Annotated in this window: 110 protein-coding genes, 1 pseudogene and 1 CRISPR repeat array (1 of these 112 running past the window's edge); of the genes and pseudogenes, 48 read left to right on the forward strand and 63 right to left on the reverse strand. The window is 40.1% G+C overall.

Translation table 11 applies throughout. The features are described 5' to 3' along the window. Positions 1–228: 228 nt before the first annotated feature. Positions 229–2,218: direct repeats of the CRISPR family, unit length 25 nt; unit sequence GAAACTCCCATAAGGGAGTAGAAAG. Positions 2,219–2,322: 104 nt separating this feature from the next. Then, a complete protein-coding gene (locus QW284_06225; GenBank protein ID MEM0339265.1) occupies positions 2,323–3,360 on the forward strand; it encodes an ATP-binding protein in 1,038 nt (345 codons plus the stop codon). 315 nt (positions 3,361–3,675) lie between these two features. On the opposite strand, the gene QW284_06230 is transcribed toward QW284_06225, so the two are convergent. From QW284_06230 to QW284_06240, 3 genes are all read right to left on the reverse strand, one after another. Further along, positions 3,676–4,017 (reverse strand): magnesium transporter, encoded by a 342-nt coding sequence (locus QW284_06230; protein MEM0339266.1) that lies wholly within the window; start codon positions 4,015–4,017, stop codon positions 3,676–3,678. A gap of 17 nt (positions 4,018–4,034) precedes the next feature. Continuing rightward, on the reverse strand, positions 4,035–4,439 hold the full coding sequence (locus QW284_06235) for a hypothetical protein (GenBank protein MEM0339267.1): 405 nt from the start codon (positions 4,437–4,439) through the stop codon (positions 4,035–4,037). 667 nt (positions 4,440–5,106) lie between these two features. Next, complete coding sequence (locus QW284_06240; GenBank protein MEM0339268.1) at positions 5,107–5,637, reverse strand: flavodoxin; 531 nt, start codon at positions 5,635–5,637, stop codon at positions 5,107–5,109. A gap of 51 nt (positions 5,638–5,688) precedes the next feature. Here QW284_06240 and QW284_06245 point away from each other — a divergent pair, with 51 nt between their 5' ends. From QW284_06245 to QW284_06260, 4 genes and pseudogenes are all read left to right on the forward strand, one after another. Next, positions 5,689–5,832 (forward strand): hypothetical protein, encoded by a 144-nt coding sequence (locus tag QW284_06245; GenBank protein ID MEM0339269.1) that lies wholly within the window; start codon positions 5,689–5,691, stop codon positions 5,830–5,832. A 29-nt stretch (positions 5,833–5,861) separates the two neighbouring features. Next, complete coding sequence (upp, locus tag QW284_06250) at positions 5,862–6,527, forward strand: uracil phosphoribosyltransferase (GenBank protein MEM0339270.1); 666 nt, start codon at positions 5,862–5,864, stop codon at positions 6,525–6,527. 101 nt (positions 6,528–6,628) lie between these two features. Next, positions 6,629–6,823, forward strand: a complete 195-nt coding sequence (locus QW284_06255) for a PIN domain-containing protein (GenBank protein ID MEM0339271.1) — start codon at positions 6,629–6,631, stop codon at positions 6,821–6,823. Next, positions 6,820–6,912: pseudogene (locus tag QW284_06260) on the forward strand (family 1 glycosylhydrolase). The gene QW284_06255 and the pseudogene QW284_06260 overlap by 4 nt, the downstream one beginning before the upstream one ends. Positions 6,913–7,045: 133 nt before the next feature. Here QW284_06260 and QW284_06265 read toward each other — a convergent pair. From QW284_06265 to QW284_06285, 5 genes are all read right to left on the reverse strand, one after another. Beyond that, positions 7,046–7,960, reverse strand: a complete 915-nt coding sequence (locus QW284_06265; protein ID MEM0339272.1) for a DUF3782 domain-containing protein — start codon at positions 7,958–7,960, stop codon at positions 7,046–7,048. A 164-nt stretch (positions 7,961–8,124) separates the two neighbouring features. After that, positions 8,125–8,442: a hypothetical protein gene (locus tag QW284_06270; protein ID MEM0339273.1), complete on the reverse strand. Its 318-nt coding sequence runs from the start codon at positions 8,440–8,442 to the stop codon at positions 8,125–8,127. Then, the gene (locus QW284_06275) at positions 8,427–8,834 is read right to left on the reverse strand and encodes an MBL fold metallo-hydrolase (protein ID MEM0339274.1); all 408 of its coding nucleotides are present in this window, start codon (positions 8,832–8,834) and stop codon (positions 8,427–8,429) included. Before QW284_06275 ends, QW284_06270 begins: the two co-directional genes overlap by 16 nt. Positions 8,835–8,924: 90 nt before the next feature. Next, entirely contained in the window at positions 8,925–9,815 is an 891-nt protein-coding gene (locus tag QW284_06280; protein ID MEM0339275.1) for a DUF58 domain-containing protein, read from the reverse strand. After that, positions 9,805–10,656: a hypothetical protein gene (locus QW284_06285; protein ID MEM0339276.1), complete on the reverse strand. Its 852-nt coding sequence runs from the start codon at positions 10,654–10,656 to the stop codon at positions 9,805–9,807. The genes QW284_06280 and QW284_06285 overlap by 11 nt, the downstream gene beginning before the upstream one ends. A gap of 99 nt (positions 10,657–10,755) precedes the next feature. On the opposite strand from QW284_06285, the gene QW284_06290 reads away from it, so the two are divergent. Genes QW284_06290 through QW284_06305 form a run of 4 tightly spaced genes read left to right on the forward strand, consistent with a single transcriptional unit; the run spans position 10,756 to position 14,519 of the window. Continuing rightward, entirely contained in the window at positions 10,756–11,826 is a 1,071-nt protein-coding gene (locus tag QW284_06290) for an AAA family ATPase (protein ID MEM0339277.1), read from the forward strand. After that, positions 11,823–12,728: an ABC transporter ATP-binding protein gene (locus QW284_06295; GenBank protein MEM0339278.1), complete on the forward strand. Its 906-nt coding sequence runs from the start codon at positions 11,823–11,825 to the stop codon at positions 12,726–12,728. Before QW284_06290 ends, QW284_06295 begins: the two co-directional genes overlap by 4 nt. Beyond that, positions 12,700–13,503, forward strand: coding sequence for a hypothetical protein (locus QW284_06300; protein MEM0339279.1), 804 nt, complete (start codon positions 12,700–12,702; stop codon positions 13,501–13,503). The genes QW284_06295 and QW284_06300 overlap by 29 nt, the downstream gene beginning before the upstream one ends. Positions 13,504–13,523: 20 nt before the next feature. Beyond that, positions 13,524–14,519, forward strand: a complete 996-nt coding sequence (locus QW284_06305; protein MEM0339280.1) for a hypothetical protein — start codon at positions 13,524–13,526, stop codon at positions 14,517–14,519. Here the strand turns inward: QW284_06305 and QW284_06310 are convergent. The 9 genes from QW284_06310 to QW284_06350 form a co-directional block, all read right to left on the reverse strand. Then, positions 14,488–15,462, reverse strand: coding sequence for a vWA domain-containing protein (locus QW284_06310; GenBank protein ID MEM0339281.1), 975 nt, complete (start codon positions 15,460–15,462; stop codon positions 14,488–14,490). The genes QW284_06305 and QW284_06310 overlap by 32 nt on opposite strands. Then, positions 15,459–16,472, reverse strand: a complete 1,014-nt coding sequence (locus QW284_06315; protein MEM0339282.1) for a vWA domain-containing protein — start codon at positions 16,470–16,472, stop codon at positions 15,459–15,461. Before QW284_06315 ends, QW284_06310 begins: the two co-directional genes overlap by 4 nt. Next, the gene (locus QW284_06320; GenBank protein MEM0339283.1) at positions 16,396–17,319 is read right to left on the reverse strand and encodes a hypothetical protein; all 924 of its coding nucleotides are present in this window, start codon (positions 17,317–17,319) and stop codon (positions 16,396–16,398) included. Before QW284_06320 ends, QW284_06315 begins: the two co-directional genes overlap by 77 nt. A gap of 145 nt (positions 17,320–17,464) precedes the next feature. Continuing rightward, entirely contained in the window at positions 17,465–18,058 is a 594-nt protein-coding gene (locus QW284_06325; GenBank protein MEM0339284.1) for a hypothetical protein, read from the reverse strand. Between the two features lie 27 nt (positions 18,059–18,085). Then, the gene (locus QW284_06330) at positions 18,086–18,316 is read right to left on the reverse strand and encodes a hypothetical protein (GenBank protein MEM0339285.1); all 231 of its coding nucleotides are present in this window, start codon (positions 18,314–18,316) and stop codon (positions 18,086–18,088) included. Positions 18,317–18,439: 123 nt separating this feature from the next. Beyond that, positions 18,440–19,132, reverse strand: a complete 693-nt coding sequence (locus tag QW284_06335) for a hypothetical protein (protein ID MEM0339286.1) — start codon at positions 19,130–19,132, stop codon at positions 18,440–18,442. 691 nt (positions 19,133–19,823) lie between these two features. Next, a complete protein-coding gene (locus QW284_06340) occupies positions 19,824–20,600 on the reverse strand; it encodes an alpha/beta hydrolase (GenBank protein ID MEM0339287.1) in 777 nt (258 codons plus the stop codon). 61 nt (positions 20,601–20,661) lie between these two features. After that, positions 20,662–21,636 (reverse strand): ribokinase, encoded by a 975-nt coding sequence (rbsK, locus tag QW284_06345; protein MEM0339288.1) that lies wholly within the window; start codon positions 21,634–21,636, stop codon positions 20,662–20,664. Positions 21,637–21,731: 95 nt separating this feature from the next. Next, entirely contained in the window at positions 21,732–22,307 is a 576-nt protein-coding gene (locus QW284_06350; GenBank protein MEM0339289.1) for a hypothetical protein, read from the reverse strand. A gap of 212 nt (positions 22,308–22,519) precedes the next feature. Here QW284_06350 and QW284_06355 point away from each other — a divergent pair, with 212 nt between their 5' ends. Continuing rightward, positions 22,520–23,335: an inositol monophosphatase family protein gene (locus QW284_06355; protein MEM0339290.1), complete on the forward strand. Its 816-nt coding sequence runs from the start codon at positions 22,520–22,522 to the stop codon at positions 23,333–23,335. Here the strand turns inward: QW284_06355 and QW284_06360 are convergent. The 9 genes from QW284_06360 to QW284_06400 form a co-directional block, all read right to left on the reverse strand. Beyond that, positions 23,325–23,996 carry a hypothetical protein gene (locus QW284_06360; GenBank protein ID MEM0339291.1) on the reverse strand — a complete coding sequence of 224 codons (672 nt, stop codon included), beginning with the start codon at positions 23,994–23,996 and terminating at the stop codon, positions 23,325–23,327. The two genes, QW284_06355 and QW284_06360, sit on opposite strands and share 11 nt — an antisense overlap. Positions 23,997–24,006: 10 nt before the next feature. Continuing rightward, a complete protein-coding gene (locus tag QW284_06365) occupies positions 24,007–24,471 on the reverse strand; it encodes an RpiB/LacA/LacB family sugar-phosphate isomerase (GenBank protein ID MEM0339292.1) in 465 nt (154 codons plus the stop codon). A 59-nt stretch (positions 24,472–24,530) separates the two neighbouring features. Then, complete coding sequence (locus QW284_06370) at positions 24,531–25,436, reverse strand: DUF362 domain-containing protein (GenBank protein ID MEM0339293.1); 906 nt, start codon at positions 25,434–25,436, stop codon at positions 24,531–24,533. Next, on the reverse strand, positions 25,437–26,705 hold the full coding sequence (gene larC, locus QW284_06375; protein MEM0339294.1) for a nickel pincer cofactor biosynthesis protein LarC: 1,269 nt from the start codon (positions 26,703–26,705) through the stop codon (positions 25,437–25,439). 83 nt (positions 26,706–26,788) lie between these two features. Next, on the reverse strand, positions 26,789–27,583 hold the full coding sequence (larB, locus tag QW284_06380) for a nickel pincer cofactor biosynthesis protein LarB (protein ID MEM0339295.1): 795 nt from the start codon (positions 27,581–27,583) through the stop codon (positions 26,789–26,791). 8 nt (positions 27,584–27,591) lie between these two features. Further along, complete coding sequence (locus QW284_06385) at positions 27,592–28,047, reverse strand: VOC family protein (protein ID MEM0339296.1); 456 nt, start codon at positions 28,045–28,047, stop codon at positions 27,592–27,594. 39 nt (positions 28,048–28,086) lie between these two features. Continuing rightward, positions 28,087–29,145, reverse strand: coding sequence for an ABC transporter transmembrane domain-containing protein (locus QW284_06390; GenBank protein ID MEM0339297.1), 1,059 nt, complete (start codon positions 29,143–29,145; stop codon positions 28,087–28,089). Between the two features lie 77 nt (positions 29,146–29,222). Further along, entirely contained in the window at positions 29,223–31,100 is a 1,878-nt protein-coding gene (locus QW284_06395; GenBank protein ID MEM0339298.1) for an aldehyde ferredoxin oxidoreductase family protein, read from the reverse strand. Next, positions 31,097–31,753 (reverse strand): class II aldolase/adducin family protein, encoded by a 657-nt coding sequence (locus QW284_06400; protein ID MEM0339299.1) that lies wholly within the window; start codon positions 31,751–31,753, stop codon positions 31,097–31,099. The genes QW284_06395 and QW284_06400 overlap by 4 nt, the downstream gene beginning before the upstream one ends. A gap of 91 nt (positions 31,754–31,844) precedes the next feature. On the opposite strand from QW284_06400, the gene QW284_06405 reads away from it, so the two are divergent. Beyond that, a complete protein-coding gene (locus tag QW284_06405) occupies positions 31,845–32,135 on the forward strand; it encodes a hypothetical protein (protein MEM0339300.1) in 291 nt (96 codons plus the stop codon). Positions 32,136–32,140: 5 nt separating this feature from the next. Here QW284_06405 and QW284_06410 read toward each other — a convergent pair whose 3' ends face one another. Beyond that, complete coding sequence (locus tag QW284_06410; protein MEM0339301.1) at positions 32,141–33,007, reverse strand: aldo/keto reductase; 867 nt, start codon at positions 33,005–33,007, stop codon at positions 32,141–32,143. Between the two features lie 174 nt (positions 33,008–33,181). On the opposite strand from QW284_06410, the gene QW284_06415 reads away from it, so the two are divergent. Next, entirely contained in the window at positions 33,182–33,886 is a 705-nt protein-coding gene (locus QW284_06415; protein MEM0339302.1) for an HD domain-containing protein, read from the forward strand. 285 nt (positions 33,887–34,171) lie between these two features. On the opposite strand, the gene QW284_06420 is transcribed toward QW284_06415, so the two are convergent. From QW284_06420 to QW284_06440, 5 genes are read right to left on the reverse strand one after another with little or no spacing between them, the layout of a single operon-like run. Next, positions 34,172–34,948, reverse strand: a complete 777-nt coding sequence (locus QW284_06420) for a hypothetical protein (GenBank protein MEM0339303.1) — start codon at positions 34,946–34,948, stop codon at positions 34,172–34,174. Between the two features lie 49 nt (positions 34,949–34,997). Then, a complete protein-coding gene (locus QW284_06425; protein ID MEM0339304.1) occupies positions 34,998–36,164 on the reverse strand; it encodes a DUF4350 domain-containing protein in 1,167 nt (388 codons plus the stop codon). Further along, a complete protein-coding gene (locus tag QW284_06430) occupies positions 36,151–36,321 on the reverse strand; it encodes a hypothetical protein (GenBank protein ID MEM0339305.1) in 171 nt (56 codons plus the stop codon). The genes QW284_06425 and QW284_06430 overlap by 14 nt, the downstream gene beginning before the upstream one ends. Further along, positions 36,311–36,847, reverse strand: a complete 537-nt coding sequence (locus QW284_06435) for a hypothetical protein (GenBank protein ID MEM0339306.1) — start codon at positions 36,845–36,847, stop codon at positions 36,311–36,313. The genes QW284_06430 and QW284_06435 overlap by 11 nt, the downstream gene beginning before the upstream one ends. Next, positions 36,837–38,576: a hypothetical protein gene (locus QW284_06440; protein MEM0339307.1), complete on the reverse strand. Its 1,740-nt coding sequence runs from the start codon at positions 38,574–38,576 to the stop codon at positions 36,837–36,839. Before QW284_06440 ends, QW284_06435 begins: the two co-directional genes overlap by 11 nt. A 57-nt stretch (positions 38,577–38,633) precedes the next feature. On the opposite strand from QW284_06440, the gene QW284_06445 reads away from it, so the two are divergent. Next, on the forward strand, positions 38,634–39,578 hold the full coding sequence (locus tag QW284_06445) for an AAA family ATPase (protein ID MEM0339308.1): 945 nt from the start codon (positions 38,634–38,636) through the stop codon (positions 39,576–39,578). Positions 39,579–39,697: 119 nt separating this feature from the next. Further along, positions 39,698–40,873 carry a DUF58 domain-containing protein gene (locus QW284_06450; GenBank protein ID MEM0339309.1) on the forward strand — a complete coding sequence of 392 codons (1,176 nt, stop codon included), beginning with the start codon at positions 39,698–39,700 and terminating at the stop codon, positions 40,871–40,873. A gap of 4 nt (positions 40,874–40,877) precedes the next feature. On the opposite strand, the gene gyaR is transcribed toward QW284_06450, so the two are convergent. The 9 genes from gyaR to QW284_06495 all read right to left on the reverse strand — a co-directional run bounded on the left by gyaR (position 40,878) and on the right by QW284_06495 (position 53,317). Then, positions 40,878–41,885, reverse strand: a complete 1,008-nt coding sequence (gene gyaR, locus QW284_06455; protein ID MEM0339310.1) for a glyoxylate reductase — start codon at positions 41,883–41,885, stop codon at positions 40,878–40,880. An 80-nt stretch (positions 41,886–41,965) separates the two neighbouring features. Continuing rightward, positions 41,966–42,949: an ABC transporter ATP-binding protein gene (locus tag QW284_06460; protein ID MEM0339311.1), complete on the reverse strand. Its 984-nt coding sequence runs from the start codon at positions 42,947–42,949 to the stop codon at positions 41,966–41,968. A gap of 6 nt (positions 42,950–42,955) precedes the next feature. Beyond that, positions 42,956–43,954, reverse strand: a complete 999-nt coding sequence (locus QW284_06465) for an ABC transporter ATP-binding protein (protein ID MEM0339312.1) — start codon at positions 43,952–43,954, stop codon at positions 42,956–42,958. 2 nt (positions 43,955–43,956) lie between these two features. Continuing rightward, on the reverse strand, positions 43,957–44,814 hold the full coding sequence (locus tag QW284_06470; GenBank protein MEM0339313.1) for an ABC transporter permease subunit: 858 nt from the start codon (positions 44,812–44,814) through the stop codon (positions 43,957–43,959). Positions 44,815–44,821: 7 nt separating this feature from the next. Then, positions 44,822–45,826, reverse strand: a complete 1,005-nt coding sequence (locus QW284_06475) for an ABC transporter permease (GenBank protein MEM0339314.1) — start codon at positions 45,824–45,826, stop codon at positions 44,822–44,824. A gap of 46 nt (positions 45,827–45,872) precedes the next feature. Then, on the reverse strand, positions 45,873–48,236 hold the full coding sequence (locus QW284_06480; GenBank protein MEM0339315.1) for an ABC transporter substrate-binding protein: 2,364 nt from the start codon (positions 48,234–48,236) through the stop codon (positions 45,873–45,875). 93 nt (positions 48,237–48,329) lie between these two features. Next, positions 48,330–50,069, reverse strand: a complete 1,740-nt coding sequence (locus QW284_06485; GenBank protein MEM0339316.1) for a glycoside hydrolase family 2 TIM barrel-domain containing protein — start codon at positions 50,067–50,069, stop codon at positions 48,330–48,332. 81 nt (positions 50,070–50,150) lie between these two features. After that, positions 50,151–52,298, reverse strand: a complete 2,148-nt coding sequence (locus QW284_06490) for a transaldolase family protein (protein ID MEM0339317.1) — start codon at positions 52,296–52,298, stop codon at positions 50,151–50,153. Positions 52,299–52,390: 92 nt separating this feature from the next. Then, positions 52,391–53,317 (reverse strand): TIM barrel protein, encoded by a 927-nt coding sequence (locus QW284_06495; GenBank protein MEM0339318.1) that lies wholly within the window; start codon positions 53,315–53,317, stop codon positions 52,391–52,393. Positions 53,318–53,400: 83 nt separating this feature from the next. On the opposite strand from QW284_06495, the gene QW284_06500 reads away from it, so the two are divergent. After that, a complete protein-coding gene (locus QW284_06500; protein MEM0339319.1) occupies positions 53,401–54,834 on the forward strand; it encodes a tagaturonate epimerase family protein in 1,434 nt (477 codons plus the stop codon). Between the two features lie 178 nt (positions 54,835–55,012). Here QW284_06500 and QW284_06505 read toward each other — a convergent pair whose 3' ends face one another. After that, positions 55,013–55,789, reverse strand: coding sequence for a radical SAM protein (locus QW284_06505; GenBank protein ID MEM0339320.1), 777 nt, complete (start codon positions 55,787–55,789; stop codon positions 55,013–55,015). Next, complete coding sequence (locus QW284_06510; GenBank protein ID MEM0339321.1) at positions 55,776–56,696, reverse strand: hypothetical protein; 921 nt, start codon at positions 56,694–56,696, stop codon at positions 55,776–55,778. The genes QW284_06505 and QW284_06510 overlap by 14 nt, the downstream gene beginning before the upstream one ends. A gap of 114 nt (positions 56,697–56,810) precedes the next feature. Here QW284_06510 and QW284_06515 point away from each other — a divergent pair, with 114 nt between their 5' ends. The 6 genes from QW284_06515 to QW284_06540 all read left to right on the forward strand — a co-directional run bounded on the left by QW284_06515 (position 56,811) and on the right by QW284_06540 (position 62,817). Continuing rightward, complete coding sequence (locus tag QW284_06515; protein MEM0339322.1) at positions 56,811–58,418, forward strand: NAD(P)H-hydrate dehydratase; 1,608 nt, start codon at positions 56,811–56,813, stop codon at positions 58,416–58,418. Positions 58,419–58,476: 58 nt separating this feature from the next. Beyond that, positions 58,477–59,355 (forward strand): tetrahydromethanopterin S-methyltransferase subunit H, encoded by an 879-nt coding sequence (locus QW284_06520; protein ID MEM0339323.1) that lies wholly within the window; start codon positions 58,477–58,479, stop codon positions 59,353–59,355. A 91-nt stretch (positions 59,356–59,446) separates the two neighbouring features. Next, a complete protein-coding gene (locus tag QW284_06525) occupies positions 59,447–60,211 on the forward strand; it encodes a (5-formylfuran-3-yl)methyl phosphate synthase (GenBank protein MEM0339324.1) in 765 nt (254 codons plus the stop codon). Between the two features lie 47 nt (positions 60,212–60,258). After that, positions 60,259–60,942 carry a HisA/HisF-related TIM barrel protein gene (locus QW284_06530; protein ID MEM0339325.1) on the forward strand — a complete coding sequence of 228 codons (684 nt, stop codon included), beginning with the start codon at positions 60,259–60,261 and terminating at the stop codon, positions 60,940–60,942. 37 nt (positions 60,943–60,979) lie between these two features. Beyond that, positions 60,980–61,882: a RimK family alpha-L-glutamate ligase gene (locus QW284_06535; GenBank protein MEM0339326.1), complete on the forward strand. Its 903-nt coding sequence runs from the start codon at positions 60,980–60,982 to the stop codon at positions 61,880–61,882. 8 nt (positions 61,883–61,890) lie between these two features. Next, positions 61,891–62,817: a coenzyme F420-0:L-glutamate ligase gene (locus QW284_06540; protein ID MEM0339327.1), complete on the forward strand. Its 927-nt coding sequence runs from the start codon at positions 61,891–61,893 to the stop codon at positions 62,815–62,817. On the opposite strand, the gene QW284_06545 is transcribed toward QW284_06540, so the two are convergent. Further along, positions 62,774–63,913, reverse strand: coding sequence for an ATP-grasp domain-containing protein (locus QW284_06545; protein ID MEM0339328.1), 1,140 nt, complete (start codon positions 63,911–63,913; stop codon positions 62,774–62,776). The two genes, QW284_06540 and QW284_06545, sit on opposite strands and share 44 nt — an antisense overlap. Before the next feature lie 155 nt (positions 63,914–64,068). On the opposite strand from QW284_06545, the gene QW284_06550 reads away from it, so the two are divergent. From QW284_06550 to QW284_06595, 10 genes are all read left to right on the forward strand, one after another. Continuing rightward, the gene (locus QW284_06550) at positions 64,069–64,263 is read left to right on the forward strand and encodes a CooT family nickel-binding protein (protein MEM0339329.1); all 195 of its coding nucleotides are present in this window, start codon (positions 64,069–64,071) and stop codon (positions 64,261–64,263) included. A 38-nt stretch (positions 64,264–64,301) separates the two neighbouring features. After that, positions 64,302–65,078 (forward strand): AAA family ATPase, encoded by a 777-nt coding sequence (locus QW284_06555; GenBank protein ID MEM0339330.1) that lies wholly within the window; start codon positions 64,302–64,304, stop codon positions 65,076–65,078. A gap of 55 nt (positions 65,079–65,133) precedes the next feature. Next, entirely contained in the window at positions 65,134–67,518 is a 2,385-nt protein-coding gene (cdhA, locus tag QW284_06560) for a CO dehydrogenase/acetyl-CoA synthase complex subunit alpha (GenBank protein MEM0339331.1), read from the forward strand. A 10-nt stretch (positions 67,519–67,528) separates the two neighbouring features. Further along, positions 67,529–68,065: a carbon monoxide dehydrogenase beta subunit family protein gene (locus tag QW284_06565; GenBank protein ID MEM0339332.1), complete on the forward strand. Its 537-nt coding sequence runs from the start codon at positions 67,529–67,531 to the stop codon at positions 68,063–68,065. A 24-nt stretch (positions 68,066–68,089) separates the two neighbouring features. Further along, a complete protein-coding gene (cdhC, locus tag QW284_06570) occupies positions 68,090–69,721 on the forward strand; it encodes a CO dehydrogenase/CO-methylating acetyl-CoA synthase complex subunit beta (protein MEM0339333.1) in 1,632 nt (543 codons plus the stop codon). Further along, positions 69,718–71,052: a CO dehydrogenase/acetyl-CoA synthase subunit delta gene (cdhD, locus tag QW284_06575; GenBank protein MEM0339334.1), complete on the forward strand. Its 1,335-nt coding sequence runs from the start codon at positions 69,718–69,720 to the stop codon at positions 71,050–71,052. Before cdhC ends, cdhD begins: the two co-directional genes overlap by 4 nt. Before the next feature lie 4 nt (positions 71,053–71,056). Next, positions 71,057–72,499 carry an acetyl-CoA decarbonylase/synthase complex subunit gamma gene (gene acsC / locus QW284_06580; GenBank protein MEM0339335.1) on the forward strand — a complete coding sequence of 481 codons (1,443 nt, stop codon included), beginning with the start codon at positions 71,057–71,059 and terminating at the stop codon, positions 72,497–72,499. Positions 72,500–72,539: 40 nt separating this feature from the next. Next, positions 72,540–74,387 (forward strand): ASKHA domain-containing protein, encoded by a 1,848-nt coding sequence (locus QW284_06585; protein MEM0339336.1) that lies wholly within the window; start codon positions 72,540–72,542, stop codon positions 74,385–74,387. Between the two features lie 17 nt (positions 74,388–74,404). Further along, entirely contained in the window at positions 74,405–75,181 is a 777-nt protein-coding gene (locus tag QW284_06590) for an AAA family ATPase (GenBank protein ID MEM0339337.1), read from the forward strand. A 177-nt stretch (positions 75,182–75,358) separates the two neighbouring features. Then, on the forward strand, positions 75,359–76,120 hold the full coding sequence (locus QW284_06595; protein MEM0339338.1) for a hypothetical protein: 762 nt from the start codon (positions 75,359–75,361) through the stop codon (positions 76,118–76,120). Positions 76,121–76,209: 89 nt separating this feature from the next. Here the strand turns inward: QW284_06595 and QW284_06600 are convergent, their stop codons facing one another. Next, the gene (locus tag QW284_06600; protein ID MEM0339339.1) at positions 76,210–78,330 is read right to left on the reverse strand and encodes an acetate--CoA ligase family protein; all 2,121 of its coding nucleotides are present in this window, start codon (positions 78,328–78,330) and stop codon (positions 76,210–76,212) included. Between the two features lie 121 nt (positions 78,331–78,451). Between QW284_06600 and QW284_06605 the strand changes: the two genes are divergently transcribed. Next, complete coding sequence (locus QW284_06605; GenBank protein MEM0339340.1) at positions 78,452–79,099, forward strand: adenylate kinase; 648 nt, start codon at positions 78,452–78,454, stop codon at positions 79,097–79,099. 17 nt (positions 79,100–79,116) lie between these two features. On the opposite strand, the gene QW284_06610 is transcribed toward QW284_06605, so the two are convergent. After that, complete coding sequence (locus tag QW284_06610) at positions 79,117–79,815, reverse strand: phenylalanine--tRNA ligase beta subunit-related protein (GenBank protein ID MEM0339341.1); 699 nt, start codon at positions 79,813–79,815, stop codon at positions 79,117–79,119. A gap of 75 nt (positions 79,816–79,890) precedes the next feature. Here QW284_06610 and QW284_06615 point away from each other — a divergent pair, with 75 nt between their 5' ends. The 3 genes from QW284_06615 to QW284_06625 all read left to right on the forward strand — a co-directional run bounded on the left by QW284_06615 (position 79,891) and on the right by QW284_06625 (position 83,013). Further along, complete coding sequence (locus QW284_06615; protein MEM0339342.1) at positions 79,891–80,811, forward strand: mechanosensitive ion channel family protein; 921 nt, start codon at positions 79,891–79,893, stop codon at positions 80,809–80,811. 289 nt (positions 80,812–81,100) lie between these two features. Beyond that, the gene (locus QW284_06620; GenBank protein ID MEM0339343.1) at positions 81,101–81,586 is read left to right on the forward strand and encodes a metal-dependent hydrolase; all 486 of its coding nucleotides are present in this window, start codon (positions 81,101–81,103) and stop codon (positions 81,584–81,586) included. A 230-nt stretch (positions 81,587–81,816) separates the two neighbouring features. Next, a complete protein-coding gene (locus tag QW284_06625) occupies positions 81,817–83,013 on the forward strand; it encodes an MFS transporter (protein ID MEM0339344.1) in 1,197 nt (398 codons plus the stop codon). 13 nt (positions 83,014–83,026) lie between these two features. On the opposite strand, the gene QW284_06630 is transcribed toward QW284_06625, so the two are convergent. Continuing rightward, positions 83,027–84,124, reverse strand: coding sequence for a uroporphyrinogen decarboxylase family protein (locus QW284_06630; protein ID MEM0339345.1), 1,098 nt, complete (start codon positions 84,122–84,124; stop codon positions 83,027–83,029). Positions 84,125–84,379: 255 nt separating this feature from the next. On the opposite strand from QW284_06630, the gene QW284_06635 reads away from it, so the two are divergent. The 3 genes from QW284_06635 (at position 84,380) to QW284_06645 (ending at position 89,038) form a co-directional block, all read left to right on the forward strand. Next, positions 84,380–85,870, forward strand: a complete 1,491-nt coding sequence (locus QW284_06635; protein MEM0339346.1) for a DUF2139 domain-containing protein — start codon at positions 84,380–84,382, stop codon at positions 85,868–85,870. A 230-nt stretch (positions 85,871–86,100) separates the two neighbouring features. Then, complete coding sequence (locus QW284_06640) at positions 86,101–87,408, forward strand: phenylacetate--CoA ligase (protein MEM0339347.1); 1,308 nt, start codon at positions 86,101–86,103, stop codon at positions 87,406–87,408. A gap of 139 nt (positions 87,409–87,547) precedes the next feature. After that, the gene (locus tag QW284_06645) at positions 87,548–89,038 is read left to right on the forward strand and encodes a hypothetical protein (GenBank protein MEM0339348.1); all 1,491 of its coding nucleotides are present in this window, start codon (positions 87,548–87,550) and stop codon (positions 89,036–89,038) included. Positions 89,039–89,084: 46 nt separating this feature from the next. Here QW284_06645 and QW284_06650 read toward each other — a convergent pair whose 3' ends face one another. From QW284_06650 to QW284_06670, 5 genes are all read right to left on the reverse strand, one after another. Next, entirely contained in the window at positions 89,085–89,732 is a 648-nt protein-coding gene (locus QW284_06650; protein MEM0339349.1) for a 2-oxoacid:acceptor oxidoreductase family protein, read from the reverse strand. Beyond that, positions 89,699–91,555: an indolepyruvate ferredoxin oxidoreductase subunit alpha gene (gene iorA, locus QW284_06655; GenBank protein ID MEM0339350.1), complete on the reverse strand. Its 1,857-nt coding sequence runs from the start codon at positions 91,553–91,555 to the stop codon at positions 89,699–89,701. Before iorA ends, QW284_06650 begins: the two co-directional genes overlap by 34 nt. Positions 91,556–91,557: 2 nt before the next feature. Continuing rightward, a complete protein-coding gene (locus QW284_06660) occupies positions 91,558–92,862 on the reverse strand; it encodes a phenylacetate--CoA ligase (GenBank protein ID MEM0339351.1) in 1,305 nt (434 codons plus the stop codon). Next, complete coding sequence (locus QW284_06665; GenBank protein MEM0339352.1) at positions 92,862–93,014, reverse strand: hypothetical protein; 153 nt, start codon at positions 93,012–93,014, stop codon at positions 92,862–92,864. The genes QW284_06660 and QW284_06665 overlap by 1 nt, the downstream gene beginning before the upstream one ends. Positions 93,015–93,234: 220 nt before the next feature. Next, on the reverse strand, positions 93,235–94,338 hold the full coding sequence (locus tag QW284_06670; GenBank protein MEM0339353.1) for an ATP-binding protein: 1,104 nt from the start codon (positions 94,336–94,338) through the stop codon (positions 93,235–93,237). A gap of 154 nt (positions 94,339–94,492) precedes the next feature. Here QW284_06670 and QW284_06675 point away from each other — a divergent pair, with 154 nt between their 5' ends. From QW284_06675 to QW284_06685, 3 genes are all read left to right on the forward strand, one after another. Further along, entirely contained in the window at positions 94,493–95,857 is a 1,365-nt protein-coding gene (locus QW284_06675; GenBank protein ID MEM0339354.1) for a glycosyltransferase family 2 protein, read from the forward strand. Between the two features lie 236 nt (positions 95,858–96,093). Then, a complete protein-coding gene (locus QW284_06680) occupies positions 96,094–98,469 on the forward strand; it encodes a plasma-membrane proton-efflux P-type ATPase (protein ID MEM0339355.1) in 2,376 nt (791 codons plus the stop codon). Positions 98,470–98,500: 31 nt separating this feature from the next. Then, positions 98,501–99,208 carry a DUF72 domain-containing protein gene (locus QW284_06685; GenBank protein MEM0339356.1) on the forward strand — a complete coding sequence of 236 codons (708 nt, stop codon included), beginning with the start codon at positions 98,501–98,503 and terminating at the stop codon, positions 99,206–99,208. Positions 99,209–99,241: 33 nt separating this feature from the next. Here QW284_06685 and QW284_06690 read toward each other — a convergent pair whose 3' ends face one another. Both QW284_06690 and QW284_06695 read right to left on the reverse strand, forming a co-directional pair. Beyond that, positions 99,242–99,460: a hypothetical protein gene (locus tag QW284_06690; protein MEM0339357.1), complete on the reverse strand. Its 219-nt coding sequence runs from the start codon at positions 99,458–99,460 to the stop codon at positions 99,242–99,244. 114 nt (positions 99,461–99,574) lie between these two features. Beyond that, a complete protein-coding gene (locus tag QW284_06695; GenBank protein ID MEM0339358.1) occupies positions 99,575–100,600 on the reverse strand; it encodes an aldo/keto reductase in 1,026 nt (341 codons plus the stop codon). A 104-nt stretch (positions 100,601–100,704) separates the two neighbouring features. Here QW284_06695 and QW284_06700 point away from each other — a divergent pair, with 104 nt between their 5' ends. Genes QW284_06700 through QW284_06710 form a run of 3 tightly spaced genes read left to right on the forward strand, consistent with a single transcriptional unit; the run spans position 100,705 to position 103,828 of the window. Then, a complete protein-coding gene (locus QW284_06700; protein ID MEM0339359.1) occupies positions 100,705–101,769 on the forward strand; it encodes a formate--phosphoribosylaminoimidazolecarboxamide ligase in 1,065 nt (354 codons plus the stop codon). A 49-nt stretch (positions 101,770–101,818) separates the two neighbouring features. Beyond that, complete coding sequence (locus QW284_06705; GenBank protein ID MEM0339360.1) at positions 101,819–102,838, forward strand: alcohol dehydrogenase catalytic domain-containing protein; 1,020 nt, start codon at positions 101,819–101,821, stop codon at positions 102,836–102,838. 21 nt (positions 102,839–102,859) lie between these two features. Beyond that, positions 102,860–103,828 carry a THUMP domain-containing protein gene (locus tag QW284_06710; GenBank protein MEM0339361.1) on the forward strand — a complete coding sequence of 323 codons (969 nt, stop codon included), beginning with the start codon at positions 102,860–102,862 and terminating at the stop codon, positions 103,826–103,828. Here QW284_06710 and QW284_06715 read toward each other — a convergent pair. From QW284_06715 to QW284_06735, 5 genes are all read right to left on the reverse strand, one after another. Continuing rightward, positions 103,825–104,592: an ABC transporter permease gene (locus tag QW284_06715; GenBank protein MEM0339362.1), complete on the reverse strand. Its 768-nt coding sequence runs from the start codon at positions 104,590–104,592 to the stop codon at positions 103,825–103,827. The two genes, QW284_06710 and QW284_06715, sit on opposite strands and share 4 nt — an antisense overlap. Continuing rightward, the gene (locus QW284_06720; GenBank protein ID MEM0339363.1) at positions 104,589–105,401 is read right to left on the reverse strand and encodes an ABC transporter permease; all 813 of its coding nucleotides are present in this window, start codon (positions 105,399–105,401) and stop codon (positions 104,589–104,591) included. The genes QW284_06715 and QW284_06720 overlap by 4 nt, the downstream gene beginning before the upstream one ends. Positions 105,402–105,424: 23 nt before the next feature. Then, a complete protein-coding gene (locus tag QW284_06725) occupies positions 105,425–106,366 on the reverse strand; it encodes an ABC transporter ATP-binding protein (protein ID MEM0339364.1) in 942 nt (313 codons plus the stop codon). Between the two features lie 90 nt (positions 106,367–106,456). Then, positions 106,457–107,677, reverse strand: a complete 1,221-nt coding sequence (locus QW284_06730) for an NADP-dependent isocitrate dehydrogenase (GenBank protein ID MEM0339365.1) — start codon at positions 107,675–107,677, stop codon at positions 106,457–106,459. Between the two features lie 61 nt (positions 107,678–107,738). After that, positions 107,739–108,956: a pyridoxal phosphate-dependent aminotransferase gene (locus tag QW284_06735; GenBank protein MEM0339366.1), complete on the reverse strand. Its 1,218-nt coding sequence runs from the start codon at positions 108,954–108,956 to the stop codon at positions 107,739–107,741. A 76-nt stretch (positions 108,957–109,032) separates the two neighbouring features. Here QW284_06735 and QW284_06740 point away from each other — a divergent pair, with 76 nt between their 5' ends. The 3 genes from QW284_06740 (at position 109,033) to QW284_06750 (ending at position 112,331) form a co-directional block, all read left to right on the forward strand. Beyond that, positions 109,033–109,821, forward strand: coding sequence for an NAD(P)-binding domain-containing protein (locus QW284_06740; GenBank protein ID MEM0339367.1), 789 nt, complete (start codon positions 109,033–109,035; stop codon positions 109,819–109,821). 167 nt (positions 109,822–109,988) lie between these two features. Beyond that, a complete protein-coding gene (locus QW284_06745) occupies positions 109,989–111,332 on the forward strand; it encodes an FAD-dependent oxidoreductase (protein ID MEM0339368.1) in 1,344 nt (447 codons plus the stop codon). Between the two features lie 75 nt (positions 111,333–111,407). Then, positions 111,408–112,331: a hypothetical protein gene (locus QW284_06750; GenBank protein MEM0339369.1), complete on the forward strand. Its 924-nt coding sequence runs from the start codon at positions 111,408–111,410 to the stop codon at positions 112,329–112,331. A gap of 114 nt (positions 112,332–112,445) precedes the next feature. Here QW284_06750 and QW284_06755 read toward each other — a convergent pair whose 3' ends face one another. Continuing rightward, positions 112,446–112,991 (reverse strand): HTH domain-containing protein, encoded by a 546-nt coding sequence (locus QW284_06755; GenBank protein MEM0339370.1) that lies wholly within the window; start codon positions 112,989–112,991, stop codon positions 112,446–112,448. 71 nt (positions 112,992–113,062) lie between these two features. After that, the gene (locus tag QW284_06760) at positions 113,063–113,653 is read right to left on the reverse strand and encodes a nicotinamidase (protein MEM0339371.1); all 591 of its coding nucleotides are present in this window, start codon (positions 113,651–113,653) and stop codon (positions 113,063–113,065) included. Positions 113,654–113,727: 74 nt separating this feature from the next. On the opposite strand from QW284_06760, the gene QW284_06765 reads away from it, so the two are divergent. Next, on the forward strand, positions 113,728–114,168 hold the full coding sequence (locus tag QW284_06765) for an archease (protein ID MEM0339372.1): 441 nt from the start codon (positions 113,728–113,730) through the stop codon (positions 114,166–114,168). Between the two features lie 26 nt (positions 114,169–114,194). Here QW284_06765 and QW284_06770 read toward each other — a convergent pair whose 3' ends face one another. Beyond that, on the reverse strand, positions 114,195–114,461 hold the full coding sequence (locus QW284_06770) for an acylphosphatase (protein MEM0339373.1): 267 nt from the start codon (positions 114,459–114,461) through the stop codon (positions 114,195–114,197). A gap of 560 nt (positions 114,462–115,021) precedes the next feature. Continuing rightward, positions 115,022–115,343 carry the 3' portion of a ferritin family protein gene (locus QW284_06775; protein MEM0339374.1) on the reverse strand. The gene runs 527 nt beyond the window's last position, so only the last 322 of its 849 coding nucleotides appear in the window; the start codon falls outside the window, past its right edge; the stop codon is at positions 115,022–115,024.

Here is a 115,343-nt window from a genome sequence, read left to right on the forward strand (position 1 = left end):
CAATCAACTCTTTCTCGGTATTACAGTCTATTCTTAGTCATCGGAACAAAAACATTCAATTCTTTTCATCCAACCATCGGAACAGCTACATAAAGTCAACTCATTTTCATCGGAACACACATCGCATAGACCATTGACGAACCTATGGACTTTCTGATTAGAGTCAAAAAGCTTTTTAAGCGGGGGCGGGAAAAGGCTTTTATAGAAAGTATATAGGTTTGAATGCAAGAAACTCCCATAAGGGAGTAGAAAGGTTGTATCCCAAGATCCTCTACAAGCTTCTTTGGCAATCTGAGAAACTCCCATAAGGGAGTAGAAAGACCTCTGTAACAGTCTGTGAAACAGGTGCATCATTAACTGAAACTCCCATAAGGGAGTAGAAAGGTCGCATATCATCAGCGTCTGTCTTGTGTTGTTTGTGTTGTACACGAAACTCCCATAAGGGAGTAGAAAGTCTAATCAAAGTTTCTTTGCTCATCTTTTTCAAAAGCTCTAGGTCCTCGAAACTCCCATAAGGGAGTAGAAAGCCATGGATAAAGAACGGGCATTTAATTATCCTAGCTGCTTTTATTTGAAACTCCCATAAGGGAGTAGAAAGCACTAAAAAATAAAAACTAATTAGTATAGCTACCCGTTTTATATAAATGAAACTCCCATAAGGGAGTAGAAAGTAATTCTGTCTATGATTGGGGTCTTAGGAGATGCTAGACTCGCTGAAACTCCCATAAGGGAGTAGAAAGTATTCCTAGGTCTGTTCATAGCGTATCTGAAGATCTTTGAAACTCCCATAAGGGAGTAGAAAGTATTCATTAATATATGGTGTACTGACTGATTCACATAGTGAACTTGAAACTCCCATAAGGGAGTAGAAAGGAGGATGCATGGGTGAATGAACTGCTTTCGGTGAATGAATCCGCGAAACTCCCATAAGGGAGTAGAAAGGCATACTGCTAAATCCCACAGCAAATCATTAAAGCTTCCACTAACAGAAACTCCCATAAGGGAGTAGAAAGTGTATAGCATCCAACTGGGGCTCTTGGCTAGACTATCTACCAGATTTCCGAAACTCCCATAAGGGAGTAGAAAGCCTCCCCCTCCTCCTCTGTTATTTTAGCTATATCACTTAGGATTGAAACTCCCATAAGGGAGTAGAAAGTGAATGAAATTTACTATCTCCTCGCTGATCCCCAAAGACATCATCTGAAACTCCCATAAGGGAGTAGAAAGAGTTGCTGACCCACTTGCTAGACACTAACATTTTCGGAACCCGAAACTCCCATAAGGGAGTAGAAAGATCCTAACAAGCTCATCGATTGCCATAAGATATGACTCAGGCATCTGAAACTCCCATAAGGGAGTAGAAAGAGGCTACTAGGTTTCAGCAAATACCCGCCATATTCTCCTTGTGATGCATGAAACTCCCATAAGGGAGTAGAAAGCTTTGCTCCACTCCGTAACATCTATTCTAATGAAGTCTGGCTCCTGAAACTCCCATAAGGGAGTAGAAAGAAAGATGTTAAGAGATTGCTATACATAATCGCGATAAGTGACTGCCCGAAACTCCCATAAGGGAGTAGAAAGATAACAGCTGTGAAAATTGCTAAGGGGCTTTATGAGACAGGAAACTCCCATAAGGGAGTAGAAAGATGTTTAATGTATTGTTTAGGTAGTAGATTACTGCAATCTCCAACGGGAAACTCCCATAAGGGAGTAGAAAGTTATTTTGAAAAATAAAAAGATGTTTTGTTTTAATCAACTCTTCTTGAAACTCCCATAAGGGAGTAGAAAGGTCCAATGCCTGCGAAGAAGCACCACACTTGCGCTAGCTGGTTGCAGAAACTCCCATAAGGGAGTAGAAAGAGTCAAACTGTTGTTGGGGAGGCTAAAGAAATGAAACTCTTTTTCCATTGAAACTCCCATAAGGGAGTAGAAAGCGCACAGTCGCTATAGCCTCCTGCAACTGCATATATGTTGCCTGCTTGAAACTCCCATAAGGGAGTAGAAAGGATTATCGCGGGGATAGCATTCATATCTGCGCTTCCATCGGACAGACCGGAAACTCCCATAAGGGAGTAGAAAGTGAGGTATATTGTTACTGTTACTGCAGATGCGCCAACTGCATGAAACTCCCATAAGGGAGTAGAAAGATGTCCCCTCTCTCAGCAGCGCTCTTCACATTGTTGTAGAACCCGAGAAACTCCCATAAGGGAGTAGAAAGAACAAGGTATGTAACACACCTGTAACCAAAACACCTACAAAAACCATGAAACTCTCAGTTAGACTTATTAGTTCCGGGGCGGAACTAGGTTCCGGGGCAGAACCGTGGCGCTATTTGATGTGAGGCCTAAGTCTCGGAGGGAGGAGCTGTTTGATAGGGAGAGAGAGCTTGGGGAGCTTGGCTCAGCTGTTTCTCGTGGGCACCCGTTAATTCTGCTTCTTGGTGTTAGGCGTATTGGCAAGACGAGTATTCTCAGAACTTTTCTCAGTACCGTTAATGGTATATACGTTGATATGAGGGGTGTTGTCAGGAGGCAGGATCTGGAGGCTAGGGTTGCAGACTATGTGAGTGAGCATTTGGATAGGTTTAGGAGGTTTTTGAGTGGTGTGAGGGGTGTTTCTATAGCTGGTCTCTCTATCGAGATTAGGTGGAGGGGTAGGGACTCAATCAGTTTTCTGGGTCTTCTCGAAGAGTTGAACAAGAGGGGAGAGAGGTTCGCTATAGTCTTGGATGAGGTGCAGCATGCGAGACCTCCCCTATCCGCCGAGCTCAGAAACGCCATAGCCTATGCCTATGACAACCTAGAGAACATCACATTCATTATAGCAGGCTCTGAAATAGGTATGGTACGCGATTTCCTCAGGCTCGATGACCCCTCATCCCCTCTATACGGCAGGCATGTACATGAGATAGCTGTTGAGAGGTTTAGCAGGGATCTGTCGAGAGAGTTTCTGTATAGAGGATTTAGAGAAGAGGGTGTAGAACCCCCTAAAGAAGCTATAGAAGAGGCGATCAACTTCTTCGACGGCATCGTCGGGTGGCTCGTCCTCTTCGGCAGAAGCTATGTAGATGGCGCCAGAGACTTCAGCTACATCAAGAGACTGGCGATTGAAACAGCTCTACAAGAACTCAACAAACTCACCAACAGAGAAAAAGCAGTTCTAAAAGCCGTGACACACGGCTGCAGAAACTGGAGCTGCATAAGAGACTTCATAGCCGAACAACACGGAATCCTCCTACCAAAATCAACACTATCAAGAACCATAGACAAACTCGAAAAACTCAGCATAATAAAAGACTACACATTCCTAGACCCAGTATACAAAGAAGCCTCCAAAAACCTACACACAACCCCAACCTAAGCAACAAAACCCACAACACCCCACCCCATCTAGGAGATCAAGAAACTTTCTACTCCATTATGGGAGTTTCTTGTATGCTATATTCACGTAGATGTGGTTTTTGTCTAGTTGTCGAGAAGGTTTTGGAGGGTGTTTGGCGATGCTCTAGAGTCGATGGGGATCTCTGTTGATGTGTAGATGAAACTGTTGGGGGTCTAGGGTGGGATAAGAACACAAGTATCGTATGTAAACCGTTTCGAGGTTATCTCTACAATGGCTTTGGTGTGTAGATAGCATCGGTATCATATACCCAGTAAGAGCTTGGCTATTGTGAAATTAGGTTAGAACTGTGGTTATATCGCCTATGCTTGTTACTACTGGGGCGGATGCGGTTGCGGGGTCTATCCTGAGTTTGGCTAGTATGATTGGCAGTAGTGCACCAACTATGTCTGCTACATAGCATGACACGGCCAAGGCTGTGGAAACTACTGTGGCTATTTTTAGTGCGTAGACCATGTCTCTGAGGGATAGAAACGGTATTGCAAAGCCTATGGCGAAGGCGAGTGGTGCTAGCATTAGAAGCATAAGTGTTGTGGTGATAAACTCTTTGGCTATAACCTTCAGCACATCTCTTCTAGACACCCTCACCTCTCCTGTAACAAGACTCCTCAAAATCAAAGCAGATGCCTGAGAGCCTATGTTACCAGCTTGTCGTAAAAACCCAGCCGCAGTTTCTGTACATAAATATCTATTGCCTCACCAACAGTCATACTATCTTCGAACACCGGTATCTGGGTAGTCATTATACCCCCAACACTTTCAAGTGGAAACCTCATTATCTTTCCAACTTCTGATGAAAGCTCTGGCGGAAGTAGCTTGAGTATCTCAAGCCTCGTTTTAGACGGTAGTTTGTAAAGAACATCGGCAATCTCATCTACAGGAAGCTTTGTCAACAACTTAACAATATCACCAACACCCTTAACCGATGCTATTTCATAAACAATCTCATCTGGGAGCCTGGTCAATACCTCAACAAGATTCTCAATATTTGAAACAGCAAAAATCTTTCTCCGAGCGCTGCTATCAAGCCTTATAACCACATCTATGGCATTTGGAGGATCTAGAGAATTGAATATCGATACAGCCTTCTCAACATCGTTACTCTCGACATACCACTAATAATATCCACAACATCAGTCACATTACTCGACTCACTCATTACAGCACCCAACTCGATGCATTCGAATTGGAATAGATATAGATTATTTATAAACTTTAGCTGAAGCTGATATAGATAACGACACACTCAAATAGTGGCCAAGAACACTAGGCTCAAGTCTGGTATAGATTTATAATTGTTGCTGTCACCCTTCTCTACAACCCCGTCTTCGTTGCATAAGTCGAGAAACCAGTCATTCACTATCCAAGAACTTGAGCTTCCTGTTTCCAGAAACTAGCCCCAAAGAATTGCTATAACTGTATATATGGTATGACTTGACAGTTCTTCGCATGTATTATCAACATCGGCACAAATATTTTGTCGACCCATTTGATTCGGCTCCTCAGCAAATCTGTAAGCATGCAATAGCAGTGACCATAATCTTAACAAGGATCTCTTCCTTACTTCCATTCCCAAAACCTCTACGGCAAGCTCTAGTCAAGAAATGTTTGCGAGAGGAGCACTCTTACAGAGGCCTATTTACTAGCTAACCGAAAGTATTTCACACTACGATGAACTCTCTAACAAGTCTTGTGAAACAATAAAAACTACAGGTTTGGCATGGGTGTGTGGTGTTTGTTTGCGGTTGTTCTAGGTTTTTCGAGTAGGCCTATCTTTTGTAGCCAGTTCTGCACTCTTTGCTGTAGGTCTCTTCCCCCATCTTCGTAGACTACGAGCTCTGGGAGTATTTTTGAGTTGGGGCACAGCCTCTTGATCTCTTCGATTGATCTTCCCTTGCCGCCTCCTCCGTGGGTTATGAATGGCACTATTGTCTTTCCTGAGAGGTTGTGGTTTGTGAGGAATGATGCTACTGGTGGTGCTATTGTCCCCCACCAGTTTGGCGAACCTATGAAGACTGTGTCGTACTGCTCGATGTTTTCAATCTTTGTTTTTAGTGGTGGGAGGTAGTCAGACTCTATCTCTCTCTTGGCCTGTCTAAGCGTTTCTGAGTAGGAGGTTGGATATGGCTTTTCCGGCACAAGCTCGGCAATATCTCCCCCTACATATTCGTGGATGACCTGGGCAACTCTCCTGGTGTTTCCAGACCAGCTGTAGTAGACTATGAGGATCTTGGCCATGGTTCATCCCCAGCATACTGTGTGTTTGACTATTACTAGTACGGTATTTTAATGCTGCAGAGGCGTTTTACTTGTTCTGGGTCTCTATGTGAAAAGAATAGGCTTTTCCCTGTGTCTAATGCTGCAATATCGTCTTCAGCATCTCAGCATATAAAGGGTGATGTTGTGCAAGTGCTTAAGAGTGTTGTGATATAGAAGATAAAAATGGTGGGGGTGCCAAGCCCATGATAAGAGTTAATGTTGTTAGCCACCCCTATGCCCAGGCCATCTTAACAGTGCTTAGGGATAGGAGGACTTCGCAGATAGAGTTTAGAAAGGGTTTGGTGAGGGTTGGCAGGGTTTTGGGCCTTGAGATGGTGAAGGAGTTTGAGGTGGAGGAGTGCGAGGTTGAGACACCGCTTGGTGCTAAGGCCAAGGGTATAAGGATTAAGGACCTCGACCGAGTGGTTATTGTTACTGTGCTTAGGGCTGCATGGCCTCTGACAGAAGGGCTTGTCAAAATATTCTACAACGCTAGGCAAGGCGTTGTGGCGGCTAGGAGGCTTGAGGAGAGGGGGATGCACAACCATGACTTCGAGGTTGAGGTGGCCTACGTGAAAATCCCGGCAATATCGCCCAACGACATAGTCATTGTAAGCGATGTGATGGTCGCGACAGGCTCGACCATGAGCAGGGTTCTGCGGGAGGTTATACGATATGGAAAAGCCAAGAAATACTTCATAGCATCCGTTATAATAACCCCAATAGCCTTTGAAAAACTTAAAAAGACTGCTGAGAAGCTGGGCATCAACCTAACAATATACACCCTATCGATAGACCCACAGATAAACGAATCCGGGTACATAGTGCCTGGGCTGGGAGACGCTGGCGACAGGGCATTCGGCTCATAATCAGCGGTCGGGGCTCAACCCCCTACCCAAAAACTTTGAAAGCAGTCCAAACAGCTGTGGAGACACAGTGTTCCACACTGTTTGAAGAGGTCTTTAATGTGATGCACATTACGAGACCACAAATGCCATTGGACAAGGTTGTGGAGCTTGCAACCAGCGAGAACCTCACAATCTATGACGCTGCCCATCTATATGCGGCGCGAGCGCATGGAATAAAGCTTGTTACAGAGGATAGCGATTTGCAGAGGTTTCCCGAGGCTTTCAACACAGATCAGCTACTGAAGGAGTTGACTTGAGGGGGTACTTCCACTGGAACCTAATAGACAACCTAGAGTGGGCAAAGGGCTACAGCATGAGATTCGGTCTATTCTACGTCGATATGGAGACCAAGAAGAGGTGCCCCAGGCCAAGCACCTACATATTCAAGGAGATTGCACAGCCAAAGGAAATTCCAGACGAATTTCTACACCTCGTATACCGGCGAAGACATGGCCATAGGGAAATATGTGGAAGACAGCTTAGCTTTCCTTCTCCTTCTCCTCCTCTATTACATTTCCATAGACAGCTGCTATCCCCAGCTCCTCAGCTCTCTTCAAAGCATCTTCAAGTATGTCTACAGCGACAATTATCTTCCTATCTGGTCTCCTGCCAAGAACCTTCTCAAATATCTCGCATCTCGTCTCAAACCACTCGACATCATCTACATCAGCAAATGATTTAACCTCTATGAAGAAGACCTTGTCGTCGTGTACATATATATCCATTTCAAGTTTAGCCCCCTTCCTATAGTACATGCCGTTAACATCCTTTATAGTGATCTTCTCAACCCTCTCACCCTCAACACCAAACGACTTAAGAACATCTTTATAGAGACTAAGAATAGTATTCTCCAAGTCGATACCAAGTCTATGCCCAAGAGAGCCAACAGAAACCTCTAAACGCTTCAAAGACCTTGAGTGCTCCTCCAACCTCTTCACAATCTCATTAAATTTCCTGTCATGCTCTTCAAGCCTAGCAAAGACTTCAGTAAATCTCTTGTTTATCTCCTCCCACCTCCTCTCCTCCAACTCAACAAATCTATTGAAGTCCTCTCTCAACCTCTTCAACTCACTCTCTATAGCCTCAAACCTCTTGTAAGCCTCCTCCCACCTCCTGTTATTCTCCTCCCAACGCCTATTATTTTCCTCCCATCTCTTATTATTCTCTTCCCATCTTCTGTTGTTTTCCTCCCATTTCTTCTCCTGTTCTTTGACAAACATTAAGAAGTCTTCTCTAAGCCTCTTCAACTCCTCCTCATGCCTATCAAACCTCTTCAAAACCTCTCCATAGCCAATAAGGCCGGCAACAGCTAAGCGAAACTCCTCGTCCTCCTTCAAAAGCTTGAGAAACTCGCTCTTAAGACCACTATTGCTAGTATTGAGTGCTACACACATTTGATGCAGCCCAACAAACTTCTCAGCTTATAAAATGAGTTGGCTTCTTAGAAAAATAAGCATTTTGCTCACCAGAGCTGTTGTCACGCTTATTCACTATGTATTGATAGGATAGTAATTGATGTTTTGGTTTTTCAGGTGGTGTCTAGTAGTGGTTTGGTGCTTTATGGAAGGTTTATAGTGGATACGACATTGCATTCGAGCCAGTGGTCTGGGAACTCCTCTCTCAGTATAGACCTTAGCCACTCTCCGCTACAGTGTATGGGTGCTATCTTCTCCACGCCTAGATTTAGCAGCTGTTCAACTGTCTTTCTGCATTCATCGCTGGTTGTCCCCTCCATGTGGAATCCTCCCAAAACCAGATAGGGCTTTAATTTGAGGTCTCTAACAGCTTTTGCAACTATGTTTACAATACCTGGGTGACTGCATCCAGTAATTATAGCAAGACTATCTCTGACATTTATCGCTAGAGCCTGTTCCATGGGAGGGCCACAGAGCCTGCCCACCACAGCAACACCAGGGCTATCCAAGCCGTTTTATCCACCTCAACAATATTCAGACCCCGAATCCCCACCTTCTTAGAGGCCCCCTTCGGAACATAGACAGTTATCCCAGGCCTCACCTCAGCCATGTAGCTCAAACCATTTGTGTGATCTCCATGCTCATGCGACACAACAGCAAATTCTATGCCCCTAGCGTCTACCCCCAAACTCCTCAAATTCCTCTCCAGAACACCTGGATCCGGACCCGCATCAAACAAGAACCTGGAAGAAGGGGTCTCAACAAATATGCTCAAACCCCATGCAACCTCTAGCCCAGAGCCCCCACAGCTATCCACAACAACCACAATCCTACAGCTATCAGCTGAACCCAATACCCCAACATCCAAGAACATAATTATTTATAGCGATGAATTTATGACTTTTTAATAGCATTGGTTCCTCCACCATCAAACTAGCGAATTCTATGTCCGTTGCCCCTGTCTCGTCTTTAGATATGTCTCAACAATTTTCAGTGTCTTAATTTGTGCGTCTCTAGCCCCCTGGACCTCCACATGGTTTACCCCACCCACCGCTAGAACCGCTCTTACACGATTCAAGTGGTTTTTTATGACCTTGTATATCTCGTCTAGGTCTTCGGTTATCAGCCCACCCCTCTCTGGGTCTACAAGTGTTATCCTCGCTCTATCCACTGGCTTCTCTATCTCCCACCTGTTCACAATTGTGTAGACTGCTATGGGGATTGCAAAAGCTTTTCTCAGTTTTATTAGCTGGCTGAACTCGTCTACTTCGTGTGCATAGTCTGTTACCATAACTAGTGCCGAGTTTTTCCTAACAATCGTTTTTAAGATGTTGACAACCCTGTCTATGCCTATAGAGCCCCCCACGCCCTTTTCCCTACACACAGTACTCTCGATAACCTTGATTGCCTCTCTGCCCCTCAAACCCCTATACACGTTTACATTGTGTGAGAAGATTATGAGGGTTATCCTGTCTGTGAATCTGTGGGACAGCTCCAGTAGGAGGGAGAGTGTGTAGAGAGATGTCGCCACCTTCTCCTCGTCCAGCATAGACTCTGTGAAGTCTGTTGCAAATACCACCTCCTTCATCTGCTCTACATGGAAAACCTTTGTATATAGCTTGTAGTCTCCTGTGACCACATCTAAGGATCTTGCTGACAGTCTCCAGTCTATATACCTTATATCGTCTCCCTCTTGATACTCTCTAAAATCTGCGTATTCAAGCCCTATTCCAAGATACCTCGACTTGCTGAGGCCCAGCTCCATTGATGTTGCATAGGATTGCCCAAGCTTTGAATATGCCTTCGCCGTTTTGCATAGTTCTCTACTTGACAATGACTATGTCACCAACTTTGACTATGTCGCTGTAGGCTATGTCCTCGTATTCTGCTGCCTCCTGCTCCTCCTCTACGAAGCTCTCCATAACCTTAGCTATCTTCTCCCAATCCCTAAACCCCTTCAGAATATTCTCAACCTCTCTAGCAACAGACAGATCCAGCTTGCTAAACCTGTAGGGGTCTCTAAACTCCACAAGCCTCTCATAAACATCTCTATACCCAAGCCTCTTTATGTTGGAGGTAAAGGCTATCCAGTTAACAACTCTCCTCCTACTTCTAACCCTGTAAACCCTAAAACCAACCGTCTTGGGCGCAACAACAACCTCTTTGCATATGCCCAGCAAACCCCTTGAAACACTGACAACAAGCTTATTCAAAATCTGCTCAATTCTATAAACAGACTTTTGATGCTGGACTGGCAGCCCCCGGAAAGAGGCTTCCCTAGGGGTTGAAAGAAGAACTATCTTGACAACTGAGTCGAAGTCGTCTACAGAGACTCTCTTCACATCTATGAGCTGGACCTCATCTAGTGAGACAAAGCCCTTAAGCCAAACAACATCTTTTTCCGCAACCCTATACGGCATGTCCAGGCCCTCCCTCCTAGCTATAGACACCAACACCTCGAGAGGCTCGTTTCCAGAGGCCAGACCCCTACTCGATAAAATGTGCGCAAGCTTCTCCACATCAACGGCAAGCTCGCTCACCCTAAAGGCAGTATATACAGAGAGCCTCACATCGCTATCCACAATCTGGAGCTCCTTGACATAGCCGTAGATAAGGGCCTCTGAATCAACAACCATGGCATCTCTTATCTCGTCGAAGCTGTAGAACCTCCCCATGTGCCGCGACCACATAAACTTATTTCTAGACACCAAAACCTAGGTTAGACACCGGAGATAAAAGCTTTGGGCTGGGATGGCAAGGATCAGGGTGTTTATGTGTCCGCATCTAAAATAGATGTAGATGCTATTAAGACAACAGTGGGGGAGATTCTGAGGCAGCTAGACAGAGCCGTTATAGGCTATGAGGTCGAGAAGAGGATTGTCATAGCATCTCTTCTTGCAAACGGACATGTTCTGCTCGAGGGTGTGCCCGGAATAGCCAAGACAACCCTAGTCAAAGCCCTTTCCAGAGCTCTTGGGCTTTCAGAGAAAAAGGTTGTTGAAATCGGTGGTGTTCCATACAAAGGCTTCTCGAGGATACAGTTCACACCAGATTTGATGCCATCAGATATAACAGGGTCTCTAGTATTCAACATAGCTCTAAAAGATTTTGAGATTAGGTTCGGCCCCATCTTCGCATACATTCTCTTAGCCGACGAGATCAACAGGGCTGTGCCCCGAACCCAATCGGCTCTTCTCCAAGCCATGCAGGAGAGGGAGGTGACTATAGGTGGCAGAACCTACCCACTTGAGATAAGGGGGCAGGGCAAATTCTTCTTTGTGCTCGCAACGCAGAACCCTGTTGAGCAGGAGGGTACCTACCCACTTCCAGAGGCGCAGCTAGACAGATTCATGGTCAGGCTTTTCATGGGCTATCCGAAGAGCTTAGAGGAGGAGAGGAAGATATGCGAGCTCCACATGAACAGACTTACAGAGCCTGTTGAAGACGTTGAAAAGGTTGTGGAGCCTTCGTGGGTCGTCGAAGCACAGGAGTACATAGCTGCAAACATTAAGGTGGATAGCAACGTTACAAACTATATAGTGAGGCTCGTCAGATCCACAAGGCCAGAGACATTCGACTCCATAAAAAAGTATTTCGAGTTTGGGGCAAGCCCAAGAGCCTCTATAGCCCTTGTTAGACTCTCCAAGGCAGTGGCGGCTATGAGGGGCTCTGAGTCTGTAGCTATAGAGGATGTCGACCAGGTCGTTTTTCATGTTCTCAACCACAGGGTTATACCAAATCTGGAGACCGTTATGGAGGTTGGCGGAGGTTTTAGAGCGAGGATATCGGTTATAAGCGAAGGCATTGAGCTGGCGAAGAAGGTGGCTAGGGGTGGCAAACCATGATAGAGTTTAGAGAGGTTAGCAAGAGGTTTGGAAAGGTAGAGGCCCTGAAAAACGCCTCTTTCGAAATACCTGGAAACACGGTAACAGCTTTTCTAGGGCCCAACGGATCGGGGAAGACAACGTCGATGAAGCTGATAATGGGCTTTCTAAAACCTTCGAAAGGTGTTGTGCTTGTTTGGGGAGAGGAGCCATGGAGAAGCGAGGGTATTAGAAGCAGGATTGGTTATCTTCCAGAGAGACCTGTTTACCCAATGGATTTAACTGTCGAGGATTTTCTAAGCCACTTGGCCAGGTTGAGGAGATTGAGTAGAGCAGATGTTGAGAGGGTATCCAGGCTTGTAGGGCTGGAGAAGCTCATGGATAGGAAGATAAGGAGCCTGTCGAGAGGCTACCTTCAGAGAGTTGGAATAGCCCAGAGCCTCTTGGGAGAGCCAGAGTTGCTCATACTAGATGAGCCAACAGCCAATTTGGATCCTGCCGCCAGAAGAGAGATAATAGACGTTCTCAAGGTTCTGCACAAAGACCTCAAAGTCTCGATGATAATATCCTCTCACATAATACCAGAGCTACAAGAGCTATCAAACTACGCTGTATTCATAGACAAGGGAACGGTTCTAGACTATGGACATCTCAACGACCTCTGGATGAAATACTCTGTAGAAACAGTCTTCACAATAGAGGCTACAGACGTTGTCACAGTTGCTAAGCAGCTCATCGATAAACCTTTTATACGCTCCATTAAGCGTATTAGCGACAACACCCTCGAAGTCTCTATTGACCCCAACCACTTTAAAGTATTTGAAAACCTCCTCACAGAGATAAACCATAAGATAAGGCGCTACGAATTCAAAACAGCTAATCTAGGAGATCTCTATGAAAAGATTGTCAAGTCCAAGCATTAGAAGGATATATGAGCAAGCAGCATACATGGCCAACAGAAGAATGAGATCCTATTCCATAGCTATAATAATAACCAATGTCATCACCGTATTATTCATATTTATGGGTGGATGGCAAACCCCGGCTACATCATGGATACTGCTTCCTTTAGTCCTGTCAACCATTGTCTATAAGATTATTGCATCAGTTCAAATATCTGGCATTGCAAGAGAGATCAAATCAGGAGAGATGCAGCTCTACCTAGTCCACACATTAACCAGGGCAGAGTATTTGTTGAGTGCCCTGCTATTCGCTGGCTTAACACCTGCTCTTCTCCTGATGGCAACATATAGCGTATCGATTACCATAATCTCTCCGAATTCGCTTCATATAATGGGTAAGTATGCTCTCTACATCTTTATAGACATTCTAATCTTCTCAGTACTTATGTTATTAGTGGCTAGCTATGGTTACGAAGGCGCTACAATCATTTTGGGTGTCTTTCTAGGGCTTTTTATATGGATCGCTACAAGCATTCTCTTTTACACATATTCAAGTAATGTCCTTGCACATAGACCCCCATTGCTATATCTAGTATATTTGTCGCTCTTTATCTGCGTGCTATTATCCCCCTTCACATACTATGTACTCTATACTACCTCTTATACACCGCCCTATATATCTGTAACACTGCCTATTTCACTACCTAGCCCACAAACTATCATGCTATATGCCTTGCTATTGGCTATAGCTTTGCTAGGGCTAGCTCTAAGAAAAATTAAGGTTAGAGACATATAGAGTTCTGCAGGTGGTGGGTCGTGATAAAGGTTGTGCTATTTGCACTTGCACTATCAACAGCAATTATCCTAGCACTTCTTGTGGTAGCATATTTTCATCAGATAACCGTTGTATACGGAAACAACTACAACATTCTTGCAATTAGAGAAGACCCGAAGGTAATTGGAGAAACAGATGATAAGATCTGCTATATCCACATATATGATATAGCGCAATGGGGCTCTTCCCAAATGCTACTTACACAGTATCCAGAGCTATACCGCCTGAATATAAGCTCAATAAATATCTCGATATCATATGATGTGCGGATAGGGATAAACGCCTCGATAAAAAGCACTTCGGCGAACCGTACAGTGTTTGCAGAAACATTACTACTTAATAGTATTAAAGATGTCTCTGTGAGGGTTTTTGAGGTTAATAAGAGTAGTGGTATAGAGCTTGAGAGGATTATTAGAGAGGAGCTTCGTCGATCGCAATACCCTGTCTACATGTCGTTAGTTGTTGGCGAGGGCTATAGAAGGGTTATTGGCTATGTTGAGCAAGTAGCAATCAAAGAAATGATGTGTAGCCCCTCACAGCTGTTCACAGGGATGATATCGAATTTAACTGTTTATCAATTCCGATGGTTATGCCCAGCTTCAGATCTTCCCCGCATAGGCAATGTGCATGTAGTCGAAATGTGCCTTAATAGAGGAGCTCTCATATCTGGTTTCTTTGGAGGTTTCGTGAGAATAGACAAGGCTATTGATTTAGTTGCAAATGCAACGAGGTATAACCTCTCAGAGAGTACAATTAAAACTATTGTTTATTCCCTCACTTTACCATTTGTACTCGAGTCTGTTACGGCTATGAACTACGATATTGTGCTTAGCCCACAGGCGGTGCATATTTGGAGGGCTCTAGCATTTCTACTGGCGTTTGTCAGCGGGATATTCCTTCACTATAGGTTTAGGCCTGAGGAGTACAGTGGTTTTATAAGGTTTGTCAGAAGGTTACGCCGGAGAATCGGTGGATAACTACCCTATAGACTATGTAGAGAGCGAGGGCTGCTACAAGTATTGGTGGTAGAAGAGGTGTGTATACATCAATTGTTTTCACAACCTTTGCACTAACCTCTACCCTCTGAATAGCTTGCGAGGCTTGCTCCAAGGCTTTGCCAAGAGCCTTTGGTAGCTTGTCAACTGTTTCAGCAATGTATGGCTCTCCCCCGGTGCTATTCGCTATAAACCTCATCTCCTTTATACCCTCTTGCTCAAAGCCTATGAACACGGTGTATATCGGTATTCCAAGTCTTTTGAAATCATCTAGCAACGGTCTATAGTCATTTATATCCGCTGGGAGACCATCAGAGACAAAGACTACCGAGGCAGAAACATTGTATTCTCTATATGGTTTCAGCCAGTTTAGCGCCGATCTCAGGGGGTAGCTATACATTGTGCCACCATTTGCCTCAGCTCTCTCTATAGCCTCTACAACCTTGCTCCTATCGCCTGTGGGTGCAACAGCTTGTTTAACCCTTTCAGCGAATTCTATGAAACCAACATCTATGCTTTGGGGGAGCCTCTCAACAACATCTACTATAACCCTCTTGGCAGTCTCTATCTTTGTGCCACTCATACTGCCAGAGGTGTCCAGTATTATTATGAGGGGCGGTCTCACATTGAATGATAGCTCGGAAACCTCTTTAGACTCTACATAGATCTGCTTCTGTGTGACAATATAAGGCTCGGCTAGAGCCAGTGAGATAAGAGCTACGAGAGCTATTTTCAGGGCTAGGGTCACAATCCTGAACCTCGTTCTCTTTGGAGCCAACCTCTTAGAGGCTACAGAGACGAGGGAGTGTCTATATCTATAATTTTTTGAGTATAGCTTTGGGAAAAGCATGTGCAGCAAAACAACGATTGCTGTGGATATAGCGAAGGTAGCTATGAATAGATAGGGATTTTTGAAGGTGATCACAGCCCCTCAGCCAGGCTAAGTACTATGAGAGGTAGTGCCACCAGGAGTGTGTAGAGCTGTATCGAATAGTCCTTCACGGGGGTCTCGATGTAGAGCTTGCCAGAGGCCTTAAAGGCTTCGTATCTGGCTTCGGCGTAGAGCTTCTCAGCTATGTAGTTGAGAGCCTCTTCCTCGTTGGACAGCACCCCAACCCTCACCACCTGAATTCCATGTCTTTTGCATACCTCTTCAAAGCTAGATGCCCTAGGATCGCTACCGACTAGTATAGCAAGCAGGGGGATATTGCCATTTGCAACAACTTTCACAGCATCCTCTACAGGCGAGCCATAGTTTGCCGCACCGTCTGTTACGACAAGCAGTGCTGTTGGTGTCGGAGATGTCTTTGCTTTGGAGAATCCAAAGTATATGGCATCTCCAACAGCAGAGTACTTCTCGAGCTCTAGTTTGCTGAGAACAGAGGAGCAGGTTTCGAGAGAACTTGTGTTTGTGGCCATGCAGAGAAACCTCACATCATTGCTAAACCCATACACCTCTACAGCGTCTCTCCTCTCAACAGCTTTTCTAGCAATCCTCAGAACTAGGTCAACTGCACTTCCAATCCTAGTTGGATAAGCATCTGCGTTCCCCATGCTCGTGGATATATCTAGTAGAATGACTATCTTTGCATTGGTTATGTTTACACTGAGTATGTTGTCCATGGTCACAGGGGTGTAGGTGTATGCCACTGTATAGGGCTGTGCAACAGCGATTGCCAGAAGCATGGGGGCTACGAGCTTTGCTATCAACAGGGCCCTCGCAACCTTCCACCCACCCAATCCGCCAAGCTTCGATGACAACTCAGAGGATCTCTTCCTACTTCTGTAAAGCAATAGGATGAGTATTGTGGCTATAACTGGTACGAGAACAAGTGCCAGGGGGTTGTCAAACCCTATGCTAGTCATCCGATTCGGGGGGAGCGTAGCCAGCTCCACTGCCAACACCTTGGCTACTGCTAGAGCCTCCCTGTCCATTGCTCCCCTGTCCCTGGCCTGACATGCTCTGCTGGATAAGGGATAGAAGCTTGCTTCTAGCATTCATAACCTCTAGCGATAGAGGTCCCGAGGCTTTTACATCCTCCACTTCCTTTTTCAGGCCGGCTAGGAGCTGCTGGTCCCCAACTCTCTCACCTCTGCACAGAGCCTCTACAACATCTCTATAGCCTTTAGCTATCTGCATAACATTGTATGCGGCTTGCAGAGACTCGAAAACATTTTTGAATCTTCTAAGAGATGCATTTACCACCCCAACATGGTTCTCTGCTAAATAGCTGTTGTTGACGCCTCCAAGGATATCTATAGCCGAGGCCGTAGAGCCCATCGCCCCAAACACCTTATCCTCAACCAAGCCGAACTTCTCAAGAGCAACATCAACTCTGCAAAGAGCCAAAAGCTCGAGAGACTCCCTCAAGGTGCTAGCAGAGGAATTCAAATTTCTATAAGCTTCAACACCTTTAACAGAGGCGCTAGCTACATATAGATAGCTTTTTGCAACACCAACAAAGAAACTGTCATCAGAGCCATAAACAGCAGATACATTACGCAAATATCTCTCCAACCTCATCCTAACAACATAAACATCGTCAAAATCATACCCAGAGACACCAAAACCTTTGAGAACACCCTCAAGAGCAATAGACGACTTGTTGAGATATTGAACAACTCTAACATAATCCTCCAAAACATTTATATGGGGAGAGCTTGTAACACGAGGCCAAAAACTATATATTATAAAGGCGATAGAGAGAAGCAGAATGAGAAGAGCAGCCAACGAATACCTATCACGCAAAAACCTCCAACCCCAAGCCACATTAACCCCCACAAACCAAAACCTCTACAAAACAAGTACTCCCAATAAGAGGATAAAAACCTTTGCTACACAAAAACCAAGCAAAATCCTCTATACTCATGGGGGCTTCTAGAGAAAATATGCTCGCTGGGCTGGTGTAAATCGTGTTATGGAAAATTTATTCCTCTATATAGTAGACATAATTAGTATTCAGCTTATACACCTCTATATAGGCTCCAGGCCATATGTCAGAGCCGCTAAAAGCTCTTTCTTTTGTCTGATCTTGGTTTATGTATATATACCATGGGTCTAAGAAGAATGTTGTTCCTGCTGACCAAACCCTATAGCCAATTATATCATATTTTTCAACTATACTGAAATTTGTATCGAATATGTAGATTTTATGGCGACTGCCAAACTCTGTGTCGGTTGCGAAGGATACGGCAAACATGATTTGGCCTTGTGAATCTATTACCGGATATATTGTTGGGTTTTCATGCCCCTTCTCAAATATTGTTTTGACATATATGAATTCTCTTGATGTTGGATCGTTTATTCTCCATAGTATTGTTCCTGCTGAGAAACTTGGTGTGAGTGCGTACCATGTCCCATTAAATTTGAAGATGGCTATGTCGTAGTGTCCCCATTTGCCACCAGGTGGAGCATTCACCAACTTTACATCTTCGTACAAAGCCTCTAAATCGAGGTTATCGTTGAACATAACCTTGGCTATTCTATGTAGCTCTCCTTGGTATGTTGCTCCCCAGTTCATTATATAGCCATGGATTTTGCCATCGACTCACTTAAACAACACTCCTTGACCTGTGTAAGCAGGGTTTTCATGGATTATGATGAGCTTTACTGGCTCGAATTTTATGAGATCTTTCGATCTGAGTATTAGCAGACCCAGTGGTTGTCGGTAGAACCCTGCTGTGGCGAAGAACAACATATACCCTTCGGAGTCTTTTAATATGGATCGTGGATCATATTTTCCATTGCTCCAATCGAATATGGGTCTAAGATCCCTCATACCCGTGCCAGCTAGCTGGTAAACTGCGAGATTCTCTATGACTACTGATGCATTGCTGACCCTCAGCAGAATTCTGGTATCATATACCCAGAGCTGAGGTGTTGAAAGCTGTGATAAAAGAATCTAGTCATCATCAGTTTCACGTTTTGCAAATATCTCAACAGCTCCTGTTGTGTAGGCAAATAGAAGCTCAAGTCTCTCTGTATTTACTGGAACAGATATCTGATTCAAAGCCCAGCGACCCTCGAGATACACCCTAGTGTTTCTATTGGAATCAATTTTTACACTCACATAGTGTTTATCTGAACGAGAAGACCAAAGAGACACTAAAATCTCGTTCTTTATATCAGGTATGGTCAGAACAAGTCTATAGACCTTGTATCTATCTATTTTAATTTCATTGTTGTATGCATATACACATGCATTTTCGGTAGTTATCTCCAGCCCTCTATACGTCAACTTATATGTACCATTAGCAATCCACCTCTTATCCATAGTCTGCAAATCCTCTTGATAATAGACAACATCATCAAAGTATATAAAAGGCATTACCACGGACAACCTCTCTCCAAGCTCTAAAAATGGAGGTTGAGGTAGCTGATAAGTGGTAACTGTTTTGAATTCTGTAACGGTTCTGACATCTGTAGTGGTCTTTACTTGGGTGACAGTTTCTATCTCTGCAGCCATTACAGTAACCGTTGCTAACATTGATGTAGTAACTGTTTTGACATTTGTAACTGTAGTTGTTTCAACTTCTGTCCTAACCTTGATTGTAAACCTGGCAATGCTATAACCAATTAAGCTAGAAACCAGCATTACTAAAACTATTACAATGACATAGTGTCTATTAAAGCACGTCGTACCTTTCATCTGTAAAATATGAGTAGTGCGAGAAACGCTAAAAATTTATTACACTATAAACATACTTTCTCTACAACCTTGCTTAAAAACTTTCTATCCACTTATGGCAGTTTCTGTAAAGATATCATTGAAATGTTAACTTAGGATAGCAGGAAGAGGGTTATAGGTAGAGGATAAACATCGTGTTAGTTCATCTGTAGAGAGTTAAACCCAAGACGCTTTCAGAGTATCCGTGGTATCAGCACACTAGTACAAAGTGTTACTTGATATTTGTCTGGAGTTTTATAATATCATTTTAGAGGAGTGAAAAAGCAAAGCGTTTAGCCAACATTCATAGTTTTTCTGCCAACAGCATTTTCTATTATCTCATCTTCCAATGCCACGCTTTCAAATCTTATCATGCAGTCGCTGGAATCTATTTTACTGTAAGTATGCTGAGTGGGTTAATTGAACCTAAATATATTATCTCTTCATATATAATCATGGCTTGAAATGTAGTCTAGACTCTCCAGCTGTGATTACTTTAATAAGATTATTCTCAAGAAGCTCCATGCATTTCCCATGCCTATAGATATCCTTGGCTTGGGGGTGCAAGATAGATATGGAAAAAGTAGGTTGGCAAACAAATCTAGGTCGCATGTTATTTCTATTGTGAGAACATTTCTCTTAAATACGCTATTACAACTAAGTCCACAAATCTTCCATGCCTCTCATCAAGCTTGTGTCCTACACCATTTATTCTTATTGAGATTACGGGTACTCCGTAGTCCTTTAATTTCTTTGCGTATGTTTCTCCCTGGTCTCTTAGAGCATCTTTTTCAGCTGTTATTATTAGGGCTGGTGGTAGATCCTTTAGATTTGATAGTATTGGTGTGAATAGTGGGTTGAATGCTTCTTTCAAGTCTCCTAGATACTTTGTTGTGAAGTCTATTATCGAGTCCATGTCTAGCGGGTTCCCCTTCTCGCCGTAGATTCTTGCTGATTCTGAGTATGGGTCGAAGCCTATTACGGGTACTATTAGTGCTTGGCATTTGAGTTTAATTCCATTGTCTCTTGCTAGAATGCTTGTAATTGCTGCTAGATTGCCTCCTGCGCTAACACCCATTACACATATACTGTTCTTGTCTCCTCCAAGCTCATCAGCATGTTCATAAACCCACTTCAGAGCATCGAAAGAGTCTATAACAGCAGCTGGAAACCTATGCTTAGGCGCAAGCCTATAGCCAACAGAAACCATAGTACATCCACAACTCTCAGCAATAAACCTACACTTAGAATCAGAATCTTCTATACTACCAGCTATGAAACCACCTCCATGATAGTAAACCACAACGCCCTTTACCTTTTTGTCAACAGGTTTATATATCCTGATAGGGATCCGAGCCTCTCTCCCATCTATAACAACATCCTTTACCTCAAGCATAAAACCACCACAACATTTTCCAATTTCCTAGCATACCACAATTTAAAAACCTTATTGTATGCTAGCCTACACTCATCAAATCCCTTAATCCCACACTTGCTTCAACTTCTACTAACTGTGTTTCATAGTTCTTTACCAGGTGATCCACCTCACTTCTCGTGGGCATGCTTTGAGCACCCATGCGAGTTATCTTCAAGGCTGCAACGGCATTGGCAAATCTAACTGCATCAGTAATTTCTCTATTCTCTAGAAGTGCAACTGCAAGACCAGCGACAAAGGCGTCGCCTGCACCAGTTGTATCTACTACTGGCACCTTGAATGCCTTAGCAATTGTTTTTGTGTTGCGTGTAGCTATTGCTGCTCCTCGCGAGCCTAGAGTCGTTATAACTACTTCTACACCCCACTCCAACAGCTTCTCGCTTGCTCTGAAAACATCTTCAATGCTTTCTATCTTTACACCTGTTAGCTGTTGTAGCTCTACCCTGTTTGGAACGGCTATATCAACAAATCTAAACATGTCTCTATCTAGGCTTCTCGCTGGCGCTGGATTCAAAATTGTTAATATTCCAAATTCCTTGGCTATTTCTAGACTCCTATAAACAGTTTCTATAGGTATTTCAAGCTGTGTTAAAAGTATCTTTGCCTTCCCCCTCAAGCTCTTTAAAGAATCTTCGACAAGCTGTGGGGTTACTGCATTATCTGCACCTGGCGAGACTATAATCATATTCTCTCTAGTCTCTTCATTCAGTATTATGAATGCTACACCACTGCTGCAACTAGCTTTATAGACATAGTCTATTCTAACACCATTTCTAGCAAGATTATCTATGAGCATGGATCCTATATAGTCATCGCCCACAGCACCAATCATATACGTTTCAACACCTAGGCGAGCACATCCAACAGCTTGGTTTGCCCCCTTGCCACCTGGATAGATGGCATAGTCACTTCCAATAACTGTTTCATCAGGCTGTGGAAACCTCTTTACCTTAACATAAAAGTCTGCGTGTATACTGCCAACAACAGCTATAGACATTTAATATTCGCCAAATTACATATAACTTAATGTCAAATATAATAAATTTTTAACCCAGTAATTTGGCGAATGAGTTAAAAAGCACATTGACATACCTATTCAATGTATATTCTACAGCCACTCTCATCGCAAAGCTCTTTCAAGTTTTTCCCATCTAAAATCATAGACCTTAATCTATTTACAACCTCCTTCCAATTACCACTACCCAAATCTATGTATATACCCTCCTCCACTTCTTCACTACTCTCATCAGATGCCTTCTTCCTCCTTTCATTAACATTATACACGAAATCCTCAATAGACCTCAAATCTGGAAAGTAAACTTCTCTCTCTATATAAACTGGAGACCCATTCTCAACAACAACCACGACAAGCTGAGGAGTTTCAAAAACAAGGTAGAAAACAAAGGTGTCAGCAGCATCTTGAGAACCACAATTAAAGAAAAAGTTTGTACATTGAACAACAACAGCCTCTCCAAAACTACCCTTACTGCTCTCGAGAAATCTAGACCAAAGCTTATCAAAGCCCTTGCATCCAGGACAAGACCTGTTTCTAAAATAGATCACATAAACCCCATCCGCTGTCGGAACAAATGGCCCATCAACAACAATTTTCTCTAAACCCCCATCCCTATAGACGTAAATGCCATCGGACTCTGGTATAGAGACCACAGACCAATCCCTCACGTGTTATAATTTTCGAAGTTTATAGCATTTAATACATATTTTAAGTTTTAGGCAGGTATGTTAAACCATATAGTATCACATCATATCTTTGACAAATTTAGGAAAAGAGTTACGTTCAGCACATTTGTTGCCATAGTTTTTAAATACTGTATACTGTATAGACTGATTCAGTAGTAACATGCGTTAGGGTCTTGACATTGTCTTTAGATAGTATATTAATTAACTGTGTAGATAGTGTTAGAAAATATCTTGAATCATCTTCAGTATCATTCGACGTTATTGGTTATAATCCATTTGGGGATGTCTCGAAAAGATTTGATGTAGAGGCAGAGAATATTTTGAGGAAATGTATTGTGGATTCTCTTAAGGATGTGGTTTTTATTGGTGAGGAAGAGGGGCTAAATGTTTATGGCAATCCAAAGTGGATAGTCATTGCCGATCCTGTTGATGGTAGCACAAACTTTTCATTTGAAATTCCATGGGCTTCGATATCTGTTGCCATAGCACCCTATAGAAAAGGTGCCACTATTAGAGATGTGACTACAGCTATTGTTGCAGAGATTTTTAGGAATAGAACATATGTCTACAATAATGGGTTTGTCAAGATATATGGTGCTTCAGAAAGAAAGAAGACTCCAGCCCCAATTGTTCTAGGTTATTTCGAGCTTCTAGAAGCTTACACACCATTATTGAAGTATCTGAGTTTAAGCCCTAGGAGACCAACTGTTAGATCTCTTGGTAGTGCAGCCCTAGACATTGTTTATGTTGGGCTTGGAAATGCCGAGGTATTCATAGATGCTAGGGCAAAGCTTAGAAATGTTGATGTGGCTGCCGCAGTAAGGATAGCAACAGCTCTTGGTGCAAAAGCAGTTGAATGCTCAAATGGTTTGAGAGACGCTCTAAACATTCCTATAGATATTCTTGAAAGAGTACAGTGTATTGCTGCGGCATATGACAATGATGTTTTGAATATCCTTGGCAAAGTTTTGTCGAGTCAAAAAGCTATGCAATGACACTGTTTACACGCTCTGAAAAAGTCTTTAAAATCCTTGCCAAAGCTTTTCCCCTCAAAATTTTTTTACCCACGATAAACCCACTATCGCTATAATCCTTCGAGTAGTAGGCTAGTACATAGACCGGTTGTCCGTCAACCTCCGTTGACGTTGCAACATCATCTTTTATGAGACACAAGCTCTCCAAAACCCTTTTTGCGGATTTACGTGCTATTCTAAGCGATGTTTGTCTTATCCTCTCAGCCGGTATAACATATTTTCTAGTTCTTAAGAATACCCTATAGGGGATTTCGACATTTGTAAATTCTGATATTCTGTCTATGAATTGCTCAAGCCTTAAATAATTCTCGTTTGAGATTTCGTGGGCAATTGTTTGAAGATTTTGAATAGCCTTTAAAGTACTACATTCCTTCACAGAGGCTTTTCTAGCCTCTACAGGCATTTCATCAACTAGCTTATCTCTTCTCGAAATCTTGTTCATAAGGAAAAGAACTGTATAAGGACTTTCACAAACATCGCTAAATATGCAATCGAGGAGGTATAGATCTCTTGGCTTACAACTAGGGAAACCTGCCAAGATCATTGGCATCCACAGAAAATTGTATACATTACTTGGAAACCTCTTCAAAACATCTCTGTCCACATATAGGAACTTATACACAATAATCACCTCACAATTTTCCCTCAGAATCGAGTTTCATCAGCAACTCTATGTTTTTAGCCTCGGATTCATCTATATTGGCTGTGTTTATCCATGCATCCAAAATCTCTTTTGCAACATATTCAGTTATTAGTCTACCGCTCATAGCCAATACATTTGCATTGTTCCACAGCCTGGCACCCCTAGCTGTTTCAGCATCATTGCATAGAGCAGCCCTAACACCCCTAACCTTATTAGCTGCTATAGAGACACCCGTACCTGTATAGCATATAACAACACCCCAGTCAACCTCACCACTAGCAACAAGTTTTCCAACCTCATATCCGACTAGTGGCCAAGGCTCTGGCTTACCAGATTTTGCGGCTCCAATAAGCACTACCTCGAACCCCCTATCCTTTAGATACCTAACAACAGCACCTACTACTGGGTAATTGTCATCAGAGCCCACAGCAACTTTCTTGCCAGGGAATCGCAAGCTAACTCACCTTAGTTCACACATATACCTGCAGAGCTTAAAATGCTATGCCCTTTCATTCACATAAATCCTAATCTTCTAGCTTGTTCTTTCCACGATAGCTGCATATCATATGCATAATGTGGTCTAAATCTTGTCTTGATCTCCTCCAAATTGTCGCCAACAATTCTTATCTTGCTAACATCAATTTCTCCGTATCCCCACCTCCACAAGAAGTATAGATAGCCGATATCAGCTGGGTTAAAGCCCATAGCATAACTTACCACGGCATCGAGGTTGACAGGGTTTGTAGAGGCAAACACCACACCCCATCTTTTTTGAGTTCCAGAAATGGGGCCATTCCCCTCCATAGCCTCAACACCATCTACAAGACCAAGATCTGGTATCATATATGTTGCTAGCTTAGCAATGTTATAGTTTATTGAGAGATAGCCTCTATGCATCTCGTGTTTCCACCCCCTCTTGATCGAACCCATAACAACATTCTTAATTGATAATGTTACAATTACTGTGTCATGGGTCTTTGCTCTACATGGTGATATTCTCACAAAGTTCTTATCCAATAAAAGCTTCGATACATAGACCTCAAACTCCTTTCCATTCTCATCAATCAAAACAAATCTCTGCTGATCAAAATCATCAAGGTCTACAAACTCTATTTTTCCATACAGATCTTTTATTCTATAGTAACCAAAATTCTTTAAAGCATCTTTTAACGAGCCCATTGCAGGCGATTCTCCAATTAATATCTCTGAAGGTTCAAATCTAGATAATATGAATTGTAGTATTGCTTCAATGGTTTCTATAGGTGTTGCTGCAAGATATGTTCTTGTTGAGACAAAATTGGGTTTTATCAAAAACTTCTTTCTATTGCCAACAGCTTCTCTTATCTCCTTCTCTATCAGCTCTAATGCACTTAAAGAACCTTTGTAATGGTCGAATGTTCGAACTATTGAAACAGACATTTAACCCTCACCTCTGCTATTCTCTTTAAATGTTTTAATAGCGGCATCTACAACGTTTCTATATGTGGTGTTGGACTCTCTTGCAATTCTTTTAACTGACTCATACTCAGGTTTAATGTTGATAATTTTCCCCTTATAATCCCTGCTAACCTTCACCTCCACCTGACGCAATTGACCATTAATCTCTATGTCAACTTTTCTAACCTCTCGATAAGGAACCTTGAATCTATCAACAAAAGATACCCTGACTCCAAGGGTTCCAAGCTCTCTAATTAGAGTTTCAACAATAATTGGATACGTTGAAACATCAGCCAAAACCCTTATGCTATGGCCTGGCCTATTCTTCTTCATGTATATGGGTATCACAGAAACATCCTTGGCACCAACCTCAAACAGCTTCTCCATGGTGTAGCCAACAACCTCCCCAGAGACATCATCTACATCTGTTTCAATAACAGCTATCCTCTCACGCTCAAACCATTCAAGCTCATCCACATTGTCAGTATCTTCGCCAACCATAACCCTAACAATGTTTGGGTGTTTTTCAAAATCCTTCTTACCAGCTCCATAACCAACGCCAAGTATTTTTAGCACAGGTAGAGAGTCTATGAAGCTGTTAGCTAAATTACAGACAATGGCTACTCCAGTAGGTGTTGCCAGCTCACCTTCTGCAAAACCACTAAAGAACTTAGCACCTTTACTACGTAAAATCTCTAGCGTAGCAGGTGGTGGTATGGGGTATAACCCATGCTCTGTTTCTACATAGCCTTTTCCAACAGCTATCGGAAGAGAATAGATTTTTGCATCAAATAGATTCAGAGCCTCTAATGCTCTTGCAACCCCCACAACATCTACAATGGTGTCGGCTGAGCCAAGTTCATGAAAATGAACAGAGTCGAAGCTTGTTCCGTGAACCTTCATCTCAGCATCTATAATAGTCTTTATAACATCTACAGCAAATCTCTTAGCTCTTTCTCCAAGGCCTATCTCGGTAGCAACGTTCTCTACATATCTAAGCATCTCAGCCCCTCTTCTCTCGCTATGATCTTCATCAATTTTTACATCAACACTCTTAGCCTTTACACCACCTTTGACAACATCTTTCACAGATATCTCAAGATCCTTAACACCATCAACATTTTTAATAATAGCTCTTCTCAATTCCTCCAAAAATTTTGTATCAACACCTAAGTCAATCAGCGATGCAAGTATCATATCCCCAGAGATGCCAGAAATAGACGGGTCTATAACAACAACTTTGCTAACCATTACCAATCCTCCGAATGTAAATTGATGTTAGGAATACTGCAATAAAAATATTTCTAGCGTGACATAAATGAAATTAACTATATTTATTTACTTTCTTTACATTGGCGATAAACAGAAATTCTTCTTCCTATTAAGCCTGCTACCACACCTGCATTAACACCATTATCTATATTCACAACAGCTAGCCCAAGTGGGCATGCCTGTAGCATTGAGTATAACGCTGCTATCCCCTCTCCACCAGCACCATAACCAACAGATGTTGGAACACCTATTACTGGAACATCAATCAATGATGCTATTACCGACGGTAATGCACCCTCCATACCGGCAATGGCTATTACCACATCAACATCACTTTCCTTCAGAATCTTTAAAGCCTCTAAAACCCTCTGGAACCCAGCTATACCAACATCATAGATGGTTATGGCCTTGCAGCCCATCTGCTCCACTATAACCTTAGCCTCTTCAGCAACGCATATATCAGCTGTTCCAGCAGCAACAATACCTATTCTACAATCGTATTTGGGGTGTTCATACCCTTTTCTCTTTACTACAGCAATTCTACCTCTCCTATTTATGGAAACTTCAATGTCATCTTTTTTAAGGTTCTCTAAATAAGATATTTGTTCACCAGTTAAACGAGACACTATTACTCTACCATTCTTCGGCACAATATTTAATACAATTCTCTCTAGATCCTCAACACTCTTTCCCTCACCAAAAACTATCTCTGGAACGTCTCTACGCATCTCTCTACCTATATCAAATCGTACAACATTATCTAAATACTCTATTGAGAATAGCCTTATTTGCCTTAAAGCATCTTCAATAGATATAAGACCCCTAGCTAAATCCTCTAAAACTTTTCTTAAATCCATGGAAAAACTCACTGCTTAGCAAAGAATTGGAGAAACTCCACAATAGCACCAAGGCTTTCTATAGCATTTACATACACATATTTTCCTCCTTCAAAAAATCCTTCCTGTTCCCTATAACCACCAATGTCCTCCAAGGATTTGATACACTCATCAGCATTTTCAACAACAAATGCGATATGGTGAAGACCATTGCCATGTTCACCAAGAAATTCTTTCCATATGCTAGGACCATCAATAGGCTCTATAAGCTCTATGACAATATTGTCCATGTTTATAAAAGCAAGTTTTGCCCTTCCACTTGATGGCATTCCCTTAAACATCATCTTAGTCTTCTCCCAATCCTCTGTTTCAATAATACTCGGCTTCTCAATTCCTAGAAACCTTGTCCAATTCTCCAATGCTTTCTCAATATTCTTTACAACAATGCCTATCTGAACAACTCTTTTGAGGTTTCCACATGACATTATTCTCAGCCAAAAGGAAATGCAATGCTATCTAGCCTATTAAATTTTCAGTACCCTACCTATCACAGACTTTACCATAGTTGGATAGGCTTTTTCCTTCTTTTTACTATAGACATCCTGAGTAAAGTACACAACAACTCTCTTTATAGCGGCAATAGTCTGACTCTGTATACATAAGGCCCACATGGCATTCATCATAGCTCCGTGAGCTCCAAGAGAGGCTGAAAGTATCCCAGCAAGAGTTCCAACATCTATTTCGCCCCTTCTAGCCTTTTCAATAGACAGATAAGATATTAGCACAGCAGAGGAGTACTGTGTAAAAAGGCTAAATCCCCAGTAAACTCTATCGAACCACATTACTGTTGTTATTGACTTTTTCCACCACATGAACACTTTGCTAAGTAGATCCCCATTTCTATGCTCATATAAAGCATCTCTTATATAGGCTATGCTAGCGCTATAAGCCTTTCTTTCCTCACTTCTAGCAACCTCAACCCTCTTGCTATAATACTCTGCAATGATTATATATGGTGCGGCTGTTGCGAGTGTTACTAGACCTATAGACATATTAAAGGTGAAGACTGTTACTATAGATGTTATAGCTGTGAATATGTTTGGCAACAATGTTGTTAAGACTCCGTTAATGTTCCAAATGACGAAGTCTATATCGCTGCTAACCCTTCCAATAACATCCTCCAGAGACTCGTTATTGCCATCCTCGTGGATCTTGCGAAGCATAACAGTCTTCAAACCCACAATACTATCAGCGAGTTTGCTGAAATACTTCATTAAAGCGAATTCTGATGAAATAAAGATTATCGCTGCAACACCGAATAAACCAACACCTGTTATAAGTCTATAAAAAAATAGCGAGTCACTAATATTTCTCCTAACAGCATTAACGATGTTGACAATGGCTTGGGGTACCAGATAACCACCCACAATAGATCTTATAATAAAAACAGCTATCATTATAGAGAAGGCGAGGCCAAAGCCACTAGCATTTGGAATAATTATATCGCGTATAAATCTAGCCATGATTATTGAGTCTTGAAGTAGCTTACTTCTAATCCTTGAAAGCTTTGAATAAATACTCATTTGATTACCCAAGGTATGTCTTCTTTGAGATATTGGTTATTTTAAAAAGTTGTTTTTAAGCTGTTTGACAAGTGAGACTATGAGATTATATTCAATTTTTTGGCATATTCTATCAGCTCTAGTTCCTCCAGAACATCTTTTTTAGGTTTACCATTTTCGTCCCATCCCATAAACTCGTAGTATTCCATTAGCATTGGCTCTAGCTCTACTACCTGATTCTTTGATCCTCCCTCACTCATAGGTTCGGCAAGAAATCTCTTCTGTAGAATATCATCTTTTTTAGATATTCCACATGCTATGTTAAAAAGCCTTTTTAATGTAAATATTCTTTTACCTATCTTTAGAAGATCTTGGACATTCTTTTTATAGCCAGTTACATATGTGTATAGACCTGCTATGTGGGCAGGTGGAATGTCAACGAATTTGCATATACCCATGGACTCTTGGATCTCGCTCCACATCATCATAGTTGCAACCATCCATCCCTTGCCTTTGTATGCAAATCTGTCAACTCTCTCATATATCTTCAAATCATGTACTCTTTGCCCCTGTTCTATTCTGAAAAATAATCCATATAGGTGATCAGCCCCTCTATTGGATGTCGCATATTGCAGTCCTATTCCCTTGAATGCTCTTGGGTCATGCATAGGCATTTCAGTTCCCTTAACATGCATACAAAATTCTTCAGATCCTTTTCCAATTATGCTAGAGGCTTTTCTACATCCCTCAGCTAGGATGTTTCCAAACCCTTTCCTCTTTCCAATCATTTCAATAAGCTTTAAAACAACTTCTTTATCGCCCCATCGAAGCTCAAGCCCCTCAGTATCTGCTGATGTTATAATTCCTCTTTCGAAGCATTCAAAGGCCCATGCAATTGTAACACCAGCTGATATTGTGTCTAAGCCATATCTGTTACATAGGTGGTTGGCTTTCGCTAGATAATGGGGATCGTCAATCATTAAAAGGGTTCCTAAAGATGCTATGGTTTCGTACTCTGGTGCTCTGGTCTTTACATCCCCTATTTTCATGACCTTCCAGCACTTTACAGGACATGCCCAACATCCATAGACATCAACAACAATGTTCTTCTCCTTAAAGCTTTGTCCAGTCAAGTTTTTATATCCTTCGAATTCACCAAGTCTAAAGTTCTTTATCGGCATATCCCCATATTCGTAGAACTCCTCAACCTCTCCAGGTGTGCCATAAACAGCAAGTATTTGTGCTGTTGGCGAAGACATTATTAGTGGGAGTAGACGTGATAAAATACTCGATACTCTGCCTGGATCCCTAATCTTTATTTTACCGCTACCCTTAACTGCTATGGCTTTAAGGTTTTTAGAGCCCATAACAGCGCCCATACCGGTTCTTCCAACGACTCTAGGGCCATTTGGATGCATATCGGCAGCTATAGTTGCAAATCTAACTAGATTCTCTCCAGCTGGACCAATTGCAGCAACTCTAATGTTTTGATCCCCAATTTCATTTTTTATCACTTGGTCTGTCTCAAATGTGTCTAATCCCCAGAGCTTTGAGGCATCTCTAAACTCTACTGCATCATCATGGATATACAGATACACAGGTGATTTTGCCTTACCCTTAATTACAAGGCCATCAAAACCAGCCTTCTTTAACTCCACACCCCAATACCCTGCAGCGTGCCCCTCACCCCAAGCCATTGTCAAAGGAGATTTTGAGGCTACAACCCATCTACTACTTCCATAAACAGGTGTCCCCGTTAATGCCCCTGTCATAAATACTAATACATTTTGGGGGCTATATGGATCTATCTTGGGATCCTCTATCTCTTCAACAATTATCTTTGTCGCAAGTCCTATTCCGCCGATGAAAAGCTCTATGTCTTCCTCCCTAAGTTCCCTAATCTCCACTTTCTCTCTAGACAAATCTATATATGCTAGTTTACCTGCATAGCCGAAGAATTCCTTCGTACTATTCACCCAAGTCTATAAAGTTTATAGTATAGCTCAACCTCTCTCTCTGGTATAACTGGAGGCTCTTTTCCGAGGGCCATTGCAACAAATTGTGCTATTGCAACCTCCTCTAAAGTTTCTGCAACAGCCTCAGCATCATATATATTTGCGCCTAAAGCAACTATGCCATGGTTTTGAAGAATAAGGGCTCTAGCACCAGTAGCCGCTTTTTCAGCAACAAGCTTTGCTAGTTGATCTGTACCTGGAAAAGCGAAGGGGACTACCTCAACTTTTCTAAGAACCATAACAGCTTCTACAGTTATAGGCTTCAAGCCGATTCCCGCTAATGCGAGGCCAAGTGTGAATGGATTGTGTGCATGAACAATAGCATTGACATCAGGTCTAACCCTATATATAGCTGCATGAAGAGGCGTTTCAATAGATGGTCTTCCAAAGCCCTCTACAATATTGCCATCCAAATCAACTTTTATCAAGTCCTCTGGTGTTAACTCACCTTTGAAAATACCGCTGGGGGTAATCCAAAAATCCTTAGAGCCTGGAAGACGGGCACTAACATTACCACCAAGTGCAGATACGAGACCTCTTTCAAATAAATGTCTCATAACTTTACAAATATCATTTTTTAGTTGCTCCTCGGGCAACTCAATACCTTCACTCATAACATTACACCTATGCAACGCTATGTAATGTGGTTTACGCATATAAGCTTATTTCTTTATATGTTATAAATAGAGTTTGGGAAAAGATAAATTGAGTTACATAACCATAAATGTTAAAATAATGCCCCCCTTCACCCCAGATATGAAGTCTCACGAACTTCTTGTAGAGATCTCCTCATCAGCAACGATACTGGATGTAATTAAAGAGCTTTCTACAAAAAGTGGTATAGCATTAGAGAAGATTCTTGATTATAGTGAAGATGGGATTAGACTTAGAGATAATGTTGTTGTTTTAGTAGATGGGGTAATTGTAGATGATTTAAAGAATAGAGTTGAGGGTGTTAAAAAAATAGTTTTGATGCCTTTAGCTCCAGGAGGGTGATAGCTTCATAGACTCTCTGGAAATAGTGGTTTAGCGCCTTTTTCTTTAAATATCTTAATAACTTTCTCTTGCTCTTCTAGAGAGAGCTTTCTAAACCTTTTCCCTGCACTTAGAATCATTGGCCACAGCCTAATGTCTCCCGCCATGGGATATGTTGCAACTGGTTCCTGGGATAGTGTGTACCACACAGCCAGATCTATATCCTCTTGTGTGTCGAATGGCTCATACCATGTTGTATATCTTTTCTCTCCAACATATCTTCTCCTAGCAATAGACTTTATCGCTATCACACCTATGTCTCTATCCATAGCAACCTTTAGGACTGGTCGAAAATCGTTCTCAGGTCTTGGCATAGTCATTGCAGCTGCGTATACAGGTATCAGTATAGTGTCAAAATCGAACATCTCTAAAGCTTTTAGAGCAACCCTCATATCAGCATGAACAGTTATTCCAATGAATTTTATCAATCCCTGGTCACGCGCCTCCAAAAACGCTTTTGCAGCACCGTTTTCGCTAAAAATCTTATTCAATTCATCTAGCGAGCCTACAGCATGAAACTGGTAAATATCTATTGAGCTAACCCCAAATCTAGACAAAGTTGTTTTAAGCTCTCTCCAAGCCCCTTCATAAGTTCTCTCAAGAGTTTTCTCAGCAATGATAAGCCTATCTCTATACTTCTTTATCAGAGGCCCTAGCCTCACCTCAGCCTCTCCATAGCTAGGAGCAATATCAATGATATTCAAACCCTCATTAATAGCATTCTCAACAGCCCTAATAGCTTCCTGCGCATCTGGATAAACACCTGGACCATAACCACCTATAGTAAGTATTGACACCTTAAAATTCGTTCTACCTAACCTTCTATACTCCAAAACCTTCCACCACTTACAATCTCTCTTTAAATGTTTAAAAATTTTCTTATACTGAAACAAATACATTAGTAAACACATTATGTGGATAGAGAAATTTGAATAGCTTTTTTATGTAGAATACAAATTAGTAAAGAAACTAATTGATATTAAGATTGTTTGATTTGGTGTGTTGATATGAGTCTTAAGGAAATAGTATTTGAATTAGCTAATAGCATAGCTAATGATGATTATAGGAGGATAGTTTTAGATATTTTAAGTAACCCTGTATTAACATTTTCAAGTACAAAGCCTTTAATAGCATTTGAGGATTCCCCAGCTGCCCCTAGGAAGCATCACCTCTTCTCTGGTGGTCTACTCATCCACACAATATCTGTAGCGCTAGTAGCTAAGTGTATTGCAAATACCTTTAAGAATATATATGGAGTTGATATCGATATTGATCTTGTCATTGCTGGTGCCATACTCCACGACATATTTAAGTACTATCAATATACACCAGATTCGTTAAACGGAGGATATAAGCCTAGAGAGGACTGGTATTTGAGTCACGACTATGCAATTGTGGCAGAGTTATCAAGAAGAGGTGCGCCAGAAGCTCTTATAAGAGTTGTTTCTGAAGCTCATGGACTTGCACCATTCTCAACAATCGAGGGCTTGGTTCTTCATCTTGCAGACTCTGTTGATGCTAGGTTTGGAGAGTATATACAAAATGTTTTGATTTCAAAACTTAGAGATATTGAGAAAGAGGGGTGTAACATATACAAGGTTTTGGATGGGCTTGTTAAGGCTATTGGAATTAAAAATCTGTTGAAAGAACTTAAAGAAGATAAAGAAAATGTGATGAGAAGAGCTGTAGACATGTGCAAATCCCTAAAATAGCTTCTAGAATCCTTGTAGCTTTGCGAAGATGTTGATGGTTTTTGGTGGAGGTATTTACTAGCATTTATAGGAATTGTCAATGCAAAAACGGTATATGGTATGTGGAAAGACTGTAAGTGTTAACCTGTTGTGGGATGAGATCTGCGCTCTCTAAACCACCCTACCCTAGACCAGAAAAGCATAGATAGGAAATGAGGATGGGCATGACAATGAAGCCGTGTTCCCAAAGACTAGGGCAGGAAAACAGACAGAGAATGAAAAACCATAAACGCTAGACATATAGGTTCATCTTCTCTTTATTAAAAGAAATACAAGTACAATTACAACGATTAATACTGCTATGGCAACACCCATAACTAGTGATATAGAAAACAAAGGCGTAGCTGTATTTATAATTGTTGTTACCGAGGTTATGATTGTGTATAGACTTGGTATTATTTTAGAAGTTGTAACCAGCGTTATCTGAGGGCTTGTTGTTTGCGTTGTTGTCATAGACTTTGTGATTGTTGTGGGTGTTGTGGTTGATACAATGGCTGGCATTGTTGATGTGGTTGCAATGGTCTTGGTTGATGTCGAGTAGATCATTATTGTATACATTATTGTTGCCGGTCCTTTGAATTCTATCACAGTCTTATTATCCATAGTGCTATAAAATGTTGTTTCATTGGGTATCGATAGAAGGAGTATATTTGGAGCTATTACCAGTTTTATGGTAACTGGTTGAGAAACATTGAGCTGAAGAACACCATTGGTGATTGTTACATTGGCTATGTAGTTTATGGATACTGTTGCATTTCTTGGTGAAACTATATACAATGAGTTGTTTGCTAATAGCCATTCAATATCAGTATTCGCAGAGATCTCCATGGATATATCGACAGGCTTTATAGGTAGAGTAACATTTGTTATTCCCTCAGCCACCGAAATATTCATGTAAACCTTTGCCACACCATCTTCGTTAATCTCCACTATTACAGCAGAATTCGATGATTGACCTATGACTATGGATAGAACAGTTACAAATAATGCAACAAGTGTTAGCAGACCATACCCTCTTGTCATAGCATTTAGCACCTGTCAAGAAAAAGTATAACTCAAAACAAAGTTACTTTTAAGTTTTTCTATGTGATGTTATTAAATGCTGAATAAGTTTTTTCCTAACTTCGAAATTCTCTTTAAAGTAATCGACAAGGTTATCAATGCATTTTCTACTCATTCCTCGCCTTGCTATACATGGGAGTTTCTCCACACAATCATTATCACCTAGGCATACATTCCTTAAAATCTCTACATGAGTCTTTGACACTTTCGGTTTTGGTATTGCTAGAAAGTCTTCTTTAATTTTTCCCCTTTTAAATCTTGCCATGCTATAGAGACATAGTGTAATTATGGGTATTAGAGATATTTGCATAGCTAGCTGATTTGATAGAGCATATATTGCTAGGTGCAAATATCTTACCGGGTTAATGTATACTGCAATAGCTTTTTCTATGCCGTATAAATCCACGAGCTCTTTTAATGAAAGCAGTCTTAGATTATACTTAGAAGCATCGACAACGAATATCTTCTGCGAAGTATTTTTGCATATATAATCTATGACCACATTGAACATTGCTCCATAAATGTTTTGCGAAGAAGAATTGAAAACAGCATTAATGGCTATAGAGCCATCTCCAAAAATTACAGCTTCTATTTCATTTCTCTGACACTCTGCCCCAACAATATAATTGTTTACATATGCTATTGGATGACAAGAGCTATTATCTAAAATTATTACAGGTGAGACGTAGGCAAAGGCAATGTAAAATAGCCTACCATTTACATTAACATAGCCATAGACAATGCCGGTATGGTTCAGAGACATAATATACTTGAATGCATCAATTCTGACTGGGAGACCAAGTGTTTCTAGGATTTGATTTCCATAAGGACCCTCATCTAATATAACGACTTTTGCTCTTGTCCTTAAGACTAGATGTGAAATTGAATATAATTCCTCTTGGCTGAACATTTTTTCGGGTGATATAATAAATATGGTCGTGCATCCACTAAATTTGTTGTGTTCTGCATTGGACCAGTTATCCACAAGAAAAACAGTGCCGCGCTCAGCAAGAAACTTAACGAATTCTGATGTGCCATCCCAGTAGATATTTAGAGGAGATGCGCCAGAGAATGTTACTCCAGGGATATTCTTTTCAAATGAAGCAATTAGTATAAGTAGCATTAGAATCATTAAAGCAAAAAGCAGGATATTATAAACATTGTCACTCTTTTTCATGGCACAACTCACTAGCATAAGATAGTAGGATTACTCCTGAAAGCAATGAAATTATTGATGCTACATATCTCTGTAGAACTGCTAAGATAATAGATGATATTAAAACAGATATTGCTGCATATACAAGCATTGTTTGTAGCTTGCTATTACAATCCATGGAGCATAGCCTCAAAAAATTTAATCCAAGGGTCTAGATCATATGATTTATCATTGATGAAGCCAGTTATATACAGTACCGCAGCTGTTATAACTATTGCTGCTGTAAATATGTTGCGATATAAGCCCACCTTTAATTTGCCCAAAAATTGCATAGTCGGCAAAGCGATTGCTATAGATATTAGTGTGGAGTACACAAAGTTTCTTACGGTGATATCGACAAACAGGTTGATTTCTGCTGTAAGTATAGAGAATAGGAGAAGCTTGTAAATATAGTTGGAAAAGGATTTTAAATTTATTAGAAATGATGGAGGTTTAAATCCAATTGACATAGCATTACCCATTCTTAATGATATTAATGCCTTTGACAAGAAGTATATCGAAGATGTATAGATAGATAGTATTGCTAAAATGTCCATATAGTCATACAACCCAGAGGACAGTGCATATGCCAGTACAAGTGATGTTAATATTAAAGAGAACATTATTAGGTAGACTCGTTGATTATGACTTCTCCTACTGATCACCAGCATTTTCTAGAACGTCTAAAGCCTTATTTAAATCCTCTAGATCTTTCCTACCCCAAGCATTTGAATACCTTATAATTTCATATTTTGCTGTAGCGAGTTTAATCAAATGGACATTGTGATGTCCTTTATCTACGAGTTTTGCCAAAACATCTCTATGCGTATCGAAACTAGATATTGTTATATTAAGCCTTCTGCAGATCAGTGATAATGTGGCCCAAAATCTGTATAGACTTGCATATCTCTCATCATTTTCACCATGTTTGTTTCCCTTACTAACCATGGTCTTTGTTTTGCTCCATTCCAGAAAAGCTTTGATATACCTAAAGAGATTGTGTCTGAAGATGGCTATTATAACAAGTAATAGGGTTGATGAAGCAACAACAATTGTCATTGTCTGGGTTTTGCAACAGAAATACTGCTGTTTTTGGTTACTAAGGAGTATGATTGGTTTTGTGTTACTGAGATTTTTCTGCATCTGATTATACTCTGGAATAGACTCTGCAAACACTGCTGTATTTGATTTTGATACAATCTCTGTTAGTATCTTAGATTCTTTGACTATATCAAAATCTACCTTTATACCTTGCTTATTAATTGATGAGCCATTTTCTCTATGTTCCTTATTGCTAAGAGGTGTTTGCGTCTCTGTGAACTCAATACCCATGTAGATAGGTGTTGCATTGACCGGATAAGGCGTTGTGTTATAGGAGGGGGCTGAATCCTCTTCAGTTTCTATTTCATTGTTTATTAAACCAAGTTTTGTAGAGTCGCTTTTATTTCCATACCGTCCTATAATAACAATGCTTTCTTCATAACTTATATTATTTTCAGCTAGTGTTTGAAGTATATCCTCAGTTTTGTAGTTTATTCCAATAATTATGGCTGCTAGGATATCACCGATTTTTATATGGTTTTTATCCCTAGTAATTTCTATTAATCTGTAAACAGCTTTTTCAATGGTACTAATGTCTAGATAAGCATTGCTATTCTTTGAAGTGTTGTAAACAACTTTATAGCTCGTTTGGGGCTTGAAATTTATTGGATGAAACTCCACATAGCTTCTAAGAAATATTGCAGAAACAATTGAATCGTAAAGCAGCATCTCATCCAATAAATTCTTATACGTTGATTCATCCATAGTGATTATGCCGTTGTATAGCATTAAAGTTATCAAGAGCTTAGATAAGAGCTTTGATGTAGCATTTATTGATATACCCTCCCCAGCTTTCTCTGTAATTAGGTTAATGAAATTGTAGATATCAGTAATGTTATATTTGCACATTTCATATCCATAGTAGAGATTTATAACCAACTTCGATATAGTTTTATCACAACTCAGATTATCTGTAGATAGTCCAGAGCTTTTTAGAGTTGCCATTAACAACTTCTCGATATCTTCTTCAGTTATATAGTCCTCTTCACCAGAAAACATCTTTAAAGCTCTAAGCTGTATAGCCCCTATAAACAATGCCAATCTGCTATCATTAAATACCATGAATAAGAGCTTCTTGGATTCATTGCTATTGTATTCACTTAAATTAATTGAAATATTCATATTCTGCGCCCATTGCTCTAATGCAGAAGAGGCGTAGACTATCATTGAAGCGGCTTTTTCAAGCTCTATTGAATGTCTCTCTAGGGCTAGAACATTGAGTAAGCTAGACATATGTAGTAGGATAAGCATTATGATGACTTCGGTTAAAACTCTAGTTGTTAAGTTAGCCATGTAATCTCGCTAACAACATATTTTACTAAAAACTAAATATTTGTTATTGTGACTAATGTGACAACGTTTAGCAAGATTGTGCAAAGGGTTGTTGAAGAGTCTTCTAAGGTGCTTGTTGATAGATCTAGCTATGTTGAATTAGTAACATTTTCCATAATTTTTGAAGGTCATGTGCTTATAGAGGGCATTCCCGGAATAGCCAAGACCCTAACTGCAAAAACAATTGCAAAGCTTTTAAATCTATCATTTTCAAGGATTCAGTGCACTGTAGACATACTTCCATCTGATATTATAGGAACCAGAATATTTAATCAAAAGACAGGCGAGTTTGAGCTTAGATTAGGACCTATATACTCTAATGTTGTATTGGTTGACGAAATTAATAGAGCTTCTCCAAGAGCACAATCAGCTCTCTTAGAGGCTATGCAGGAGAGGCAGGTAACCATAGATGGCGAGACCATTAAGCTTCCCAGACCCTTCATCGTTATAGCAACCCAAAACCCTATAGAGCTAGAAGGTACATTCCCTCTTCCAGAGGCACAGCTAGATAGATTCTATATAAAGATTAATATGAGCCCCCTTGAGAGGGCATCGCTAATTAAACTTCTTAAAAAGGATTTGAGGGCCATAGAAAAAGAGTTTGAGAATCTAAGGCCTGTGGTAAGTAGGGTGGATATAGAGGAGGCATCAAAAGAAATAGAATATGTATATATAGACGATTCTATATATGACTATGTTGCAAGAATAACTGAGTATAGTAATAGACATCCTGCTGTGAGACTTGGAATAACCCCAAGAGGAGCTTTAATGCTAATTAACCTAGCTAAAGAGTTTGCACTTTATGAAGGAAGAAAATACGTCATACCTGATGATGTTAAAAAGGCATCTCTGCCTGCATTATCGCATAGAATCTTGCTAAAACCCGAATACTTAGCTGAGAAATACGATGTAGAGCGTGTAATACAGGAAATTTTGACTAAAGTTGAGGTGCCAAGACCATAGAGCAAAGCAAACTGGAATTCTATCCAACACCAAATACAACATTATATATTGTATTCCTATTTGTTCTAGCACTGCCTATCTACATAAATAACATTCCGAGAATCCTAGCACTGTCTGTAGTGACTGCAGTTCTAGCAATTGTCTCAACATCACTTTCTATAGTGACATCGGTAAAGAACATAGTATTGGATATAAAAGCTCTAAGACTTGATATAGCCGGGTTAGAAAACGAATATATTGAATTACCATTTATTGTAATGTGTAGATTACCCTATTTTTTGTCTATTACTGCTGTAGAGTTAGATAAGGATATGGGCATCTCATATTCTAAACATGTTACACACATAAACGGCGATGTATTTGAGTTAAAAATCTATGTAAAGGGTTATGTTGGCGCCCATAGAATAAATGGATTGACAATAACCTTTCATGACATATTCAGATTATTTAGAATTGTAGTGAAATCAAGATTAGATACACCAATAGCTGTGTATGTAGTTCCTGTTGAAACATTAACTCGGTTTAGAATAGAATTTGTACTGCCATCAGAAGTTTCATATGAATCTTACTTATCTAGGAGAAGAGGATATGGAATAAACATACTTGGTATAAGGGAGTATATTGTAGGTGACGAGTTTAAAAGAATAGCTTGGAAAGCAACAGCAAAAACAGGTCGTTTAATGGTCAAAGAGTACGAGGGCATGTCCTATAGAAACATAGTTGTTGTTGCATCTCTTCACAATGGACATTACATAGGGGATCCACCACCCATAAACTATATAGCAAACACTATACTAGGTATTGTCTCTAATGCTTGTGAGAGAAATATGAAGATAAGGGTTGGAATAATCACAGAAGAAAGTATAAAGATAAGTGATGAGATAATTAAAAAAGGAATTGACAATATATACACGGTTCTATCTTTGATTGAATGGCCTCTAAAACTAAGTAGATTTCATAGCTATTCTAGTAGCAATAGAATAGTTAGATGGTTCGTTAAACAGCTGGTTTTCAATACCTGTAGAGAGCCATGCATCATTGCATTATTTATTGATCCATTAGATGACTTAGACGTTGAAAATATTGCAAGGCTTTATAGAGAGCTTAAGGTATATGGACATGAGCTAAGATTGTTTCTAGCACCGCCAGCACTAATAAATCTTCTGTCTAACAAGAATTTGTCTTTACAAGACCTTGACAATGTTGTAAAAGAAATTAATAGAATAAATACAATAGTTAAAAGACTTCATAGAATAGTAAAGATTTACGCGCCAGATAAATATATGATAAAATAAAAAATTATTTGAATCCTGGTGGCCTTACCCTCAAAACATCTTTGTTTACTAGTGTTGGTGGCTCTCTACCTTCGTAAAATGCTATGAGATTTTCTGCAACAAGTTCTGCCATTGCATGCCTAGCTTCATAAGTTGCAGAGCCTATGTGTGGTACCAGCACGGCGTTCTTAAATGCTGTTAGTGGGTGGTTTGGTGGGAGAGGCTCTTGCTCAAAGACATCCAGACCTACACCAGCTATCCAGCCCTCGGCCAAGGCTTTTACTAAAGCATTTGTGTCTATCACAGCGCCCCTTGCAGTGTTTACTAGTATAGCTGTCTTTTTCATCTTTTTGAGCTTCTCCTCGTTAATAAGATGATAGGTTTCTTTGCTCAGGGGCACGTGTATTGAGACTATATCTGCTTCTTGCAAAAGAGCGTCAATATCTCTGTATTCCGCGCCAAGGCTTTTCTCCAATTCCACATTCCTTGATTTATCGTAGTATATTATCTTCATGCCAAATGCCTTGCCTATCTCAGCCACTCTAGAACCTATTCTGCCAAGACCTACGATGCCCAGTGTCTTCCCCTTTAACTCAATACCTAGCATCATATGTGGGTGCCAACCAGTTTTAGTTCTCCACCACTCACCCCACCTAACGAATGTATCAGCTTCAACAATTCTTCTCGCAACAGCTAGTATCAAAGCCCATGTAAGCTCAGCTGTAGCCTCTGTCAAGACACCAGGTGTGTTGGTAACATAGATTCCCAGTCTGGTTGCACACTCAATATCTATATTGTCGTAGCCAACAGCATACTGGGCAACAATTCTAAGCTTTTTGGCTTGCTGCAAAAGGTTACAGTCTATTCTGTCGCTCAACAAAGATGCTAGTGCATCAACCTCTTTGGCTTTTTCAAGAAGAACCTCATATGGTGGAGGCTGATACCTGTCCCAGACCTCTACATCATAATACTTACTTAGTTTTTCGATAACATCGGGGAAAAGTTCTCTTGTTACAAAAAGTTTTGGTCTCATAGATTGCACCTCAACCCAGTCGTTGTGATACCTACACTTAATAAGTTTAACGCTATATTTTTAGGTGATTAATTTAAAAGCTATTCCTTATATCCTAAATATCTCCAGCATCTAACATTCACATCATCTATTTTTATAAATGGTGGTAGTTTACTCCAGCATATATCCTTTGCATAAGGACATCGATTTGCATATCTGCAACCCGTAATTAGAAACTCCTTTACCTCTAAAGCAGATGGCTTTATCATAGGAACCTTTTCTCTTGTTGCCGGATCGGGATCGAGTATGGAGTCCAGCAATGCTTGAGTATATGGATGTTTAGGTTCATGATAAACTTTTGTTATAGGTCCAAATTCAATTAAAGTACCTCTATACATAATCGAGATGTAATCACCTATATAATATGCTGTAGCTAGGTCATGTGTAACATAAATTATGTTCATATTCATTTCCTCTTTCAAGTTCTTTAATATGTTCAGTACACCAATCCTTAATGTTGCGTCAAGCATAGATACAGGCTCGTCTGCAAGAATTATCTTTGGATTTGTCAGCAAAGCTCTTGCAATTGAAATTCTTTGAAGTTCTCCGCCAGAAAATTCATGTGGATACTTACCAAGTATTCTATCTAAACTTAATCCAACATGACGAAGCACCTTATCAATTCTATTCTCAATCTCATCTCTATCTTTTAAGCCAAGAAGATTTCGAGCTGTGTCAAAAAAATATGAGTCTATTTTCCTAAGTGGGTTAAAAGCTTCATAAGGATCTTGAAACACTGGCTGAACTTCTTTTCTATACCATTTAACTAAATATCTCTTTAGTCTATGTACATCATATCCTCTATATAAAACCCTTCCAGAATCAGGTTTGGTCATCCCCATGATTATTCGAAGTAATGTTGTTTTGCCACTACCGGTTTCACCAGCTATAACAACGATACTTGGTTTTCGGAGATCTATATTGATCGATATACTATCCAATGCCTTAAACTTTCTTAGGCCTAAAAGACCATAGCCATAAAGTTTTGTTACATTCTCGATGATAAGCATGTTATCTTCAGCCAAATAACATCACCTACTGTTTGCATAAAGCCAACACTTAACAAATCTCCTGTTATCTAGTCTTATCTCTGGAGGCTCCCTAACTCTACAGATATCCATTGCATATGGACACCTCGGGTGAAACCTACATCCAGGTGGGGGGTTGATCAAATCTGGTGGAGATCCTGCTAAACCTTTTCTAAGTGTTTTATCACCTTTTCTAATGAGTGAATCTATCAGTGCTTTTGTATAAGGATGTAGAGGTTCTTTAAATACTTCTAGTACATTTCCTGTTTCAACTATATTACCAGCATACATAACAGCGATTCTATCATCCATATATGCATGTACGGACATATCATGGGATACCAGTATAAATGAACTTTTATTATCTTCTCTCCACTCTTTAAGAAGGGATAGTATAATTCTTTGTGTCATTACATCAACAGCTGTTGTAGGCTCATCTAATAAAACTATCCTCGGATTAAATATAAGACTTAATGCAATCACGACCCTTTGTCTCATACCACCCGAAAGTTGATGAGGATATGCATTTATAACCTCAGGAGGTAAACCCATTATCTTTAGCGTTTCCTTTAATTTCTCTACATACTCGCTTTTTTCAACATTAATACCATGATATTTATATACATCAATAAACTGATCCTTTATTTTCTTTAATGGATTTAAAACATTCATAGAATTTTGAGGTATATAGGACATCTCTAGCCACCAGATGTTTTTTCTAATATAGTCTATTCCAAGCTTATTCAGCTTTAGAGAATCACCATTTCTTGTTACAATAGAAACTTCACCACGTCTTATAACTAGTGGAGGTATTATAGCACCATAAATCATTTTAATTAATGTAGACTTGCCACAACCAGACTCTCCTGCTATTCCCAATACCTCATCTTTGTACAACTCTAGCGTAACATTGTCAACAGCATGTACAAACACCCTTCTTTCTCCAACAAATACTTCATAACCGCCATCAAGATTATTGGCTGTAAGAATAATCTCTGACATTATCATCCCCAAGTAACTCTAACCCTAGCAAACACGTATTTGTCTATTTCCACCATAAGTATATAGAGAGATAGTACAAAGGCAACTATAAATGCTATTGGTATTACAAGCCACCACCAAACACCTAGCAATATAGCTTGATAGTACATAGCCCAGTGAATTGTTGTACCAATAGTCGCTTCTTCCATTTTCATAGCACCAAATATGGATGCTGTTACCTCGTTACCAATGGCCCATGTCATAGTACCTATAAGATTTATCATTAGATATCTAAGAAGGTATGGTACAAAATCTTTAAATATGATTTTATATAGCGATAATCCAGTAAAGTATGATGTGTAAACAAAGGTTCTTTGACTTAGGCTAGACAAGATTGCATATATAGATCTTGCTGGAAAGCCCCAGCCTATCAACCCCATTATAACACCTATTAAGGGTATTGTTAAGTAGTCGCGCCATGCATAAAATATTACCATGAGCAATGGCAATCCAGGAATGACACAAATTATATCGGTTATAGTAAGTAGTATAGACCTCATCACAGACCTAGACAATGCAGCTGTAGAGCCTATAATCCATGCAATTAAAACAGATATTATTGCAGCCATGAAACTAATTATTATTGTGTTCCTAAGCGCTATTGGCGTTAATAAAAATAGGTCTTGGCCCATAATCGTTGTGCCAAACGGATAAGAGAGGCTAGGTGGTTGTGCTGGAGGAGCATAATACCATCTTCCAGGGTTTATAGGCATTCTAAGAGGGTATATGAATGCATAGAATAGTAGAGAAATAAATATTATCAACGGAATTAAAAACTTTGGTCTAAAGGCAAATTCCTTGAATCTATATACGTAAGCCACCCTAGCATCACCCTTGACCAGGATACCTGATTCTAGGATCTATAAGCGGATATACCAAATCTAGAATAAATGTTGCAATAGCTGTTGCAACAGTTGCAAAGAATAATATGCCAAGCATTAAATTGAAATCAGCATTTGCTATAGCACTTTGAAGCACATATCCTATACCAGGATAGTTAAATATGTATTCAACAAGCAAAGACCCTACAAACACTCTTGAAAGTCCTAAAACCAAAGAGGTGAATTGCGGGAGAATAGAGTTTCTAAATATCATAAATCTAATAGATCTTTGCGGAGCTCCTTGAAGAAATGAATAAACTATGAAATCTTCTTCACGCATTTTAAGTGCCACAGCCTTCATACCAACAAATCCTCCAAACCATCCAAATAAAACTAAGACTAGCAAAGGAAACAACGCTCTTCTAAGCATATATATTAACATATCTAGAAATGTACCTCCTGGATAGCCGCCACTTGGAATCGGTAATTTAAGGATTAGAACATAAAATATTAGAAATGCTGTAGCTAATACTGCAAATGGTATAGGCTGAAAACCTACAGCTATATTCTCTAAAACATTAGAGATCCTTCTATGCTTAGTTAAGGCAGCCAAAGCTCCTAAAACATTGCCGATAATCCAGCTAATAACAGAAGCTAAGATAAGTAGTAATAGAGACCATGGAAGAGCCTTTGCAATCACATCTTTTACATTGGTCGGGAAAAATGCGAAAGAGGGACCCATCTCCCCTGTTATCATATAATTTTTCAAAAAAATCAAATACTGAATAATTAGTGGTTTATCAAGCCCATATAATTGGAGTAATTGTGCTCTCATAGTTTCAATTTCCTTCTGCGTAAGAGTTGAGCCTTGGGACAACAACCTTGATATAAATAGATCAGCCGCATTAAAAGGCATCAATCTAGACAAGATAAATGATATCGTTAATCCTGCCCATATTACAAGTAGGGCTAACAAAGCTCTCTGTAACACATATTTTATAACTGGATGCATAAACATCACCAAAATGATGGAATTTAAAAAATGAATATTTGAATGTTTATTTTCTTTTTATTGTCCATCCGATTGCTATTCCGATTGCTAGGAGCGCTATTGCTATTACTGTTGTTGTTGTCCATTCTGTTACTGTTATTGTTGTTGGTGTTGTTGATACCGTTGTTGATAGTACTGTTGACATTATTGTTGCTGTTGTTGGTATTGTAACGCTCTTCTCAACTGTTGCTGTAATGGTGGCAGCCGGCATAGCAGCAGTCTGTGTTGGTGTTTGTATTGTTGGGGATGTTGTTGGAGGTGTGGTGGTTGTTCTAGGCTGTGTAGCTGGAGATGTTGTTACTCCTGGTGCCCCTAAGATTTTCTTTAGAGCTTCTTCCGGTACTGTTGGAAATGTTATTGTACCTGGTGGTGGTTCGTTTACAGGTCTGCTTGTAGGTGTATCAATAGATGATTTAACTGGTATTAGGTTACCTATCACTATTTGTGCATACTGATTGCCCCACAATTTAAGACCTGCATAGAAGTTATATGCATTTGGCCAGTTAGTCCAATAATCTGTTAATACAGGTAACAACTTCTTACAGTCCCCAGTCCATATAACTGGCATGTCTTTTAGCATTGTTAAGATAGCCTCCTTTAAATACATCCTTGCTTCTGAAGATCCAGGTGGACTATTCAAAGCTTTTAGTAGTGCTTCATCAAATTTTGGATTGCAATATCTTGCTCCATTTGATGAGTAGTTTCCTATTGGTTTCACATAGTCACATCTCCAACTATCAAAATGTATTGGCATAGCATTTGGATCATTACCGCTTATACCCCAGTATGACCCTACCTCAAAAGCACCATAATTAAGTTGTGGTGTCCAGAAACTGGCAGATTCTAGTGGAACAACTTCAACATCTATTCCAAACTTTCTCCATTGTTCTGCAACAGCAAGTCCAAGGTCTATAGCGTCGTATTCAAAACCTGACGGTACATTGAGTTTCATTTTCCATGGTTGTCCATTAGGCAAAAGCCATTTTCCATCTGATCCCCTCTTAAATCCTAGACTTCTCAATATCTGTTCAGCAGCATCTGGAGCATATCTCCACCATCCTATACCCCAAACCCATAAAATTTCCGGTGTTGTTAAGTTCCTAGTAAGCAAACCCGTGGATCTAGCCCAATTATATACCCTAAATGGTATGGATGAATCGAAGACCTTCATCTTTGTTCCATTAGGCAATGTTATCTCAAAATTCAATAGATCATCAAATAGGAGATCAAATGCTAAGAATGCGGCTGCTGGGTACCCAGCCGCCCCTGGAATTACAGTCATTCTCTGAACACCTTTGTATCCTACTGTCATAACCTCCGTCATGTTAATTGCTAATGCAAGTGCCCATCTAACCTGGGTTATGTTATACGGATACTTCATATTATTGAAGTATATGCCTCTGACTGTTGTGTCATAACCCCAGAAGTAGGGGTAGTATGGTAGCCATGCCTGAACCCTGTCGCCAAGAACCCTTCTTAGAGACTCCCAAGCCTGCCAAGTTGCATCAAATATCCAGTCAAGCTCGCCTCTACTCATTGCAAGAACCTTATCAGTCTCTGTTTTGAATACTCTAAACATAACATATTTTGGCCCTGGCCATAAGATAATCTTTTGCTTGTATAAAGGCATTATGGATGATCTATTCCAATCATCTCTTCTCTTCCAGAGAAACCAAGTACCACCTGGATCATATGAATGAAGTACATATGGTCCTATGCAAACTGGTGGGTTATAGAGATTTGCATGTATATTTGTTTCATTTACACCAATTTTTTGGAAGTATCGCATAGGCATCATATAATTGTATATTCCAGGGCCTATGATAGTAAATACAAGGTAATGGAAATACGGATTAGGCTTCTTAAGCTTTATTACAAGCGTATAGTCATCCACAACCCATGCTGAATCTACCCAAGTATTTAACGTTGCATAAGCCGACAACTTATTATTTGCTTTAGAAACATTTATAGCGTAAACAACATCCCATGCAGTAAACGGATCTCCATTACTCCAATAGACACCTTTCACAATTTTTATTGTAAGCATGGTGTAATCGGAACTGTACTGAGGATAGCCATCAGCTAGCCAAGGCATTGTAACGCCAGTTTTATAATCAGTATAATACAGCGTTGAGAAACACACCTGGTTTATGCCTACCATTGTAGCTTGTGCACCTATAACCCATGAATTAAAGTTATCAGGGTTAGCAATACTACTAACCTGAACATCCAGAATAAGAGTTTCTTCTCTTTTGACGCCTGGAGGTAAAGCTAGTTGAGCACTTAGCTTAGGAACATTAATTAGTATTGATACTAAAGACAATAATAGGAACGCTAATATTAACATAGTAGTTATAGTTTTACTTTTCATATTGTAACACCCATTTCACGCATTAAAATATGTAAAGTTAAAAATTTTTATGAAAAATAACGTTAATGAGAGTGTTAAAACAGCAGTATAATATTACTTTATATACGATGGGATTTTGTTAAATAATGCTGATACTATTATAGCGGATAATTTTGGCTGTCTATCTCTTGTGTAAATACCTTTTCTATTTAATATTGTTCTACGTGGGCTTTGGGGTGTTCTGAAGTCTGCGAAATTCCATATGTGCAGCCCTACTACATAGTCTTTCTTCATAAGTGCTTCAATGTAGTTTTTGAGGAGCTCTGCTTGATATTCCTCTGACCACATCTGTGGTGGGTCGCTATGCAAGCCTAGAATTGCGTCTGCTCCAAACTCTGTTAGTATTATTGGTTTTTCTGGGAATTTGCTGTGTATTTGTTCGAGCTCATTCAACATACTCTCCACACCTTTTTGTATATCTCCCCATTCGGAGTACCAGCCACGGTAGTAGTTAAGCGATATGACATCGACATAGCTTAGTGCAAGGTCTTTAACTGATCTGTGAGAGGCAAAGGTTGTTGGCCTTGTCGGATCGATGGATTTTGTAAACTCTGAGAGTTTTCTTATAGCCTCTGCAACTTCTGGTATGTCGCTTGTGGGTTCATTCATAACGCTATACATTATTACTGAAGGTCTATTCTTGTGCTGTCTAATCATTTCTTCTATGAATTTCTTTGCTTTTGTCAAATACTCTTCATTGCTGAACAGCTTTGCAATATCCTCATTGCTGAGAAGCCTTTCCATGCCTGAGTAGCATAGAGGTGGCTCTAGAATAACCATAAAGCCGAATTCGTCTGCTAGATCTAGATGCTCGTTAGAGTATGGGTAGTGGGAGGTTCTAAATGAATTTGCGCCTATTTTTTTCATAAGATAGAAGTCTCTTACAAGAACAGCTCCTGGAAGATACTTACCTGTAACAGGAAAGTCCTCATGTCTACCAAAACCTTTGAGAAACACTGGCCTATCGTTTAGGTATATTTTTCCGTTTCTTACCACAACACTTCTAAAACCAATCCGCTCGTAAACAGCATCCCTCAAGATGTTGTCAACGTAAACCTCAACAACAAAGCTATATAGATTCGGCTCTTCAGGTCCCCAAGGCTTTACACCATCATATCTCTTCTCAAATTTCAATACACCAGGTTTAGCATTTCTGATATAGTCCTCTGAGATAACCTTGCCTAGCTCTTTATCCATGAGAGCAACTCTAACATCAACTTCTCTATCACATACTATCTCAATATCTGCTTTAAGGGCTCCACTATGATCTGTAACAATTGTTACATCATCTACATGACAAACATCAGTAAATTCCAAGTAAACAGGTCTGTGTATACCACCATAGTGAAAGAAGTCAAAGACAGTTAAATTAAGTTCCTTTGCTGGAGGTATATTGAGTATCGATGGAGTGTTATCTATTCTTACCACAACTTTGTTAAGATCGCCAAATCTTATGCTATCTACCCTAAACTTGAATTGAGTAAAAGATCCTTCATGCTCACCAACAAACTTCTCATTCATCCATACACTAGTTTTATATCCAGCACCTTCAAATACAATCCAAGCCTCTTTACCATCTAAGAGTCTATCAACATAAAAATTCTTTTGATACCATGCAACACCTGTAAACTGATCCCATTCAGGGTTTTGCTCATTCCAAGACGATGGAACATATATTAAATCGCTAGATTCAAAACCCCTGAACCAACCCTCTTTATCGCCAATGAGATTTCTATCAATTCTAAATTTCCAGAAGCCTTCGAGAGGTATTCTTGGTCTAAACAATGATTTCATAGTTTCACATGTAATAATATGATAGAGGGGGTATAAAAATATTCAATGACTACAAATTATGATTTATTAAAAAGATTTTAATTATGCCAACGATTTTAATGCGTCAATAATTCTCGATCTGAATGTGAGATACTCTTCGGTGAATTCATGCATGGTCTTTGCTGATGGTCCATAAGATGGCCATTCATTTACACCTAGCCCTCTACTCCCATAGTCTCTATCAATGCCGGCCTTCTTTAGAAGCTCGTTGACCTCTGGCGATGCCTCATATGCCTTCACAAAGTCTTCCATTTGCATCAATATCTCAAGATATTTTCTTGGTAGTTGCTGATATATAGACTCTCTCAGATCTTCTAATGCAATGTTCTTCTTGGTGACCTCTTCAGTTACACTTAGTTGGTGGTCTGGGAACTCCGTGTTTGTCATGTTTCTAGATGCAAATGTGTATAGGGTGTCTATAGGCTTTCTTTTTGATGCTGGAAGCAGGTCTATTCTGTCCATAACAAGTTCTGCTTCTTCTCTTGTTAATCCATATTCTCTGATTAGGTAGTTAATCCACTTCTCTCTATTCCATGGAGCAAACATTATTTCGTATACTCTTTGAGCTACAAATGTGCCTGAAAGCCTCAAGGCCTCTTCTATAGGCTGTAGATTGTTCAATGCATCTTCTCTCGATTTATACAAGCCCAATTCAACCAAGGCATCTATAAATGTGTCTCTCAGTAGGTTTCTACCCAAGACTCTTCTACTAGTTAAGAAGCTTGCAACGCTCTTCAAGTCTTTCTTCTTCATTTCTTGCCACACATTATCCTTTACTCCAAGGCCCTTAGCAAGCTTCTCTAACACAGCATTTCTTTTACTTTCATCAGCTCTTTCCATTGCTTTCAATAGAAGTTGCGCAGCAAACTCCTCTCTCAAATGATCCTCTAGTCTACCACCCATATTAGTATCATATGTTTGTGTTGGTATAATACCCTTTCTAATAGCCTTCGCCATTCCCCTTATAGCTGCAAAACCGATTACAACTTCTTGGGAAACTGTAAAGCTAACAGTTATGTTTTGGCCAACACCCATCTCGTTGATTCTCTCAGCAATATCTATAGCAGCTGGATAAGCAGCTGCAACCTTTACAACAAGATTTGCCCTACCCTTCTCCGGTACGTTATAACCCCACCAAAGATACTCATCATATACACCCAAGTCCCTCTCCAATCTTGAAACAAATGTCTTAACAGCTTCAACGCTTTTTTCAACATCATTTGCTATAAGTGGGTTTAGCTGATAGCTAACAAGACCATCGTGATATTTGGAGAGTATGAATGGCACTCTAAACACGTAGAAGTTGTCCATTAAAGCAAATCTGGTAGCCTCCATAGCAATGTCATCAGCGTATTTCTCGGGCTCTTTAAACCACTCTGGGTGTTCTTTAGCTAAAACATTTTTTGCATACTTCTTGAACTTCTCTAGAAGCTCTGGATCATCGTTGTATGCAACAGCTGCTAAGGGGGGATTTGTGGATACCTGTACAAATCCTAAGTGCCTTAGAAATCTTAGCCCTAGTGCATAATCGTTTCCAAATTTGCATAAACCAGCTTCATATGCTTTTCTATAGAATAGATTTCTTATTTGACTAGCCATAGCATTGATGTAGCTTCTAGCTATAGAACTTCTATCAATTTTCTTTGAAACCTCTTGAGCAACCCTCGCAGCAAGACTCTTACCCTTATTAATCTTCATCAAATCATTTAATTGCATATCTATCACAGCTTCCATTATCACAGGCTCTCCAAGTTCTTGTCTTTCAAGAGATTCGAAATAGTCAAGGGCGTTAGTCAAATACCTAATGAGATTCTCTGCATCTTCACTACCATAACCAGCCCATTTACTTTCGGCACCACTCAAATTAAAGATGATTTCGAATAGAGTGTCATAGATTCTGAATCTCTTTAAAACAACTTCTTCATTAAGCTTCCCTGAATGGTCTAAAACCTTTTCACTTTTCAGCATATGCTCAACTCTTCTTATGAGAGAAGAGAATACCTCCTTCGCAATTTTTGCAAACTGTGGGTGGAGTATATGGTCCGCAGCAAGCTTTGTCCAGCCCATTAAAGATGTTTTAATTATATGGTCAGCATGGTCGATTCGAGGAGGCATAGGTAGTGAAAGAGGCTCAGGCTCCATTTTTTTAACTATGTCAATTACAGTTTCCTTACCTACCTTGCTTCCCATACACCCACCTTACACACAAAAGCTAATTTAATTTTGGAATTAATGAGGCTTGAGTATAAAAACTTTACTGTGGATTAATGTATACTACTCAATTATATTCCTGCTTGAAGATAGAGCTGAAAAGCACGTAAAAGCACACTTCTAGCAGAATGTACAACCTCCAATGGATGCTGGCCCTCCTCTGGCCTTACCTCAAAGCTTATAGCACCTCTATAGCCAATATCGCTTAAAACAGATAGAAGTTTCGCAACATCATGTTCTGTATTCAATGCTCCAGGTCTGTAGAATCCTGGATGAGTGTCAAGAAGTTTATCCCCTATCTTCTTTGCACAGCCTATATGGATATGACCTATAAACTCTGGATAGGACTTCAGCATTTCTGGGGATTCATTTAGCAGTGGGGCGTGGCTTAGATCCCACATTATATAAACGTTCTTTACCTGTTCCCTCACCTTCTCAACTATCTTTACAGTTTCTTGCAGAGGGCCTGCAAGTCTCTTCCTATCCCAGACAACGTCAAATGTCTCCAAATAGAGATTCATGCTATACCTGGCAGCTTCGCTACCAAGCTCAACTAGAGTTTTGACCAATGCCTCTTTCGCCTTTTCCCTCTCGGGGCCCTCGATATTCGGTCCAGAACAAATGCCAACAGCCCTATAGCCTCTCTCACCAGCAGTTCTAACCTCTCTAAGCAGAACCTCAACATTTCTCGCTCTCTCTGCTTCATCGACAGCACTAGGATTAACACCTCTTGTTAAGACAACTGGTTGGAGACCTAATGCAAATTTCTTTCCATATAGCTTATTCAATTCACTAATTTTCTTCCACTCCACATCATCTATAATCATAACTTCCAATAAATCAAAGTAAGGGTCTTCTAATAAAACCCTGATCTTCTCTGAGGCACCTTCAGACGTCTTCATAAGTTCTGGAAAAACCATAAATGACACTATCCCTATTTCCCAAGGAAACTTTGTTACAATTTCAAACCCATTCTTCTTTATATAACCATACAACATAGCCAATCCCCACAATTCTTATACACTGTGAAATAGATTTAAATTTAAGTTTTTATGCCCTACTAACAGTGAAAGGTGTCACCATGTATCTGGAAAAACTACCTAGACCAGCATTTGGTGTTAGAATCCCTGATATTGTCATCCCCCCAATGTTGAAAGCATTTAAATATTTGAATATTGCCGGAACTCTCATGCTATCTTTCAATAGGGAGACTGCGCCATCAAGTTTCATATATTCCAACGATCCCAAACTCTTTTATTTTGGCCATACTGGAACATCGATAGAAGAATACATTAGCAAAAGTAGAGAATACAGTGCACTACATGGTCTGGTTATAGAGGTTGAGGCAGATCATGTAGCAATTCTTGGAAGTGTTGAAAGAGCTCTTAAGAAAATTGCTGGAGCCCCTACTCCAGAGCCATTAAGTGAAGCTGAAATAGAGTTTTCTATGCAGTATATAGAGGAGGAATTTAAGGAGGTTAGAAAGATTGGTGGGGTAGATTTTGTTACTATAGACACATGTGAACTTATAGACTATTCAATTGATTCTTTAAATGATAAAGATGTTTTGAGTTTATATGAAAACAGAATAGACTTTGAAACTAGAAAAGAACTTGAAAAACGCTATCTAAAGACATTCACATTTGTAGGGGATGATAGACAAATTGAAATTAAATTTGATAGAATTTCTCTTGCTAGGTTAGCCTTAAAATACTGGAAAAGCATTGAATATGTTAAAAAAATATTGGAAATAATCGAGAAGTATAATGAAAAGCCTTTTGGAGTTGAAATAGCATTTGATGAAACACCCAAAGTTTCGGATCTGAAGGATGTTCTATTCTATGTATTAGAGTTAAAGAGAATTGGCGTAAATCCTGATTTCCTAGCACCAAATATAGGATTTAAGAAAAGAGAGGATTATGACAGTGATGTTGCAAAGCTATATAACTATTTAAGAAATGCACATATATTACTACATTCAAACAACATTTTAATATCTATCCATTCTGGTAGTGGCCATAATCCATATTCTGACAAAGGGTTTGGGATATGGAGGGTTGTCGGCCAAGCAACCAAAGGTATGGTGAAATATAAAATGTCTGGTGTTTTCATACAACTACTCCTAGAGGTTATGTCGAGATTTCCACAAGGCTCTAAAACGAGAAGACTATATGAAGAGATATACGATAGTGTAATAGATCATCTAAAACATGTCATCAAATCTAGATCAGCTTTGTATTCGAAAGAACTCGAGAAACTTCTTGAAAAATATGAGAATTGTTCTGAATGTTATAGAAATCCAAGGGCAGATATATTTAGACATTACTTCTATGTGTTCCAAGCATTGAGAGAAGGAGACAAAAGATTCCTAAGAGAAAAACTTGTAAACCACTATATAGAAACGTCTGAACTTCAAAAAGCATATGAAAAAGAGGTGGCAGATCTGATAGAGCGACTAGCAAAGGCCATAGGCTACGAAAATAACTTACTGAGGTACATAAAATACACTATTTAGTAAGGTTCATAAAGCGCTGGTAGAAGTAAGTCACCCAAATTGAATGATGAACCAGTCTACGGATCTATAAAGACTGTAGGCGGGAAACTGTACAGCTAGAACTGCTAGGTTGAAGCTAGGTGTATAATCCATAAACTTTTTCATTTTCGCTACAGATAGCAGTATCTTCATGTGGTAATTATATCATGTATTGAGGTATATCATCAGGTGTGTAGGCTATTCGAGGATTTAATCTATTTCTTCTTAGAATTTCTATTACATGAGGATATAGAATAACATATTCCTCATCTATAGACTCTAAAAACCTTGGGTGTATCTCCTTTAACCTCTTTTTGAATTGCGCATAGGATTCATCTGTACTAAAGCTAAGCATTATCGCTGGGTAAACATCTTCTCCAGGTTTAAAGCCTACTTCTACGAGGTTTTCTAATGCTTTGAATTGATATTCGTAGAACTCTGGTCTAGCTCCTGTTAACATATGGAACTCTTCTTTTGTGGCACCCTTGAAAGATACTCTAACAACTACTCTATGACCTGCAAGAGCTTTTGCATAGCCTTTTTCCTTTCCTATTAAAAGTCCGTTGGTTTCTAAAATGAATATGTGGTTTGTTTTATCAAAAAGCTCTAAGACCCCTATTAAATGATTAAATGAGAGTGTTGGTTCACCTCCACTAAGTCTAATGTATGTATATCCCTTCTTATTTGCAATATCAGAAAGTTTTTCAAACACCTCAACAGGACCATAAAACTCGCCTTTGTCTGCATGGTGTGTAAATCTCCAGCTCCAGCAGAATTTGCATCTTAGGTTACAGCCCACTACATCTCCTGTTGCTATTCCCCCATACCACCTCCCCCCTCTAAACCTGTAGTACTTCCTCATTTCAATATTGCCAATAATCTTAGTAACATCTCTTTTAACTGCCTCACCAAGTTTGAAAGGGTCATAGCCTTGCATTCTCCTCGACATCTCTAACAATTTTTTCGATAATCACTTTAACAATCTTCTCTAAAGAATTAATATCTCTATATCTCTTCGGAATAAGGATTTCCTCTAACATGCTTCTAACCATAGAGATTCTTCTTGATAGATATGCCAATGATTGTATATATCCATTAAGTTTACCAAAAATTTTTGCAATGCCATATAAGCACACTTCTCTATAGGGACATTTAAAGCAATTCAACTTGTTTTTAATACAAACCTCCTTTCTAATTTGCATGGATTTGAAATCTGGAAGGGCTTTTGATAAATACCATGTGTAATGCCTATCAATAGGGGCATACTCTGTTAATCCAAAGGCATGTAAAAGAAATGCCGAGATTGTTTTTAAACCTACATACCTTAGATTGAGTAACGATAAAGCTAAATCATATATGTCTTCAATTCTGTTGAAAAGCTCGTCAACATATTTCTTGATTTCAAGAAACTGCTTAGCTATATAACCATCTCTAATACCACTTGTATACATAAGCTCTTTGAACCATCTCAATGTGTTAATAAAGTAATCTGTGTTTCTGGATAATAGTATGGCATAGAATATGAGCTTGGCGTCTCTAGGACTATAGAGCAGCGTTATTTTTTCGGCAACACAATCCTCATAACCATAAATTTTACATAATTCCTTGAAGCCCCATCTACTATTGATGCCAAGAACATGCCTAAAGTATTCAATACAATTAGAATCAACTTCACAAACAGTTTTTAGGGAATCTCTATGAAAAACACATTCAATTTTATTGCAAAATCCTATAACTTTTTTAAATATGAATCCGTTCTCGGTAGGCACTATCTCGAATAGTGGAAGTAGATAGGAGTAGTAAAGCGAGTATCCATAGTCGATACCAGTTACCTCTATAATCATTTTTCTCTAGGGCCTATCTAGTAAACTTTCACATACATGATTATCTTGGTATTAGCAGCTTTAAATTTAAGGTGAGACACAAAATTATTAGAAGAGCTTGGGGGTGTTTTTATCTTGAAAAACATTCCTCCAAGGCTAAAGGTTTGTAGCGTTGACGAGATGAGAAGATTGGATGAAGAGGCTCTTAAGGTTTATGGAATATCCCATGAGCTTCTAATGGAGGATGCTGGAACAGCTATATTTAATCTGATAGCTAGCGAGATTGGTTTATTTAATAAGAGGTTTTGTATTGTTGCCGGTACAGGTAATAATGGTGGTGATGCGCTTGTCTCTGCAAGAAGACTTTATGCTGCTGGATGTAGTGTTGAGGTATATGTTGTTGGGGATCCCTCGAAAGCTTCTGAGCTTGCTAAAAAGAATCTTGAGCTTGCTAAGGCTGTGGGAATCCCTATAAAGATTATTCAAAGTGATGAAGATGTTAAGATATTTTATGAAACTGCTAGAAATTGTGATGTTTTTGTGGTTGGAATTATTGGTGTGGGTTTGAGGGGTGAGGTAACAGGTTTTAGAAGAGATGTTATAGAGGCTATAAATAAGCTTGGAAAGACTGTGGTTAGCGTTGATATACCATCTGGTATTGGAGGCGATAATGGGAGGGTATATGGAGTTGCTATAAGATCTACATATACTGTTACCTTTGGGCTTCCAAAATATGGGAACATACTTTATCCAGGATACTATTATTGTGGAAAACTCTATGTCTCGAAGCTTTCGTACCCACCACAGCTTTTAGAGTCAAATGATATAAGAGTTGAGCTTAACTATCCTATCCAACCCCCAGAAAGGGTAAGATGGGGGCACAAGGGAACTTTTGGAAAGTTTCTTGCTATAGCAGGTGCTAGATATTATTATGGAGCTCCATACTATGTTGCATACTCTTTTCTAAAGGCTGGGGGTGGGTACTCAAGGCTTGCAGCACCAAAGTCTATAGTGCCATATATAGCATCTAGAAATAGTGAGATAGTGTTTATACCACTCGAGGAAACATCTGAGGGTAGTATAGCGAAAAATAATCTGAATCAACTCCTGGAACTGGTTCAGCAACTCGACATAGACATTATCGCCATAGGCCCTGGAACCTCATTGAATGCAGAGACTCAGGAATTTATAAGAGAATTTGTTAGTGTTGTTGAAAAGCCTATTATAATAGATGGTGACGGTATAACAGCTATAGCTAAAAACATTGAGGTGTTAAAGAAAAGAAAGTCGCCTACAGTAATAACCCCACATCTGGGCGAGTTCTCTCGGCTAACACAACTAAAGGCATCAGAGATTCTCGAAGACCCCATTAATATCTTAAGAAAGATTTGTATAGATATAAATAGCTATATCGTTTTGAAGGGGGCCCACACATTGATATGTAGACCAGATGGATATATATACATAAACATGACTGGAAATCCAGGAATGGCAAAAGCAGGCATGGGAGACGTGCTAACAGGCACGATCGCAGCTATGTATGGTATTGGCTATAGAGACATAGGCGATGCAACAAGAATGGCTGTTTTATTACATGGCCTTGCAGGTGATTTGGCAGCTGATGAACTTGGGGAAGATGGTGTAACACCAGATGATGTTATGGAATACCTTCCAAAAGCAGTGAAGACGCTTAGAGAAGATCCTGAATATATTTTGAATAGATACATGCCTAAACTCATTTAAAATAGATTCATTTAAACTTTTAAGCATAGCCAATATAGTGATATCCTGGGCTATCTCCATGTTCAATTATAAAACACAGCAAAAGGTTTTCGAAATTAGTGGAGTAAAGTTTGGTGGAACAGGCTTCGAGAATCCACCTGTGCTAATAGGTACAATATTTTATCATGGACACAAAATTGTTGCTGACGCTAAGCAAGGTGTTTTCGATAAATCTAAAGCTGAGGAGTTGATAAAATTAGTCGAGGAGATGTCTTCAAAAACAAAAATACCGGCTATGATAGATGTCGTTGCAGGTTCTCCTGATGCTATGGTCAAATACCTAGAGTTTGTTTCTAACATAACTAAAATGCCTATATCTATAGACTCTCCAGATATAAATATAATGAGATCTGGGTTCCAATATGCAAAAGAAGCTGGGTTTATAGATAGGGTTATATATAATTCATTAACAGCGAAATCAAAAGATGAGGAGTATAAGCTTCTCCAAGAATATGGTGTTAAAGCCACTATAGCATTACTATATACAGATAAGATCATGGATGTTGAAGCCAGGATAAAGAATCTTGAAACCATATTAACTAAGGCTTTGAACTATGGCATCGAGAAAATTCTTGTAGATACATTTGTAATAGATATACCAAGCCTTTCGGTAGCTATGAAAACAATGATAGAAATTAAATCAAGATATGGTCTCCCTGTTGGCAGTGGAGCGCATAATGCTGTCTCGACACAGAGAAAAGCTTTTAAAGAGAGATTTGGCGTTGAGGGCTATAGAGCATGTGAAATAGCTTCAAACATAGCAACACTAGTCATAGGCGCAGACTTCCTGCTTTATGGACCAATCGAATCGGCTAAGGAGGTCTTTCCAGCTGCGTACACCATATACAATTCCTATAGATATCTAGCAAGAAGAAAAGAGAATCTAATCCAGATCTAAAGCCCTGCAACAGCTATCAAATCATAATGATCTATTCAATCTATTTTCAAATCACACAACAAATCCAGACTGCTGTTTGGTGTTTTCACTAATGCGCAAACCAAAGCTTTTAATATCGGTTTACCTCCCCTCAGAGGTTTCTGACACTATAGAGGGTGGGGCAGATATAGTAGATATTAAAGATCCTCTTTCTGGTAGTTTAGGGCTTCCCAGAATAGGTGTTGTGAAAGAAGTTATTAGGTTGGTCAATGGCTTAAGGGAAACAAGCGTTGCTATTGGTGATATTAGGAGGTATGCGCCTGAAATAGGCTATGTTGCAACAACTATCGATGGTTTGGTCAACTATATCAAAGTGGGATTTGCAGTTAGAAATTATGAAGAAGCATCACAAATAGCTAGAGAGGTTATGGAAAACTCAAGCAAATCTAGGGTTATTTTTGTAGGCTATGCAGATTACATGAAGTGGGGGGTTATAGACCCTCTAGACTTGATTGATATAGCAACCAGCTCTAAAGCCCATGGTGTTATGATAGATACCCTTTCAAAAAATGGTTTATCCACATTTGATATACTCTCAAAAAATTATTTAAAGGAATTTGTTGAAAAAGCAAAGAAAAATGATTTGCTTACAGCAATTGCTGGTGGACTAAAAAAAGATCATATAAGGGATGCTGTTCTACTTGGATTTGATGTTATTGGATTTAGAGGTGCTGTTTGTGTTGGTGGTAGAGGTGGGCATGTGTCTAGGAATCTTGTTTATGAATTGAGAAGAATAATTGATGACCATTTTCAGCTATTAACTACAATTGGAAACCTTGCCCTAAATAGTGAGGAGGGGAACCTCAGCACAAAATAAATGTGACACCATGTAGAAAGAAACTCTCATAAGGGGTAGAGAGTAAAATGTTGCTAGAAATTGTTCCCGTCATTGATATTATGAATGGTGTTGTTGTCCATGCTGTAGCTGGTAGAAGAGAGGAGTATAAGCCTCTTTCTAAAAGTGTTGTTGCATCATCTCCTAACCCTATAGATGTTCTCAATGGTTTTAAAAAACTTGGCTGTAGAGGTGTTTATATAGCTGATTTGGATGCTATAATCGGTAGGGGGAGTAACGAAGGTGTATTAGATGCGGCTCTAAATCTCAGCTTCAAAGTTTTTGCTGATATTGGTAGAAATGGCATTGCAAAGAAGGATAACAATAATATTGTCTATGTAATTGGAACAGAATATCTTGTTTATCCCAATGAACTAGATGTTTTAAGCGGTAGAGCCATTAGCTTGGACATGAAAAGCAATGTAGTAATGTTTAAAAATAAACAGATAGATGTTGTTAAAGCCGCTAATGAAGTGTGCAATAGAAATACTAAAATGGTTATTGCATTATTTCTTGATAGAGTTGGCACAGCCAGAGGTTTTGATGTAGAAACTCTGAAGAACATTATCGATATATGTAAAGATGTTGATATTGGTGTTGGTGGCGGTTTAAGGGATTTAAATGACATAATCCTTTTGAAGAAGCTTGGAGTAAAATATGCCTTTGTTGCTACAGCTATTCATAGAGGTTTGATTGATAGATGCGAATATTAGGTTAGTCATCTCCATTTCTTAACTGTAACGTGATTTTATGGACATTGGCATAATTACTAGAAACCCTAGAAGCTGGAGTTCATCGCATTTAATAGAAGCTTTTAAGAGTCTTGGATGCAATGTTCAAACATTTTGGTTTAGAGATATCATAGCTTATCTTGACTATGATAAACCCAGATTCTATGTGAATAACATAGATATTACTGAAAAGCTCTCTGCCGTAGTCGTAAGACCATTTGGCCGTGTCAGTCTTGACCAAGCTATTTTCAGAATAGATATCCTCTATGCACTTCAAGAACTTGGGCTACCTATATTCAACAAGCCTTCGGCTATAGAGAAATGCGTTGATAAGTTCAGATCTCTCTACACATTAAAGATGAATGGAATACCAGTTCCAAGAACTGTAGCTACTGAGAGAAGCTCTCTAGCTATGAGAGCCATTGAAATGCTTAAAACAAGCGATGTTGTTGTAAAACCCATGTTCGGATCTAGAGGCCATGGAAGCACGAGAGCAAGAATTAGAGACAGGGACATCCTGTGGGAGGTGATAAGAACACTGACGTTCACTAGACATGTGGCATATATTCAAGAGTTTCTTCCGCACGGTGGAGAAGATATAAGAGCTTTTGTTCTTGGTGACAGAGTTTTAGCAGCTATGTACAGGAAAGCACCAATAGGCCAGTGGAAAACAAATGTTGCTAGAGGTGGCATACCTGTGAAGATAGATAAGCTAGATCCAGATGTTGAGGAAGTAGCCATTAAAGCTGCTAAAGCTCTTGAATGCGATATTGCAGGAGTTGACATAGTTCGTTTACCATCTGGGGTATTTGTATTAGAGGTTAATAGCCAGCCGGGGTGGAGAGGGCTTCAAGAAGTTCATAAAGAAATTGATATAGCCAAGGAAATCGCTAGATACGTTATTGAGAAGGCTAGAAGGTAGCAAGTTTTGTGACTAGGTATAGGATAACTTTAATATTTTTGAGAAAACCATTTAGCTATTGGTATCCAGGTACAGATATAGTGAATGAGATTGTCAACGCCTTTGGCAAACACGTAGATAATGGAGATGTGATTGTCATTTCTGAAAAGGCTATCTCTACAGCCACTGGAAATATCTATGACGAGAACTCAATATTATTGGATCCGCTATCAACTCTTTTAACAAAGCTGTGTAACACTATGTGGGCTAAGCTATTCAGCTACATCTTTAGATCTCCTCAAACAATATATCTATTAAACAACATGCCAATAAATGCTATAGCTGCACATAAAAAACTTGCCTTAAAAATTGGGGGTTTGAAGCATTTCTTTAAGCCATTGTCAGAAGCAGGGATAGATGCTTCTAATCTTCCATACAAATACGTCTCTCTACCACTAAAAAAGGCAAACGACATTGCAATTAAAATCTCTTCAGATATATACAAGGAGATTGGGAAAAGGGTTTGCATACTCATAATTGATACTGATAGGTGTTATAAGCCAAGGTGGTTAAGGGGAATGGTGTTTTCAACAAGACGATCAGAAATTAGAGGTGTTATAGACTTTGGTGCTATTGGTTATTTCATTGGAAAGAGGTTTAGAAAACTCTTTAAAGAATATCCAACACCAGTAGCATGTAGCTGCACAAATGTGGAATTACCATTGATTCTATTCATTTCAAAAAAAGTTGAAAAGTATATGGGGTCAGGCCTGGGGAGAAACGCTATGGAGATGATGAGGAGGTTAGGTAAGAATAGTTTTGATGATATAACATGGGCTGATATGAACATTGTCAAGCATTATCCAGCTATCTTAGTGAAAATCATGTTTTGTGATGCTAATGGAGCATGCTTTAAAATAGATCCTTGTCAACTCTATAAGCAAGCTTCTCAATAATTTTATAATCTGTTTCCCCGATAGCATCTTTCAAAGTGTTATACCTTCTCACAGTAAGCATGGGAGTCTCTTCGCTGATATCCGGGCAAATCTGAGACGATTTACTTTTGTCATTCTTAGCTATGTATATATAACCATTTGTGATATCCCCCAAGTAGACACCACCAACTTTCTTAAAGCCTAGAAGAACTGAGCCAAAATCTTCGTAGATTTCAGCAATTCCTATAGTAGATGTTGTGAACCTTGGATTAGCCTCAACTACATACATACCACTATCATTCCACACAACATCTAATCCTATATAACCTCTGAGCCCATTAATGCAATTAGAAAGCTTTTTGAGTACACCCTCAGCCAAACCTCTATACACTGTATTTCTTATTGGTAGTATGCCCCCTCTGTACTCAAGTTTATTACCCTTCAATAGTATCAACTGTAAATTAAGACTGTAGAGCTCAACTCTATCATTATTAAAAACAGCTGATATACTCCCATGAACACCATCAACATATTCTTGCAGAACTATGCAACCAGTTGGATCACACTCAAAAGCAATTTGAGAATATTTAATAGCGTCATCCACGCCCCTAGCGATAAATACACACTCTGAGCCGGCCAACACAACAGGTTTCACAATTAAAGGCATTGTAAAGTCTTTTAAAACTTGTTTAACATCATCTCCTCTGCATAAAATCCTTGTGTAAGGTACTTTAACACCACATTTATCTAATGTGAGAATAGTTTCATATTTATGAGAAAGTCTCTTAACAACGTCATATGAAGGACCCAGAAACTTGTTTCCAATTCTCTCAACTGTTTTCACAAGCTCCACTGGAGGTGCTATAACAATTACATTATCAAAATGTACACTCAGTTTGCTAACAAACTCAATGTAATCACCCTCAACAACAGCTACTGAGCCTTTAAAACAATTTGAAAGATACTTCGAAACAGTAATGACAATATTTACACCACTTCTCTGAAGTGCTTTAGCGATTGCTGAGACCATACTATACGCTTCGCCAAGCAAAGACTTATACCTGCTAACACATCCATATGAACTTACAACATATTCTGATAATAGAATAGATGCCATATAATCACAAAAGTCTAAAACTATGAACAATGAGTTATAAAGCTTTATACCAGGAAAACAATTAGACACCATGTATAGAGGATTTTAATATTTGTACTTAAAACTCGATAAAAACTTTAATTTTGAATCGAGCTAAATTTTCCTTGGCGAATCTTATGTGCGAATCAAAGGTTTATGTGAAGGAGGGTAATGAAACAAAACTTGTTATTGAAGAAGCTATTTCGATGACTCCAAAAAACGGTGGGTATGTATTTATCGATATCTCTGGTAAGAGGTATGAAATAGATAATGCTGTTATTGAGAGCATAGATTTTATTGGACATAAGGTTGTGCTTAGAAAGATTAAGTAGGGATTTGCTACTAAAGGAAAAGCCAAAGGCTTTTTATTATGAAGATTGTTGTTGTTGGAAAGGGTGGTGTTGGAAAAACAACTATAGCAGCAACTCTTGCTAGGCTTATTGGAAGAGATGGTTTTAGCGTAGTAGCTGTTGATGCAGACCCGAGTCTTAACTTAGCTATAGCCATTGGCATTCCAAGAGATGTTGCTGACAAAGCGCCTATTCTATTCGATGAGGAAGAGTTTATAAAGTCTAGAACCCTTTTACCAGACGGTTTTTTCAGATTAAATCCAAAGGTCGATGATGTTATAGAGAGGTTTGGTATTAAAGGACCCGATAATGTAACTGTTTTAAAGCTTGGTGAAGTGAAGAAAGGAGGAACAAGATGTCTTTGCCCAGAATATGCATTTTTACGAGCACTACTATCGCATCTTGTTCTCGGCAGAAAAGATGTGGTGATAATAGATATGGTGGCGGGTTTAGAGCCTATGAGTAGAGGTGCTATTAGAGGTGTTGATCTCGTTTTATCTGTTGTAGAGCCATCGATGAAATCCCTAGATACTGCATTGAAGATAGAGAAGCTTGCAAAAGATATTGGTGTAAAGAGGCTAGAGGTTATAGCAAATAAGATTAGAAGTATTGAAGAAATTGAGAATATCGAGAAGAGTGTAGGTAAGAAGATATTTCATTGGATACCATTTGATGAAGCTATTATTGAAGCCGATTACAATGGGGTTTCACTTCTAGACTATAAGCAATCTTCGCCAGCTATCGACTCATTGAAAGAATTAAAAAATAAAATATTGAATATGTTTCATTTAAAATGAGAGGTAAAAGCTTAAAAGATCAAGGCCATCAAAATTCCTTTGGTGACGTAGTTTTATGAGTGTTCCATTTAAGAACGTGAGATTTAAAATTGATGAAATTAAGACTTCTATTGGAGAGGTTAAAGGTGTTGATATAAGTATTGGCTATGTTGTTGAGGAATGGGAGGAGCCTCCTGGCCCCACACCATTCCCAACAGTAGCATCTTTGCGCCATTGGGACCACACTCTATTGAGACGATACAAACCTCTCTATCTACCATATTGTGATCTTTGTTGTTTGTGTACATATGGAAGATGTGACTTGTCAAGAGGTAAAAGGGGCTCTTGCGGATTAAATCTATCGGAGCAGCAATCTAGGTTAGTAACACTTGTTTGTGCCGTTGGCGCATCAACCCATGCTAGCCATGCTAGAGAGCTTCTTGACAAGCTCAAGAAGGAGTTTGGCGAAGACACTTCCATAGACCTTGGCGGAGAAGTTTATGTGGAGATGCCTATAACAAGACTTGTCACAGGTGTTAAACCAAAAACTCTTAGGGATTTAGAGATTGTTTTAGACTATGTTGAGAGGCAGATCGTTCAAACGCTTGCCAGTGTTCATACTGGTCAGGAAGGTGATTGGATAGACTATGAATCTAAGGTTTTACACCTTGGAATGCTGGATCATGTAGCACTTGAGATAGCTGATGTAACCCAAATAGTCTCTCTAGGCTTCCCCAAAGCAGATCCTAATGCACCTTTGGTAGACATTGGTATTGGAACTATAGATTCATCTAAACCAGTTATCCTTGTGATAGGCCATAATGTATTGCCATCTACAGCTATAATAGATTATCTAGAGGCTATGGGCATTAGAGACAAGGTCGAGGTTTGCGGACTTTGCTGCACAGCCCACGACCTTACAAGATATGAGAAGAAGAGAGCTAAAATTGTTGGGCCCATATCATGGCAGCTAAGATTTATTAGAACAGGCATCCCAGATGTTGTTGTAATTGATGAGCAATGCATATATACTAACATTCTTGAGGAGGTTAAGAATATAGGAGCTATACTAATAGCAACATCAGATAAGGCGATGAGAGGACTTCCAGATAGGACCCACGCAGACCCAGACTCCGTTGTTGAGGAACTTGTCACAGGAAAGATACCAGGTGCACTAATATTAGATGAGGATAAAGCCGCTCAAGTAGCTGTTAAAACAGCTTTGAAAATAGCTCCACAGAGAGCTAAATATAAATTGAGTTTAATGAACGAGGAAGCTGTTGTAGAGTATGCAAAGAGATGCACAATGTGTAGAAATTGTGAGAGAAACTGTCCTCAAAACCTCCCAATATCTTCTGCAATGGCTCTGGCGGCAAAAGGTGATTTAACCAAGCTTGCGTCACTCTACCAAAAATGTTTCGCTTGCAGAAGATGTGAATATGATTGTCCAAGAAAAATACCAGTGCTAACACTCATGCTAGCCTCTGCAAAGAGAATGTTATTAAATGAGAGGTATAAGGTTAGGGTTGGTAGAGGACCTATACAAGACACTGAGATTAGAGCTGTTGGAAGGGATATTGTCCTTGGCACCATACCAGGTGTTGTAGCCTTTGTAGGCTGTGCTAACTGGCCTGATAGCTTTAATGATGTTGCTAAGATGGCTAGGGAATTTGCCTCTAGAAGATACATCGTTGTAGCTTCTGGCTGTTCAGCTATGGCAATAGCCATGATGAAGAGTGAGGAGGACAAGACACCATATGAAGAGTTTTCAGGCATCTTTGAAGCTGGTGGAATTATCAATGTCGGTTCATGTGTTGCAAATGCACATATAGCAGGAGCTGTAATAAAAATTGCAAACATATTTGCAAAGTTACCTTTAAGAGCAAACTATGCTGAAATAGCAGACTACATACTCAATAGAGTTGGTGCTGTTGGAGTTGCATGGGGTGCTATGAGCCAGAAAGCAGCTGCAATAGCATCAGGTTTCTGGAGGCTAGGTATACCAGTCATAGTTGGTCCTCACGGACTTAAATACAGAAGAATGCTTATGGGGGATGAAACAGATGAGGAGAGCTGGGTAGGATACGATGCAATGACTGGTGAGAAGGTTAGGCTAGATCCAGCACCACTACACCTATTCTATGCAGCCGAAAGTCTCGAAGAAGCTATGGTTATGGTTCCAAAACTCTGCATAAGACCCGCTGACACCCCGCAGGGGAGAGCAATAAAACTAACAAACTACATATCTCTGTACAAACAGTTCTACGGCTCAGATAAACTCCCACCAGATATACACCTGTACATTAGAACCGAAGGGGATATACCAGTAACATATAGAGATGAGGTTATGGATTATCTCAAAGAAGTTGGGTGGAAAGAGAGAACTGTTGCAGCAAACCCAACACTACTAAGAGATATTGTGGAAAAGTATGAATTGAGAAGAAAGGGAGTGCCGACTTAGGTGACGTAAAATGGCACTTGAGTATTGGCTTAAAGGAGACATACCACCTGGTCCAATAAAAGCTACATTAGTAATGGATCCCTCTAAAGCAGTTGAAATAATTAGGAAATTCGTGGGTCAACAAGTAATATTGATAGGATCTAACATAGAGGAAATAGAGAAAGCTGTTGGAGACGTCATCACACATGTAATTGAAATGGCAAAAGCATTGAAAAGCCCCATCATAACATCAAGCTCTTATGTTGTTAAAAAACTTGATGATAATGGATTCAGAGAATACAAAATCCTACCTCCTCTAGAAGCCATACAAAAAATATCTAAAGGTCTAATACCATGCAGATTAGCAATTTTCATAGGCTTTAGATATGCCTATGGCTGGCTACTTCTAAACTCCATAAAACACTACAAACCAGAAATCCAAACACTATCTCTAGATCCATATGCACAACCAAATGCCACATGGACATTGCCTTCACTACCACTTACAATATGGTACAAAAACTTAAATCAACTTATTGAAAACATTAAATCTGTTGCGCAGAAATAATTGTGGCTTTAGAGTGTGGTAATTATGTCTAGTAGCATAGCCCTAAAGATAATTGAGAGAATTGAACTACCTTCCAATATACCAATAAAGATTTTCAAAGTGTCGCCTCCGCCACAAAAAGGGATGTTTTCTGATATACCAGTTGATGTAGGTCCCCAATATGAGGGTCAGAGGGTTAGAGGCCCGGAGATGTTTGTTGAGCTTGGGGGTCCAAAGGTTAAATATAAATTTGAGTTGTTTTTGGTTAAATCAGTTGAAGAGGTTGAAGATGGAGAGATTGTTGTTGTTGGGCCAGATTTGAATGAGATGAGTGAGGGGAAGAGCTATGAATATGCAGTTATATTTGAAGCTGCTGGAAGGGGTTTGGAGTCCCAAGCTGAGGGCGTTCTTGAGAGGCGTATCCATGAGTTTAGCAACTATATTCAGGGATATATGCATCTCAATCAGAGATATGAGATTTGGCTTAGGGTAAGTAAGAGGTCTTATCAAAAAGGCTTGAATTCATTTAGATACATTGGAACAGCTTTATATAGGCTCTTCAAATCAGCTTTTCCAATAATAGAGAAGCTTAGAATATATTTCATAACAGATGCAAAAGTTGTTGAGATTCTATATCCGCAAGCTATAAAAGTTTATGAGGAGAGGGATAGAAGGGCACTAGGGCTTAGAGATGAGGATGTAGACACATTTTATTCATGTAAACTCTGCCAATCATTTGCACCAACACATACATGCATAATTACACCGGAAAGACCATCCGCATGTGGAGCTATATCATGGCTCGATGCAAGAGTTGCATCGCAAATAGATCCCAAAGGTCCTATACAGCCTGTGCCAAAGGGGAGATGCCTAGATCCTGTAGCTGGAGAGTATGAGGGTGTTAATGAAGCTGTTAAAAAGCTTTCTAATGGGGCTATACAGAGGATTAGGCTATATTCTTTATTTGAATATCCGCCAACTATATGTGGATGTTTCGAAATAGCAACATTCTACATACCTGAATTAGACGCAGTTGGACTTGTTAATAGAGGCTATGGAGGGTTAACACCTATAGGTCTAAGATTTAGTCAAATAGCAGATACTGTTGGAGGTGGTAAGCAGGTTCCAGGATTCCAGGGAATAGGGCTTTTATATCTTAGAAGTAAAAAGCTTTTCCAAGCAGATGGTGGATGGACGAGAATCGTCTGGATGACCTCAGAACTAAAAGAGCGTGTATTAGATGCCATACCCCCGGAGCTTAGAGATAAAATAGCTACTGAGAAGGAGGCTAAGACTGTTGACGAACTTAAAAAGTTTCTCATTGAGAAAGGCCATCCAGCAGCAAAGAAGATTCTGGAGAAGGAGAGGACTGCTGAGAAGAAGATGGAAGAGGAAAAGAAGTCTGCTGAAGTACAGCCCCCACCACAACTCACACAAGTCCAGCCAACACCAACGATACAATTACCACAAGTAACACCACAGCCAACACCAGCTGTTGTGGCTCCTGCAAACCTACAAGCTGTAACAATTCCCATGCCAGGTGGAATAACAGTTTCAGTGACAATTCCAACCCAATTAACACAGCCTAGAGGACCTCCAATAAATGTTGTTTTGAAGGGTGTTAAAATAAGGATTGAGAAGATGGTTATAAAGAGAGGTGAGGTGGAGAAGAAGTGAGTAGAGATAGAGATGAATTAAGAAAGAGACAAAATGATGAAGAAGAGTCGAAGAGATATGCAGAGATTGCAGGGCTTTTAGCAAAAATTGCTGAAGCACTTGAAAAGGGTGTTGTAGAGCTATACAACATAGAGCTTGCATTTGATGAAGTAGAGTTGCAAATTCCATCATCAGCCATAGAGACGTTACCAATTCCAATCACAATTACGCCACCTCCGCAAAAAGTTGCTGAAGCGAAGCCGGAAACCCAAGCTGCCATAGCTATAGCTAAAACTGTTGAGATTGTTGGAAAGAAAGTTGTAGAATTGATGAGGATAGGTTTTGAGGAGCCGAAGCCGAATTTTACTGGAAAAGTTGTTGAGGTTAAAATAGGTGCTACTAAAAGTGAGGGGGGAACCAGGGAAACATCATTTGTTTTAGGTGGACATGAGCTTCCACCATACTATTATCTCACAGGCTATAAGCCACCACATTTACCAGCCTTCGGAGGAGACACATTTGATATGAAAATTGGTTTGCCTAGAGCTGTTAGACAGGTTTTTGGAGATGCTTTAGATAATCCAGAGGAGTGGGCTAGGGTATGGGTCAAAAAGTTTGGTGCAGAAGCTATAGATATTCACCTTGTTAGTACAGATCCCACGCTAAAGAATGCTTCTGCAGAAGAAGCCGTTAAGACAGTTGATAGGTTTTTGCAAGTAGTTAAAACGCCTATTGTTGTTGGTGGTAGTGGCAATCCAGAAAAAGATATTGAGGTTTTCAACGCTATTGCAAATGCTTTTCCCAGTGAGGGTTTAGTTATAAACAGTCTAAATCTTGATATGGCGTTAGAGAAGGTTTGTCCAAACATAGCAAAGACAAACGCTGTTGTGATAGATTTCTCCCCTATGAGTGTTGAGAAAGCTGAGGAGATAAATAGAAAGGTGTATACATGGATACCCAGAAACAGGATATTGCTTGATCTAAACATAGGTGGCATTGGTTATGGAACAGAATATGGATTTACAACCATGGAGAGATCAAGACTGGCAGCGCTTCTAGGCAATGAGCTACTTCAACACCCATTTAATGTCGGAGCAGCAAATGCCTGGGGTGCTAGGGAGGCATGGATGACAATGGATCCCTACTGGGGACCTAAAGAGGTTAGAGGATCTCTGTGGGAAACGCTAACATGTGTTATTTGCCTCCTTGCAGGTGCTGACTACTTCATGGTTCTACACCCACTTACAATGAAGGTTTTGAAGAGTCTTAGAGAATACCTCTTCTCAGATCCAAAGCCAAGAGACCCCGAAAAGGCTTTGTCATGGCTTTCAACAAAACTTCCCGTGGTGTAGATCTATGCCTTGGAGACCTCCAACACCTATAGAAATCTACCAGTTATTGCCACAAACGAATTGCGGTAAATGTGGAGAGCCAAACTGCATGGCTTTTGCTGTTAAGCTAATAAACTTCGACACCACGTTAGAGCAGTGTCCACCTCTCATAGAAGATAAAAGCTATGCTAAGAATCTTGAGAAGCTAAAGGCTCTTCTCTCACCACCTGTAAAAGAAATTGTTTTGAGAAGCCCAAAGAGAGTTGTTAAGATTGGTGGAGAATATGTTTTGTATAGACATGAGCTAAGATATATGAATCCAACTGCAATAGCGATAGACATTGACGATTCTATGGATAGAGATTCGATACTCAAACGAATTGAAGCTATCGAGAAATTTGAATATGAATATGTTGGTAGAAAGCTTAAGCTAGATCTAATAGCAGTTAGGTCTGTTACCAATGATCCAAAGCAATTCGCGAAAACAGTTCAGATAGTAGCTGAAAACTCAACACTGCCACTGATCCTCTGTTCCCTAAATCCAACAGTTATTGAAGCTGGCTTCAATGTTCTTACCCAAGAGCATAGACCTTTGATATATGCAGCAACAAAGGATAATTGGAGGGAGATGGCGGAGTTGGCAAAGAGATATGAAGCTCCACTTGCTATTGCATCTCCAGGTGATTTAGACATGTTAGTATCTTTAGCTAAAACACTTAGTGAGGGATTTGGAATAAGTGATCTAGCTCTAGACCCAGGAACGCTCATAGGTGTTAATGGACTTGCATACACGGTCAAGGCATTTACGTGGCTTAGATACAAAGCTGTTTATGATTTGTGGAAATATGCTGGCTATCCCCTTATAGGCACCCCAATATCGGTTTGGTCAAGCCTAGAAGGCGATGTAATGGATAAGATGTGGTGGGAGGCAATATTAGCAACACTACTCATGACCAGGTATGCAGATTTGTTGATTATGCACTCTATTGATGGCTGGGTTTTGTTGCCACAGGTCATGTGGAGATTCCAGCTATATACAGATCCGAGGAAACCTGTGGCTGTACCATCTGGTGTTAGAGAGATTGGGAAGCCAGATGAGAAATCGCCTGTTATTGTAACAACAAACTATGCTTTGACATATAGCATTGTTTTAAGTGATATTGAAAAAGCTAAGGTTAATGCGTGGCTTGTTGTTATAGATACAGAAGGGCTAGCAGTAGATGTCTCGGTTGCTGCAAGAAAGTTTACAGGTGAGAAGGTTGCAGAGGTTATAAAGTCTTCAGAGCTAGATAAGAAGGTTAGACACAAAGTCTTGATAATACCTGGTAAAGCTGCTAGGGTATCAGGAGATGTTGAAGATGCTACAGGTTGGAAAGTTGTTGTAGGTCCTGTGGACTCTAGCGAAATAGGTAAATTTATTGAGAAGATGTGGACAGAGAATAAGTTAAAAGAGTTGTTGTCTCAATAAAATTCTTGACCTTTTGAAACACAGTTGGTGATATGCCTCGGTGAGCAAAGAGAAAGTTAAGGTATTTTTTCCACAATTTAATATTGTTGCAGAAGCCTCTATAGGCTCAACGATAATTGAGATTGTGCAGAAGGTTGGTATAGGGATTAGGAGTGTTTGTGGAGGCAGGGGCTTCTGCGGGAAATGCAAAGTTTTTGTAAAAGGTAAAGTTGATTTCGAGTTAACAGATAAAACACTTCTTTCCGAGGATGAGATTAGTAAAGGATATGTATTAGCATGTTTGGCGAGGGTTGTTGATGATATAGAGGTTTTCATACCTCCTGAAACACAGTTTAGAAAAGCCAAACTTTTATCCCACGTTCTTTTACCGAAAATTGATTTAGAGCCTGTTATAGTTGCAAAAACCATTTCAGACTATTTTGACATTGTCAAGTTAAGTTCTTTCTATAAAATGGATTCGAATTTGATTAAAAAAGCAAATGATGTTTTAGAGAGATTTGGTAAAGCAATAGCCTTTATAGACCCTATGCACAATTCTGTAATTGACGTTAGAGAAAGTAATACTTTTTACGGTATTGCTGTAGATATTGGAACAACAAAAATTGTTGTAGCTTTAATAGATTTAGCATCTGGTAATGTAGTCGATGTTGACTCGGAATTCAATAAGCAGATGATGTATGGCGAAGACATAGTCTCCCGTATTTCATATGCTTTAAGCGGTGAAAGGCTTAAAGAACTTCAAAAAGCTGTTGTAGAGACAATCAATATATTGATAGATGGACTATGTAAAAGACATAACATAGACAAGAATAGTATATTTCATGTTTCTGTAGCGGGCAATACAGCGATGACACATCTATTTATTGGCTTAAATCCACAACCATTGATACAATCATTTAAAGCTTCTGTAAAAATAGATCCAAAACCATATATATTAAAAGCTTTTGAAATAGGGTTGAATGTCAATAGAAATGCCCTTGTCTATGTATTGCCATGTTCTGGGAGATTCCTTGGTGGAGATGTTGTAGGAGATGTCATTACAGCAAATATTCATCTCAGAGATGAGCCGGCTCTTCTAATAGATATTGGAACAAATACAGAGGTTGTTATGGGCTGTAAGCACTGGTTTATGGGTACAACAGCACCTGCTGGACCAGCTTTTGAGGGCTGGGGGCTTAGATGTGGTGTTAGAGCTGTTCAAGGAGCCATAGAAAGTGTTGAAATAGATCCAAAAACTTTGAGGGCTAGATATAGGGTTATAGGCGATGTGAAGCCTATTGGCATATGCGGTTCTGGCTACATTGATATAGTGGCGCAACTTTTTATAAATGGTGTTATAGATGCTCAAGGCAAATTCTACAGAGATATAGATTCTGAATATGTTAGAAAAGGTACTGATGGCTATGAATATGTGATTGTACCTGCTGCAGAATCTGGTACTGGAAGAGATATTGTTGTCACGGAAAAAGACATTTATAATATTATAGATGCTAAATCGTCTGTTTGTGCAGCAATATCAATCCTTATGAAGAGAATGCAATTAGATGTGCACAAAATTAAAAGTGTTTTCATATGTGGAGCATTTGGAAGATACCTCAACATAGATAGCGCAATTGCTATTGGGATGATACCAGAGTTCCCAAATGCAGAAATTGTGTATATAGGCAATGGCTCTCTTGGAGGAGCAATACTAACAACACTATCTAGAGGCTATGTGGAAGCAGCTGAGAAGATAGCTAGAAACTTTGCAACTATAGAACTTATGCTAGATCCATATTTTATGGAGGAATACGAAGCTGGCTTTGTACTGCCAGGAAAGCAGGAGTTGTTCCCAACCTGGTGGAGGAGGAGCAAGATGATAAAGCCGTGGAGAAAAACTACTATGTAGATATTTGGTGGTAATCGATGAGAAGACCTATTATAGCATCTATCTCAGGGAAGGGAGGATCTGGAAAAACAACATTAACAGCTCTGCTACTAAAGATACTCATAGAAAATGTGAGTAACGACTATATATTGGTTGTTGATGCAGATCCTGCAACAAATCTCTCAGATGTTTTAGGATTGAGGATAGTTAAAACAATTGGGGATGTTGTTGAGGAGTTTAGAAAGAAATTAGATGAGCTTACATTAACAGGGTTTGACAAAGCTTCAACACTTAACTACTGGATTATAAGAGACTGCTTAGTTGAGACAGAATATTTTGATTTTATAGCTATGGGGAGAGGTGAGGGGGAGGGATGCTATTGCTATGTAAACTCAGTTTTAACCACAATTTTAACGAATCTAATAAATAATTATAGTGTTGTATTAATGGATATGGAGGCAGGTTTGGAACATCTGAATAGAAGAGTTGATAGACATGTAAATACATTGATAGTTGTTGTAGACCCATCAGCAATGAGTATAAAAACAGCTGAGAGGATAATGGCCGTGGCTAAAGAGGTTGGAATAAATCCAGAGAAATTCTATGTTGTTGGAAATAGGCTAACAGAGGACATGGCTAAAAAAGTGGAGAGTAATCTTAGTAGGTTGGGCTACGAATATGCTGGAACTATACCAGAGGACGATATGATTCTTAGACATAGCATAGAAGGTAGACCCCTATTAGAGTTGCCTAAAAACAGCAAGGCGGTTGTGGCGGCAAGGTCCATTGCTAGAAAAATTGGTTTTGTAGATTAAAACATCACAAGTTTTCATGTAAAATTTATTTCATTATCTAAATATGAATGAGTATAACAAAAGCTGTTAATAAAATGACAAAACTTTATTTGCTGTAACAAACATAAAAATGCAACTCACTTTTTAATGTTAAAAATTTATATAGTGGAATCATTGCTATAGCGTTCGGTGAGATATGTGAAGATAATACATGAATTTGTACCAACAAGAAAGTTTCTCCAAATGGCTGAAGAGACTAAGGATTTTGTTGATGGCTGGAATATAACAGATAGTGCTGCTGGTGTACCAGCTCCCAGCGGAACTGCTGTTGGCTGTGTATTGAAGGTTAAATACCCAGATAAAATTGTTATACCAATCTTCGTATTGAATTATAAAGGACCTGTGGAGGTCGGGGCTTTGGCTTTAGCTGCTGATGCTGTTGGTCTCGATGGACTTGTTCTCACCTTTGGTGATGAGCCTAAGTTTGGCGAGCCATTAGCAGGGAGATATTGGAGGAGGTCGGAGGAGGCAAGAGACTTTCTAAGGAAGGAAATAAAGTTGAAGCGTGTCAAGCTTGGCTGCCTATTATCCCCTAGGCCTGTGAGAGATAGGTATGGAGCGAAAGAATTTGGCTTTGAAGATATGGTTAACAGGGTTAAAACTGGATGGGATTTTGCCTTCTTTATGAGGTTAACTGACGAGACTTTCCCAGTACTAGAGAAGGTCTCGACCGAGCTGAAAAAGTTGGGCACACCGCTTTATGCATATTTCTTAATAAAAACAGCTAGAAATGCTGAGACACTTGCAAGAATTGGGTGGAGCCCAACAACATCAATAGAAAATGCTTTAGCCTATGCAGAAAGGCTTGAGAATATTGTTGATGGGATTATAGCAACTTGTGCAGGAGACTATGAGGGGGACAGAGAACTATTAAAACTGTTGAGTAAACTCAGGAAATGAACAGCTTGCATTATCTATAAATCATGATGCATCAACAAATGTTAAAAAGCATGTTGAGAAGCAATGAAGAAATAGAAAAATGTTTTGCCTTATTCTAGGACAATTCTAGCGTCAACTACTTTACATCCTTTACCTTCTTCGTATACAAATATCGGATTTAGATCCATTTCAGCTATTTCTGGTATGTCCATGACCAGTCTACTTGCCCTAACCAAGACATTGACAATAGCCTCTATATCTGCTGGCTTCTCTCCTCTGAAGCCCTTTAATAGGCGATATGACTTTGTCTCCATAATCATTTCCCTTGCTTCATAGCTTGTTATAGGCGCTAAACTAAATGAAACATCCCTGAAGACCTCTGTGTATATTCCTCCAAGGCCAAACATTATCATGTGTCCAAATTGCGGATCTTTTACCGCACCAACTATGACCTCTCTTCCTGCTGGAGCCATGGTCTGCACAACCACTCCGTATATTTGTGCTTGTGGAGCATTTTTCTTCACATTTGCCATTATTGCCCTGAACGCTTCTCTAACATCGCTTTCCGACTTGAGGTTAAGTTTTACTCCACCGATATCAGATTTGTGTATAATGTCTGGGGAGGCTATCTTCAATACAACTGGATATCCAAGCTCATTGGCAATGGCAACAGCCTCGTCTTCTGACCTGGCAAGCCTTGTTGTTGCAACGGGTATGCCATAGTAGCTCACCAGCTCCTTGGCCTCTACCTCTAGCAGAACCTTCCTTCCCTCGCTTCTAACACTCTCTATTAAAGCCCGTGCAGACTTCTCATCTATGTCTGGCAGATTGGCCAGTTCACTCACAGATTTTGCTATCTCCATTACCCTCTCTCTCATAACTCTATATCTATTCATTATAGCTAAAGCCGTTACAGCCCTATCATTAGATTCATACACAGGTATCCCAGCAGCTTTGAGCATTTCAATAGCTTTCTCAACCCTTGGCCCTCCTATGAATGCCGCTAGAATTGGTTTCTGCGGATACCTCTTATGCATGTTTATTATGACCTCAGCTGTTTTCTCAGGTTCTGTAACAACTTGTGGTGTGAGTATGACTATCGCGGCATCTACATTCGGATCTTTTAGAACAGCGTCTAAGGCAACTTCATATCTATCAGACCTAGCATCGCCTATAACATCAATTGGATTGTTTAGTGCTGCCATTGGCGGTAGCTTGGATCTCAGATACTCTACTGTTTGCGGTGATAGTTGGGCTAGTTTGAGGCCTGACAAAGCAACCAGATCTGCAGTCATAACACCTGGTCCACCAGCATTGGTTACAATAGCTATTCTATCACCTGGCAAGCTCTCCATTAAGGAGAATGCTATTGCTGAGTCAAAGAACTCTATAGGCTCTGATACTAGCACTATACCAGCTTTCTTCATAGCTGTTTGCACAGCTAGTGGCCCGCCAGCCATAGACCCTGTGTGGCTTAGTGCTGCTCTTGCCCCTGCCTCGGTCATCCCACCCTTGATGAGTAGTATAGGCTTTTTCTTCACAACTTCAGATGCTACTTCTATGAACTTCTTTGGATTTGCTATAGACTCGAGATAGAGTAGAATAACTTTTGTTGCTGGATCCTCTGCTAGATACTCTATAAAGTCAATTTCGTTAAGATCTGCCTTGTTACCAAGACTAATAATCTTTGAGAATCCTATTCCAGTTTTAACAGACCAGTCGATTATTGCAGCTAGATAAGCTCCGCTCTGGGAAACGAATGCTATACCTCCTTTTGGAGGTGTTAGACCAAATGATGCATTTAATGGTGTGTGGGTATCTATTACACCTAGTATGTTTGGGCCCAGCACTCTTATGCCATATTTTTTGGCTATCTCAACAACTCTCTTCTCCCTCTCAACACCTTCTCCACCGATCTCCTTGAACCCCGCAGAGATTATTACAGCATATTTAACGCCCTTCTTACCACACTCTTCTAGAGCACTTGGAACTGCTGGTGCTGGTATAACGAAAACTGCTTCATCAACCTCATCCGGAATGTCAAGCACCGATTTATATGCTTTTAACCCCATTATCTGATCGGCATGTGGATTCACCGGATATACCTTTCCTTTGTATCCGCTTTCAACAATATTCTTTAAAACTGCATATCCAAGCTTTGTCGGCTCTCTTGAAGCGCCTATTACCGCAATCGATCTTGGTCTAAATAAAAGTTCTAACCCTTCCTTCATTGTACTTTTACCTATACTTGGATACAATAAGAGAGGTTTATAAATATATTAATGTATAGTTTATACATGAATAACAAAACATATATTTTCCTCTCAATGAAATACTGCATGGTGTAACAGAATGAGACTGGTTTTCATAGGGCCTCCAGGAATTGGGAAAGGAACATATGCAAAAATGCTCAACCAAAAATATGGTATTCCCCATATCTCAACAGGCGACATATTTAGAGAAGAAATTGCGAAGGAAACTGAGCTCGGTTTAAAGATAAAGCAGTATGTGGAAAAAGGTTTGCTGGTACCAGACGAGGTTGTTATAGAAGTTGTTAAAAGTGTTCTCCAGAGGCCCGAGTGTAGAAGAGGATTTATATTAGATGGGTTCCCAAGGACAATTAAACAGGCTGAGGCTCTTGATCAGATAACAACCATCGATGTAGCGTTCTTATTCGAGGCTCCTGTAGAGGTCATAGTAGAGAGGGTTTCAGGCAGGCTTGTTTGCCCCAACTGTGGTGCCATATACCACATCAAGTGGAGACCACCAAAGGTTCCTGGAGTATGCGATGTTTGTGGGCATCAGCTTGTTAGAAGAAAAGATGATGAGCCAGAGGTTGTCAGAACAAGATACCAGGTCTATAGGCAGACTTTTGAGCCTGTTATACAGTATTATAGAAAGAAAGGTATTCTAGCAGAAATTGATGCCTCTAGAAATGCTGAAGAGGTTATTGCCGATATTGAGCATGTACTAAGGGAACGAGGGATAGTGAAGCAGTAGCTATGCAAAGTTGAAACTTATTTAAGTTCTATCACGCCACACCAACTCCAACCAATTTTTTCAAGTAGCTTCACAACCATTTCAACTGCTTTTCGAACAAGAGCTACATCAACATTTGGAACACCAGCTCCAACAACTAAAACCTCTTTCGTACTCTCCCTCACCATAGTTTCAATGCTGTCCCTATGGGGATATATGTGCATAACCAAACCATTAGAATCCACGAGTATTGGCACACCTTTATCAAGTTTTTCTTCGCCACCTCCAATAGGCCTGAAAATCTCCCCACCTCTACTAATAGTTATTTTAAATGGGTATTTAGCATACGCCAAGTCATATATCCCAATCGGTACCATTGTGTATGCAGATGCAATGTTACCAGCATCGACGACAGGGTTTATCCTTGGAAAAGAGCCTCTTAAACCCCTTCTAACAAGAGCCTCGCTAGCAGGTCTTGTTTTAGTTGGATCTATACCTATCCTCCAGAAGAAGTCCCTATAAGCCCTCACAATGGGATCTGTTTTCAAGCTCTCCAGCGAGTATCTGCTCTTTAGAAAATTCAAAAGATTCTTTACATCATCCTCAAATGGGTACGATGTTAGAGAAACTTCTTTTTCAAGCCATGAAATTGTGTAAGAGACGAATATTCCAAGGCTTTTGGCGTTATCGTCAACACTCAGATTTTTGTTTAATTCTCTACATAAACTCAAAGCCATTTTTAATTCACCAATGCGTTTAAAACTCTATGTATAAGAGGTTTTGATACAAAAGCTTTTGTGTGGTTTAAGGCGATGAAGGCTAGGAACAGAATAGTCATCGCTTTCATAGTTATTGTAGTAATGGCAATTGCCATAAAGGTCTTTGAGGCCTCTATGAACTATCTTCCAAAAGAACTTGCAGAACTTTATAGTACATACAGAAGCATTTTCACTGCTTTATTTATAATTATTGGTGGAGTAATAACGATACAGCTGTTTGCCTCTGCGGTACATATAGTGTTTAAAGGTTCTAGAGAGGCTTATTTTATTAGAAACATTGTTTTGGTTTTAGGTTACATCCTTCTAATCTTAGCTCTAGCCATAACTTTGGGTATTGGTGGCGAGGGTGTTCTTGCAGGTGCAACATTTTCAGGGCTCATAATAGGTTTAGCTTTACAGCCAGTTTTATCAAACTTCTTCTCAGGTCTTCTAATACTATTGTCTGGATATCTAAAACCTGGTCAACCTGTTAGAATTGCTGGAAACATACCGATATCGCTTCTGGCATTCCCTGCATACAAGTTCTTTAGTAGAGACTATATGATTCCAAGCCTAAAAGGGCAGGTACTTGAAATAGGCTTCATATATACAAAGATACTTGACGCAGATGGACAGATAGTGAAAATCTCTAATACAGCACTCCTCAACAGCATAGTGATAGAGAAATCAGAGGAGAGTAAAACAATTCAAGTAAGATATGAATTTCCAGTACTCTGCAACCCAGACAATGTTTTGTATGAGCTTCACAGAAGATTGCAGATGATTATAAAGAGCTATAGACTATACATCGAGGAGCAAATAGATAAGCAATACTACATAGTATTGCTCATTGCCGAAGCTCCTCCAAATGTGAAAACAAGGGAATTTAGATCTACGATACTAAAAGAGTTCATAAAGGTTCACAGAGATCTTATGAATAGCGGGCTATGTGCATCAACAGCCCAGGTCAAGTAAAGACCAATGTCTATTAGCAGTAAACTCATCACCAACCTAAAAACATTGCATCTACACAATTTTTTATGTGAACAGATTCTTGAAACTATTAGCGGAGATGCACATGGAAATGAGGTTTTAGGTAGAGATTATGTAAGAAAAACATGCAAAGAGTCTCTCATAACCTATGAGATATTTTGTTCAGATGCATATCTAGTATCAGAAATCCAATATCATCTTTCTTTATTACCTTAGATTTTAATACAAATGGTTATATGATTCTACAAACATTCAAGATATGGGAACAGCAATGAAGAGAAGTGCTCACGATGTTTTTGGATTAGCTGTTGGCCTATGGGTATCTAAAGCTTTTCCCATTGCAGATAATCTTCTCATAAACTTTTTCAGCATTATTGCTGCAACAATGTTTATGAATAGATTCATTGATGGTTTTTTGGGTCATAAGAGATTTAGAAGAACTCCGTATACACACTCATTTTCTAGTCTTTTGATAGCATCTTTTGCTATCGTCTTATTGTTTTATTGCTTTGCACAACTCCTAGGATTCAATATGCTTATCCACCCGCTTCAAAACTTGTTTATGATACTTCTCTCCACAGGGCTTGCGCATCTCCTAGCGGATTCGTTGACCGCTGATGGAATATATTTGTTTTGGCCTTTCACAAATAGGAGGATATCGCTTACAAAGAAGAGATATGATGATGGTTTATTGAATAGCTTAACCATCTTTATTTCATTGATGCTTACAATACTGTATCTATATGTTGAATTATGACTATGAGTTTCAAATTTAAGGTTACCTGTTATATTTACTAATGTTGCTTTTTAGCAGAGATAAAAATGATTAGCTAAGATATATTTGAAATACAATTTAAAAGACGTTATTGTAAATTTGTTTTTATTGTCAAATTGATATTGGCAAATCTATTGCTTTCATGTAATGATTGTCATAAATAAAACTTATATCCTTTTCTTTAGCTTTTAGAAAATCAAATCTTGGTGACAATGATCTTGGATATTTTACCATTATTATTACTAGGAATAACAACAATATCTTTTATACAATTTGCATTATTTGGAACAGCTTTACCTGCTATTATAAACGATCTTCATATTGGTTATGATTTTGCAGGTATTTTGATGGCTATATGGACATTGGCATCAATTATTGGTGTATTAATTGTTGGGAGAAGTATAGATAGAATTGATATTACATGGCTTATACCATTTATTATGGGGATTCAGTCAATACTAACACTGTTAATAGCTTTTACTGGCAATGTGGTTACATTTTCTGTTCTCAGAACATTAATTAGTTTGACAATGCCGTTTATCTGGCCTATATGTGCAAAAATAACATCGATATATCTAGCTGGGCTCAGATATGGATATACAACTTCTCTTTACGATATAGGGTCAATAATAGGTCTCGCATTAACATACATACTAATGTTCTTTGCTTGTAATTGGAGAAAGGCAACAATCATAGCAAGTACTATAGGCTTTGCCTATACATTAATTATATACATAGTTTTGAGGAATTTCACCAAGAAATATGTAAGCATAGGAAAAATTAGCAAGAAAAACTTCGGCAACTCCCAAAATAGATTCAGAAACGCTAATATCGTCAAAATGCTACTAACACTATTTCTAGCATTCTTCTTTGCTATGTATGCATGGGGTTTTATAGTTGATTGGCTTTCAACATATCTATTAAATGATCTAAGATTTAGTTATGCTGACCTCGTCCTGTACATGCTACTTGTTGCGATTCTAGGAAGTGTCGTTGAGGTTATGGCAGGGCTCTACTCTGATAAGACAGGTGGTTTAAAGGGAAAAATAGTTGTAATCTACATAGGATTGGCAGCATCTGCTATAACACTCTTGCTATCAGCTTTACTCCGCAACCCGATAATCAGAATAATCTCTGTAACATTTTCTCTAATCGCATACAGAATTGCAAGCCCATCATTTTGGGCAATAATCAATGAGATTATACCTCCGAATTTCATTGGAAGATACGGCTCTATATACAACTTAGCATCACGTATTGCAACTATAGCTTCGTCCATAATCAATGGATACATAATTAAGTTAACGAATTCAGCAAGATACACTGCTGTTCTATCGGCATCTTCGCTAATTTTCTCAATAATCTTCTACTCTTTGATAGATAGGCAATACAAAAATTTTCTATCATAATAAAACTATTTGGTTATGTTGCCATATAGTAACAGTAGGTGTAGCATGCTTCAGCTAGGTATAATATGTTTTCTAGTGGTGTTGGTGGGTAAACTTCTATATGGAGCATTAGTCCTCCTGATGATGTATTTAGTTTTTCTATAGCATTTTTAATGTGATTCAATATTTCTTCTTTTGTTCCATAAGGTATAAGATGTTCTCTATCTATATCCAGGTCTATGCACACCTCTTCTCTAAATTTTTGAGCGATGTTGTCTACACCATTTACAATATCTTGTATATTCACTATATCTGGTCTAGCCTCTAAAATTATATCTGAAAGTGGCATTATATTTCCATCGCTATGAAAATAAATTAAAGCTCCCATGTCTCTTACCTCTCTAAAGAACATTTTGTAATATGGCAAGAAGTATTTTCTGAGGTGCTGGGGTCTTATCAATGGGCTGTCCTGGCTCCCTAAATCCTCTAAAAATGTAACAACATCTATCCCTTTATATCTCTTCGCAACTTTGAGTAAACCCAGTTGATAACTAGCTATTTTCTCTAAAGCCGTGACAAACCTTTCATCGCCTTTATAAATGGCTGGTACGAGTTTATTTAATGGTATTACATCCATTAGTTTTTGGAATAGAAAATGGTGAAGACTAAAAACAACAAGTCTACCTTGTTCTCTAAGTTTGTCAAAGTGACTAAACAGCTCTTCCCATGGAATAATGGGCTTGGGGGTTGCATATCCAATTGGATATCCAGCTTCTGGATCAGGCAAAGACCACTCCTTAACCTTGTCTAAATCTTCTAGAGGATACCTATATGGTTCTCCCCCAAGACCTTTGACCCTAAACCTCCAAACAGTGCCAAAAACATCGACAGCATATCTATCTTCATAAACAATGCCGGGCACGCCATCAAATTTTATGGTATTAGGATCGTAATCGGGAAATGCTAGTGGGAACTTCTTAATTAGTTCAATAATCTTCTCTCTATATGTATTTAAAACAGGCCATGAAATGACTATTCTACATGGAATATACTCAGGTTTCTCAAATTTAGCAGCTTTCAAGAAATTTGCTTTCAGTAGACCATACACTGAAGTATTGCTAGGGTTTCTCATATGCAATCCCTATATGGAGTTCTTCGACGATTCTAGCGTTATAAATTCTAATAACAGGATTAAAATGTACGCATGTCGGGGAAGTAAATTAGCTGGATGTAAATTTACATCAATAATGATTTAATAACCGAATTTTCTACAACACTAGTTTTAATCAATGTGATCTTCACTAATGTGTTATCAATCTTTGCTTAAAATTTTAAACATATTCTAAATCTAAACATCTCATTGAAAAACCTTACAAGGTGTTGTAATGTGGATTTTAGTTGGCTAGAGTTTTACGGTCCTAGATACGGACCTGAGTGGGGTAGTGGTGGAATATTTGGTTTGAGGTATCATAGAGGTTTGCTCTACTATACTGTGGCTTTTGAGGCTAAAGCCAATTTCATTAATATTAGGGAAGGTTATGTGAGGAGGTATAACTTTGAGCTTGTCGGTCCTTTGCCAACATCTGGTGGTGACACCTATAATGCTGTTGAAGCTGTTGATGACTTCCTATATTTTGGTGGGTGGGTTCATGCACCTGCCGTATATAGGGGCAGGGAGAGCGGGTCTCTTGCAACAATATCATTTGTAAACAAGTTTAGCCATGTTCATGTATATGACATTAGAGAAGACTCTGTAAAGCTATTGTGGAAGGAGAGCTTGCATCACGAAACTGACTGGGTTGGAGAGGTATCAGAGATAATATATGATGAGATAAGCGATAGGCTTCTGCTTGCTAGAGGAGATGGCATGATCAACCTAGGTGTTTATCAAATTGATAGAAAAGGTGGTAGCTATAGGCAGTTATCGTCGAGACCTGCACAGAAGGGCTCTATATTATATGATCATGCATGTTTTGATATCCTCGAGAACTGGGTGCAAGGGGTCAGCGGCATCCAATGCATTGATCTCGTAGAGAACAAACTTAAAACACTTTATTTCGGTGACATAGCGCAGAGGTCTGTCGATGGAGACTCTGTTGAGTCTCCTCTTACAGGAGTTGCAGCATCAGCATATGGGAGACTCTTTTTATTTGTTAGAGGAGGGGTATTCGTTGGGAACCCCATCGACGAGTCTATAGAGAGTGTAAAATTTGTGAGAATGTTCGACTTTGTCAAGTCTGGCTATAACGCTAGGAGAACAATGGCCAAGCCAATTGGAGGTGGCATCTTAGTTGCATTCAATGCCTTTACAGAAAACGTGGTCAAACCAACAAATGACTTTGAGAAAATGATGTTCCTAGCAACAAACACAATTGCAGCCCCAAGCCTGCTAGTATACATAACCCCTCCGACAGCCAGAATTGTTGGAGCCTTCGGAGCAAGGATAACAGGCATTGAGATCATTGGAGACGAGATTCTGCTTGCATACAACACTATGGCCAATAGTAGCAGGTATGACGCACAACCAATAGATGGAGGCTATAGAGGAATATTCTCAATACCAACAAGCATCCTCAACTCACCTCCACCACCAATTAGGATAAAGATCCTAGGCACGCAAGTAGACAACAAAACATTTGGTGGAATACCATTAGCTGGCTATAGAGAGGCTAAGATGGTTATAAGAACCTCCAAGCCCAACAAAATCAAGATTTTCGAATACGACATTGGATTGCCAAGCCAACAGGCATTCGAGGATCAACACAGTCTCAACAATGGGAAGAACATCATTGATCTGCATAGCTATGGAAACTCTATAGTATCGTTTAAATTGGTTGAACCAGACCCCAAAGCAGTTATACAAATAGACCTCATGTAACTCGTAAACAGTCTGCAATGATATATTGCGATCAACGGTAACAAAACATTTTTAAACCCCTCCAAACAGATACATACCCCTTCGGTGAAACTATGCGCCAATGGAGATAAAGTATACAAATAGATTTTGTGAACCAACTAAGAGAAACAGTGTTAAAGTAAAATCAATGTCTGAGGATAACAGCAACCAACTTGTCAATAAACCAAGACACATTCTTAAGGTGTTCTCAAATGCCTGATAGCTGGATCTACAACCCTAGTTTGGAGTTGTTGTCTAGGGATGAGCTTGATAAGATAAAGCTTCAGAGACTCAAAGAGGTTGTCTACAGAGTATACAACAACAACCAATTCTACAGAAAAAAGATGAAAGAAAAGGGAATCACACCAGAAGACATAAAAACATTAGAAGACATCAAAAAACTGCCATACACAACAAAAGAAGAACTAAGAGAGAATATGCCATTTGGCTTTCTGGTGACAGACTATCAAAATGTTGTAGAGGTTCATGCAACATCTGGTACAACCGGCGAGCCGATATTCATGTACTATACAATGAAGGATATTGAGAATTGGAGCGAGGTTATGGCTAGAAGCCTAGCGGCTGCAGGGCTTACAAAGAGGGATGTTCTCCAAATCACACCAAGCTTCAGCTTGTTTACAGGCGGCTTTGGATTCTTCTATGGGGCGAGAAGAATAGGGGCGACAATAATTCCGATAGGACCAGGATTTTCGAAGAGGCAGATATATACGATGATCAAGCTCGGCACAACAATGCTTGCTGGAATAGCCAACTATGCTATTAGGTTGGCTGAGGTTGCTTTTGAGATGGGTGTAGACCCTGCTAGAGATACTAGGGTTAGGAAAGGTGTCTTCGGAGCTGAGATGTGGAGTGACTCTCTGAGAAAGAAAATTGAAGAGATATGGAATATGGAGACATTTGATATTTACGGTATGGCAGAGCTTTACGGGCCTGGAGCGGCAATCGATTGTCAGCATCACAACGGTCTTCATGTTTGGGAGGATCACTTTATTGTTGAGGTTGTTGATCCGAAGACTGGTGAGCCTGTGGATGTTGAGGAGAAGGGGGAGCTAGTATTCACAACACTAACAAAAGATGCAATGCCACTAATAAGATATAGAACAAGAGACATATCGAGAATAATAGACGAAAACAAATGCCAATGCGGAAGAACACACATCAAAATAGACAGAATACAAGGAAGAACAGACGACATGTTCATAATAAACGGAGTTAACATATATCCACAAGCAATTGAAAATGTGCTAATGCAAAGCAAGCTTGTAGGCAACGAGTATCAGATAATAGTAAGTAAAAGGCCTTCAGGAGATAGCTTAACCATAGTGGTAGAGACCTCCAAAAAACTTGATGAAGCAGAGAAGATAATGCTTTCCAAAGATCTTGAAAAACAGCTGAGGGAGGTTATACTGGTTACGCCAAGGGTTGAGGTTGTCGACCCTGGGACACTACCCAGATTCGATGGAAAGGCAAAAAGGGTTGTGATCAAGTCTGAGGAATAGCCAACTTTAGAAAGGGGCTGAACTCTATGGATATAGATCCCCTTATTATCTTAGGCTATGCTATATCGCTCATAGTTTTGGTTATTGGCTTTTTCTATGCTGTGTATAAGGATCGTAGCGAGAAGGGTGCAAAGACTTTATGACCTCTATAGATTCAATAATTATGATTGCTGTAATGGTATTGACCATAGTCATTGGGTTTGCAGGCTATAGAGCTAGCAAATCATTCATGGGGTTTATGTTTGCAAATAAAACGCTGGGGCCATGGCTTCTATCATTCTCGATAATGGCAACATACTTTAGCGCTGCATCGTTCCTAAGTGGAGGCGGGGCAACATATCTATACAACCTGGGCTTTGGAGCTTGGTTAACAGCGTGGCACGTTATAGGGACTGTGTTGCTCTGGATGCTTGTTGCAGACAAGCTCTATGAGTATGTGATGAAGACTAAATCGGCAAGCATACCAGAATTGATAGGCAATCTATATGATAGCACGCTAGCGAGAATGATAGCGTCAACAGTTATAGCAACTCTATTCACTTTTTATCTCGCCGGGGTCTACAAGGGAGGAGCAATAGTGCTGGCTACGCAGCTGGGGATAGGATATGGCTACGCATTGTTGTTCATGGCGCTTCCGGTTATAGTATATCTTATGTTAGGAGGGATGAGGAGCGCTGTCATCAATAACCTGTTTCTAGGCTCCTTAATGCTCATTGCAGCCGCCCTAACATTCACATACGTTATGGATAGCGTTGGAGGGCCTATCAATGGCCTGTTGAAAATCTCGAACATGACGATACTCGGCAAACCAGGCACGCTATGGTTGAAACTGGGTGGTATGGGACCTCCGCCAGCAATGGAAAAAGGGCTGGTGCCAACACTAATAATGAGCGTAACATTCTCTATAGGCATGGCTCAAATAGCCTTGCCCAATTTGTTGTTCCAGTTTTATGCGGCTAAAGATTCTAGAGCTATTTCGAGAGGGAGGATCATAGGACCTATACTTATATCATTGTATGCTATGCTAGTATTCTCACTTGGGATATATGCACATCTAATATTAGATCCCCACCTAAGTCCACAACAAATTTCGCAACTGATGAAGGATAGCGACTGGGTTATACCCAATATGGTGATGCTGATAGTGCCCGAAGGTATTAGAGGACTAATACTCTCAGCACCAATAGCAGCATCGCTATCCACAATAGCTGCGACCGTGCTCGCAATTTCAAATACCGTTATAAGAGATATAGTCTTGCTTAACAGAAGCCTAGAGGAGGAAACATTGATACGCTTATCCAAAGCTACTGTAGCTATTTTCGCTTTGTTACCACTACCAATAGCTTTAATAGACAACAAGTTGATTATAGACATTGTTAGTGCATCATTTGGAACTATCTTTGCGTGTTTCATCGGACCAGTGGTTCTAGGACTTTACTGGAGAAAATCAAGTAAAGAGGGGGCTGTAGCATCTATGATTGCAGGAGCTGTCACAGGAATAATCTGGTACATATATATGTACAGAACCACATGGATTCATCCAACAATACCAGCTGCAACAATCTCACTAGCACTATTTGTTGGATTGAGCATGCTAAGAAGGAATGGCATAGTATCTAAATCAAGATGAAATGAAATTCTGCGTGCAACACCTCAAAAACTCATTATCAATGTATTTACACATTAGTTTTCGCACATCTCGAAATGAAATCCCCCTCTTTTATCTTTTTCACAGCCTGCTTATACCCCATTCCAAACGCCTCTCTATTTATTGGGCCGAGCCTTTCTTCAACAACATCTTCAACCAGTGTAACTGGTATTATCTTCGATACATCCTCTATAGCCATGAAGGCTCCTAGCATAGCCATGTTAACAACGCGGCTATCATTCAGTTTTTCTACTATTTCCTCTACATTGATTAGAATAGAGTTTATTGGCAGCCTCTCCAGCACATTAACTATATCTTTTCTCGATGGAACATTCTCTATATATGGTGGAGGTATATATATATCTGCGACCAATAGCCATCCACATCTCTTTAGATGCCTAACAGATCTCAGCGCTTCAATCATCTCTAAAGACACTACTATATCTGCCGATGCCTGTGGGACTAGAGGTGCTTCAACATCTCCAATTCTAACAAAGAAGTCCACCATGCCCATTCTCTGAGACATTCCATGTGTTTCAGCTGTTATTATATTCAAACCTATTTTACTGCATGCAACACCTAGGATAGTGCCCATAGTGATTATTCCTTGTCCTCCAACGCCAGTAAAAACAACTTCTATCTTTACCCTCTCTTTGCTATTGCTTGGAATGGGCATATCTGGGCGCATACGCCACATCCACTACAAAGCGATTCTATTATACGTGGTTTATTGCCTTCTCCGATAACTATAGCTGGGCAAGCTAATATATTTGTACAAACGCTGCAACCAACACATCTGTTGCTATCAATAAAATATCTGTCTCTTGCCAAGCCCAGTCTTGTTGCTAGCAACGAGCAGACTCTTCTAGCAACCAAAACAGCTACGCCACCATCCATAGCAGCCTTGAGTCCAGTTTTAATGGACTCTATAGCTCTTCTAACATCATATGGATCGAAAACATCCACATAGTCGGCCCCCATAGCCTTTGCAACCTCTTCTATCAATATCTTCCTACCTTTTCCTCCCATAGCCGTCAAGCCTGTTCCAGGATGGGGCTGGAACCCAGTCATGGCAGTAGTCTCATTATCTAGCACAAGTACAAGCATTGGTGCTCTGTTATAGACAGCATTTAGCAGGGGTGGCAACCCAGCGTGAAAGAATGTTGAATCTCCTAGAATTGCAACCACCGGTCTGTTCTTTACAGTATGCGAGAAGCCGTTTGCAAGACCTATGCTTCCACCCATATTGGTTATTGTATCTTGTGCATTGAATGGGGGGTCGATGCCAAGACTATAACAACCTATATCACCACTATATATAGGGTCTACACCAAGCTCTCTAGCCGCCATTATCAAGGCATAGAACGTTGCTCTGTGGGGGCATCCAGGACATAGAATGGGTTTTCTAGGAGGAACATTGATAGGCACCTCAATTGGTTTTGGAGGACTCCAGCTTACACCAGCTATTTTTGCTATTGCCTCTGCAACTCTATCTATTGTTAGCTCTCCTCTTCTACCAAGATAGTCAGCTCCATGAACCTCTACATCGATATGTAAATCGAATAGAATGGACTTTAGCTGCATTTCGACAACAGGATCGGTTTCTTCAACAACCAGAATCTTCTCAATGCCATTCACAGCCTTTTCAACTAGTTTTCTTGGCAGGGGTACTGGCGTGGATACTTTCAAAATCTTTGCTTTTACACCAACAATTTTGAGGGCGTCTTTAGCATACAGGTATCCAATGCCAGAAGCTACAATAAGTATATTTGAGTTGCTATCATCGATTTTGTTGTATGGAAACTCTGCAAAGACATCCTCGATTTCTCTCCATCTCCTCAGAACATCTATTTTCATCTTCCTTGCATGTGCCGGCACAACAGCCCATTTCTGTGGCTCCCTAGGGAAAGAACCTACCGTTCTAGGGGGTCTTAAGGGGCCTAGTCTGACCAGCCCCCTAGCGTGACTCACTCTAGTAACACTTCTAAGTATTATTGGATGGCCCAGCTTCTCAGAGTATTCCAGCCCAAGATATGTCAGATCCTTTGCCTCTTGGGGGTTGGCAGGCTCCAAAACCGGTATATAGGCATGTAGACCAGTCCATCTGTTGTCTTGCTCGTTTTGGCTACTATGCATATAGGGATCATCGGCTGTAACAATTATGAAACCCGCCTTGACACCCGTATAAGCACTTGTCATCAGGGGGTCGGCAGCTACATTTAGACCAACATGCTTCATAGCTGTTAAGCTTGGTACACCACTCATTGCAGCAGCGTATGCCAATTCAAAAGCTGTTTTCTCGTTTACGCTCCACTCAACATATATCCCCAGATCGCTGGCAACACTAGCTAAAGACTCTATAATTTCGCTTGACGGTGTTCCCGGATATGCTGCTGCAACGCCAATGCCATGCTCTATAGCTCCTCTAGCTATAGCCTCGTTACCAAGTAGAAACGCTATTGAACCAGATTCTCCAAGAATAGTCTTTCTTTTTGGCAAAGCTACAACGCCCTCTTATCAACAACTACCCTTGGCTTTCCATCGAATCTTGGCAGAGTCCCAGGGTCGACAACCTCAACCTTTGGCGTAACCAATATAACCTCCCTCAACTCATACTCAAGCTTTTTAGCCAAAGCAATTTTGTCGTTTTCGCCTAATTTTGTTTTCGACTCGACCAAAACAGTCATCCTGTCTAATGAATCAACTCTGTCTATAACAATCTGGTAGTATGGGGCTACAAGGGGCTCTCTGAGGATAACCTCCTCAACGGCAGATGGCCACACATTCACCCCATTTATTATGAACATGTCGTCTGTTCTTCCTTGTATTCTGTCTATTTTGATGTGTGTTCTTCCGCATTGGCATTTGTTTTCGTCTATTATTCTCGATATGTCTCTTGTTCTATATCTTATTAGTGGCATTGCATCTTTTGTTAGTGTTGTGAATACTAGCTCCCCCTTCTCCTCAACATCCACAGGCTCACCAGTCTTCGGATCAACAACCTCAACAATAAAGTGATCCTCCCAAACATGAAGACCACTCTTATACACACACTCTATCGCTACTCCAGGACCCCACAACTCGCTCAAGCCATACATATTGTATGCTTGCATATCCCATATCTTCTCAATTCTCCTCCTCATCTCCTCGCTCCACGGAGCAGCTCCGAAGACACCTTTCCTAACCCTAGTATCTCTAGCAGGGTCTACACCCATCTCAAAAGCAACCTCAGCCAACCTAATAGCATAGTTGGGAACACTTGTAATTGCTGTTACACCAAGATCCTTTATCAGCGTCACCTGTCTTTGTGTAAAACCTACACCAGCTGGTATAGCTGTTACACCAACTTTCAGAGCCCCATAGTGAAAACCGAAGCCACCTGTAAACATGTGGTAGTTATATGCAATTAGAAGGATATCGCCTTTAACTATATTGGTTGCAACAAGGCTTCTAGCCATAACCTCACTCCAATTCTCAATATCCTTCATAGTGTAAAGAGTTACTGTAGGCTTTCCAGTAGTACCACTACTAGCCCTAATCTCAGCCAAGCTGTCTAAGGGCACAACAGAAGCGCCGTATGGGTAGAGCTCCCTCAAATCATCTTTTGTTGTGTATGGCAGTTTTTTGATGTCTTCTAATGTTTTTATGTCTTCTGGTGTGATTCCCTTTTCTTTCATCTTTTTTCTGTAGAATTGGTTGTTGTTGTATACTCTGTAGACAACCTCTTTGAGTCTCTGAAGCTTTATCTTATCAAGCTCATCCCTAGACAACAACTCCAAACTAGGGTTCCATACATTCACCTTCATCATCTACACCCTAGAACCATGTAGATGGGTTTACCACACTCCATGAAGCTTTGAAGACTCTTTTTGATTACCTTTTTTCCACATTTTCCAAGCTCTTTTTCAAATGCATTTTCTATTGATACAATAGGCAACACCAAAACAATTAAAGACACCTCTACACACTTCAATGTCCTGGCTTAAAAGTTTTTTTGTAGAATAAGCAGATCATGGAACATTTAAAAAGTTTAAACATGTTTATTTTGTGAATTCTGTTGCTTTCCAATGTAACATTATCATAGCATCTAAGAAAGCAATTTCACACATTAATCATCTGTGATACACAATATATTCTATGAATCTAGTATCTGGTTGTTTATCGCATCATCGTATTGACTAGAGGAGCTGGGCTGCTTTTCTTAGGATGGGATCTGATATTATGTATGAGTCGTTTTTCTTTTCGACTATAGATAGATCTATCAGTCTTTTCAGATGTTCGTAGAGGGTTCTATCATTTATTGTCCTGCCCTCTTCGATTTCTAGCAACCTTTTTATTTCGCTCCACCTTCTCTCTGCTGCGAGGATCTTTAGCAATGTCCTGTATCTGGTGCTTCTACTTGCGGACAGCAACTTCTCTAGCTCTTCTTTACCTATTTTAATAGCCTGCTCAAGAATCTTCTCGATGTTCTCTATACACGTACCTGGGTCTAGATAGCATGTGTAGCCAAATAGTGTTAGCCAACCTATAATGCCGTCGAGCTCTTCCACAGCTCTCTCAATAATGTTGCGAGGGATGTTTGTGCCTAGCTCGGAAAAGCCTTTTTCGAGGAAGTCAATGGACTCCTCTCTGGATAGTCTCCTCGTCTTAACCACGTGTATGTATCTTCCATAGAGAGGGGAGCTAGGATCTTCTATCCCCAGAAACCTGAATAGAACACCTATCTCCGATCCGGTTAAAACAATTCTCAAGTTCCTGAGGTTGTCATATGCATATGCGAATAGCCTTGTAATTGGCATCCAAGTGATTTTGGAAAGCTCTTGAGCCTCATCAATGGCTATAACAATTGGTTTCTTAAGATCCTTAGCTAGGTTATCAAGAGCTATTAACAGCTCCCCTATCTCAACCCTCTCACTTCTTCTCCAGTTAACCTCTACAGACAGAGTTGGCAAATCAATTGAAATTCCTCTAACATTCTTTAAAAACTCTACAACCCTCCTATACACACCACCGTATCTTCTCAGAAAATCTTCAATAGAATTCCTCAGGATATATGCAAAATCTCTGTATGTAGGCGCTGAATAGAATCTAGGGTCTATGTATATATAGGGATAGCCACACTCATTTAATGCAACTCTCAGAAGAGATGTTTTTCCAGATCTCCTAATGCCTACAACAACTGTTAGCGGATTCAACTCGATACTCTTAATCAGCTCTTTAAGCTCTTTATCAAAATCGTACAAGTCTCTCCTACTTGTCTTTGGCTGTAGATCGAATAGCATCGCTTGTGGCACCCCAAGCTTACTTGTAGTACCCCAAGTTTAATAAGTATTCGGTCAAAGCCCTGCTAGGCTAAGTATAGAGCTCTTGAACAGATGAGAATGTTTATCAATTGGATGCTAAGTTTATTAAACCCCCTCTTTCAAAATGGTGGTAGTGCTTAGACTCTGTGGGCAGACATTAATGTTATTTACAATCTCGCTTGCCATGATATCTCTGCCACTATTGATTGTCAGCATCTATCATACAGTACTTTCAAAAACTTCGAAAAGTCTTGTAGTTGGCGAACCAAGGTCTGGGGATAGGGAGCAAGGGTTTCTCTCGATTATAACCCCTATAAAGAATGAGCCAAGGGATATTGTTAGAGAATATGCTAAACACTTTCACCAGCTCCGTGAATCTATTGGAAATCTGTTTGAATGTATTGTGGTAGCCGACTACTCTGATAGCAGGGCATTCTACGGCGTTTTAGAGGATATGGTGATGTGGGACTCTATTTTTGTTGTGAGGAGGTTTAACGGTTTTGGCGGTAGAAATGGGGCTATAAATGATGGTATAAAATTCTCTATCGGAGGCACAGTCTCTGCTGTTGATGTTGATGGATATCCATCGAAAGAGGTTATAGAGTCTATGCTGAAATGCAAGGATGTTTGCATCTCTTGGTGGAGGGTCTGCGACAAGGGCTTGACCAGATCCTCTAGGACGATAGCCTTCTTAACAGAGTATGGAAGCTGGCTATACTACAAGAACAAGTTTTCGAAGGGACTGTTTGTGTATCCCCTTGGCAGTGGCACAGCAATTAAAAGGGATATACTGGTTGACATAGGGCTCTACAGAACCGATGCAATACAAGATGATATTTGGCTTGGCACACAGCTTCTAGAAAAAGGTGTTATGCCGAGGCTCATAGAGCCTATGTGCGTTGGTGCCCCAAAAACCGTTGAGGCTTATCTAATCCAGCAGAGGAGGTGGGCCTATGGAACAACAGACGTTCTTAAAAGATTTGGCAAACACATTCTAAAGTCAAGGGCAAAACCTATTGTAAAGCTAGAGGCGCTGCTATACATACTCCAACCAATAATAGCTATTTTACCGGCTATAGGATTCATCCTAGCCGGGATCTCACCACTTGTTGAGTATTCGAAGATATCCATCGCCGACTTTGCGCTTCTGGCGTTACTCCTAGCCTCTCTAGCCATGGAATCGATAAATGTATATAGATTCTACAAAGAATTTGGCGGCTATGACATGCCATATGTATCCGGAAGAGCCTCAGCACTAACAACAGTAACATCCATAGCTGTCATACCATATGTAATAGCCTCGCTAATCGGGGTCAGAATACCATATAGAGTTACCCCAAAACAGGAGGGGGGATCAAAAAGCATAACAGTCATAGCCATTGCTATGATATTTGGTATTCTCACCATATTGGATGCCGTTAAGGGCTGTATACCAGCTCTCGTACTATCTATGATGCCGTTGGCTGCCTCGCTTTATATCATTGCAAGACTAGAGTAAACTATAGAACTGCTTTAACGAAGCATTTGTATAATTCTTTTTGGCACATTTTCATATAAGCAAATATCATGTTGCACAAAACAATAACAGTTGTCTGCTGATCGTGAAGCATGAAGATTTATATCCATCTGTTTTATTGGTATCTTGAGTCTCTGCAAGGTATGCAAATGGGTTTGTCACCTTGGTGAGGAGCTATTCCACAAATTAGGAGTACTAAGGATTATGAGGCTCTCAGTATTGAGGACGCACTGAAAATTCTGCAGACTAGTCTGGATGGCTTGTCATCTGAGGAGGTTAATAGGAGACTGAAGATCTATGGTCTTAACTATGTTGAGGAGAGAAGAGAGAGTGCTGTAAAGAGTTTTTTGAAGAGATTTTGGAATCCAATGGCATGGTTACTTGAAATAGCCATAGTATTGTCTATTGTCATTGGCCACTATGTCGAGGCTTCAATTATATTCTCTTTAATGTTTATCAATGCTGTTATAGGTTTCCACCATGAGAAGTCGAGCAAGAGAGTTTTAGAGCTATTAAAATCTAAGCTAGCATTGAAGGCAGTTGTTCTAAGAGATGGTAAATGGGGTCAGATAGACGCTAAGTACCTTGTACCCGGAGACATTATCGCTCTTGGCATTGGCGATGTTGTTCCAGCCGATTGCAAGATCATCGAGGGCGGGGCCACAATAGACCAGTCTATGCTTACCGGGGAGTCGCTGCCCGTGGACATATCCGCTGGCGGAATTGTTTACGCAGGTTCGATAGTTAGGGGCGGCAGAGCCAAGGCAGTTGTTGTCAATACTGGGAGGAACACATATTTTGGGAGAACAGTTGAGCTTGTTAGAATAGCTCAGCCAAAGTCGCATCAACAAGAGGTTATGTTTGCAATTACCAGATACAGTATGTACATAGGGTTGGCAGCTATAGCTATAGCGATTGTATTTGCAGTTGTAACAGGGTTGAAGAACACGCCAATCGCCATAGCCACATTCGCTGTAACCATATTGATGGGTGCTGTACCAGTTGCATTACCGGCTGTGTTAACAATTATGCAGGCCGTTGGGGCCTCTAGACTCGCATCAAGAGATGTGCTTGTCACTAGGCTTAGTGCTATAGAGGATGCGGCTTCTGTTGATGTTGTGTGTCTCGATAAGACTGGTACTATAACAGAGAACAGGCTTTCCATAGCAGATGTCAAGCCGTTGAATGGGTTTACAAAAGAGGATGTGATTGAATACGCCTTTTACTCGTCTAGTCAAGAGGGCAAGGACCAGATAGACAATGTAATTGTTGAATTTGCCAGGAAGTTGAATCTGCCTAGAAAGAGGTATAGCATTATAGAGTTCAAGCCATTTGATCCATCGACAAAGAGAACAGAGGCTACAGTAGATATAGATGGTAAGAGGTTTCTCGTTACAAAAGGAGCTCCTCAAATAATAGCAGAACTTATTGGTAACAGCCCTGAAGTTGTAGAGGCTATGAAAACAGTTGAGGAGTATGCCAACAGAGGTTACAGATCTTTGGCTGTTGCAATAAAAGAATATGAGTCTGGCAAATACAGATTAGCTGGTATCATAGCACTTTTCGACCCTCCTAGACAAAACTCTAGAGAGTTGATAGAGAAAATGAAGAGTGTTGGAATAAGACCTAAGATGGTCACAGGCGATAATGCTGCTGTAGCGAGAGAAGTCGCTAAAATGGTTGGAATTGGAGAGAAGGTTGTAACGGTCAACGAATTGAAGAAAGCTGATGAGAATAGTAGAAAAATGCTTGTTGAAGAGGCTGATATATTTGCAGAGGTTTATCCAGAAGACAAATACATTATAGTGAAAAGTCTGCAAAGCAATGGCCACTTCGTCGGGGTTATGGGGGATGGTGTAAACGATGCTCCAGCTCTAAAGCAAGCCGAGCTTGGCATAGCTGTTGCTAATGCAACAGACGTTGCAAAAGCATCTGCAGGCGTGGTTCTTTTAAAACCTGGTCTAGAGGGGGTTGTAGACATTCTTCTTACAGGTAGAGAGGTTTATCAAAGGGCATTAACATGGATAATAAACAAAGTTGCAAAAACAATCCAATTTACGTTACTACTTGTAATAGGATTCATAATACTCAAATACGATGTTCTTTCACTACTTGGCATGGCACTCCTAGTCTTTGCAAACGACTTTGCTACAATGTCTCTAGCAACAGACAATGCAAAGCCAACAACAAGCCCAAGTAAATGGAGATTCAAAGAACTTGCACTATCTTCGACAATCCTAGGCCTACTTCTACTTGTCGAGGGCCTCATAGCTGTATACATAGGGTCGGCAGTTTACCGCTTTACCATGCAACAAATGCAGACATTTATACTGCTTGTGATGGTTTTTACAAGCCAGTTTAGAGTGCTCATAGTTAGGGAAAGAAAATGGTTTTGGAGTTCAAAACCAGGTAGAGAGCTGATTGCATCTATAATAGGTGTTATAGTAGCGTTTACAATTCTTGGCTGTGCAGGAATTATAGTAACTTCGATAGGTCTCGACAAAACAGTTGTTGCATTAATCTACTCAGCCGCATTCACCATTGGTATTGACCCTGCTAAGGTACTTGTATTTAAGAGGTTTGGCATTACATAGATTTTGAGGCCGTAATAATACAATCTTATTGGTGTTGAGTATAGAGGTCTATGTGGGAACCTCTGGTTGGCTATATGACTGGAACGAGGATGGAACATTCGATTGGTATCTAAGAAACTCTCAGCTAAATGCTGTTGAGCTTAATGCGTCGTTCTATAGATTTCCGTTTAGAAATCAGGTTATTGGATGGGCAAAGAAAACAGCTTTAAAGCCTATTAGATGGTCTGTTAAGATTCATAGAAGCATATCCCATGTTCATAGGCTAGGCGAAAAATCGTATGAAATATGGAAAAAATTTATAGAGCTGTTTAAGCCTCTCGACAACTACGTAGATTTTTATCTACTTCAAATGCCCCCAACATTTAAAAAGAATGAATCCAATGTAGAGAAACTCAAAAAATTCATAAAGACTGTTAGTCCAGGCTATAAAATAGCCATAGAGTTCAGAGACCAGAGCTGGTTCAATAAAGAAACTGTTGAGCTAGCCAAAGAATTAAACATTACACTAGTATCTATAGATTCTCCAATTGGTAGATGGATTGAGATGTGCAATAACATAATTTATCTACGGCTTCATGGAAGGACTGAGTGGTATGCTTACGAATATTCCAATGAAGAATTAGAGGATCTAGCTAAAACCATATTGGGTTTAAATCCTAAAAAAGTATATGTGTTTTTTAATAACAATCATTGGATGCTTGAAAACGCAAGAAAAATGTTTTCTCTACTAACTAAGTAAAAATTGTATTTGTTTTATACTACAAATTAATCATTATATAGGTTTTATATACCCATCTTCTTCTATTTCAAAGCATTCAATAGGTATTGTAGGTGCACATAATATTGATGAATACTTTAATCTATTATTGCTATAGATTGCTATGCTTTCCTCAGCTTTATCACTATCGTGGTTAGATAATGCCTTGTTGCCTTTGCTAAATACGTTCTTTACTGATATTGTTAATGCTTTGAGTATACCTGTTTTTATCATGTTTACTCACCTCAAGTTGGAGTTTACTCTTACATAGTTTATAAGATTTGCGGCAGTAACAAATCTATACTGGTGTATTGGGTATACTCAGACAATAAAAAATTAAGATGATTTTTATTTAATTTCATCAAGAATTTTCATATCATCAGGTGTTAAGGTTATGTTTAAAGCCTCTAAAACTTCATCAATATGGGTGGTTTTTGTAGCACCTATAATGGGTATTATAGGTACATCAAATTGTTCAGACTTTTTCAAGATCCAGGCAATAGCTAATTGCGTGGGTGTAACACCCTTTGATTTTGCAAATTCTACAAACTCTAATACTTTTCTTAGATTTTCATCCGTAAACATTTTCTTTACAGAATCTGATATCTCTCCTCTTGACCCTGATGGAATAACCCATTTCTTTAATTGGGTATCTACATACTTCCCTGTTAAAATGCCTTGGGCTAGGGGTGAATAGACTGTTATCCCCATTCCAAATTTCTTTGCTATGGGTATTATATCAGACTCTATGGATCTATCAAGCCAATTATATCTATATTGCAAAACTGTTATCGGCTCATAGTTATAACTATCGGCTATCATCTGATACTCTACAAGATCTGAAGGAGGTATATTACTCATACCAATATATCTGACCAACCCCATTCTAACGAGGTCATTGAATGTTGACATAACCTCCCTTTTTGGTGTGTCAGGATCAAATCTGTGGGCATAATATATATCAACGTATTCCATCTGCAATCTATTGAGGCTCTCCCTGATTTGCCACATTATATGTTTTCTGCTGAGCCCTGATCCATTAGGCCATGAGGCCATGTCACCGCCAACTTTTGTTGCAATAACTAGGGACTCTCTATCAATTCCAAGCTCCTTAAGCAATTTTCCCAGCAATTTTTCAACATATCCAACATGGGTGACAGGAATAGGTGAGACAGCGCCATGGTATCTATTTGCAGTGTCTATAAAGTTTATACCTGAATCAACAGCTTTTTTCAGTAGTTTTTTTGTTGCTTCAATATCTATTTGTGGAATGCCATATTCATCCCTTACTTCAGTTCTTGGAAGATACCATGTACCTAAAGATATTATAGATACTTTTAATCCGCTGTTTTGTGAAAGCCGTATATATTTCATATTTTTCACCGCAAAGTGACATCTTATTTAATGCTATAATTATGAAATATGAAACTTTAAATACCTTTTACATTTTTCTTGAGTTTTTAGCTATGGGCTGCATCTTGGCTCAAGACATAATATCGAAATATGATTTGGATAGAGTGTCTATAGCGACTCTAGCCAGCCACTCATCTCTTCAGATATTCCATGGTGCAAAGATGGAGGGGTTCAAGACCATTGCTATTGTTACTAGCGATAGGCTGTGGTTTTACGAGCAGTTCAAACATTTAATTGATGATTTTATTGTGTTGAATAGTTGGAGGGATTTGTGTAGAGGCGAAGTTGTTGAAAGGTTAATCTCTTTGAACTCTGTCATAGTTCCCCATGGAAGTTATGTGGAGTATGTTGGTCTTGACTGTGCAGAGAACATAGCTGTGCCCATATTTGGTTTAAGAAAGCTTTTTAGGGTTGAGGCCGATCAATGGGCTAAGATGAATCTTCTTCAGAGGGCTGGTATACCAACTCCCAGGATATATAGATTTGGTGAGGGGATCGATAGACCTGTTATAGTTAAGTTGCCTGGTGCTAAGGGTGGTAGAGGATACTTCATAGCAAAGAATGGCAGAGAGGTTGAGGAGGGACTCAGAAAAAGAGTTGAGCAGGGACTTATAAAGACATTTGACGAGGCTATGATTCAAGAGTATCTGATTGGGGTTACAGCCTACTACCACTACTTCTACAGCCCAATACTAAACAGAGTTGAGATTCTAGGCGCTGATATAAGATATGAGACAAACATTGATGGACTAAGAAGGGTGCCACCAGATATTATTGCTGAGATGGGTGTAGAACCAACATTTGTTGTTGTTGGCAACCTTCCTCTAGTGTTGAGGGAAAGTCTGCTACCGAGGATACTAGAGTATGGGATTAGATTTGTTGAGGAGACAAAGAAGAACTTTCCACCTGGGGCGATAGGCCCCTTCTGCCTCGAGAGTATAATCGACGACAACATGAACATAAAGGTCTTCGAGTTCTCGGGCAGGATTGTTGCTGGAACCAACATATATGTGAATGGAAGCCCATACTCATATCTGTACTGGAGCGAGCCTATGAGTACCGGGAGGAGGATTGCAAGAGAGATTAGATTGGCAATAGAGAAAAACAAAATTGAAGAGGTTTTAACATAGAAAACTATATTAGATTCACCTAGACTTTTAATAGCTTTGGTCAAGAAATATGAAGGCGGCTAGGTTTTACGAACCACACAAACCACTTGTTATAGAAGATGTTCCAAAGCCAAAGCCTGGATATGGAGAAGTTCTTGTCAAGGTAGAGGCAGCAGGTGTTTGCCACACAGAGCTTCACTTCATAGACGGGGTTCTGGATCTAGGTGTACGCCCAATAACCCTTGGCCACGAAATAGCTGGCGTCGTTGAAGAGATTGGCGATGGCGTTTCTGATGTCAGACCTGGGGACAGGGTCGTGGTCTACTACTATGTTGGGTGTGGCAAGTGCAGATACTGTCTAGTTGGTGAGGAGAACCTGTGTGAGAATCCAAAAGCTGAATATGGCTTCATATCCGATGGCGGTTTCGCTGAGTATGTAAAGGTTCCAGCTAGAAATGTTGTCAAGCTACCCGATAACATACCATTTGAGCAGGCCGCTCCAATAGGATGCAGCGTTACAACAGCTATACATGCCACTAAAAAGGCTTCTCCAAAGGTTGGGGAATACGTTGTTGTCTATGGTGTTGGCGGTGTAGGTTTTGCTCTAATTCAGTATAACAAGCTTGTTGGTGCAAAGGTTATAGCGGTTGGCAGAAAGGATGAGAAGTTGGAGAAGGCTAGAGGGCTTGGCGCAGACTACATAATTAATGCTGCTAGAGAAGATGTTGTTAAAAAGGTTTTGAGTATAACTGGTGGTAGAGGAGCTGATGTTGTATACGAGCTTGTGGGCTCCAAGGAAACATTCTCAAACTCTATTAAGATGTTGGCCAAGAAAGGGAGGGTAGTCGTCATTGGATATACAGGAGAGCTGGTGTCTGTAAACCCACTGGATATAGTGGTTAAAGAGGCCACTATTATAGGGTCTGTTGGTAACACTCTCCAGGAGCTTATAGAGGCTGTAAACCTTGTTGCAGAGGGGAAGATAAAGATTGTGGTAGACGATGTTGTGTCTCTAGATAGAATCAACGAGGCTTTAGAGAGGCTTAGAAGAGGCCAGGTTATAGGCAGGGTGGTTGTAAAGCCGCGTTGAATTCTGAAGGGATTGTTATACATGGATATTCTCCTGCTTTTTGAACCTTTTTCAAAGAATAGATGCATGGATTATTTGGTCAAGAAGCTTGGCGAAGGTCCAGGCATAGAAGTTTCAATTGTTTATAACTGGGGTTTGAGAGGTATTCTAAAAGTTGATGACGCTCTTGTTCCACAAGTCATAGATTTTTTGAGAAACATCAGCTGCATTTCAATGACATACATAGTCCGCTCCTACGTCTATGATAGGAGTATCGAGAGGTTGGTTGATGAGGCTCTTGAAACAATAAAAGCAGTGTTTCCCAATAAAGAGGTTGCTATCGAGGTTAGAAGATGGGATAAGAAATATCCGTTGACAAGCATCGAAATTGCTAGAATCATTGCAAGAGCTTTAACCGAAAAAGGCTTTGCAACTCCAAATCCAGATTCTTACAACATCATTTTTGTTGGGGTAGACAAAGAGTTCTCGGTTATAGGCTATGCAGACGAAGATATAATCAGAATTTTTGTGAGAGGAGGTATACCAGTTGCTATAGCAAGAAACATTATCGCTATTGTTGAACGCCCTCAAACAGATTATGAGATTATGGATTTGATACAGCTGTCAAGAGCCATAGGATTTAGGCTAAGACTCTATAAACCAAATGAGAAAGCCCTTAGAAAAGTTCTAGATATTCTGGGAATTGATCTAAACAGTGTTGAGGTTGTTAATAATCAGAATGAGGCGCTTAAAGATGTTGATGTAGCTATTGCCTTGTCTATGTATGCAAAAGACGATGAGAAAAAGCTTTTAGACTTGGTTAAATCGTCTAAGGGTAAGACAATCGCTTTTGTTCTTGGAAACGAGTATGAGGATGTATCGCTTAATTTGAGAAGCAAGTGTGTGGCAGAGGTGAGGCTAGGCCCTTTAACTGGCTTTGCCATGAGGACGTCAGCTGCGTTGGCATATGCTCTAGGCATGGCTATACCCATTTTAGCTGGGCATGGCTAGCGCTTCGTCAGATTCCTCAAATATATTATAGATGCTAGGAAAGTTAGCGCTATGCTCCACATAGTGAGTAGTGCAAGGCTCTGAAGATCTATATATGTGTAGTAGTTGAAGCACCATCTATAAATGTCCGCAGCAATGGAAATTGGTGTTATGCTTATTATTTCTGGTAGTGGGTGTGGAAATCTTAGCGATAAGACTTGCTTTGTATAGAAAACATTTGAGAAGAAGAACAGAAGATAGTGTGTTAAAGCCCTAAACGTTGCCTGTATATTAAAGTCTCTACTAACAGAGGATACAGCTATGGCAAGGCTAGACATGGACATTGTGAGTAGAATAGATGTTATTGTTAGCACTGGAAGCTGTGTTAGAGTAGGTGGAGAGTCTATTATCGAAGCCAGAACAAGAAAGACAAGCTGGTATATTAACCCCCTAAGCATTCCGCCAAACACTCTGCCAAGCACGAGATCCTGTCGTGACATTGGCAATACTAGAAGATACTCTACAGCGTCTCTTCTAATCTCCATGCCAACCTCCCTACCTATTGAGAAAGCTGCAACAAATGTTGCTAGCGCTACAGCCCCAGGTGTCATGAACCTCAGATAATCTGGTATAAGATCCTTTCTCACAATACCTCTAAAAATCATTGCAAATATTAAGATATCCGCAAGATTCATCGCTATTTGCCCAGCTAGCCACTGCTTTGATTGCCAAAACCTATAGAGGTCTCTCCTGGCTATTAGAAAAACCTTGCTTATATTGATCATCTCCACCCACCCCCCTCGAGCTTCTTTTCAACAACATATATGGCAAGAAATGAAAAGCCTATTGCTAACCCAATTATATAAGATGCCAATGCTATTGGGTTTGCTATAGCAATTGCTTTAAACTCTTCAAAAGAGTAGAATATTCTAAGCAGATCAGCTAAATGAGAAACTGGATTTATTATAGCACTGTAATAATATGGGGCAATACTTTTTATAACAACAGCTGGATAGAAAACTGTTGAAAGCCTTACAAGAATAGCGTCAAGAGCACCCATCAAAATATCTGTTGCATCACCAGATTTTATGCTTAGTGTTATGGATATTACAAGACCTGCTATACCTATGGAAAAGGCTAGTGATGCCACAATCGATATTATTATTGCTGCTATAGAAAACTCTTGTGCCAATACAACCACTGTTAGGAACATTGGGAGTGTGAAAAGAGTTGAAGCTATTCCACCTCCAATTGCTCTACCGATGGCCAAAACCTTTCTATTCATAGGTAGAGATAAGTGGTACTCTATAATGCCTTCTTCAAACTCCTCAGCAATGTCATATGCTCTAGAAGCTGTTATCGAAAACAGTATGGATGTGTATATACCGAATAAATAGAATTTGTAATATGTTTGTGTATCTAACCCAAGACTCCGCGTACTAACCATGTATGCCAGTGCCAATCCAAACATAGAAACTTGTACAGCAAACCATGTAGCTCTCATAACGACGAAAATGACCCTTCTCAAAATCTTTGTCAAATCCCATTGAATAAGCAGAAATATCTGTCTAAACATAGTTGTTGGTGAATGCATATCACCACCTGCTTCTCCTAATCCTAATCCTCTTTTAGCTTAGCACCAGTTAAGTAAAAGAATACATCATCGAGTGTAGGTTCTTTTACCATTATCCTAGATATGGTAATACCTTGTTGCTTCAGAGCATCAACAATTTCTATGGCTTTTTCCTCGCCTCTGTTTACATAGACCATAAACGTGTTTCCATTTACTGAAACCTTCCCAAAGCTATTCAGAACCCCCACAACCTTTGAAACATCAATATCTTTGCTAGCCACAGACAACTCTATAATATCTCCATAGGGCATCGAGTCCTTAAGTTCTTGAACCGTTCCCACAGCCCTTAGCTTGCCTCTGTATATTATTGCTATTCTCTCACAAACTCTTTCAGCCTCAAACATATCATTTGTCGAGATGATTATTGTTGATCCCTCTTTTCTCAGCTCCTTAATGGCATCCCATAGAACATGCTTAGAAATAACATCTACCTGCGCTGTTGGCTCATCGAAAATAGCTACCCTCGGCCTTTGGATAAGAATCTTTGCTATCTCAACCTTTTTTCTTGTGCCACCACTCAATTGATAGAAGTACTTATCTCTGTGCTCCCAAAGACCAAGGGCATCCATAACCTCTTTCACAATTTTCTTTGCATCATTTGTTGAATAGCCAACTATTCTCGCATGCCACATTAGCAGGTCATAGGGCTTGTCTATGCCAAGCGCTTTAGGCTCTTGAAAAGCCATTCCAACAAGCCTTCTTACTATATCACCATCCTTCACAACACTATAGCCAAAGACTCTCACATCACCTGATGTAGGCTTGTAGACTGTGGTTATTGTTAGAAGTGTTGTTGTTTTGCCACTTCCATTTGGTCCCAGCAGACCAAATATTTCCCCCTCGTAGATATCCAGAGATAGGTTGTCTACGGCAACAAAGTTTCCAAACTTTTTAACAAGATTTATTATTTCAACAGCTTTTCTCAATTCTTTACTCGCCTAGACTACACCACAATATATTATATATTATACACTTATAGAGCAAAAATTAAATATTTTAAACGTGGCACAAAAGAGTCATTGTTTCAACACATGCTCGAGGTTCTTTCGAATAGCCTCTATAAACTCCTCTGTTGATGCAACAAAATTCAGCGGAGGCTCAGAAACCTTTGCTATGTCCTGGGTCATCACCCTATCAACCTCGATAGTCTTTATAACAGCTTTTTCAAGCAACTCTGAGAATCTTACCAGCTCGCTGTTGTTGTCTAGCTCACCTCTTCTTCTGAGCCCTCTCGACCAGGCAAATATTATTGCTGTTGGGTTTGTCGATGTCTTCTCCCCCTTTAAATATCTGTAGTAGTGTCTCTGAACAGTTCCATGAGCTGCCTCAGCCATGTAGTAGCCCTCTGGGGATAGAAGCTCTGACGTCATCATAGCTAGGCTTCCCGAGTATGCAGATGCCACCATATCCGAGATGACATCACCGTCATAGTTCTTCGTTGCCCATACAAACCCCCCTTCAGATCTCATAGCCCTAGAATAAGCATCGTCAATTAGGTAATACTCATATTTTAGCCCTCTTTTCGAGAACTCATCTTTGAACTCCTTCTCATACACCTCCTGGAATATCTCCTTGAATCTAGCGTCATAGACCTTGGATATAGTCTCTTTTGTTGCAAACCACACATCCAAATTAAACATAGTAGCATATTTGAAGACAGCTCTAGCGAATGAGTATATAGACTTGTCTAGGTTGTAATATGCTTGTATAACCCCTGCTGAGGGGAGAGAGCCTATCTTCACCTTATATTCCCTTCCGCTAGCCCCTCTGTAGACTATATAAGCCTCGCCAGGTTCATCAACCCTTAGACCAGTTCCTGAGTAGATATCGCCAAATGCATGTCTTGCAACAACAATTGGCTTTGTCCAGAACCTAACAGCAGGCTTAATGTTGCTCACAATAATTGGAGCTCTAAAGAGTGTGCCATCGAGAATCTCTCTAATTGTTGCATTAGGGGATCTCCACTCCCTCTTAAGATTATATTCCTTAACCCTTTCCACATTTGGTGTTATAGTTGCGCATTTAACGCCAACCCCAAGCCTCTTGATGGCTTCTGCCGCCCTTATGGTAATCTCATCGTTTGTCTCATCCCTAACCTTTATGTGGAGATCATAATATTCGGTCTTTAAATCAATGTACGGCTCTATGAGTTTCTCCTTGACCCAGTGCCACATCACCCTGGCCATCTCGTCCCCATCTATCTCAACAATAGGTTTATCCATAGATATTTTCCTCATGTTTTAACACCATCAATACACTTAGATCTGCAACTCTAAAACATTTCATAGAAGAGGGAGATTATGATTTTTGATGCTCGTCAATAAAGTTCTTCAACCTATTGATGCCCTCAACAATAAGCTCTTCATTCAATGCAAAGCTAAGTCTTATGAAATCTCTGCCAAAATTTGTTTCAGAAAATACTGTCCCTGGCAACACCGCTACATGCTTCTCCTCTAGAAGCTTGTTGGCAAATGTTTCAACATCTTTGTTGAGCTTGTTCAAAACTTTTCTGATGTTGGGATATAGATAGAATGCTCCTCTGCTTCTCCACACAACCACGCCGTCAATCTTGTTGAGCTCGCTAACCATAACATCTCTTCTTCTTCTAAACGTTTCTAACATCTCTCTCACCGGACTCCAATCACCTTTCAGTGCTTTCACCCCTGCTCTCTGCACAAATGAGGTAGCGCAGGTCCACATGTTTACAGCTAGTTTTGTTAGCTTAGATGCGATATCTCCTCTAACAACAAGGTATCCAAGTCTCCAGCCAGTCATTGAGAAGGTTTTTGAGAACCCATTTGCATAGACAATATAGTCTCTCCAGTTCTCGAAGCTCATGAAAGACTTGAATTCTCCCTCATAGACGAAGTTGTCATAGATCTCGTCTACTATAACCAGAATGTTTCTATCAATGGCTATTTCTAAAATCTTTGTAATCTCCCTCGATGTGAATAAAGCTCCTGTTGGGTTGTGTGGATTGTTTATAACTATGGCTCTCGTCCTGCTTGTCACAGCTTTTTCAATTGCATCTACATCTAGTTCAAAGCCTCCCTCAGAACCAAGCCACTTCAGAGGCACATAAATGGGTTTTCCACCGAGAAACTTTGTTATCTCGGGGTACACATAGTATGAGGGGTCTGGTATTATAACCTCGTCACCAGGTCTTATGTAAGCTGCAAAGGCTAGGAACAAAGCGGCTTTTGCACCAGGTGTAACAATAACCTCGTCTGGCTTTACATCGGATCCATATCTCCCATTCAAATACTCTGCTATAGCCTGTCTGAGCTCTGGTATTCCGGCAACCTCTGTATACCCTGTGAAACCGTCGTCAAGAGCCTTCTTAGCCTCTTCAACTATGTGCCTCGGTGTTGGAAAATCTGGTTGGCCTACACCAAAGTTTATAACCTTGAAGCCCTTTTTCGATAGCTCTCTAGCTCTTGCTGTGTAGATGAAGCCTGTCTCCCCCCTCAGAAAATCTATAACATCTCTTATAGTGCTTGTTGGCGCTTGCCTCAATGGATGCACCAACAAAACATCTTCTGTCGCTAGAGTATAAAAACCTGTTGATCAGAGCTATAGGTGGTGCAATTACTTGTCCGAGCACCCGAGAATAGGATTGATAGGCTTTGGCAGAATGGGCAAAGCAATGGCACTGGGCTTTGCAAGAGCCGGCATAGAGAAAACTTGTGTTGTAGTCTATGATAAGGTTTCTCAGGCTAGAGCAGATGCAGAATCTCTTGGATTTAGAGTGGTGGAGAAGGCCGAGGATGCTTTCACAGACTCTGAAATCATTATAGTTGCTGTAAAGCCAGGGGATGTCGAAGAGGCTCTGAAAGACCTAGCCGATTTCGCTAGCAACAAAATTGTTGTATCCATAGCAGCAGCAATTCCGTTGAAGAGGTTTGAGAACCTTTTACCAAAATCCACTATCTATAGAGCAATGCCGAACATAGCTGTAGAAATAAACAGGGGATTCATAGCACTCTCACCTCCAAGTAGAAAAGATGAGTATATTGAGAAGGTTTTCAACCTTCTAGGAACAGTTGAATGGGTCGATGAAAAAATCTTGGATATGCTAACATTCTACTCAGCATCGACCCCAGCCATGGTTGCTGAACTATTTGACGCATTTCTATTATCTGCGCTAAGGGCTGGGGTGCCATATAACATAGCTAAGAAAGCTCTCTCTACAGTGTTTCAGGGTGTAGGAGCACTTCTAGAGATGAAAGGTTCTAGCGAGCTAAGAGATAGTGTGATAACCCCAAAAGGTGTTACAATAAAAGCTATAGAGAAGATCTATGTGTATGGAGCGAAACAAATACTTTTGAAGGCATTGAATGATGCGTACGACGAATATGAGCAGATGTTGCATAGGAACTAAAAATTGCTTAAAGATGCATGGCCAGCGCAATTATATGAGAACCTGTTAATGCAACTTTAAGGCCATGTTTTGCAGATTGTCTCATTTTTATATTGGTTCACGGCTACTGATGCTGGCATTCGTAAAAATATAAACTCCGCTTCATTATATATAGAGTTGGTGAAAACTTGCTGAAGATATATGACGTTTTGATTGTTGGGGGTGGGCCAGCTGGATACACAGCTGCACTTATGTTGAAGAGGCTTAGCCCTGAAACGTCTGTTGCTGTTGTTAGGCGTGAGGAGAAGGTTCTGATCCCCTGCGCCATACCCTATCTATTCAACTCTATAGATAGTATCGACAAGAATATACTCAGCGACGAACCGTTGCGTAAGCTAGGTGTTGAGATTTTCGTCGACGAGGTCACATCAGTTGATTTGAGTGGAAGATCCGTCAAAACGTTGAAAAGTGGGGAGCTTGGTTTCAAGAGACTTGTTTTGGCGACTGGTTCTAGGCCTAAGAGACTTGGTGTAGATGGCGAGAACTTGAAGAATGTTTACCACATAGTCAAAGACTATAACTATTTGAGGGAGGCGATAGCCGCTGTTAGAGATGCTTCAAACGTGGTTATTGTTGGAGGCGGTTTTGTAGGTGTTGAGATAGCGGATGATCTTTCGAAAACAGGTAAAAATGTTACCTTGGTTGAGGTTCTCCCTCACTGCCTTCTCAAAAACTTTGATGAGGACTTCGCTGTCTTGGCTGAGGAGGAGCTGAAGAAGCGTGGTGTGAATATAAAGACTGGTGTAACTGTCTCGAAGATACTGGGTAGTGGAAGGGTTGAAAGGGTTAGGCTATCGAATGGCGAGGAGATTTCAGCCGATGTTGTCATTATAGCTGTTGGTGTTGAGCCCAACACAGATTTGGCTAGGGCCATGAATCTGAGGGTAGGTGTTACAGGTGGTATAGTTGTTGATAGCTGTAGAAGATCTAGCAACCCGATTGTCTATGCCGTTGGAGATTGTGTAGAGAGACTCGATCTGGTGACTGGAAAGCCTGTGCTTGTGCAACTGGCTTCTGCCGCAACAACAGATGCTAGAATGGCTACACTACACATAGCTGCTAACGCATCTTGTAGGTACATCGGACATGTTGGTGCATTCTCAACAAGGGTAGGGGAGATTGTTTTTGGGGCCGTGGGTGTAACGGAGAGCAGGGCTAGAGAGGAGGGGATAGAATATGTTGTTGGAGTTGGAGAGGCTGTAGACAAGCACCCAACTATACTCCCAGGAGCCAAAGCGGTAAAGCTAAAGCTGTTGGTGTCAAAAACAACTGGAGAGATAATAGGGGCTCAGGTAGCAGGGGGTCAATCGGTTGCTGAATTGATAAACATGGTCAGCGTACTGATGCAGAACAAGACCCACCTACTAGATTTGCTATCGCTACAGATAGCAACGCATCCATGGCTAACGCCATCCCCAGTTACATACCCACTCTACACAGCTACTCTAGATGCATATAAGAAACTTAGATGAGCAGACCTTCTCCCACATCCCATAGCAGTATAAAAGGCTTGCTCGAGAGCGGTTAAATAGTGTAGGTATAGCAAAATGTATTTTGAGATGCAGATCGACCCCTTCATATCCATATTTGCAGCAATCATGTTTATAGTCATTGTCGCTATCGTTGCGTCTTACGCTCTTCGCATCTCTAGAGAGGATTTGGTGAAGAGATTTGTATCTGGTATGCGCATCGAAGACAAAAAGCTTTTCCTCCCAGCTGTAGTCACAATCGATGTTGGAGATGTTTACATAGAGGGGTATTGGGCTAGCAGTGGCAGGAGCAGAAGCTATCATAGCAGGGTAGAGGTTGTCGATGCACAACAAGTTGAGGCGTCGGTGTTAGACCTCGACACAATCAGCAACAGCCCTTTCTACGTCTATGTCGATAGAGGAGACGATGTTCTCGCAATTGCACCTGGTTTCATCATTAAATCTGGTGAGTATAGAGACATTGTTGTTCTGTGTTTAGACAGATCGAAAATACCGACAAAGGAAATAGAGCTTAGAGCCGCGAAAGGAAGTGAACTAGCCCTTGCCAGGGTAAAGCTGGGGCCCACAGGCTATGAGACCTCTGTTAAATGGATTGTTGAGACCCCTGCTGAGAAGAGGCTTGTATACGACGAGGAGAAGGGTGTTTACAGATTCATTGAAGAGTATAAAGAGAGGCCTAGGGCTAGGGGTGCAAGAGTAGAGATATGCTTCAAAAAACCGCGCTCCGGAAGCCTCTGCAGAGAGATTGCAGCTGCTAGAGCTCCGGGTGAGGAGGCAAGGGGTACAAAGAGCTTCAAAATCATCACAACAATAGTGGTGTTCCACAAAAAGCTGCTTCAGGATGCATATAGGCTCTTCTCCGGTGCTATAGAGGCCCAAGGCCAGGAGATTGTTGCAGGGTATAGAGAGGGCTTTGTAACTGCAAAGACAGTGTTGGATATTCCGCTAGCGAGAGACTCTATAGCCGAACAATCTATATAGGATTGATTTAGAAGAGCAGCAAGTCTTAAAGGAGGTTTTCGCTTTCTAAGGGCTAGGCGCGGAGATGATGAGCTTCGGTCGCACTGAACGGTGATTGATCATTCCTCCCACTGATTAGCTTACTAGGCATTTTCTTAGCTTCTCTAGAACGTTTTCAAGTTCGTTTAGCACTGAATCGAGTGAGTGCTGATCTCCCAGCCTAATGGATTCCAAACCCATTTTCACTAGCTCTATTGCTTCGTAGACTTCTTTACATGTTGTCTTCTCCACGTTTTTGTCTATTGCTTTGCTTTGTATAGCGTTCCTTAGCTCATTGACGATTTTCTCTATAGACTCTACTCTCTTCTCCAGTTCGCTCAACCTGGATAGAACATCCTTTGGCTCTACCGCAATACTATACTCTCTAGCAATCTTTGTGGTGTTTGTTAATGGTTTTTGCTCTACCTCCTTCTCCTCACCCTTACCTGCTTCGGGCATCTCCACCCTTAGCACATAGCCTTTCTCCGTCCTCGACACAACACCTTTTGCCCTCAGCCTTGTCAGAACAGCTCTGACAAGCCTTGGGCTAACACCTAGATAGTCTGCTATCTCAGATGGTTTTGCATTTGGATGCCACTTCAAATACTCTATCACTTTACTGGCTATGCTCTCGCCACTCAAGTCTCTGCCCTATGCTCTCTATACACTTAGAAATGTTTTGTGCTTTGTGCTTCACCTCGACTAGCCACAGACTAGTCTGTTACAACATCGTCTATCCTTATAGCTACAGCACCTCCACTTATAAGATCATCTATGGCCCTCTCCTCAGATCCTGGAGGGCTGTTTATACCCTTCACAGCATCCTCCAGAATAAACACTTGGAAGCCTAGCCTCAGACCATCTTCAGCCGTTGCCTTCACACAGTACTCGGCGGCTACACCAGCCATAAAAATCCTCCTCACACCACGCTGCCTAAGAACAGCGTCTAGCTCGGTGTCTTCGAATCCACTGAAAGCCTCTTTATCCTCTTTGAACGCCTTCGAAATCACTATGGCGTCTCTAGGCAGCTTCAGATCCTTGTGGAACTGAGCACCCCATGTATTTTGAATGCAGTGTGGCGGCCATGGACCGCCCCTGGTATTGAATGAGATGTGGTTTTGTGGGTGCCAATCCCTTGTGGCAACAACAACTGCTTTTGCCTTCTCAAACACCTCTATATACCTGTTGATCGTAGGGATTATCGATAGTGCGTTGGGGACTGGGAGGGCGCCGCCTGGCATGAAATCGTTTTGCATGTCAACAATTATCAGAGCGTCTGTGGGCAGAATCTTGAGTTTTGCCACGTGAGACACCAATATTTTATATTGTTTCAAGCTTTAAAATTCTTGTTGCATAGCTTCTACAGATTGGTGGTAATATGGATAGGGGCTACGAGTTTTTGAGCCACACAGCAGATGTGCTCATAAGGGTCTGGGGAGAGAGCGTGGAGGCTGTTTTCGAAGAAGCGGCAAAAGCGATGTTCGAAGTCATTACAGATACCACAAGAGTTGAACCAAGAGAGACTATCCATGTTAGTGTATGTGGATATGACATGGAGAACCTGCTTTACAGATGGCTAGAAGAGATGCTCTACCATCATGACAGCAAAAACATTGTTTTCGGAGAATTCAAAGTGGCGAAAATATATGAGAAAAGCAATGAAGAGAAGATGATCTGTTTAGAGGGATATGCAAGAGGAGAAGAGTTTCAACATGGCAAACACGAGCCGAGAACTGTTGTCAAGGCAGTTACATACAATGAGATGAAGATTTGGAAAGAAAACAATAAATGGTATGCAACATTTGTTGTAGACATCTAAACCATTTATCTACATGCAATCCGAGTCTATGGTACTATGACAAAGTCGTTATACCCTATAACACCCGTTTCCAACAACTCTATCTCCCATACATCAAATTCCTTGAGATTTTTAGCAGCCTCCACAAAGGCATCGACCCTGTCTTCAGACCCTTCAACATGGATTTCCACACTCCCATCAGGCAAATTTCTAACATATCCAAAAACCCCATAGACCATAGCCATGCTCTTAACTCTGCCTCTAAACCCAACACCCTGAACATCGCCATAAACACGAATCTTAACAGCCTTCACCACACCAAATCACTAAACCATAGCTCTTAAAGGTCAACAAGAATTTGCTAATGCTTAAAAATCTTTATCACAAACTATGAGAATATTATCAAAATTGGTATCGCCAATACTATCTGAATACTCCTCCCACCACAACCTAATGTAGACCAGGTTCTACATAAACCATTTCTAAACCTTTTGCATCACCTTGGTAAGCTGTTTCTACTCTTTCTTGGTGAAAAACTCATAAGAAAGTAGAAAGTATTGTGAGGTGCAAGTGACTTGCGATTTAATTTAAAGCTTATAACTCCCTATAATGAAGTAATAAGATTACATGATACTATGTTGAAAGATGAAACATGTGCACATCATATAGACGTAGATGAAAAGGTAGAAGATGTATCCGATAAATTAATACTATTGGGGATCGTAAATGATTACGTTCAGTTCATATGAATTTTATATTATTTTATTTATACTTTGTATTATGTCTATGGTACTAGTTTCTACAAGCGATGAACGCGAATATTAGATGTTATCTATTCAGATATGCAATCTATGTTTATTCATCACATTGTTCTTTAATGTAGTGGCATCACTGTCTTTGCTAGTAGGGACCCCAGGATGTATAGCAGTATCGAAACCCCAAATATCAATACGGTGTTCAAAGTGAATTCCCTTAGATAGCTTGTTTTTTGCAGAACCGCTACATAGAATGTCATGTAGGCTACAATAGCTATTGCAACTATAATCATAGCTGCAAATGCTATGTGTATAGATGGTGCTAGGAAGTATGGTAGTGCCAATAGGATTGAGGCTGTTATATAGGCTATGAATGTGTAGAGCGCTGAGCTCCCTGGCCTCTCCCTTCTCTCCTGCTTCGCTTGGGAATACGCTGCAACA

The sequence above is a fragment of the Ignisphaera sp. genome (genome assembly GCA_038735125.1).
Classification (GTDB): Archaea; Thermoproteota; Thermoprotei_A; order Sulfolobales; family Ignisphaeraceae; genus Ignisphaera.

Bases quoted from the DNA above. Each gene is read 5' to 3' on its own strand.
- QW284_06670 (MEM0339353.1), bottom strand. From the start codon at position 94,338: ATGCTATTCGATCTACAGCCAAAGACAAGTAGGAGAGACTTGTACGAT.
- QW284_06610 (MEM0339341.1), bottom strand. From the start codon at position 79,815: ATGGCTTTGAGTTTATGTAGAGAATTAAACAAAAATCTGAGTGTTGAC.
- QW284_06695 (MEM0339358.1), bottom strand. From the start codon at position 100,600: ATGAAATATATACGGCTTTCACAAAACAGCGGATTAAAAGTATCTATA.
- QW284_06705 (MEM0339360.1), top strand. From the start codon at position 101,819: ATGAAGGCGGCTAGGTTTTACGAACCACACAAACCACTTGTTATAGAA.
- QW284_06385 (MEM0339296.1), bottom strand. From the start codon at position 28,047: ATGTCATGTGGAAACCTCAAAAGAGTTGTTCAGATAGGCATTGTTGTA.
- QW284_06650 (MEM0339349.1), bottom strand. From the start codon at position 89,732: ATGCCCATTCCAAGCAATAGCAAAGAGAGGGTAAAGATAGAAGTTGTT.
- QW284_06340 (MEM0339287.1), bottom strand. From the start codon at position 20,600: ATGCTTGAGGTAAAGGATGTTGTTATAGATGGGAGAGAGGCTCGGATC.
- QW284_06645 (MEM0339348.1), top strand. From the start codon at position 87,548: ATGACCTCTATAGATTCAATAATTATGATTGCTGTAATGGTATTGACC.
- QW284_06520 (MEM0339323.1), top strand. From the start codon at position 58,477: ATGTTCAATTATAAAACACAGCAAAAGGTTTTCGAAATTAGTGGAGTA.
- QW284_06325 (MEM0339284.1), bottom strand. From the start codon at position 18,058: ATGAACTGGGGAGCAACATACCAAGGAGAGCTACATAGAATAGCCAAG.
- larB (MEM0339295.1), bottom strand. From the start codon at position 27,583: ATGGATTTAAGAAAAGTTTTAGAGGATTTAGCTAGGGGTCTTATATCT.
- QW284_06330 (MEM0339285.1), bottom strand. From the start codon at position 18,316: ATGAGGGATCTTAGACCCATATTCGATTGGAGCAATGGAAAATATGAT.
- QW284_06400 (MEM0339299.1), bottom strand. From the start codon at position 31,753: ATGAGTGAAGGTATTGAGTTGCCCGAGGAGCAACTAAAAAATGATATT.
- QW284_06500 (MEM0339319.1), top strand. From the start codon at position 53,401: ATGTATCTGGAAAAACTACCTAGACCAGCATTTGGTGTTAGAATCCCT.
- QW284_06720 (MEM0339363.1), bottom strand. From the start codon at position 105,401: ATGCATTCACCAACAACTATGTTTAGACAGATATTTCTGCTTATTCAA.
- QW284_06640 (MEM0339347.1), top strand. From the start codon at position 86,101: ATGCCTGATAGCTGGATCTACAACCCTAGTTTGGAGTTGTTGTCTAGG.
- QW284_06255 (MEM0339271.1), top strand. From the start codon at position 6,629: ATGCACATTACGAGACCACAAATGCCATTGGACAAGGTTGTGGAGCTT.
- QW284_06485 (MEM0339316.1), bottom strand. From the start codon at position 50,069: ATGAAATCATTGTTTAGACCAAGAATACCTCTCGAAGGCTTCTGGAAA.
- rbsK (MEM0339288.1), bottom strand. From the start codon at position 21,636: ATGTCTATAGCTGTTGTTGGCAGTATACACGCAGACTTTTATGTTAAG.
- QW284_06465 (MEM0339312.1), bottom strand. From the start codon at position 43,954: ATGTCAGAGATTATTCTTACAGCCAATAATCTTGATGGCGGTTATGAA.
- QW284_06510 (MEM0339321.1), bottom strand. From the start codon at position 56,696: ATGATTATAGAGGTAACTGGTATCGACTATGGATACTCGCTTTACTAC.
- QW284_06730 (MEM0339365.1), bottom strand. From the start codon at position 107,677: ATGAGGAAAATATCTATGGATAAACCTATTGTTGAGATAGATGGGGAC.
- QW284_06710 (MEM0339361.1), top strand. From the start codon at position 102,860: ATGGATATTCTCCTGCTTTTTGAACCTTTTTCAAAGAATAGATGCATG.
- gyaR (MEM0339310.1), bottom strand. From the start codon at position 41,885: ATGAGACCAAAACTTTTTGTAACAAGAGAACTTTTCCCCGATGTTATC.
- QW284_06600 (MEM0339339.1), bottom strand. From the start codon at position 78,330: ATGAAGGAAGGGTTAGAACTTTTATTTAGACCAAGATCGATTGCGGTA.
- QW284_06715 (MEM0339362.1), bottom strand. From the start codon at position 104,592: ATGATCAATATAAGCAAGGTTTTTCTAATAGCCAGGAGAGACCTCTAT.
- QW284_06425 (MEM0339304.1), bottom strand. From the start codon at position 36,164: ATGAAAAAGAGTGACAATGTTTATAATATCCTGCTTTTTGCTTTAATG.
- QW284_06630 (MEM0339345.1), bottom strand. From the start codon at position 84,124: ATGAGAAACCCTAGCAATACTTCAGTGTATGGTCTACTGAAAGCAAAT.
- QW284_06545 (MEM0339328.1), bottom strand. From the start codon at position 63,913: ATGGCATCTATTCTATTATCAGAATATGTTGTAAGTTCATATGGATGT.
- QW284_06335 (MEM0339286.1), bottom strand. From the start codon at position 19,132: ATGCTGGTTTCTAGCTTAATTGGTTATAGCATTGCCAGGTTTACAATC.
- QW284_06285 (MEM0339276.1), bottom strand. From the start codon at position 10,656: ATGGGGAGGTTCTACAGCTTCGACGAGATAAGAGATGCCATGGTTGTT.
- QW284_06480 (MEM0339315.1), bottom strand. From the start codon at position 48,236: ATGAAAAGTAAAACTATAACTACTATGTTAATATTAGCGTTCCTATTA.
- QW284_06550 (MEM0339329.1), top strand. From the start codon at position 64,069: ATGTGCGAATCAAAGGTTTATGTGAAGGAGGGTAATGAAACAAAACTT.
- QW284_06265 (MEM0339272.1), bottom strand. From the start codon at position 7,960: ATGTGTGTAGCACTCAATACTAGCAATAGTGGTCTTAAGAGCGAGTTT.
- QW284_06475 (MEM0339314.1), bottom strand. From the start codon at position 45,826: ATGCATCCAGTTATAAAATATGTGTTACAGAGAGCTTTGTTAGCCCTA.
- QW284_06430 (MEM0339305.1), bottom strand. From the start codon at position 36,321: ATGGATTGTAATAGCAAGCTACAAACAATGCTTGTATATGCAGCAATA.
- upp (MEM0339270.1), top strand. From the start codon at position 5,862: ATGATAAGAGTTAATGTTGTTAGCCACCCCTATGCCCAGGCCATCTTA.
- QW284_06295 (MEM0339278.1), top strand. From the start codon at position 11,823: ATGATAGAGTTTAGAGAGGTTAGCAAGAGGTTTGGAAAGGTAGAGGCC.
- QW284_06370 (MEM0339293.1), bottom strand. From the start codon at position 25,436: ATGTCTGTTTCAATAGTTCGAACATTCGACCATTACAAAGGTTCTTTA.
- QW284_06440 (MEM0339307.1), bottom strand. From the start codon at position 38,576: ATGGCTAACTTAACAACTAGAGTTTTAACCGAAGTCATCATAATGCTT.
- QW284_06555 (MEM0339330.1), top strand. From the start codon at position 64,302: ATGAAGATTGTTGTTGTTGGAAAGGGTGGTGTTGGAAAAACAACTATA.
- acsC (MEM0339335.1), top strand. From the start codon at position 71,057: ATGCCTTGGAGACCTCCAACACCTATAGAAATCTACCAGTTATTGCCA.
- QW284_06240 (MEM0339268.1), bottom strand. From the start codon at position 5,637: ATGGCCAAGATCCTCATAGTCTACTACAGCTGGTCTGGAAACACCAGG.
- QW284_06765 (MEM0339372.1), top strand. From the start codon at position 113,728: ATGGATAGGGGCTACGAGTTTTTGAGCCACACAGCAGATGTGCTCATA.
- cdhC (MEM0339333.1), top strand. From the start codon at position 68,090: ATGTCTAGTAGCATAGCCCTAAAGATAATTGAGAGAATTGAACTACCT.
- QW284_06565 (MEM0339332.1), top strand. From the start codon at position 67,529: ATGGCACTTGAGTATTGGCTTAAAGGAGACATACCACCTGGTCCAATA.
- QW284_06660 (MEM0339351.1), bottom strand. From the start codon at position 92,862: ATGAAGGTGAATGTATGGAACCCTAGTTTGGAGTTGTTGTCTAGGGAT.
- QW284_06605 (MEM0339340.1), top strand. From the start codon at position 78,452: ATGAGACTGGTTTTCATAGGGCCTCCAGGAATTGGGAAAGGAACATAT.
- QW284_06530 (MEM0339325.1), top strand. From the start codon at position 60,259: ATGTTGCTAGAAATTGTTCCCGTCATTGATATTATGAATGGTGTTGTT.
- QW284_06315 (MEM0339282.1), bottom strand. From the start codon at position 16,472: ATGGACAGGGAGGCTCTAGCAGTAGCCAAGGTGTTGGCAGTGGAGCTG.
- QW284_06590 (MEM0339337.1), top strand. From the start codon at position 74,405: ATGAGAAGACCTATTATAGCATCTATCTCAGGGAAGGGAGGATCTGGA.
- QW284_06490 (MEM0339317.1), bottom strand. From the start codon at position 52,298: ATGGGAAGCAAGGTAGGTAAGGAAACTGTAATTGACATAGTTAAAAAA.
- QW284_06625 (MEM0339344.1), top strand. From the start codon at position 81,817: ATGATCTTGGATATTTTACCATTATTATTACTAGGAATAACAACAATA.
- QW284_06615 (MEM0339342.1), top strand. From the start codon at position 79,891: ATGAAGGCTAGGAACAGAATAGTCATCGCTTTCATAGTTATTGTAGTA.
- QW284_06525 (MEM0339324.1), top strand. From the start codon at position 59,447: ATGCGCAAACCAAAGCTTTTAATATCGGTTTACCTCCCCTCAGAGGTT.
- QW284_06390 (MEM0339297.1), bottom strand. From the start codon at position 29,145: ATGAGTATTTATTCAAAGCTTTCAAGGATTAGAAGTAAGCTACTTCAA.
- QW284_06415 (MEM0339302.1), top strand. From the start codon at position 33,182: ATGAGTCTTAAGGAAATAGTATTTGAATTAGCTAATAGCATAGCTAAT.
- cdhA (MEM0339331.1), top strand. From the start codon at position 65,134: ATGAGTGTTCCATTTAAGAACGTGAGATTTAAAATTGATGAAATTAAG.
- QW284_06535 (MEM0339326.1), top strand. From the start codon at position 60,980: ATGGACATTGGCATAATTACTAGAAACCCTAGAAGCTGGAGTTCATCG.
- QW284_06420 (MEM0339303.1), bottom strand. From the start codon at position 34,948: ATGACAAGAGGGTATGGTCTGCTAACACTTGTTGCATTATTTGTAACT.
- QW284_06270 (MEM0339273.1), bottom strand. From the start codon at position 8,442: ATGGAACAGGCTCTAGCGATAAATGTCAGAGATAGTCTTGCTATAATT.
- QW284_06620 (MEM0339343.1), top strand. From the start codon at position 81,101: ATGAAGAGAAGTGCTCACGATGTTTTTGGATTAGCTGTTGGCCTATGG.
- QW284_06495 (MEM0339318.1), bottom strand. From the start codon at position 53,317: ATGTTGTATGGTTATATAAAGAAGAATGGGTTTGAAATTGTAACAAAG.
- QW284_06505 (MEM0339320.1), bottom strand. From the start codon at position 55,789: ATGCAAGGCTATGACCCTTTCAAACTTGGTGAGGCAGTTAAAAGAGAT.
- larC (MEM0339294.1), bottom strand. From the start codon at position 26,705: ATGGTTAGCAAAGTTGTTGTTATAGACCCGTCTATTTCTGGCATCTCT.
- QW284_06245 (MEM0339269.1), top strand. From the start codon at position 5,689: ATGCTGCAGAGGCGTTTTACTTGTTCTGGGTCTCTATGTGAAAAGAAT.
- QW284_06300 (MEM0339279.1), top strand. From the start codon at position 12,700: ATGAAAAGATTGTCAAGTCCAAGCATTAGAAGGATATATGAGCAAGCA.
- QW284_06750 (MEM0339369.1), top strand. From the start codon at position 111,408: ATGTATTTTGAGATGCAGATCGACCCCTTCATATCCATATTTGCAGCA.
- QW284_06690 (MEM0339357.1), bottom strand. From the start codon at position 99,460: ATGATAAAAACAGGTATACTCAAAGCATTAACAATATCAGTAAAGAAC.